Source organism: Kitasatospora sp. NPDC018058, assembly GCF_044327205.1.
Classification (GTDB): domain Bacteria; phylum Actinomycetota; class Actinomycetes; order Streptomycetales; family Streptomycetaceae; genus Kitasatospora.
Map to the genome: position 1 here is coordinate 1 of NZ_JBIRFA010000015.1, position 113,964 is coordinate 113,964.

At 71.7% G+C, this 113,964-nt stretch carries 101 protein-coding genes and 2 pseudogenes (1 of these 103 only partly in view); 31 read left to right on the forward strand and 72 right to left on the reverse strand.

The features are described 5' to 3' along the window. Positions 1–91: 91 nt before the first annotated feature. The 19 genes from ACH4E7_RS21670 to ACH4E7_RS21760 form a co-directional block, all read right to left on the reverse strand. Complete coding sequence (locus ACH4E7_RS21670; RefSeq protein WP_396250650.1) at positions 92–2,089, reverse strand: 2-oxoacid:acceptor oxidoreductase subunit alpha; 1,998 nt, start codon at positions 2,087–2,089, stop codon at positions 92–94. A 219-nt stretch (positions 2,090–2,308) separates the two neighbouring features. Further along, positions 2,309–2,971: a response regulator transcription factor gene (locus tag ACH4E7_RS21675; protein WP_355670136.1), complete on the reverse strand. Its 663-nt coding sequence runs from the start codon at positions 2,969–2,971 to the stop codon at positions 2,309–2,311. A gap of 114 nt (positions 2,972–3,085) precedes the next feature. Beyond that, positions 3,086–4,096 carry a polyprenyl synthetase family protein gene (locus ACH4E7_RS21680; protein WP_396250651.1) on the reverse strand — a complete coding sequence of 337 codons (1,011 nt, stop codon included), beginning with the start codon at positions 4,094–4,096 and terminating at the stop codon, positions 3,086–3,088. Positions 4,097–4,348: 252 nt separating this feature from the next. After that, positions 4,349–5,986, reverse strand: coding sequence for an NADH-quinone oxidoreductase subunit NuoN (gene nuoN, locus ACH4E7_RS21685; protein WP_396250652.1), 1,638 nt, complete (start codon positions 5,984–5,986; stop codon positions 4,349–4,351). Beyond that, a complete protein-coding gene (locus tag ACH4E7_RS21690; RefSeq protein WP_396250653.1) occupies positions 5,983–7,617 on the reverse strand; it encodes an NADH-quinone oxidoreductase subunit M in 1,635 nt (544 codons plus the stop codon). The genes nuoN and ACH4E7_RS21690 overlap by 4 nt, the downstream gene beginning before the upstream one ends. Before the next feature lie 112 nt (positions 7,618–7,729). Further along, complete coding sequence (nuoL, locus tag ACH4E7_RS21695) at positions 7,730–9,625, reverse strand: NADH-quinone oxidoreductase subunit L (protein WP_396250654.1); 1,896 nt, start codon at positions 9,623–9,625, stop codon at positions 7,730–7,732. A 14-nt stretch (positions 9,626–9,639) separates the two neighbouring features. Beyond that, a complete protein-coding gene (nuoK, locus tag ACH4E7_RS21700) occupies positions 9,640–9,939 on the reverse strand; it encodes an NADH-quinone oxidoreductase subunit NuoK (protein WP_188309222.1) in 300 nt (99 codons plus the stop codon). Next, positions 9,936–10,865, reverse strand: a complete 930-nt coding sequence (locus ACH4E7_RS21705) for an NADH-quinone oxidoreductase subunit J (RefSeq protein ID WP_396250828.1) — start codon at positions 10,863–10,865, stop codon at positions 9,936–9,938. Before ACH4E7_RS21705 ends, nuoK begins: the two co-directional genes overlap by 4 nt. Next, positions 10,865–11,467: an NADH-quinone oxidoreductase subunit NuoI gene (nuoI, locus tag ACH4E7_RS21710; protein ID WP_355670141.1), complete on the reverse strand. Its 603-nt coding sequence runs from the start codon at positions 11,465–11,467 to the stop codon at positions 10,865–10,867. The genes ACH4E7_RS21705 and nuoI overlap by 1 nt, the downstream gene beginning before the upstream one ends. A 6-nt stretch (positions 11,468–11,473) precedes the next feature. Then, positions 11,474–12,817: an NADH-quinone oxidoreductase subunit NuoH gene (nuoH, locus tag ACH4E7_RS21715; RefSeq protein ID WP_396250655.1), complete on the reverse strand. Its 1,344-nt coding sequence runs from the start codon at positions 12,815–12,817 to the stop codon at positions 11,474–11,476. Then, the gene (locus ACH4E7_RS21720; protein ID WP_396250656.1) at positions 12,814–15,318 is read right to left on the reverse strand and encodes an NADH-quinone oxidoreductase subunit G; all 2,505 of its coding nucleotides are present in this window, start codon (positions 15,316–15,318) and stop codon (positions 12,814–12,816) included. Before ACH4E7_RS21720 ends, nuoH begins: the two co-directional genes overlap by 4 nt. Further along, a complete protein-coding gene (nuoF, locus tag ACH4E7_RS21725) occupies positions 15,315–16,676 on the reverse strand; it encodes an NADH-quinone oxidoreductase subunit NuoF (protein WP_396250657.1) in 1,362 nt (453 codons plus the stop codon). The genes ACH4E7_RS21720 and nuoF overlap by 4 nt, the downstream gene beginning before the upstream one ends. Further along, complete coding sequence (nuoE, locus tag ACH4E7_RS21730; protein WP_396250658.1) at positions 16,676–17,431, reverse strand: NADH-quinone oxidoreductase subunit NuoE; 756 nt, start codon at positions 17,429–17,431, stop codon at positions 16,676–16,678. The genes nuoF and nuoE overlap by 1 nt, the downstream gene beginning before the upstream one ends. Then, positions 17,428–18,792, reverse strand: coding sequence for an NADH-quinone oxidoreductase subunit D (locus tag ACH4E7_RS21735; protein ID WP_396250659.1), 1,365 nt, complete (start codon positions 18,790–18,792; stop codon positions 17,428–17,430). The genes nuoE and ACH4E7_RS21735 overlap by 4 nt, the downstream gene beginning before the upstream one ends. Continuing rightward, the gene (locus ACH4E7_RS21740; protein ID WP_396250660.1) at positions 18,792–19,532 is read right to left on the reverse strand and encodes an NADH-quinone oxidoreductase subunit C; all 741 of its coding nucleotides are present in this window, start codon (positions 19,530–19,532) and stop codon (positions 18,792–18,794) included. Before ACH4E7_RS21740 ends, ACH4E7_RS21735 begins: the two co-directional genes overlap by 1 nt. After that, on the reverse strand, positions 19,529–20,083 hold the full coding sequence (locus ACH4E7_RS21745) for an NADH-quinone oxidoreductase subunit B family protein (protein WP_031079294.1): 555 nt from the start codon (positions 20,081–20,083) through the stop codon (positions 19,529–19,531). The genes ACH4E7_RS21740 and ACH4E7_RS21745 overlap by 4 nt, the downstream gene beginning before the upstream one ends. Before the next feature lie 111 nt (positions 20,084–20,194). After that, positions 20,195–20,554 (reverse strand): NADH-quinone oxidoreductase subunit A, encoded by a 360-nt coding sequence (locus ACH4E7_RS21750; protein WP_030060100.1) that lies wholly within the window; start codon positions 20,552–20,554, stop codon positions 20,195–20,197. Positions 20,555–21,244: 690 nt separating this feature from the next. Beyond that, a complete protein-coding gene (locus tag ACH4E7_RS21755; RefSeq protein ID WP_396250661.1) occupies positions 21,245–21,952 on the reverse strand; it encodes a response regulator in 708 nt (235 codons plus the stop codon). Next, positions 21,949–23,088, reverse strand: a complete 1,140-nt coding sequence (locus ACH4E7_RS21760; RefSeq protein ID WP_396250662.1) for a sensor histidine kinase — start codon at positions 23,086–23,088, stop codon at positions 21,949–21,951. Before ACH4E7_RS21760 ends, ACH4E7_RS21755 begins: the two co-directional genes overlap by 4 nt. Positions 23,089–23,286: 198 nt before the next feature. On the opposite strand from ACH4E7_RS21760, the gene ACH4E7_RS21765 reads away from it, so the two are divergent. Continuing rightward, a complete protein-coding gene (locus tag ACH4E7_RS21765; RefSeq protein WP_396250663.1) occupies positions 23,287–23,880 on the forward strand; it encodes a hypothetical protein in 594 nt (197 codons plus the stop codon). A 13-nt stretch (positions 23,881–23,893) separates the two neighbouring features. On the opposite strand, the gene ACH4E7_RS21770 is transcribed toward ACH4E7_RS21765, so the two are convergent. Next, complete coding sequence (locus tag ACH4E7_RS21770; RefSeq protein ID WP_396250664.1) at positions 23,894–24,895, reverse strand: DMT family transporter; 1,002 nt, start codon at positions 24,893–24,895, stop codon at positions 23,894–23,896. Between the two features lie 193 nt (positions 24,896–25,088). Next, positions 25,089–25,754: a CatB-related O-acetyltransferase gene (locus ACH4E7_RS21775; RefSeq protein WP_396250665.1), complete on the reverse strand. Its 666-nt coding sequence runs from the start codon at positions 25,752–25,754 to the stop codon at positions 25,089–25,091. 94 nt (positions 25,755–25,848) lie between these two features. On the opposite strand from ACH4E7_RS21775, the gene ACH4E7_RS21780 reads away from it, so the two are divergent. The 3 genes and pseudogenes from ACH4E7_RS21780 to ACH4E7_RS21790 all read left to right on the forward strand — a co-directional run. Further along, positions 25,849–26,499: a TetR/AcrR family transcriptional regulator gene (locus ACH4E7_RS21780; RefSeq protein WP_396250666.1), complete on the forward strand. Its 651-nt coding sequence runs from the start codon at positions 25,849–25,851 to the stop codon at positions 26,497–26,499. A gap of 84 nt (positions 26,500–26,583) precedes the next feature. Beyond that, positions 26,584–27,294: a peptidylprolyl isomerase gene (locus ACH4E7_RS21785; RefSeq protein ID WP_396250667.1), complete on the forward strand. Its 711-nt coding sequence runs from the start codon at positions 26,584–26,586 to the stop codon at positions 27,292–27,294. Between the two features lie 64 nt (positions 27,295–27,358). Continuing rightward, positions 27,359–27,673, forward strand: a pseudogene (locus tag ACH4E7_RS21790) (MazG-like family protein); the annotation flags it as partial. Between the two features lie 212 nt (positions 27,674–27,885). On the opposite strand, the gene ACH4E7_RS21795 reads toward ACH4E7_RS21790, so the two are convergent. From ACH4E7_RS21795 to ACH4E7_RS21825, 7 genes are all read right to left on the reverse strand, one after another. Next, positions 27,886–29,196: a geranylgeranyl reductase family protein gene (locus ACH4E7_RS21795; RefSeq protein ID WP_396250668.1), complete on the reverse strand. Its 1,311-nt coding sequence runs from the start codon at positions 29,194–29,196 to the stop codon at positions 27,886–27,888. Between the two features lie 121 nt (positions 29,197–29,317). Next, positions 29,318–30,013: a demethylmenaquinone methyltransferase gene (locus tag ACH4E7_RS21800; RefSeq protein ID WP_396250669.1), complete on the reverse strand. Its 696-nt coding sequence runs from the start codon at positions 30,011–30,013 to the stop codon at positions 29,318–29,320. A 67-nt stretch (positions 30,014–30,080) separates the two neighbouring features. Continuing rightward, complete coding sequence (locus ACH4E7_RS21805; RefSeq protein WP_396250670.1) at positions 30,081–30,668, reverse strand: hypothetical protein; 588 nt, start codon at positions 30,666–30,668, stop codon at positions 30,081–30,083. Positions 30,669–30,924: 256 nt separating this feature from the next. After that, a complete protein-coding gene (locus ACH4E7_RS21810) occupies positions 30,925–31,557 on the reverse strand; it encodes an imidazolonepropionase-like domain-containing protein (RefSeq protein WP_396250671.1) in 633 nt (210 codons plus the stop codon). 10 nt (positions 31,558–31,567) lie between these two features. After that, entirely contained in the window at positions 31,568–32,788 is a 1,221-nt protein-coding gene (mqnC, locus tag ACH4E7_RS21815) for a cyclic dehypoxanthinyl futalosine synthase (RefSeq protein ID WP_396250672.1), read from the reverse strand. Positions 32,789–32,861: 73 nt separating this feature from the next. Then, on the reverse strand, positions 32,862–34,598 hold the full coding sequence (locus ACH4E7_RS21820) for a serine/threonine-protein kinase (RefSeq protein ID WP_396250673.1): 1,737 nt from the start codon (positions 34,596–34,598) through the stop codon (positions 32,862–32,864). 174 nt (positions 34,599–34,772) lie between these two features. Next, positions 34,773–35,675, reverse strand: a complete 903-nt coding sequence (locus ACH4E7_RS21825; RefSeq protein ID WP_396250674.1) for a menaquinone biosynthetic enzyme MqnA/MqnD family protein — start codon at positions 35,673–35,675, stop codon at positions 34,773–34,775. Positions 35,676–36,050: 375 nt separating this feature from the next. On the opposite strand from ACH4E7_RS21825, the gene ACH4E7_RS21830 reads away from it, so the two are divergent. Next, positions 36,051–36,254, forward strand: a complete 204-nt coding sequence (locus ACH4E7_RS21830) for a cold-shock protein (RefSeq protein ID WP_355670162.1) — start codon at positions 36,051–36,053, stop codon at positions 36,252–36,254. 204 nt (positions 36,255–36,458) lie between these two features. On the opposite strand, the pseudogene ACH4E7_RS21835 reads toward ACH4E7_RS21830, so the two are convergent. Beyond that, a pseudogene (locus ACH4E7_RS21835) lies at positions 36,459–36,632 on the reverse strand (dicarboxylate/amino acid:cation symporter); the annotation flags it as partial. Between the two features lie 22 nt (positions 36,633–36,654). Here ACH4E7_RS21835 and ACH4E7_RS21840 point away from each other — a divergent pair. Further along, positions 36,655–38,142 (forward strand): recombinase family protein, encoded by a 1,488-nt coding sequence (locus ACH4E7_RS21840; protein WP_396250675.1) that lies wholly within the window; start codon positions 36,655–36,657, stop codon positions 38,140–38,142. Between the two features lie 108 nt (positions 38,143–38,250). On the opposite strand, the gene ACH4E7_RS21845 is transcribed toward ACH4E7_RS21840, so the two are convergent. The 5 genes from ACH4E7_RS21845 to ACH4E7_RS21865 form a co-directional block, all read right to left on the reverse strand. Continuing rightward, positions 38,251–39,690 carry a replication initiator gene (locus tag ACH4E7_RS21845; protein WP_396250676.1) on the reverse strand — a complete coding sequence of 480 codons (1,440 nt, stop codon included), beginning with the start codon at positions 39,688–39,690 and terminating at the stop codon, positions 38,251–38,253. A 154-nt stretch (positions 39,691–39,844) separates the two neighbouring features. Continuing rightward, complete coding sequence (locus ACH4E7_RS21850) at positions 39,845–40,039, reverse strand: hypothetical protein (protein ID WP_396250677.1); 195 nt, start codon at positions 40,037–40,039, stop codon at positions 39,845–39,847. Beyond that, positions 40,039–41,046, reverse strand: coding sequence for an FtsK/SpoIIIE domain-containing protein (locus tag ACH4E7_RS21855; protein WP_396250678.1), 1,008 nt, complete (start codon positions 41,044–41,046; stop codon positions 40,039–40,041). Before ACH4E7_RS21855 ends, ACH4E7_RS21850 begins: the two co-directional genes overlap by 1 nt. A gap of 282 nt (positions 41,047–41,328) precedes the next feature. Further along, complete coding sequence (locus tag ACH4E7_RS21860; RefSeq protein WP_396250679.1) at positions 41,329–41,535, reverse strand: hypothetical protein; 207 nt, start codon at positions 41,533–41,535, stop codon at positions 41,329–41,331. After that, positions 41,535–41,888, reverse strand: coding sequence for a hypothetical protein (locus tag ACH4E7_RS21865; RefSeq protein ID WP_396250680.1), 354 nt, complete (start codon positions 41,886–41,888; stop codon positions 41,535–41,537). The genes ACH4E7_RS21860 and ACH4E7_RS21865 overlap by 1 nt, the downstream gene beginning before the upstream one ends. A 234-nt stretch (positions 41,889–42,122) precedes the next feature. Here ACH4E7_RS21865 and ACH4E7_RS21870 point away from each other — a divergent pair, with 234 nt between their 5' ends. Next, positions 42,123–42,914, forward strand: a complete 792-nt coding sequence (locus ACH4E7_RS21870; RefSeq protein WP_396250681.1) for a GntR family transcriptional regulator — start codon at positions 42,123–42,125, stop codon at positions 42,912–42,914. Positions 42,915–43,971: 1,057 nt separating this feature from the next. On the opposite strand, the gene ACH4E7_RS21875 is transcribed toward ACH4E7_RS21870, so the two are convergent. From ACH4E7_RS21875 to ACH4E7_RS21905, 7 genes are all read right to left on the reverse strand, one after another. Continuing rightward, complete coding sequence (locus tag ACH4E7_RS21875; protein WP_396250682.1) at positions 43,972–44,943, reverse strand: hypothetical protein; 972 nt, start codon at positions 44,941–44,943, stop codon at positions 43,972–43,974. Between the two features lie 305 nt (positions 44,944–45,248). Further along, on the reverse strand, positions 45,249–46,004 hold the full coding sequence (locus ACH4E7_RS21880; protein ID WP_396250683.1) for an ATP-binding cassette domain-containing protein: 756 nt from the start codon (positions 46,002–46,004) through the stop codon (positions 45,249–45,251). Positions 46,005–46,113: 109 nt separating this feature from the next. Beyond that, the gene (locus ACH4E7_RS21885) at positions 46,114–46,440 is read right to left on the reverse strand and encodes a hypothetical protein (RefSeq protein WP_396250684.1); all 327 of its coding nucleotides are present in this window, start codon (positions 46,438–46,440) and stop codon (positions 46,114–46,116) included. A gap of 882 nt (positions 46,441–47,322) precedes the next feature. Continuing rightward, the gene (locus tag ACH4E7_RS21890; RefSeq protein ID WP_396250685.1) at positions 47,323–47,616 is read right to left on the reverse strand and encodes a hypothetical protein; all 294 of its coding nucleotides are present in this window, start codon (positions 47,614–47,616) and stop codon (positions 47,323–47,325) included. 160 nt (positions 47,617–47,776) lie between these two features. Next, the gene (locus ACH4E7_RS21895; protein ID WP_396250686.1) at positions 47,777–48,034 is read right to left on the reverse strand and encodes a hypothetical protein; all 258 of its coding nucleotides are present in this window, start codon (positions 48,032–48,034) and stop codon (positions 47,777–47,779) included. A 32-nt stretch (positions 48,035–48,066) separates the two neighbouring features. Beyond that, positions 48,067–48,423 carry a hypothetical protein gene (locus ACH4E7_RS21900; RefSeq protein WP_396250688.1) on the reverse strand — a complete coding sequence of 119 codons (357 nt, stop codon included), beginning with the start codon at positions 48,421–48,423 and terminating at the stop codon, positions 48,067–48,069. 154 nt (positions 48,424–48,577) lie between these two features. Then, positions 48,578–49,039, reverse strand: coding sequence for an ATP-binding protein (locus ACH4E7_RS21905; protein ID WP_396250689.1), 462 nt, complete (start codon positions 49,037–49,039; stop codon positions 48,578–48,580). Between the two features lie 173 nt (positions 49,040–49,212). On the opposite strand from ACH4E7_RS21905, the gene ACH4E7_RS21910 reads away from it, so the two are divergent. Together ACH4E7_RS21910 and ACH4E7_RS21915 are read left to right on the forward strand one after the other, a co-directional pair. Next, entirely contained in the window at positions 49,213–50,493 is a 1,281-nt protein-coding gene (locus tag ACH4E7_RS21910; protein WP_396250690.1) for a tetratricopeptide repeat protein, read from the forward strand. Between the two features lie 17 nt (positions 50,494–50,510). After that, on the forward strand, positions 50,511–51,224 hold the full coding sequence (locus ACH4E7_RS21915; RefSeq protein ID WP_396250691.1) for a creatininase family protein: 714 nt from the start codon (positions 50,511–50,513) through the stop codon (positions 51,222–51,224). Between the two features lie 68 nt (positions 51,225–51,292). Here the strand turns inward: ACH4E7_RS21915 and ACH4E7_RS21920 are convergent, their stop codons facing one another. Then, a complete protein-coding gene (locus tag ACH4E7_RS21920) occupies positions 51,293–52,633 on the reverse strand; it encodes a dicarboxylate/amino acid:cation symporter (RefSeq protein WP_396250692.1) in 1,341 nt (446 codons plus the stop codon). 446 nt (positions 52,634–53,079) lie between these two features. On the opposite strand from ACH4E7_RS21920, the gene ACH4E7_RS21925 reads away from it, so the two are divergent. Further along, entirely contained in the window at positions 53,080–54,288 is a 1,209-nt protein-coding gene (locus ACH4E7_RS21925; protein WP_396250693.1) for an MFS transporter, read from the forward strand. A gap of 293 nt (positions 54,289–54,581) precedes the next feature. Here the strand turns inward: ACH4E7_RS21925 and ACH4E7_RS21930 are convergent, their stop codons facing one another. From ACH4E7_RS21930 to ACH4E7_RS21945, 4 genes are all read right to left on the reverse strand, one after another. Next, positions 54,582–55,706: a LacI family DNA-binding transcriptional regulator gene (locus tag ACH4E7_RS21930; protein ID WP_396250694.1), complete on the reverse strand. Its 1,125-nt coding sequence runs from the start codon at positions 55,704–55,706 to the stop codon at positions 54,582–54,584. Positions 55,707–55,737: 31 nt separating this feature from the next. Then, entirely contained in the window at positions 55,738–56,082 is a 345-nt protein-coding gene (locus tag ACH4E7_RS21935; RefSeq protein WP_355671257.1) for a DUF4229 domain-containing protein, read from the reverse strand. Positions 56,083–56,229: 147 nt separating this feature from the next. After that, a complete protein-coding gene (locus tag ACH4E7_RS21940) occupies positions 56,230–56,757 on the reverse strand; it encodes a GNAT family N-acetyltransferase (protein ID WP_396250695.1) in 528 nt (175 codons plus the stop codon). Between the two features lie 60 nt (positions 56,758–56,817). Then, a complete protein-coding gene (locus ACH4E7_RS21945) occupies positions 56,818–58,149 on the reverse strand; it encodes an MFS transporter (protein ID WP_396250696.1) in 1,332 nt (443 codons plus the stop codon). A 124-nt stretch (positions 58,150–58,273) separates the two neighbouring features. Here ACH4E7_RS21945 and ACH4E7_RS21950 point away from each other — a divergent pair, with 124 nt between their 5' ends. Further along, on the forward strand, positions 58,274–59,278 hold the full coding sequence (locus tag ACH4E7_RS21950; RefSeq protein ID WP_396250697.1) for a GlxA family transcriptional regulator: 1,005 nt from the start codon (positions 58,274–58,276) through the stop codon (positions 59,276–59,278). A gap of 390 nt (positions 59,279–59,668) precedes the next feature. Here ACH4E7_RS21950 and ACH4E7_RS21955 read toward each other — a convergent pair whose 3' ends face one another. Continuing rightward, positions 59,669–60,142: an ATP-binding protein gene (locus ACH4E7_RS21955; RefSeq protein ID WP_396250698.1), complete on the reverse strand. Its 474-nt coding sequence runs from the start codon at positions 60,140–60,142 to the stop codon at positions 59,669–59,671. A 619-nt stretch (positions 60,143–60,761) separates the two neighbouring features. On the opposite strand from ACH4E7_RS21955, the gene ACH4E7_RS21960 reads away from it, so the two are divergent. Together ACH4E7_RS21960 and ACH4E7_RS21965 are read left to right on the forward strand one after the other, a co-directional pair. Further along, positions 60,762–61,334 carry a sigma-70 family RNA polymerase sigma factor gene (locus ACH4E7_RS21960; RefSeq protein WP_396250699.1) on the forward strand — a complete coding sequence of 191 codons (573 nt, stop codon included), beginning with the start codon at positions 60,762–60,764 and terminating at the stop codon, positions 61,332–61,334. A gap of 106 nt (positions 61,335–61,440) precedes the next feature. Next, complete coding sequence (locus ACH4E7_RS21965; protein WP_396250700.1) at positions 61,441–62,637, forward strand: zf-HC2 domain-containing protein; 1,197 nt, start codon at positions 61,441–61,443, stop codon at positions 62,635–62,637. Positions 62,638–62,701: 64 nt separating this feature from the next. Here ACH4E7_RS21965 and purU read toward each other — a convergent pair whose 3' ends face one another. Together purU and ACH4E7_RS21975 are read right to left on the reverse strand one after the other, a co-directional pair. Beyond that, positions 62,702–63,568 carry a formyltetrahydrofolate deformylase gene (gene purU / locus ACH4E7_RS21970; RefSeq protein WP_396250701.1) on the reverse strand — a complete coding sequence of 289 codons (867 nt, stop codon included), beginning with the start codon at positions 63,566–63,568 and terminating at the stop codon, positions 62,702–62,704. Between the two features lie 113 nt (positions 63,569–63,681). Further along, a complete protein-coding gene (locus ACH4E7_RS21975) occupies positions 63,682–64,197 on the reverse strand; it encodes a hypothetical protein (RefSeq protein ID WP_396250702.1) in 516 nt (171 codons plus the stop codon). Positions 64,198–64,370: 173 nt separating this feature from the next. Here ACH4E7_RS21975 and ACH4E7_RS21980 point away from each other — a divergent pair, with 173 nt between their 5' ends. After that, entirely contained in the window at positions 64,371–65,672 is a 1,302-nt protein-coding gene (locus ACH4E7_RS21980; RefSeq protein ID WP_396250703.1) for an ABC transporter substrate-binding protein, read from the forward strand. A gap of 70 nt (positions 65,673–65,742) precedes the next feature. Here ACH4E7_RS21980 and ACH4E7_RS21985 read toward each other — a convergent pair whose 3' ends face one another. Together ACH4E7_RS21985 and ACH4E7_RS21990 are read right to left on the reverse strand one after the other, a co-directional pair. After that, a complete protein-coding gene (locus tag ACH4E7_RS21985; RefSeq protein WP_396250704.1) occupies positions 65,743–66,867 on the reverse strand; it encodes a hypothetical protein in 1,125 nt (374 codons plus the stop codon). Positions 66,868–67,050: 183 nt separating this feature from the next. Continuing rightward, positions 67,051–68,427, reverse strand: coding sequence for a transcriptional regulator (locus ACH4E7_RS21990; protein ID WP_396250705.1), 1,377 nt, complete (start codon positions 68,425–68,427; stop codon positions 67,051–67,053). 306 nt (positions 68,428–68,733) lie between these two features. On the opposite strand from ACH4E7_RS21990, the gene ACH4E7_RS21995 reads away from it, so the two are divergent. Further along, a complete protein-coding gene (locus ACH4E7_RS21995) occupies positions 68,734–69,438 on the forward strand; it encodes a bifunctional DNA primase/polymerase (protein WP_396250706.1) in 705 nt (234 codons plus the stop codon). 361 nt (positions 69,439–69,799) lie between these two features. Here ACH4E7_RS21995 and ACH4E7_RS22000 read toward each other — a convergent pair whose 3' ends face one another. Next, the gene (locus ACH4E7_RS22000) at positions 69,800–70,492 is read right to left on the reverse strand and encodes a metal-dependent transcriptional regulator (protein ID WP_396250707.1); all 693 of its coding nucleotides are present in this window, start codon (positions 70,490–70,492) and stop codon (positions 69,800–69,802) included. 221 nt (positions 70,493–70,713) lie between these two features. Between ACH4E7_RS22000 and ACH4E7_RS22005 the strand changes: the two genes are divergently transcribed. From ACH4E7_RS22005 to ACH4E7_RS22015, 3 genes are all read left to right on the forward strand, one after another. Next, positions 70,714–71,478: an SIS domain-containing protein gene (locus ACH4E7_RS22005; RefSeq protein ID WP_396250708.1), complete on the forward strand. Its 765-nt coding sequence runs from the start codon at positions 70,714–70,716 to the stop codon at positions 71,476–71,478. A 196-nt stretch (positions 71,479–71,674) separates the two neighbouring features. Next, the gene (locus ACH4E7_RS22010) at positions 71,675–72,583 is read left to right on the forward strand and encodes a DUF4231 domain-containing protein (protein ID WP_396250710.1); all 909 of its coding nucleotides are present in this window, start codon (positions 71,675–71,677) and stop codon (positions 72,581–72,583) included. Between the two features lie 22 nt (positions 72,584–72,605). Next, on the forward strand, positions 72,606–73,460 hold the full coding sequence (locus tag ACH4E7_RS22015; protein WP_396250829.1) for an alpha/beta fold hydrolase: 855 nt from the start codon (positions 72,606–72,608) through the stop codon (positions 73,458–73,460). Positions 73,461–73,473: 13 nt separating this feature from the next. Here the strand turns inward: ACH4E7_RS22015 and ACH4E7_RS22020 are convergent, their stop codons facing one another. The 3 genes from ACH4E7_RS22020 to ACH4E7_RS22030 all read right to left on the reverse strand — a co-directional run bounded on the left by ACH4E7_RS22020 (position 73,474) and on the right by ACH4E7_RS22030 (position 80,029). Beyond that, a complete protein-coding gene (locus tag ACH4E7_RS22020; protein ID WP_396250711.1) occupies positions 73,474–74,436 on the reverse strand; it encodes a 2-hydroxyacid dehydrogenase in 963 nt (320 codons plus the stop codon). Between the two features lie 57 nt (positions 74,437–74,493). Beyond that, positions 74,494–78,501 carry an FxSxx-COOH system tetratricopeptide repeat protein gene (gene fxsT, locus ACH4E7_RS22025; protein ID WP_396250712.1) on the reverse strand — a complete coding sequence of 1,336 codons (4,008 nt, stop codon included), beginning with the start codon at positions 78,499–78,501 and terminating at the stop codon, positions 74,494–74,496. Positions 78,502–78,661: 160 nt separating this feature from the next. Continuing rightward, positions 78,662–80,029, reverse strand: a complete 1,368-nt coding sequence (locus ACH4E7_RS22030; protein ID WP_396250713.1) for a TIR-like protein FxsC — start codon at positions 80,027–80,029, stop codon at positions 78,662–78,664. A 198-nt stretch (positions 80,030–80,227) separates the two neighbouring features. Between ACH4E7_RS22030 and ACH4E7_RS22035 the strand changes: the two genes are divergently transcribed. Continuing rightward, positions 80,228–80,425, forward strand: a complete 198-nt coding sequence (locus ACH4E7_RS22035; protein WP_396250714.1) for a DUF397 domain-containing protein — start codon at positions 80,228–80,230, stop codon at positions 80,423–80,425. Positions 80,426–80,429: 4 nt separating this feature from the next. Here the strand turns inward: ACH4E7_RS22035 and ACH4E7_RS22040 are convergent, their stop codons facing one another. After that, on the reverse strand, positions 80,430–80,831 hold the full coding sequence (locus tag ACH4E7_RS22040) for a WYL domain-containing protein (protein ID WP_396250715.1): 402 nt from the start codon (positions 80,829–80,831) through the stop codon (positions 80,430–80,432). Positions 80,832–80,970: 139 nt separating this feature from the next. On the opposite strand from ACH4E7_RS22040, the gene ACH4E7_RS22045 reads away from it, so the two are divergent. The 3 genes from ACH4E7_RS22045 (at position 80,971) to ACH4E7_RS22055 (ending at position 82,962) form a co-directional block, all read left to right on the forward strand. Further along, positions 80,971–81,603: a hypothetical protein gene (locus ACH4E7_RS22045; RefSeq protein ID WP_396250716.1), complete on the forward strand. Its 633-nt coding sequence runs from the start codon at positions 80,971–80,973 to the stop codon at positions 81,601–81,603. 66 nt (positions 81,604–81,669) lie between these two features. Beyond that, positions 81,670–82,230: a GNAT family N-acetyltransferase gene (locus tag ACH4E7_RS22050; protein WP_396250717.1), complete on the forward strand. Its 561-nt coding sequence runs from the start codon at positions 81,670–81,672 to the stop codon at positions 82,228–82,230. Positions 82,231–82,452: 222 nt separating this feature from the next. Further along, a complete protein-coding gene (locus tag ACH4E7_RS22055) occupies positions 82,453–82,962 on the forward strand; it encodes a hypothetical protein (protein ID WP_396250718.1) in 510 nt (169 codons plus the stop codon). A gap of 200 nt (positions 82,963–83,162) precedes the next feature. Here ACH4E7_RS22055 and ACH4E7_RS22060 read toward each other — a convergent pair whose 3' ends face one another. The 9 genes from ACH4E7_RS22060 to pdxH all read right to left on the reverse strand — a co-directional run bounded on the left by ACH4E7_RS22060 (position 83,163) and on the right by pdxH (position 95,985). Then, positions 83,163–83,945, reverse strand: a complete 783-nt coding sequence (locus tag ACH4E7_RS22060; RefSeq protein ID WP_396250719.1) for an aminoglycoside N(3)-acetyltransferase — start codon at positions 83,943–83,945, stop codon at positions 83,163–83,165. Between the two features lie 15 nt (positions 83,946–83,960). Then, complete coding sequence (locus ACH4E7_RS22065; RefSeq protein ID WP_396250720.1) at positions 83,961–86,363, reverse strand: FxsB family cyclophane-forming radical SAM/SPASM peptide maturase; 2,403 nt, start codon at positions 86,361–86,363, stop codon at positions 83,961–83,963. 52 nt (positions 86,364–86,415) lie between these two features. After that, a complete protein-coding gene (locus ACH4E7_RS22070; protein ID WP_355671288.1) occupies positions 86,416–86,601 on the reverse strand; it encodes a hypothetical protein in 186 nt (61 codons plus the stop codon). Between the two features lie 318 nt (positions 86,602–86,919). Next, a complete protein-coding gene (locus ACH4E7_RS22075; RefSeq protein ID WP_396250721.1) occupies positions 86,920–87,990 on the reverse strand; it encodes an aKG-HExxH-type peptide beta-hydroxylase in 1,071 nt (356 codons plus the stop codon). Between the two features lie 204 nt (positions 87,991–88,194). Continuing rightward, a complete protein-coding gene (locus ACH4E7_RS22080) occupies positions 88,195–89,370 on the reverse strand; it encodes an FxsB family cyclophane-forming radical SAM/SPASM peptide maturase (RefSeq protein ID WP_396250722.1) in 1,176 nt (391 codons plus the stop codon). A 44-nt stretch (positions 89,371–89,414) separates the two neighbouring features. After that, positions 89,415–93,428, reverse strand: coding sequence for an FxSxx-COOH system tetratricopeptide repeat protein (gene fxsT / locus ACH4E7_RS22085; protein WP_396250723.1), 4,014 nt, complete (start codon positions 93,426–93,428; stop codon positions 89,415–89,417). Continuing rightward, positions 93,418–94,845, reverse strand: coding sequence for a TIR-like protein FxsC (locus tag ACH4E7_RS22090; RefSeq protein WP_396250724.1), 1,428 nt, complete (start codon positions 94,843–94,845; stop codon positions 93,418–93,420). The genes fxsT (ACH4E7_RS22085) and ACH4E7_RS22090 overlap by 11 nt, the downstream gene beginning before the upstream one ends. A gap of 168 nt (positions 94,846–95,013) precedes the next feature. Further along, a complete protein-coding gene (gene fxsA / locus ACH4E7_RS22095; RefSeq protein ID WP_396250725.1) occupies positions 95,014–95,205 on the reverse strand; it encodes an FxSxx-COOH cyclophane-containing RiPP peptide in 192 nt (63 codons plus the stop codon). A gap of 147 nt (positions 95,206–95,352) precedes the next feature. After that, positions 95,353–95,985, reverse strand: coding sequence for a pyridoxamine 5'-phosphate oxidase (gene pdxH / locus ACH4E7_RS22100; RefSeq protein WP_396250830.1), 633 nt, complete (start codon positions 95,983–95,985; stop codon positions 95,353–95,355). 416 nt (positions 95,986–96,401) lie between these two features. Here pdxH and ACH4E7_RS22105 point away from each other — a divergent pair, with 416 nt between their 5' ends. Together ACH4E7_RS22105 and serC are read left to right on the forward strand one after the other, a co-directional pair. Continuing rightward, positions 96,402–97,502 carry a citrate synthase 2 gene (locus tag ACH4E7_RS22105; protein WP_396250726.1) on the forward strand — a complete coding sequence of 367 codons (1,101 nt, stop codon included), beginning with the start codon at positions 96,402–96,404 and terminating at the stop codon, positions 97,500–97,502. 150 nt (positions 97,503–97,652) lie between these two features. Then, positions 97,653–98,771 carry a phosphoserine transaminase gene (gene serC, locus ACH4E7_RS22110; RefSeq protein WP_396250727.1) on the forward strand — a complete coding sequence of 373 codons (1,119 nt, stop codon included), beginning with the start codon at positions 97,653–97,655 and terminating at the stop codon, positions 98,769–98,771. Positions 98,772–98,976: 205 nt separating this feature from the next. On the opposite strand, the gene thpR is transcribed toward serC, so the two are convergent. Then, positions 98,977–99,564, reverse strand: a complete 588-nt coding sequence (gene thpR / locus ACH4E7_RS22115) for an RNA 2',3'-cyclic phosphodiesterase (protein ID WP_396250728.1) — start codon at positions 99,562–99,564, stop codon at positions 98,977–98,979. Between the two features lie 46 nt (positions 99,565–99,610). Here thpR and ACH4E7_RS22120 point away from each other — a divergent pair, with 46 nt between their 5' ends. Continuing rightward, a complete protein-coding gene (locus tag ACH4E7_RS22120; protein WP_396250729.1) occupies positions 99,611–100,129 on the forward strand; it encodes a GNAT family N-acetyltransferase in 519 nt (172 codons plus the stop codon). 52 nt (positions 100,130–100,181) lie between these two features. On the opposite strand, the gene ACH4E7_RS22125 is transcribed toward ACH4E7_RS22120, so the two are convergent. Continuing rightward, positions 100,182–101,858 carry an MFS transporter gene (locus tag ACH4E7_RS22125; protein ID WP_396250831.1) on the reverse strand — a complete coding sequence of 559 codons (1,677 nt, stop codon included), beginning with the start codon at positions 101,856–101,858 and terminating at the stop codon, positions 100,182–100,184. Positions 101,859–101,900: 42 nt separating this feature from the next. Next, positions 101,901–102,335, reverse strand: a complete 435-nt coding sequence (locus ACH4E7_RS22130; protein ID WP_045692358.1) for a MarR family winged helix-turn-helix transcriptional regulator — start codon at positions 102,333–102,335, stop codon at positions 101,901–101,903. Positions 102,336–102,458: 123 nt separating this feature from the next. Between ACH4E7_RS22130 and ACH4E7_RS22135 the strand changes: the two genes are divergently transcribed. Both ACH4E7_RS22135 and ACH4E7_RS22140 read left to right on the forward strand, forming a co-directional pair. After that, positions 102,459–102,938 (forward strand): VOC family protein, encoded by a 480-nt coding sequence (locus ACH4E7_RS22135; protein ID WP_396250730.1) that lies wholly within the window; start codon positions 102,459–102,461, stop codon positions 102,936–102,938. A 468-nt stretch (positions 102,939–103,406) separates the two neighbouring features. Further along, the gene (locus ACH4E7_RS22140; protein WP_396250731.1) at positions 103,407–104,237 is read left to right on the forward strand and encodes an MHYT domain-containing protein; all 831 of its coding nucleotides are present in this window, start codon (positions 103,407–103,409) and stop codon (positions 104,235–104,237) included. Positions 104,238–104,321: 84 nt separating this feature from the next. Here the strand turns inward: ACH4E7_RS22140 and ACH4E7_RS22145 are convergent, their stop codons facing one another. Then, positions 104,322–106,034 carry a hydrogenase maturation protein gene (locus tag ACH4E7_RS22145; protein WP_396250732.1) on the reverse strand — a complete coding sequence of 571 codons (1,713 nt, stop codon included), beginning with the start codon at positions 106,032–106,034 and terminating at the stop codon, positions 104,322–104,324. A gap of 217 nt (positions 106,035–106,251) precedes the next feature. After that, the gene (locus tag ACH4E7_RS22150; protein ID WP_396250733.1) at positions 106,252–107,175 is read right to left on the reverse strand and encodes a DUF4231 domain-containing protein; all 924 of its coding nucleotides are present in this window, start codon (positions 107,173–107,175) and stop codon (positions 106,252–106,254) included. Positions 107,176–107,317: 142 nt separating this feature from the next. On the opposite strand from ACH4E7_RS22150, the gene ACH4E7_RS22155 reads away from it, so the two are divergent. Then, positions 107,318–107,767 carry a VOC family protein gene (locus tag ACH4E7_RS22155; protein ID WP_396250734.1) on the forward strand — a complete coding sequence of 150 codons (450 nt, stop codon included), beginning with the start codon at positions 107,318–107,320 and terminating at the stop codon, positions 107,765–107,767. Positions 107,768–107,854: 87 nt separating this feature from the next. Here the strand turns inward: ACH4E7_RS22155 and ACH4E7_RS22160 are convergent, their stop codons facing one another. Continuing rightward, entirely contained in the window at positions 107,855–109,315 is a 1,461-nt protein-coding gene (locus ACH4E7_RS22160) for an NCS2 family permease (RefSeq protein WP_396250735.1), read from the reverse strand. Positions 109,316–109,502: 187 nt separating this feature from the next. Between ACH4E7_RS22160 and ACH4E7_RS22165 the strand changes: the two genes are divergently transcribed. Genes ACH4E7_RS22165 through ACH4E7_RS22175 form a run of 3 tightly spaced genes read left to right on the forward strand, consistent with a single transcriptional unit; the run spans position 109,503 to position 112,571 of the window. Continuing rightward, complete coding sequence (locus ACH4E7_RS22165; RefSeq protein ID WP_396250736.1) at positions 109,503–109,817, forward strand: DUF2530 domain-containing protein; 315 nt, start codon at positions 109,503–109,505, stop codon at positions 109,815–109,817. 52 nt (positions 109,818–109,869) lie between these two features. Next, a complete protein-coding gene (locus ACH4E7_RS22170) occupies positions 109,870–112,326 on the forward strand; it encodes an HAD-IC family P-type ATPase (RefSeq protein WP_396250737.1) in 2,457 nt (818 codons plus the stop codon). 35 nt (positions 112,327–112,361) lie between these two features. Next, on the forward strand, positions 112,362–112,571 hold the full coding sequence (locus ACH4E7_RS22175) for a hypothetical protein (protein ID WP_396250738.1): 210 nt from the start codon (positions 112,362–112,364) through the stop codon (positions 112,569–112,571). Between the two features lie 33 nt (positions 112,572–112,604). Here the strand turns inward: ACH4E7_RS22175 and ACH4E7_RS22180 are convergent, their stop codons facing one another. Further along, positions 112,605–113,964, reverse strand: the end of a protein-coding gene (locus ACH4E7_RS22180; protein ID WP_396250739.1) for a sacsin N-terminal ATP-binding-like domain-containing protein. The gene runs 1,937 nt beyond the window's last position; only the last 1,360 of its 3,297 coding nucleotides appear in the window; the start codon falls outside the window, past its right edge — the gene reads right to left on this strand; the stop codon is at positions 112,605–112,607.

Sequence of the window (113,964 nt, forward strand, 5' to 3'; positions counted from 1 at the left end):
CACCCTACGACCCCGACACCCACCAGGCCAACAGCAAGATCAAAACGACTCCCGAGACCACTCTGGCGGCATAGGGGTTGACTCAGGAAACTCATCGGTGGTCCTCCTCGTCCAGGGTGCCGATCGCCGCCCACAGCACGTCCGCCAACTGCGCCGCCTTGAACGGCAGTCCGCGCACCTGGTTGTAGGACTCGGCGTCCACCAGGTACTTCGCCCGCAGCAGCAGCGCAAGCTGCCCGAGGTTCATCTCGGGCACGATGACCCTCTCGTAACTGCGCAGCACCGAACCCAGGTTGGCCGGGAAGGGGTTGAGGTTGCGCAGGTGCGCCTGCGCGATCTCGCCGCCGTCCGCGCGCACCCGGCGCACCGCCGCGGTGATCGGGCCGTAGGTCGAGCCCCAGCCGAGGGCCAGGACCCGGGCGTCGCCGGTCGGGTCGTCGACCTCCACCGGCTTGACCGTGATGCCGTCGACCTTGGCCTGGCGGGTCCGGACCATGAAGTCGTGGTTGGCCGGGTCGTAGGAGATGTTGCCGGTGCCGTCCTGCTTCTCGATGCCGCCGATCCGGTGCTCCAGACCGGCCGTACCGGGCACCGCCCAGGGGCGGGCGAGGGTGTGCGGGTCCCGCAGGTACGGCCAGAAGGCGCCGTCCTCGCGGTTCGGGCCGGTGGCGAACTGCGGGTCGATCTCGGGCAGTTCGTCGGCGGCCGGGATCCGCCAGGGCTCGGATCCGTTGGCCAGGTAGCCGTCCGAGAGCAGGAACACCGGGGTGCGGTAGGTCACCGCGATCCGGGCCGCCTCCAGTGCGGCGTCGAAGCACTCGGCGGGCGTGGCCGGGGCGACGATCGGCACCGGGGCCTCGCCATTGCGGCCGAACATGGCCTGCAGCAGGTCGGCCTGCTCGGTCTTGGTCGGCAGGCCGGTGGACGGGCCGCCGCGCTGGATGTCCACGACCAGCAGCGGGAGTTCGAGCGAGACGGCCAGGCCGATGGTCTCGGACTTGAGCGCGACACCGGGCCCGGAGGTGGTGGTCACGCCCAGCGCCCCGCCGAAGGCGGCGCCGAGAGCGGCGCCGATGCCGGCGATCTCGTCCTCAGCCTGGAAGGTGCGCACCCCGAAGTTCTTGTGCTTGGACAGCTCGTGCAGGATGTCCGAGGCCGGGGTGATCGGGTACGAGCCCAGGTAGAGCGGCAGGCCGGAGCGCTGCGCGGCGGTGATCAGGCCGTAGGACAGGGCGAGGTTGCCGGAGATGTTGCGGTAACGCCCGGAGGGGAGCTTGGCCGGCGGCACCTCGTAGGAGACCGCGAAGGACTCGGTGGTCTCGCCGAAGTTCCAGCCCGCCCGGAAGGCGCTGATGTTGGCCTCGGCGATCTCCGGCTTCTTGGCGAACTTGCCGCGCAGGAAGCGCTCGGTGCCCTCGGTCGGGCGGTGGTACATCCACGACAGCAGACCGAGCGCGAACATGTTCTTGGCGCGCTCGGCGTCCTTGCGGGCCAGCCCGCTGTCCTTGAGCGCCTCCAGGGTCAGCGTGGTCAGCGGCACCTTGTGCAGGTGGAAGCCGTCCAGCGAACCGTCGCTCAGCGGGTCGGCCGGGTAGCCGACCTTCGCCAGCGCGCGCTTGGTGAACTCGTCGGTGTTGACGATGATCTCCGCGCCGCGCGGCAGGTCGGGCAGATTCGCCTTCAGCGCCGCCGGGTTCATCGCCACCAGCACGTTCGGGGCGTCGCCCGGGGTGAGGATGTCGTGGTCGGCGAAGTGCAGTTGGAAGGACGAGACGCCCGGTAGCGTCCCGGCGGGGGCCCGGATCTCGGCCGGGAAGTTCGGCAGCGTGGAGAGGTCGTTGCCGAAGGCGGCCGTCTCCGACGTGAACCGGTCACCGGTGAGCTGCATGCCGTCACCGGAGTCACCGGCGAAGCGGATGATCACCCGGTCGAGTCTGCGAACGGGCTTGGCGCGCTTCGACGGCGGGCCACCCGGGGCGTGCGGACCGGCGGGCCCGTTCGCGCCGGGGCGTCCGTCACCGTTGCCGGTACGACCCTCGTCGCCGCCCGATCCGTCCACTGCCTCTGACTGATCGACCTGACTGGTCACTGCCGCGGACCTCCTCGTGGGCGCACCACCGCGGGCGCGGCCCCGTGCCCCGCCCGCCTGGTGCACCGCTCGCATCCTATGCGTGCGACCTTGAGCCCGACCGGAACTCCGGCCGGAATTTCACCCGCCCGTCCCGGTACCGCACATAGCGACAACGCACGGCCGCCGGAGATCATTCCGCGCTCCGGCGGCCGGTCCTGCGAGGCCCGTCGGACCGGGTCAGGAGTTCAGGTAGGTGAGCACCGCGAGCACCCGGCGGTGGTCCTCCGGGCTCTGGGCGAGGCCGAGCTTGAGGAAGATGTTGCTGACGTGCTTCTCCACCGCGCCGTCGGAGACCACCAGCTGCTTGGCCACCGCCGCGTTGGTGCGGCCCTCCGCCATCAGGCCGAGCACCTCGCGCTCGCGCGGGGTGAGATTGGCCAGAACGTCGCCCTTGCGGCTGCGGCTGAGCAACTGCTGCACCACCTCGGGGTCCAGCGCGGTGCCGCCCTCGGCGACCCGGACGACCGCGTCGGCGAACTCGCGCACCTCGGCGACCCGGTCCTTCAGCAGGTAGCCGACGCCTCGGGTGGAACCGGCCAGCAACTCGGAGGCGTAACGTTCCTCCACGAACTGCGACAGCACCAGCACACCCAGCTGCGGGTAGTGACCGCGCAGCTCCACGCAGGCGCGCAGGCCCTCGTCGGTGTGGGTCGGGGGCATCCGCACGTCGGAGACCACCACGTCCGGCAGGGCGTCGGCCGCCGCCAGGTCGTGGATGGTCTTCACCAGGGCGTCGCCGTCCCCGACGCCCGCCACGACCTCCAGGCCCCGGTCGGTGAGCAGCCGGGTCAGACCCTCCCGCAGCAGTACGGAGTCCTCGGCGATGACGACGCGACGCATGGCGACCTTCCGGGCAGGCGTGAGCTGACGGGAGTCAGTCTCCCCCATCCGCGCACGCCGCCGGAGGGCAAGGCCCGGATCGCCCCGTTCACGGGGAGCGACCGCCGGGCCCGGTCACATGGTGCGGATCGCCACCGCGTCGCAGAGCCCCTCCAGGGCCGCCTTCGCCGCGCAGTCCGGCAGCGGGGCGAGCAGCGCCCGGGCCTCCTCAGCGTGCCGCAGGGTCTCCCGGCGGGCGCGCTCCAGGGCGGGGTGGCGGCGCAGCAGGCGCAGCGCTTCGGCGTGCAGCTCGTCGTCGGCGAGGTCCTGGGTGAGCAGCTCGCGCAGCCGCACGTCGTCCGGGTCGGCCGGGTCGACGGGCATCTGCTCCAGCAGCAGGGTCGGCAGGGTCGGCACGCCCTCGCGCAGGTCCGTGCCGGGGGTCTTGCCGGACTCGTGGCCGTCGCTTGCGATGTCGAGCACGTCGTCGGCCAGCTGGAAGGCCATGCCGATCCGCTCGCCGAACTCGCCCAGGGTGTCGACCTGCCAGGGCTCGGCGCCGGCCATCTGCGCTCCGAGCCGGCAGGAGACGGCGATCAGCGATCCGGTCTTGCCCTCCAGCACGTCCAGGTAGTGCAGCAGCGGGTCCGCCTCCGGGCCCGGGCCGCGGGTCTCCAGGATCTGGCCGGTGACCAGCCGCTCGAAGGCCTCGGCCTGCATCCGCACGGCCTCCGGGCCGAGGTCGGCCAGGACCTGGGAGGCGCGGGAGAAGAGGAAGTCGCCGGTGAGGATGGCGACCGAGTTGTCCCAGCGGGAGTTGGCGCTCTCGGCGCCGCGGCGCACCGGCGCCTCGTCCATGACGTCGTCGTGGTACAGCGTGGCCAGGTGGGTCAGCTCGACGACCACCGCGGCGGGCACCACGCCGGACGCACCCGGGTCGCCGAACTGGGCGGCCAGCAGCAGGAGCAGCGGACGGAAGCGCTTGCCGCCGGCCTCCAGGAGGTGACTGGCGGTGACGGTGATGAAGGGGACGTCGCTCTTGACGGCCTCTCCGAGCGCCGCCTCCACCGCCTCCAGTCCGGCCTGGACGTCCCGGGTCAGGTCGCGGTCCTGCACGCTGAGCCCGAAGGGTTCCACGACGGTCACGAAGACCACTCCTCTGTCCCTGGTCGATCTAGCGGCCTGGTCCCTGAGTGCCGCCGCTGGCCATACAGGCAGGGTATCCGGTCGTGAGTGGATCACTGCACGGGCGTGCGGATCCTGTCATGATCGGGCCGGAATGCCTGGTCAGGGCGGCTGTCGGGGTGTTGCGGCGGTGGGGGCGAATTCGTCTGGAAATAAAGGCTGGAGATCGGCCCTGACTTCCGGACCGATCTCCAGCAAACCGACCGGTGACGGTCAGTACGCGAACAGGGAGGCCTTGGACGCCAGGTCCAGGAAGTACTGCGGCAGCAGGCCGAGACCCAGCGTCACCAGCACCCCCACCCCGATCGCGGTCGCCGTGAAGGCGCTCGGGATCACCACCGTCGGGCCGCCCGGCTTCGGGTCCGAGAAGAACATCAGCACGATCACCCGGATGTAGAAGAACGCGGCCACCGCCGAGCTCAGCACACCGACCACCACCAGCGGCGTCGCCCCGCCGGCCGCCGCCGCCTGGAACACCGCGAACTTCCCGGTGAAGCCGGAGGTCAGCGGGATCCCGGCGAAGGCCAGCAGGAACAGCGCGAACACCGCCGCCACCAGCGGCGAGCGCCGCCCCAGCCCCGCCCAGCTGGACAAGTGGGTCGCCTCCCCCTTGGAGTCGCGCACCAGGGTGACCACGGCGAAGGCGCCGAGCGTCACGAAGGAGTACCCCAGCAGGTAGAACAGCACCGAGGACAGGCCCTGCTTGTTGACGGCGATCACGCCCGTCAGGATGAACCCGGCGTGCGCGATCGAGGAGTACGCCAACAGCCGCTTGACGTCCTGCTGGGTCACCGCCAGCACCGCGCCCACCACCATGGTGAGGATCGCCACGCCCCACAGCACCGGCCGCCAGTCCAGCCGCAGGCCCGGGAAGGCCACGTAGAACAGCCGCAGGAAGGCCCCGAAGGCCGCGACCTTGGTGGCCGCCGCCATGAAGCCGGTCACCGGGGTCGGCGCGCCCTGGTAGACGTCCGGGATCCAGGAGTGGAAGGGCACCGCGCCGACCTTGAACAACAGACCGACCGCCAGCATCGCCAGGCCCGTCAGCAGCAGCGCGTCGCTCTGGGTGGTGCTCAGCTGCGCCGGGGTGGTCATCGCCTTGCCGGAGATGACGTCGGCGATGTCGCCGAGCTTCACGCTGCCGGCGTAGCCGTACAGCAGCGCGGTGCCGAACAGGAAGAAGGCCGACGCGAAGGCGCCGAGCAGGAAGTACTTGACCGCCGCCTCCTGGGAGAGCAGCCGCCGGCGGCGAGCCAGCGCGCACAGCAGGTAGAGCGGGAGGGAGAAGACCTCCAGCGCCACGAACATCGTCAGCAGGTCGTTGGCCGCGGGGAAGAGCAGCATGCCGCCGACCGCGAACATGGTCAGCGGGAAGACCTCGCCGGTGGTGAAGCCGGCCCGGATCGCGGCCCGCTCCTGCTCGCCGCCGGGGGTGGCGGCGGCCTGGGCGGCGAAGGCGTCGACGGGCAGCCCGCCGGCCTTCGGCTCCAGCCTGCGCTCGGCGTAGGTGAGCACCGCGACCACCGCGACCAGCAGGATCACGCCCTGCAGGAACAGTGACGGGCCGTCCAGGGCGACCGACTCCATGGCCAGCAGGTCGATCCGGGGCGCGCCGTGTCCCTGCACGGCCAGCACCACCACGGCGGTGAACGCGCCGATCAGGGCGACCAGGGCGAGCGAGACCTGGGTCCAGTGCCGCAGCCGCCGGGGCACGAAGGCCTCGACCAGGATGCCGGTCACGGCGGCGCCGAACACCACCAGCATCGGAGAGAGTTGGCCGTACTCGATGTGCGGCGCCGGGATGCTGGGGGTGTTGCCGCCGGCGGCGGCGAGCACTGCGGTGACGCTCACTTCTGCTCACCTCCTGAGGTGGCGGCGACCGGGTGGGCCGGCGCCGGGTCGGTCTGGTGGACCTGCGAGAGCGTCGCGTTCACCGAGGGGTTGACCAGGTCGGTGAGCGGCTTGGGGTAGACGCCGAGCAGGATCGTCAGCGCCACCAACGGCGCCACCACGGCGAGTTCGCGGGCCTTGAGGTCGGGCATCGTCCGGACCCGGTCCTTCACCGGGCCGGTCATGGTGCGCTGGTACAGCAGCAGGGCGTACAGCGCGGCCAGCACGATGCCGAAGGTGGCGACGATGCCGATCGCCGGGTAGCGGGTGAAGGTGCCCACCAGCACCAGGAACTCGCTGACGAACGGGGCCAGCCCCGGCAGCGACAGGGTCGCCAGGCTGCCGATCAGGAAGGTCCCGGCGAGCACCGGGGCGACCTTCTGCACACCGCCGTAGTCGGCGATCAGCCGGGAGCCGCGGCGGGAGATCAGGAAGCCGGCCACCAGCATCCACGCGGCGGTGGAGATGCCGTGGTTGACCATGTAGAGGGTCGCGCCGCTCTGGCCCTGGCTGGTCAGGGCGAAGATGCCCATGATGATGAAGCCGAAGTGCGAGATCGAGGCGTAGGCGACCAGCCGCTTGATGTCCTTCTGGCCGACCGCCAGCAGCGCGCCGTAGACGATCCCGATCAGCGAGAGGACCAGGATCGCCGGAGCGAAGGCCTTCGAGGCGTCCGGGAACAGCCCGAGGCAGAACCGCAGCATCGCGAAGGTGCCGACCTTGTCCACCACGGCGGTGATCAGGACGGCGGTCCCGGCGGTGGCCTCGCCCATCGCGTTCGGCAGCCAGGTGTGCAGCGGCCACAGCGGGGCCTTCACCGCGAAGGCGAAGAAGAAGCCGAGGAACAGCGCCTTCTCGGCGCTGCCGGTCAGCTGCAGCTTGCCGTCGGCGATCGCGTTGGTGAGGGTCGGCAGGTCGAAGGTGCTGAAGCCCTGGTCCTGCGCGATCACGTACAGCCCGATCACGGCGGCCAGCATCACCAGGCCGCCGAGCAGGTTGTACAGCAGGAACTTGACGGCCGCGTAGGAGCGCTGGCGCGCCGACTCGGGGCCGCCGGCCCGGTCGCCGAAGCCGCCGATCAGGAAGTACATCGGGATCAGCATGGCTTCGAAGAACACGTAGAACAGGAAGATGTCGGTGGCGTAGAAGGAGACGATCACCATCGCCTCCACCGCCAGGATCAGGGCGAAGAAGCCCTGGGTCCTCCTTCGGTTCTCAAAGGTGTCAGGGTCGAAGGTGCCGTCGGGGGCCGCGGGCGCCGGGTCGGCGTCGTGCCAGGAGGCCAGCATGACGATCGGCACCAGGACGGCCGTCAGCAGGGCGAGCACGGCGCCGATGCCGTCCACCCCGAGCGAGAAGCTGATACCGAAGGAGCGGATCCAGCTGTACGACTCGGTCAGCTGGTAGCGGGCGCCGTGCCCGTCGAACCGGGTCGCCACCACGACGGCCAGCGCCAGGGTCACGGCGGAGACGCCCAGGGCGACGGCCTTGGTGGTGGTGCGCCGGAACCCGGTCGACCCGGCGGGCAGGGCGGCGGTCAGCACCGCACCGGCCGCCGGGACGGCGCAGGTGGCGGTCAACAACACACTCATGCGCCCACCTCGCTTCGTTCGGCAGGGGCATTCGCCCACACGCGGCATTCGACGGTTCGCTCGCATCGCTCGCTCATGGGCCTGGCCTCCCGACGCGTTTCAGGACGAGTCATCACACGGACCTCATCAGGAGAGTCGAGGCGACCAGCACCAGCGTGCCGCCGAACATGGAGAGCGCGTACGAGCGGACGAAGCCGTTCTGGACCCGCCGCAGCCGACTGGACAGGCCCCCGATGGTGGCGGCCAGGCCGTTGACGAAGCCGTCCAGGCCGCGGCTGTCGAAGTAGACCAGCGTCGCGGTGAGCGCCGAGCCCGGCCGCACCAGCACCGCGTGGTTGAAGTCGTCCTGCAGCAGGTCGCGGCGGGCGGCCCGGGTGAGCGGGGAGCCGACCGGCGGGACCACCGGGACGGGCGAGCGCCCGTACATCAGGTACGACAGGCCGACGCCGGCCAGCATGCAGACCGTGGTCAGCCCGGTGACGGTCCACGAGCCGAGCGGCGAGTCGCCCTCGCTGTACCCGGTGACCGGCTCCAGCCACTTCAGGAAGGAGCCGTTGAAGTCGAACAGCACGCCCGCGAAGACCGAGCCGACGGCCAGCAGGATCATCGGGACGGTCATGGTCCCCGGCGACTCGTGCGGGTGCGGGAGGTTGCCCTCCTCGTCCGGCTGCCAGCGCTTCTCGCCGAAGAAGGTCAGCAGCATCACCCGGGTCATGTAGAACGCGGTGACGGCCGCGCCGACCAGGGCGCACCCGCCGAGGATCCAGCCCTCGGTACCGCCCTTGGCGAAGGCGGCCTCGATGATCTTGTCCTTGGAGTAGAAGCCGGACAGGCCCGGGAAGCCGATGATCGCCAGGTAGCCGAGGCCGAAGGTGACGAAGGTGATCTTCATGTGCTTCCACAGGCCGCCGTAGTGGCGCATGTCCACCTCGTCGTTCATGCCGTGCATGACCGACCCGGCGCCGAGGAACAGCCCGGCCTTGAAGAAGCCGTGGGTCACCAGGTGCATGATCGCGAAGACGTAGCCGATCGGGCCGAGCCCGGCGGCCAGCACCATGTAGCCGATCTGCGACATGGTCGAGCCGGCCAGCGCCTTCTTGATGTCGTCCTTGGCGCAACCGACGATCGCACCGAACAGCAGCGTGACCGCGCCGACCACCACCACGGCGGTCTGCGCGTCCGGCGCCAGGTTGAAGATCACCGAGGAACGGGTGATCAGGTAGACGCCGGCGGTCACCATGGTGGCCGCGTGGATCAGGGCCGAGACCGGGGTCGGGCCCTCCATCGCGTCCCCGAGCCAGGACTGCAGCGGCACCTGGGCCGACTTGCCGCAGGCCGCCAGCAGCAGCATCAGACCGATCGCGGTCAGTTTGCCCTCGCTCGCCTGGGACGCCCCGCCGAAGACCGGGCCGAAGGCGAAGGAGCCGAACTCGGCGAACATCAGCATGATCGCGATCGACAGGCCCATGTCGCCGACCCGGTTGACGATGAAGGCCTTCTTCGCCGCCGTCGCCGCGCTCGGCTTGTGCTGCCAGAAGCCGATCAGCAGGTACGAGGCCAGGCCCACGCCCTCCCAACCGAAGTACAGCAGCAGGTAGTTGTCGGCCACCACCAGCAGCAGCATGGCCGCCAGGAAGAGGTTCAGGTAGGCGAAGAAGCGGCGCCGGCGCTCGTCGTGCGCCATGTAGCCCACCGAGTACAGGTGGATCAGCGTGCCGACGCCGGTGATCAGCAGGACGAAGGTCATCGACAACTGGTCGAGCTGGAAGGAGATGTCGGCCTGGAAGCCGTTCACCGGGATCCAGCTGAACAGGTGCTCGGCCACCGCCCGGTGCTCGGCGTCGCGGCCGAGCATGTCCGAGAACAGCGCCAGGCCGAAGCCGAACGAGAGCGCGGCGAGCGCGGTGGCCAGCCAGTGGCCGAACCGGTCCAGTGCCCGGCCGCCGAGTAGCAGTAGGGCGGCACCGGCCAGCGGAGCCGCCACCAGCAGCGGAATGAGAGAGTTCACCGAAGGCCCTCCGCCTACAGCTTCATCAGGTTGCTGTCGTCGACCGAAGCGGAGTGCCTGGTCCGGAAGATGGAGACGATGATGGCGAGGCCGACCACGACCTCGGCCGCCGCGACCACCATCGTGAAGAACGCGATGATCTGGCCGTCCAGGGTCCCGTGCAGCCGGGAGAAGGTCACCAGCGCGAGGTTCGAGGCGTTCAGCATCAGCTCCACGCACATGAACAGCACGATCGCGTTGCGCCGGATCAGCACCCCGGACGCGCCGATGGTGAACAACAGGGCCGACAGGTACAGGTAGTTGACCGGGTTCACCGCACGCCCTCCTCGTCCGCCCCGCCGGCCTGGCCGGCGTTGTTGCCGCTGTTGCCGTTGTTGCCGTTGCCGGCGCCCGCCGGCTCCAGTGACTTGCGCGGCGGCGCCACCGCCGGCCGCTCCGAGGACGGACGGCCCAGCCAGTCCGCCGTGGTGTTCTCCAGCTCCGCCATCCGCTGCAGCATCGCCTGGCTGACGTCCCGGATCTGGCCGCGCGCGCGCAGCGTCGCCATCACCGAGTCCTCGGCGACGGTGCCGTCCGGCAGCAGCGCCGGGACGTCCACCGCGTTGTGCCGGGCGTACACGCCCGGGGCCGGCAGCGGCGGCAACTGGAGGTTGTCCTTGACCCGCTGCTCCGCCAGCTCGCGCTGGGTCTTCGGGGCCTTCACGTGCTCCCGGTGGGTCAGCACCATCGCGCCGATCGCCGCGGTGATCAGCAGCGCGCCGGTGACCTCGAAGGCCCAGACGTAGCGGGTGAAGATCAGCCGGGCCAGGCCCGGCACGTTGCCCTCGGCGTTCGCCTCGGTCAGCCCGGTGAAGTGGTTCAGCTTCGCGTCGGCGATCCCGGCGATCAGCAGCACGCCGAAGCCCAGCCCGCACAGCACCGCCGCGAACCGCTGGCCCTTCAGCTGTTCCTTCAGCGAGTCCTCGCTGGTGACGCCCACCAGCATCACCACGAACAGGAACAGCATCATGATCGCGCCGGTGTAGACCACGATCTGCGCCACACCCAGGAACACCGCGCCCTGGGCCATGTAACAGACCGCCAGCGACAGCATGGTGGCCGCCAGGCAGAGCGCGCTGTGCACGGCCTTGCGCATCAGCAGCATGCCGAGCGCGCCGCCGACCGCGATCACCGCGAGCACCCAGAACTGGACGGCCTCACCAGTGGAGGTCGTCCCGGTCCCGGCCGCGAGATGCGTGATCACTGCTGCACCTCCTTCTCCCGGTCGGTGCGCTCCTGCTGGACCGTCCCGGGCGCCGCCGCGATGATCTCGCCCCGGTAGTACGCGCCCTCGTCGGAGCCCGGGTAGATCGCGTGCGGGGTGTCGACCATGCCCTCGGACAGCCCCACCAGCAGCTGCTCCTTGGTGAAGATCAGGTCCCGGCGGGAGGAGTCCGCGAGCTCGTACTCGTTGGTCATGGTCAGCGCCCGGGTCGGGCACGCCTCGATGCACAGCCCGCACAGGATGCAGCGGGCGTAGTTGATCTGGTAGACCGCGCCGTAGCGCTCACCCGGCGAGTAGCGCTCCTCGTCCCGGTTGTCCGCGCCCTCCACGTAGATCGCGTCGGCCGGGCAGGCCCACGCGCACAGCTCGCAGCCGACGCACTTCTCCAGGCCGTCCGGGTGCCGGTTCAGCTGGTGGCGGCCGTGGAAGCGCGGAGCGGTGGGCTTCTTCTGCTCCGGGTACTGCTCGGTGAGCCGCTTCTTGAACATGGCCTTGAAGGTCACGCCGAAGCCGGCGGCCGGGCCGAGGATCGACGGCCGGTCGGCCCGCTCGGCCCTGCCCGTCTGGTCGGACGACATCGCGGATCAGCTCCCTTCGGAATGGTCGGCCCCGTTGAGGGCGTCCTGCAGTTGCTTCGGGGCGCGGCTGCGCCGGCGCGGCACCGGCGGAAGCTCCTGCCCGGGCAGCGGCGGCACCGGGTACCCGCCCGCCATCGGGTCGAACTCGCCCTTCGGGGGCGCCCCGTCGTCGTACGTCGCGGCTTCTTCGGGCTGCTTCCTCAGGAAGTCCCGCAGCAGCGTCAGCAGCAGGATCACGCTGACCGGCGCACCCACGTACAGCACCACTTCGCCGAAGCCGTAGCCCTCGTTGCGCAGCGCCCGCACGCTCGCGATCAGCACCAGCCACACCAGCGAGACCGGGATCAGCACCTTCCAGCCCAGTTTCATGAACTGGTCGTAGCGGAACCGGGGCAGCGTGCCGCGCAGCCAGATGAAGAAGAACAGCAGCAGCTGGATCTTCAGCGTGATCCACAGCATCGGCCACCAGCCGTGGTTGGCGCCCCCCCAGAAGGTCGACACCGGCCAGGGGGCCCGCCAGCCGCCCAGGAACAGGGTCGAGGCCACCGCCGAGACGGTCACCATGTTGACGTACTCGGCCAGCATGAACATCGCGAACTTCAGCGAGGAGTACTCGGTGTTGAAGCCGCCGACCAGCTCGCCCTCGGCCTCCGGAAGGTCGAACGGCGCCCGGTTGGTCTCACCGACCATCGCGATGACGTAGACGATGAACGACACCGGCAGCAGCGCCGCGAACCAGGTCGGCTGCTGGCGCGCCACGATCTCCGAGGTGGACATCGAGCCCGAGTAGATGAACACCGCCGCGAAGGACAGGCCCATCGCGATCTCGTAGCTGATCATCTGCGCGGAGGAGCGCAGCCCGCCCAGCAGCGGGTACGTCGAGCCGGAGGACCACCCCGCCAGCACGATCCCGTAGATGCCCACCGAGGCCGTCGCCAGGATGTACAGCAGCGCCACCGGGAAGTCGGTCAGCTGCAGCGGCGTCCGGGTGCCGAAGATCGACACCTCGTCGCCGGCCGGGCCGAACGGGATCACCGCGAAGGCCATGAAGGCCGGGATGGCGCAGACGATCGGGGCCAGGATGTAGACCACCTTGTCCGAGCCCTTGACCACCAGGTCTTCCTTCAGCGCCAGCTTCACGCCGTCCGCCAGCGACTGCAGCATGCCCCACGGACCGTGCCGGTTCGGCCCGATGCGCAACTGCATCCAGGCCACCACCTTGCGCTCCCAGACGATCGCGATCAGCACCGTCAGGACCAGGAACGCGAAACAGAACACCGCCTTCAGCAGCACCAGCCACCACGGGTCCTGCCCGAAGAAGTGGAGCGTCTCGTACGGCTGCGGAGTCATCGGTCCTCCCCTTCGCGGCCGGACCGGGCCTCGTCCTCGACGGCGACCGGCTCCAGCGGGGCCGCGGCGATCGTGACCAGGTGGCCGACGGTGGTGCCGAGCGTGCGGTGGGCTCCGCCCGGTGTGGAGTTGAGCGGGATCCAGACCGTGCGGTCCGGGATCGAGTCGGTGACCTCCAGCGGCAGGACCAGCGAGCCGGCCGGGCCGGTCAGCCGCAGCGCGGCCGCCGCACCGGCGTCGATCTCCTTCGCGGTGGCCGCCGAGATCCGGGCCACGGCCCGGTGCCGGGTGCCCGCCAGGTGCGGTTCTCCCTGCTGCAGCACGCCGTTGTCCAGCAGCTGGCGCCAACCCGCCAGCACCGCCTGGCCGGTCGTCGGCCGGGGCGGCGGACCGGGGTGCACCGCCGGGTCGGCCACGCGGTCGCCCTGCCAGGGCTCGAAACGGTCCAGCTCCAGCCGGGCCGCCCGGACGTCCGCGAGGCCCAGCCGGTGGCCCAGCGCGTCCGCGAGCATCGTCAACACCCGCAGGTCGGACTGGAGGTGGCGGCCCATCTGCTGGTCCGGCTTGAGCGCGGCCTCGAACATCCGCACCCGGCCCTCCCAGTCCAGGAAGGTGCCCGCCTTCTCGGCCACCGCCGCCACCGGTAGCACCACGTCCGCCCGCGCCGTCACCGCGGAGGGCCGCAGCTCCAGCGACACGATGAACGGCGCCGCCGCCAGCGCCTCGTCGACCAGCGCCGGGTCCGGCAGGTCGTCCGGGTCCACCCCGCCGACCAGCAGCGCGTCCAGGTCGCCCTGGACGGCCGCGGTCAGGATCCGGTCGGTGTCCCGGCCCGGCCGCGAGGGCAGCTCCTCCACCCCCCACACCGCGGCCGCCTCCGCCCGGGCCGCCGCAGCGGCCACCGGCCGTCCGCCGGGCAGCAGGCCCGGCAGCGCGCCGACCTCCACCGCCCCGCGCTCGCCCGCCCGGCGCGGCACCCAGGCCAGCTCGGCGCCGGTCGCGTGCGCCAGCCGCAGCAGCCCCGTCAGCGCGCCCGGGATCGCGGCCAGCCGCTCGCCCGCCAGGATCACCGCGCCCGGCCGGCGCAGCAGCTCGGCCACCTGCCCGGCCTCGTCGTTCAGCGGCCCGTCCGCCGCCAGCGCCGCGAACCACTCCGGCTCAGTGCCGGGGGCGGCCGGCAGCAGCGCGCCGCGCAGCTTGGCCAGGCCCCGGGAGGCGAAGGCCGCCACCGAGTACACCTTCAGGTCGCGGCCGCGGGCCGCCTTCCGCAGCCGCAGGAAGACGATCGGCGACTCCTCCTCCGGCTCGAAGCCCGCCAGCAGCACCGCCGGGGCGTGCTCCAGCTGCTCGTACGTCACCCCGTCGCCGGCCACGTCCACCCCGTGCCCGGCGACCGCCGTGGCCAGGAAGTCCGCCTCCTCGCCGCTGTGCGGGCGGGCCCGGAAGTCCACGTCGTTGGTGCCCAGCACCACCCGGGCGAACTTGGCGTAGGCGTACGCGTCCTCGACCGTCACCCGGCCGCCGGCCAGCACACCGGCACGGGCCCCGCGCAGCCCCTCGGCCGCCCGGGCCAGCGCCTCCGGCCAGGAGGCGGGCACCAGTTCGCCGTCCACCCGCACCAGCGGGGTGGCCAGCCGGTCCCGCAGCTGGGCGTAGCGGAAGGCGAACCGCCCCTTGTCGCAGTTCCACTCCTCGTTCACCGCCGGGTCCTCGCCGGCCAGCCGGCGCAGCACCTTGCCGCGCCGGTGGTCGGTGCGCTGGGCGCAGCCCGCCGAGCAGTGCTCGCACACGCTCGGCGAGGAGACCAGGTCGAAGGGGCGGGAGCGGAAACGATAAGCCGCCGACGTCAGCGCGCCCACCGGACAGATCTGGATGGTGTTCCCGGAGAAGTACGACTCGAAGTCGTCCCCCTCGCCGGTGCCGACCTGCTGCAGCGCCCCGCGCTCCACCAGGTCGATGAACGGGTCCCCGGCGATCTGCTGGGAGAAGCGGGTGCAGCGGGCGCACAGCACGCAGCGCTCCCGGTCCAGCAGCACCTGGCTGCTGATCGGCACCGGCTTCTCGTAGGTGCGCTTCATGCCCTCGAAGCGGGAGTCCGCGCCGCCGGTGGACATCGCCTGGTTCTGCAGCGGGCACTCGCCGCCCTTGTCGCAGATCGGGCAGTCCAGCGGGTGGTTGATCAGCAGCAGCTCCATCACCCCGCGCTGGGCCTTCTCGGCCACCGGCGAGCTGAGCTGGGTGCGCACCACCATGCCCTCGGCGACCGGGATGGTGCAGGAGGCGACCGGCTTGCGCTGGCCCTCGACCTCGACGATGCACTGCCGGCAGGCGCCGGCCGGGTCCAGCAGCGGGTGGTCGCAGAAGCGCGGGATCTGGGTGCCGATGGTCTCGGCGGCCCGGATCACCAAGGTGCCCTTGGGGACCTTCACTTCGACGCCGTCGATGGTGAGCGTGACCAGTTCGACCGCGGTTTCGGAGGCGGTTGGCTCTGTGATCGTCACGCGTGCACCTCCCTTTCGGTGGCGGACTGGTGGCCGGGGCGGGGGCCGTCGGCCCAGACGGTGGAGGCGGCCGGGTCGAACGGGCAGCGGCGCTCGGCGAGGTGCTGCTCGTACTCGGCCCGGAAGTGCTGGAGCGAGGAGACGATCGGGCTGGCCGCGCCGTCGCCCAGCGCGCAGAAGGACTTGCCGTTGATGTTGTCGGCGATGTCGAGGAGCTTCTCCAGGTCCCCCTCGACGCCCTCGCCCGCCTCGATCCGCTTGAGCAGCTGGACCAGCCAGTAGGTGCCCTCGCGGCACGGGGTGCACTTGCCGCAGGACTCGTGGGCGTAGAACTCGGTCCAGCGGGTGACCGCCCGCACCACGCAGGTGGTCTCGTCGAAGACCTGCAGCGCCTTGGTGCCGAGCATCGAGCCGGCCGCGCCGACGCCCTCGTAGTCCAGCGGGACGTCGAGGTGCTCGTCGGTGAACATCGGGGTGGAGGAGCCGCCCGGGGTCCAGAACTTCAGCCGGTGGCCGGGGCGGACGCCGCCGCTGAGGTCCAGCAGTTGGCGCAGGGTGATGCCGAGCGGGGCCTCGTACTGGCCGGGGTTGGTGACGTGGCCGGAGAGCGAGTACAGCGTGAAGCCGGGGGACTTCTCGGTGCCCAGGCCCTTGAACCACTCCTTGCCCCGGGCCAGGATCGGCGGCACCGAGGCGATCGACTCGACGTTGTTGACCACCGTCGGACAGGCGTACAGGCCGGCGATCGCCGGGAACGGCGGGCGCAGCCTCGGCTGTCCGCGGCGGCCCTCCAGCGAGTCCAGCAGCGCCGTCTCCTCGCCGCAGATGTACGCGCCGGCTCCGGCGTGCACGGTGATGTCGAGGTCGACGCCGGAGCCGAGGATGTTCCGGCCCAGCAGCCCGGCCCGGTACGCCTCGGCGACGGCCGCGTGCAGCCGACGCAGCACCGGGACGACCTCGCCGCGCAGGTAGATGAACGCGTGGTCGCAGCGGATCGCGTAGGAGGCGATGATCATGCCTTCGATCAGCGCGTGCGGGTTGGCGAACAGCAGCGGGATGTCCTTGCAGGTGCCCGGCTCGGACTCGTCCGCGTTGACCACCAGGTAGTGCGGCTTGCCGTCGTTCTGCGGGATGAACTGCCACTTCATCCCGGTGGGGAAGCCCGCGCCGCCGCGGCCGCGCAGGCCGGCGTCCTTGACCAGCGCGATCACGTCGTCCGGGGGCATCGCCAGGGCCGCCTTGAGGCCCTCGTACCCCTGGTGGCGGCGATAGGTGGCGAGCGTCCAGGGGTGGCTGTCGTCCCAGGAGGCGGACAGGACGGGGGTGAGCAGCTTCTCGGCCGGCTCGGCGGAGGTCATCACGCTTCGGTCCCTTCCTGGCCGGGCTCCTCGTGGCGCGGGGAGACCACCTTGGTGCCGCCGGTGCCGGGCAGGGTCTCGCCCCTGGAGAGCCGCAGGCCGGCCAGCGAGGGGGCGCCGCCGGCGCCGGACTCGTCGTTGGCGCCGGGGCGCTCGTCGGGGAAGCCGGCCAGGATCCGGGCGGTCTCCTTGAAGCCGCACAGCCGGGCGCCGCGGGTGGGCCGCACCTCCCGGCCGGCCCGCAGGTCGTCGACCAGCTGTCTGGCGCTCTCCGGGGTCTGGTCGTCGAAGAACTCCCAGTTGACCATCACCACGGGGGCGTAGTCGCAGGCGGCGTTGCACTCGATGTGCTCGATCGAGACCGCACCGTCCTCGGTGGTCTCGTTGTTGCGGATGCCCAGGTGCTGCTGGAGCTCGGCGAAGATCTGGTCGCCGCCGAGCACCGCGCACAGGGTGTTGGTGCAGACCCCGACGTGGTACGTCCCGGCCGGGCGCCGCCGGTACATGGTGTAGAAGGTGGCGACGGCGGTGACCTCGGCGGTGGTGAGGTCCAACTGCTCGGCGCAGAAGCGGATCCCGGTCCGGCTGACGAAGCCCTCCTCGGCCTGCACCAGGTGCAGCAGCGGCAGCAGCGCCGAGCGGGCCTGCGGGTAGCGGCCGATCAGCTCGGCGGCGTCGGCGGCCAGCCGGGTGTGTACCTCCTCGGGGTACGGCGGGGCCGGCAGCGCCGGCAGTCCGAGTTCGACGTTGGTCACCGGTCCACGCCTCCCATCACCGGGTCGATCCCGGCCACCGCGACGATCACGTCGGCCACCTGGCCGCCCTCGCACATCGCCGCCATCGTCTGCAGATTGGTGAACGACGGATCCCGGAAATGGACCCGGTACGGGCGCGTCCCGCCGTCGCTGACCACGTGCACGCCCAGCTCGCCCTTGGGTGACTCGACCGCCGCGTACGCCTGGCCGACCGGGACCCGGAAGCCCTCGGTGACCAGCTTGAAGTGGTGGATCAGGGCCTCCATCGAGGTGCCCATGATCTTGCGGATGTGGTCGAGCGAATTGCCCATCCCGTCGGGGCCGACGGCGAGTTGGGCGGGCCAGGCGATCTTCTTGTCGGCCACCATGACCGGGCCCGGCCTCAGCCGGTCCAGGCACTGCTCGACGATCCGCAGCGACTGCTTCATCTCCTCCAGCCGGATCAGGAAGCGGCCGTAGGAGTCGGCGGTGTCCGCCGTGGCGACCTCGAACTCGTAGTTCTCGTAGCCGCAGTACGGGTCGGTCTTGCGCAGGTCGTGCGGCAGGCCGGTGGCGCGCAGGATCGGGCCGGTGGCGCCGAGGGCCAGGCAGCCGGGCAGGTCGAGGAAGCCGACGTCGACCAGTCGGGCCTTGAACACCGGGTTGCCGGTGGCGAGTTTGTCGTACTCGTGCATCCGGGAGCGGAAGACCTTGACCGCCTCGCGGATCTGGTCGACGGCACCGGGCGGCAGGTCCTGGGCGAGGCCGCCCGGGCGCACGTACGCGTGGTTCATGCGCAGGCCGGTGACCAGCTCGAAGACGTCCAGGATGAGTTCGCGGTCCCGGAAGCCGTAGATCATCAGGGTGGTGGAGCCGATCTCCATGCCGCCGGTGGCCAGGCAGACCAGGTGCGAGGAGATCCGGTTGAGCTCCATCATCATCACCCGGATGACGTCGGCGCGCTCCGGGATGTCCGCGGTGATGCCGAGCAGTTTCTCGACCGCCAGGCAGTAGGCGGTCTCGTTGAACAGCGGGGTCAGGTAGTCCATGCGGGTCACGAAGGTGGTGCCCTGGACCCAGCTGCGGAACTCCATGTTCTTCTCGATGCCGGTGTGGAGGTAGCCGATGCCGCAGCGGGCCTCCTTCACCGTCTCGCCGTCGATCTCCAGGATCAGCCGCAGCACGCCGTGGGTGGACGGGTGCTGGGGGCCCATGTTGACGATGATGCGTTCGTCATCGGCCCGGCCGACCGCCTCGACCACCTCGCCCCAGTCGCCGCCGGTGACGGTGAAGACCCGGCCCTCGGTGGTCTCGCGGGCCTGCGCTTCCTCGGTCTCGCCGCGGGTCTCCGCGTCGGCCTCTTCGTAGTGCTGAGTGCTCATCAGCTGTACGACCTCCGCTGGTCGGGTGCCGGGATCTGGGCGCCCTTGTACTCGACGGGGATGCCGCCGAGCGGGTAGTCCTTGCGCTGCGGGTGGCCCAGCCAGTCGTCCGGCATCATGATCCGGGTGAGCGCCGGGTGGCCGTCGAAGACCAGGCCGAAGAAGTCGTAGACCTCGCGCTCGTGCCAGTCGTTGGTCGGGTAGACGCTCACCACGGAGGGGATCCGCGGGTCGGCGTCCGGCGCGGTGACCTCCAGCCGGATCAGCCGGCCGTGGGTGATCGAGCGCAGGTGGTAGACCGCGTGCAGCTCGCGGCCCTTGTCGCCCGGGTAGTGCACGCCGCTGACGCCCAGGCACAGTTCGAAGCGCAGCGCCGGGTCGTCGCGCAGAATGCGGACCGTCCTCAGCAGGTGGTCCCGGTCGATGTGGAAGGTGAGCTCGCCGCGGTCGACCACGGTCTTCTCGATCACCTCGGCCGGGTCCAGACCCTGCTCCTCCAGGGCCCCCTCCAGCTCGTCGGCGATCTCGTCGAAAGTGCCGTATCCTGCGGCTCCGCCGCGTGGGCCGCCGTACGGGCGTCCGCTCGGGCCGGGCAGCACGATCGGGGCGGCCAGGCCGCCGAAGCCCGAGGTGTCGCCGCTGCCGTCGGCGCCGAACATGCCCTGGCGGCGGCCGACCACCTCGACCGGGAGCTCGCGGACCGGCTGCTCGCGACGGGTCTCGGGGAGCTGTTCGCTCATCGCAGCTGCCCCCGCATCTCGCTGATCGGGGTGGCCTTGAGGGCGAGGGCCTCACCGAGTTCCTCGGCGCGGCGCCGGTTCACGCCCAGCGGTTCGTGCTGGATCTTGTCGTGCAGCTTCAGGATGGCGTCCATCAGCATCTCCGGGCGGGGCGGGCAGCCGGGCAGGTAGATGTCCACCGGGACGATGTGGTCGACGCCCTGGACGATCGCGTAGTTGTTGAACATCCCGCCGGAGGAGGCGCAGACGCCCATCGAGATGACCCACTTGGGGTTGGCCATCTGGTCGTACACCTGGCGCAGCACCGGGGCCATCTTCTGACTCACCCGGCCCGCGACGATCATCAGATCGGCCTGCCGGGGGGATCCCCGGAAGACCTCCATGCCGAACCGGGCCAGGTCGTAGCGGCCGGCGCCGGTGGTCATCATCTCGATCGCGCAGCAGGCCAGACCGAAGGTGGCCGGGAAGAGTGACGCCTTGCGCACCCAGCCGGCGGCCGTCTCCACGGTCGTGAGCAGAAAGCCGCTCGGCAGCTTCTCCTCGATTCCCATCAGATCCCTCTCAATGCCCTCAAGTCCGCTGGTACGTCGACCGGTTCCGGCTTGTCCGCTCGTTCACAAGCGCTCGCGCACCGGCCGACGGGTGTGGCTACCACCCCACGCTCAGTCCCACTCCAGGCCGCCGCGGCGCCACACGTAGGCGTACGCGACGAAGACGGTGGCGATGAACAGCAGCATCTCGACCAACCCGAAGATCCCCAGGGCGTCGAAGGTCACCGCCCAGGGGTAGAGGAAGACGATCTCGATGTCGAAGACGATGAAGAGCATCGCCGTCAGGTAGTACTTGATCGGGAACCGACCGCCGCCCACGGGCTGCGGGGTCGGCTCGATGCCGCACTCGTACGCCTCCAACTTGGCCCGGTTGTAGCGCTTGGGGCCGGTGAGTGAGGCCATTACGACGGAACCGACCGCGAACGCCGCCGCGATGGCACCGAGTACGAGGATCGGCGCGTAGGCATTCATAGCCCCCGCTCCCTCCGTCCAGTCGTCCTTGACTGCAGATCGGAACCGGCGGGTCACACTGAGGTGAACCCGCGCCCCAGTTCCCGAGATCCACCTCATGTGAGGCAGTTCACAAGCCCTGGAGTGAGCGCATCCTATGCCCGTCGGCTTGTGATCTGCGACACGCAGTTCACCGTCATCTTTGTGATCTACGACACCATGTGAATGGTGTCGAATGTGAACATGCCCAGAGTTGTCAACGCAAAGGAGTCAAATGATCACAACCAGTCGCATTTACCTTTGAAGTGGCTGATCAGCGGCACGTTCCTATATCAACTATGCGTCGCACTGGGCAAATTTCCGGGCGTCATGTTGACGTGTTATAACGACTCACTCGCAGGGGTGGCGGGGGCTTGAACGCCTGCTTGACCCTTCGTTCACAAGCGCGCGAGGTTGTCATCGGGTGGGGTTCCTCTCCCTCTCCCCCGCCCGCCGCCGCTCCGCCGTCCGCCGCCTGTCGCCTGTCGCCTGTCGCCTGCGGCCCGCTGCCTGCCGCCTGCCGCCTGCCGCCTGCCGCCTGGCATGCCCGCTCGCTGCCTGCTGCTCACCGCCCGCTGCCTGCGGGCATGCCGGAGAACGGGGTCGGGGCCGCTCTCGCGCGGCCGCCGCCCCCGGGGGTCGGCCCTCCTCGCCCTGCGGGCCGGGCGCAGGCTACCGGTTGCTGACCGCCTGCTCCCACGCCCAGGCCGCGATGCCCACCCGGTTACGGACGCCGAGCTTGCGCTGGATGCTGGCGAGGTGGTTCTTCACCGTCCCCGGCGAGATGAACAGCCCCGCACCGATCTCGGCGTTGGTCGCCCCGTCCGCCACCTGCTCGGCGATCTCCCTTTCCCGCGCGGTCAGTTCCTCCACCGGCCCGGCTATCAGCGGCCCCGTCGACGCCGCACTGCTCCCCGCCCCGGAGGCCGCCCCGGGCTTCGGCTCCGCTCCCGGAAGGGCCATGTGCCGCAGAAGCCGTACGGTGACCTGCGGGCTGATCAACGCGTCCCCGGCCATCGCCGCCCGGATCGCCTCGATCAGCAGCACCGGCCCTGAGCGCTTCAGCAGGAATCCCGCCGCACCGTGCCGCAACGCCGCGTGCACGTACTCGTCCAGGTCGAAGGTGGTCACCACGATCACCTTGCACTGGCCGGCCAACTGCCGGGTGACCTCCAAGCCGTCGAGCTTCGGCATCCGGATGTCCGCGAGCACCACGTCCGGCTGCAGCCTCTGCGCTTCCTCCACCGCCACGGCGCCGTCCGCCGCCTCGGCCACCACCGTCATGTCCGGTTGGACGTCCAGGATCATTCGGAACGCACTGCGGACGTCCGCCTGGTCGTCCGCGATCAGGATCCGAACCGGCCCCGTACCGCTGCTCATCCCTGCACCTCCCCCATACCGACCCGCGTCGGCCTCTGCGATCGTCCCGGCCCGGATCGTTCCGGCCCGGATCGTCCCGGCCCACCGGCGGCCGCGTCCAGCGGCAGCACCGCCGTCACCCGCCAACCCTCCCGCTCGTACGGGCCGGCTTCCAGCGAGCCACCGAGGGCCTCCACCCGGGCCGCCAGTCCCGGGAGCCCGCTCCCGCCGCCCCGACGCGGACGCCCGCCCGGGACCGGCACCCCGCCGTCGTCGGTCACGGTCACCTCCAGCCGCCCGCCGCTGCGGCGGGCGCGGACCTCGACCGTCCGCGCGGCCGGGGCGTGCCGGCGGACGTTGGTCAGGGACTCGACCGCGATCCGGTGGACGGTGCCCTCCACCTCGCGCGGCACCGGCCCCTCCGGCAGCTCCAACCGGACCTCGGCGCCCCCCGCAGCAGTGAACTGCTCAGCCACTCGGGCCAGTTCGGCGAGCCCTGGCTGCGGACTGCGGCCGCTGGCGTCCTCGCTGCGCAACAGCTGGACGGTCCGGTCCAGCGAGGCCAGGGCTCGCTGCCCGGCCTGTTCTATCCGCTCGAACATCTCGGCCGCCCCAGCCGGGTCGATGGAGGCCAGGTACGCCCCCGCCTGGGCCTGGGCGACCATGCCGCTGACGTCATGCGCCACGAAGTCGTGCAGGTCGTGGGCCAGTTCGAGCCGCTGCGATCGCCTGGCATCGGCCACCGCACGGGCCCGACCCTCGTCCAGGCCCCGCAGGTAGAGCCCGATCAGTACCGTCGGCAGGGACAGTATCGATCCGAACCCGAAGAGCGTGAGCGCGTTGACCGGCCCGTCGAACCGGGACGGCCAGAGCGCGACCGCTCCGCACGCCGTCCAGGCGGCCGCCGCGCTCCGCGGGCCGCCCTCGGCGCGCAGGCTGAGGACCACCGCCAGCAGCAGGGCGGCCAGTTCGGCCAGACCGACCAACCCCGTCCAGCGGTCCGCCTCCGTCCAGTGGCCGGTGAACCAGACGGCGACCGAGACCGCCACCGACACCGCGCCCAGCACAGTCGTCACCGCCGCCGATCCGAGCCGCCCGCGGAGGCGCCAGGCCGGCAGTAGCAGGGCCGGGACGACCAGGGACAGGATCTGAGTCATCGCCACCACCTCTCTTCGACTCGTCGACTGCCGTCAGATTACGACGTGTCCCAGCGGGCGCGCCTGTGCCGATCGGCATATTTCACACGCCGGTTGAGCAGCGGGAACAGCCCGATCGGCACTGCCGCGGCCCCCTGCCGGACCTCCAGTCTTGAGTCATCGCACCGGCCGAGGGGCCGGGCCGGAAGGGAGCCCGTCATGTCCAAGCTCGTGATCAACGCCCGCACCACCGCCCACCGTCCCCATGTGTCCGAGGCAGCCGGCGCGGCCGCCCCGGATGTCCCGCCCGCACCGCGCTGGGCCCAACTGGCCGCCAAGGCCGCCGTCTTGAGCACCGTTCCCTCAGGGGTGTGGCGGATCGCCTTCGGCTTCGGCGTCCCGGTCGGCTTCACCGGCGCGACGGCCGCGGCGTACGGCGAGCACCAGCCGGGTTGGGGCACCGTCTACTGCATGGTGCTCAGCGCCCTGACCGAGGCACTGGCCTTCCTGACCGTCGGCCTGGTCCGGCCCTGGGGCCAGGTGGTGCCCCGCTGGATCCCAGTGATCGGAGGTCGGAGGGTGCGCCCGTTGGCCGCTGTCATCCCGGCCCTGATCGGCTCGGCCATCCTGACCAAGGTGGGAATGCTCTCCTTGTTCGGCGGCTGGGCCCGCAACCTGGCCGAGCCGGATTCGCCGCGCGGCTTCGGCGCCCTGGTGATGACCCTCGCCTACCTGCCCCTGGTTGTCTGGGGCCCGCTGCTCGGCGCGGTCACCATCGACTACGCCCGCCGGACGCTGCGGCGGCGCCGGTGACCACGACGACGGATCACGCCGGGGCCGGCTCCCGCCGCTGTTCCCCGGCCCCCGTATCCGCCCCCGCGTCCGCCCCTGCATCTCTCCCGCCCCCGCCCCCGGTCGGGCGCGGCACGGGAGCGGTGCGGCGGCCCCACTCGGTCGCGACCAGCACCAGGGCTCCACCGAGCAGGGCGAGCGGGCCCATCCGGTTCCCGGCGACGGTGATGCCGAACACCGCGGCCCACAGCGGTTCGGTACCGAGCAGCAGGCTCACTCGGGAGGGCGAGGTGGCCCGCACGGCCCACATCTGGACGAAGAAGGCGAACAGCGTGCAGAACAAGGACAGATGCAGCAGCCAGACCCACTGGCCGGCCCCGTACGAGCGGGCGACGGTCCACGGCGCCGGCCCGACGGACAGCGCGACGACGGCGAACACTCCGGTGGCCACGGCGAGTTGGACCCAGGTCACGGCGAGCATGTCGGTGTCGCGGACGGCCCGGGTGCGGGCCATCGCGAGGACGTACGCCGAGCGGACGAGAGCCGCCCCCAGCACCAGCAGGTCGCCGACCGACGGAGCGCGCAGCCCGCCGTCGCCGGTGAGCAGGGCGACGCCGAGAACGGCCAGCGCGGCGGCCGCCAGGAAGGCCCGCGGTGGCGCGGTCCGGCCGAGTGCGCTCTCGCCGAGCGGGGTGAGCACCATCGCGAGGCTGATGATCAGCCCGGCGTTGGTCGCGGAGGTGTGCACGGCGCCAAAGGTCTCCAGCAGGAAGATCCCACTGAGCACCAGCCCCAGTGCGGCGCCGCCGAGCCACTCCGCCCGGCTCAGCCTCCGCAGGGCCCGCCAGGCGACCGCCCCGAGCAGCGGCAGCACCAGCCCGAAGCGCAGCACGAGCATCGCCACGACCGTCCCGGGCTCGGCGACCCGCTGGACGGCGAGGAAGCTCGACCCCCACACCACCGCCACGAGCAGCACCGGAAGATCGCGAAGGACCGACGAGGACGAGGGCGAGTCCTTGGACAGGGAGGCAGGCATGACGAAGATCCCTCCGAACGAGCGGAACCGGCGGGCGCGAGTACCGTACGGCGTCGGACGGACCCAGGGGCCGGGCGGAAGGCCCGGCGGTGGACGAGGCGCAGCGTGGAGCGGGGGAGCGCCATCCTCGCGCACCAAACCGTCGGCGATCAATGCCGTTCCGGACACCGGATGGTCGGCTTGGCCGGTCCGGTCAACCGTCGAGCAGCCCGTTCGCCGCGGCGATCGCCTCGATCTCGGCCGGAGTTCCGGACATGATGACGCGGACGTGCTCGGTGACGAGCTCAACCGGCCAATCCCACCAGGCGGCGCGGAGCAGGCGCTCGATGTCGGCGTCGTCGAAGCGGCGCCGGATCGGACGTGCGGGGTTGCCGCCGACGATCGTGTAGGGCTCGACGTCGGCGGTGACCATCGCACCGGCCGCGATGATCGCGCCGTCGCCGATCCGGACCCCGGGCAGGACGGTGGCCCCGAAGCCGAACCAGACGTCGTTGCCGATCACGGTGTCGCCCCGGCTGGGCAGGCCGGTGACGATGTCGAGGGTCCGCTCGGTCCAGCTGCCGCCGAACATCGTGAAGGGGAAGGTGGAGACGCCGATGGTCGGGTGGGCGGCACCGGCCATCAGGAAGCGGGTCCCGGTGGCGACCGCGCAGTACTTGCCGATCACCAGCCGCTCGGGGCCGTACGCGTAGAGGACGTTGCGCTCCTCGAATCGGGTGGCGCCGTCAGGGTCGTCGAAGTAGGTGTAGTCGCCGACCTCGATCCGCAGGTCGGTGACGAGCGGCCGCAGCAGGACGACCCGGTCGTGGCCGGCGAGCGGGTGGAGCACGGCGGGGTCGGGAATGGCGGTGGCGGTCACACAAGCTCCTCTCGTAATGCGACTCAGGTCGCATTACGATGAGCATGGCACGCCCGCCGCCCCACAGCAAGCCTTAATGCGACTGGAGTCGACTTTGACCGGAGCCACTCACCCCGAGCAGCCGCCCCACACCCCCACCCCGCGCCCCGGTGGCCGCAGCGCCCGGGTCCGGACGGACGTGGTCACGGCCACGCTCGCCGAGGTCACCGAGAAGGGGTACGACGGGCTGACCGTCGAGGCGGTCGCCACCCGCTCCGGCGTCCACAAGGCGACCCTCTACCGCCGCTGGGGTGGGGTGGACGGCCTGGTCGCGGAGGCCCTGGCAGCCTCGGCCGATCAGCCCTGGCCACTGCCCGACACCGGGGACCTCCGGGAGGACCTCCGCCGGATCACCCGGGAGGTGTTCGACGTCTTCACCGACCCCGAACTCGGCCCCACGCCCACCGCGTTGATCTCCGCCGCCCAGCGCTCCGATGTCGGCGCCGCCGCGCTACGCGCCTTCTTCGCGGCCCGCCACCGCCAGGCCGCCGAGGTGGCCGAACGGGCCGCCGCCCGGGGCGAGCTGCCCGCCGGGACGGACGGCGCCGAGGTGGTCCGGGCGGCCACCGCCCCGCTCTACTACCGGCTGTTCGTCACCGGCGAGCCACTGGACGCCCGCGCCGCCGAACGGGCCGCCGACGCCGCCGCCCTGGCCGCCCGCGCCGGACTGTTCATCACCACCCCGGCTGACCCGGAAGGCAACTGACGCACAATCGGCACATCGCGGCCGAACCGGCCCCGTCCATCCCGCCCCCTACCGGAGACCCACCCGGCCGTGGATGATGCCTCCATGACAAGCATGCCGTCCACCACCCCACGGAAGGCCCGTCACGTGAAGCGCAAGCACTGGGCGCTGGTCGCCGCCGCCACCGTCCTCCCGCTCGCGGCGAGCACCGGCACCGCCGTCGCCGCCCCCGCGAACGCCACCCCCGCCCCAGGCGCGACCTGCACCTACACACCCGCCGTGCCGGCCGACAACTTCAAGGGCATCCCGGTCTTCGACGCCAAGAAGGCGGCCCAGCCGTACCACGCGACGCTGCGGACCAACCAAGGCCCGATCACCTTCGAGGCGCTGACCGACAAGGCACCCTGCACCACCTTCTCGTTCCGCTTCCTCGCCGAGCACGACTACTTCGACCGCACCCACTGCCACCGCCTCACCACCCAGCGGATCTACGTCCTGCAGTGCGGCGACCCGACCGGCACCGGCAGCGGCGGCCCCGGCTACTCCTTCCCGGACGAGAACCTCAGCGGCGCCACCTACCCGGCCGGCACCGTGGCCATGGCCAACGCCGGCCCGAACACCAACGGCAGCCAGTTCTTCTTCGTCTGGAAGGACACCAAGCTCTCCCCCGCCTACACCCCGTTCGGCCGAATCACCTCGGGTCTGGACGTCCTGCAGAAGATCGCCGCCGCCGGCGAGGACGACCAGAACAACCCGGGCGACGGCTTCCCCAATGTCCCGGTGAACATCCGCCACGTGAAGATCAGCAAGCGCTGAGCCCGGCGTCGCACCGCTCCCGTACGGTGGCAGTACCGACCACACCGCAGGGGAGCAGCACCGCATGGACAGCCGGATCTGGGAGAGCGTCGACCACCTGGTCGCATGGCTGGACGAGCACAGCACGCAGTCGCCGCAGGAGGAGCGCCTGCTGCGGCTGCTCAAGCTCTCCGAGGAGGTCGGCGAGGTCGGCGCGGCGGTGATCGGCGCCACCGGCCAGAACCCGCGCAAGGGCGTCACCCACACCTGGGAGGACGTCCAGCACGAGCTCTGCGACGTCGTCTTCAGCGCCCTGGTCGCCCTGCGGACGCTCACCCCGGACGCGGCCCGGGTGTTCGCCGAGCGCCTCGCCTACGTCGAGCAGCGCTCCGCCGCCTCCCGCGACACCCTGGGGGCAGCGGAGGCTGCGGCGGCGGAGGCTGCGGCGGCGGAGGCTGCGGCGGCGGAGGCTGCGGCGGCGGAGGCTGCGGAGACTGCCAAGGCGGCAGCGCCGGACCCGCGCTAGCTGCCGGCCCCGCGCCCAACGCCGGACCCACGTCAGCCCCCGGCCCCACGTCAGCCGCCGGAGCCGCGTCAGGCGCCGGACCCGGGTCAGGCGTTGGGCGCGACCCGGGTCAGGCCGTTGATCACGCGGTCCATCGCGTCGCCGCCCTGCGGGTCGGTGAGGTTGGCGAGCAGCTTGAGGGTGAAGCGCATCAGCAGCGGCCGGGGCAGCCCGTGCTGGGCGGCCAGCTGCATCACCTTGGGGTTGCCGATGAGCTTCACGAAGGCGCGGCCCAGCGTGTAGTAGCCGCCGTACACGTCCTTGAGGATGCGCGGGTAGGCCTGCAGGGCCCGCTCCCGACCGCCGACGGTGACCCGGGCCAGGGCCTGGGTGATGACCCCGGCGGCGATCTGGCCGGATTCCATCGCGTAGGCGATGCCCTCGCCGTTGAACGGGTTGACCATGCCGCCCGCGTCGCCGACCAGCAGCAGGCCACGGGTGTAGTGCGGCTGCCGGTTGAAGGCCATCGGCAGAGCGGCGCCGCGGATCGGGCCGGTCATGTTCTCGGGGGTGTAGCCCCACTCCTCCGGCATGCTCGCGCACCAGGCCTTGAGCACCTCGCGCCAGTCCAGCTCGCCGAACGCGGAGGAGGAGTTGAGGATGCCGAGGCCGACGTTGGAGGTGCCGTCGCCCATGCCGAAGACCCAGCCGTAGCCGGGCAGCAGCTTGCGCTGGCCACCGCGGGTGTCCCACAGCTCCAGCCAGGACTCCAGGTAGTCGTCGTCGTGGCGCGGCGAGTTGAAGTAGGTGCGGTAGGCGACGCCCATCGGGCGGTCCTCGCGCCGGTGCAGGCCCATGGCCAGCGAGAGCCGGGTGGAGTTGCCGTCGGCGGCGACCACCAGCGGGGCACGGAAGGTGACCGGCCGCTTCTCGTCGCCGAGCTTGGCGGTCACGCCGACGATCCGGCCGGTCCGATCGTCCAGGACCGGCCCGCTGACGTTGCAGCGCTCGTAGAGCCGGGCGCCGGCCTTCTCTGCCTGACGGGCCAGCAGCTCGTCGAAGTCGGCGCGCTTGCGGACCAGGCCGTAGTCCGGGAACGAGGACAGCTCGGGCCAGTCCAGCTCCAGTCGGACGCCGCCGCCGATGATGCGCAGGCCCTTGTTGTGCAGCCAGCCGTTCTCGGTGGAGACGTCGATGCCCATGTCCACCAGCTGCTTGGTGGCGCGCGGGGTCAGGCCGTCGCCGCAGACCTTCTCGCGCGGGAAGGCGGTCTTCTCCAGCAGCAGCACGTCCAGTCCGGCCTGGGCCAGGTAGTGCGCGGTGGTGGAGCCGGCCGGGCCCGCGCCGACCACGATGACGTCGGCAGTGCTCTCGACCGTGCTGTCCGGCTTCGTCAGATCGGCTGCGGTCTCGGACACGTGGACACACTCCTGGAGCTGCGACGGGTGGGGGGAACGGCGGCTTTTGTCTCCGGCAGTCTAGTTCCGCTCACACCGCCGGAGACCCCCGTGCCCTGCCGCACCCGCTACGCGCTACGCGCTACGCGAGCTTGTAGCCCCGGTGCAGCGCCACGACCCCGCCGGTGAGGTTGCGCCAGGCCACCTTCGACCAGCCGCTCTCCTGCAGCTTGGCGGCCAGCGCGGGCTGGTCCGGCCAGACCCGGATGGACTCGGCGAGGTAGACGTACGCGTCCGGGTTGCTGCTGACGGCGGTCGCCACCGGCGGCAGCGCACGCATCAGGTACTCGGTGTAGACCGTGCGGAACGGCGTCCAGGTCGGTGTGGAGAACTCGCAGATCACCAGCTTGCCGCCGGGCTTGGTGACCCGGTGCATCTCGCGCAGCGCCGCCACGGTCTCCTGGACGTTGCGCAGCGCGAAGGAGATCGTCACCGAGTCGAAGGTGTCGTCCGCGAACGGCAGCCGGGTGGCGTCACCGGCGGTGAGCGGCAGCTCGGGGTAACGGCGCTTGCCCTCGGCGAGCATGCCGACCGAGAAGTCGCACGGGACGACCTTGGCCCCGGCCTCGGCGAAGGGCAGCGAGGAGGTGCCGGTGCCGGCCCCGAGGTCGAGCACGAGGTCCCCCGGTCCGGCGGCCACCGCCTCGGCCACCGCCCGGCGCCAGGCGCGGGCCTGGCCAAGGGAGAGCACGTCGTTGGTGAGGTCGTACTTGGCCGCGACGTCGTCGAACATGGCGGCGACTTCGTGCGGCTGCTTGTCCAGAGAGGCTCGGGTCACGAACCCATTCTTCACCCTGGAACGGACGCGCCGACCAACGGGGCACACCGGGCGCCGTCCAGCGGCGTCAGTGTGACCCTCTCCGCCCGCCCGCGCGCCGCCGGCGCCGGGAGCGCTTGCCGTGGGTGATCGCGGGCATCCCCTCGGCCAGTGCCTCGGTGGCCAGCGCGAGGTTGGTGGCGAGCTTTCCCTGCCCTGCGCGGACCGCGACGGCCCGCCGGTGCCGCCGGATGCGCAGCACGCAGATCGCGAAGAGCACCACGGCCACCGGCACGCTGAACCGGGCCAGCCCCACCCCGACCGGCTGGGGGTAGGTGTCGCCGCAGATCCGCACCGCGCCCGGGTCGTCGGCCGCGTGCTCCAGGCAGACCGGGTCACCGAGCTTGGTGCCGTCGGCCAGCGGTAGCGCGGCCGCGGTGTGCGGCTGGCCGCTCACCTTGTAGCTGACGGCGCTGTACGTGCCGCCGCCGGTCGGCAGCTGGGTGACGACGCCCTCGACTCTCACCGGGTGGGCCCCGATCCGGTCGGCCTGGTCGGCCTGGCGCCAACCGAGCAGGCACATGCCGACGGCCAGCACGGCGCTGAGCACGGCGGCGAGGTACCAACCACGGCCCAGCCGCAGGGTGCGCGGCGGGGGGACGATCGCGGTTCGCATGGTTCCTGTCCTGGCTTGCCTCCGGGGCCTTGGGGCACGGCCCCGCTGCCCGCGGGCACGGGCGGTGGTGTGGTGAGGGTACGGAGTGAGCTGTCCGGGATCGTATCCGCTGGCGGGCCCTCAGGTCACGGCGAAGGGGCAATCACCCCCCGGAGCGAGCCAGGGAGTTCGGGTGCACACGAAGGAAGTTCCTTACGCCGCAAGGCAATCCGGCCACTGACGGATCCGTCACACCGGCCCGCATCCACCGAGGGCGTCAGCGCCGCCGGTACACCAACCGCCCGCCCAGCACGGTCGCCAGACAGCCGCCCGGCAGCGGCCCGGGGTTCCCCCCGGTTTCAACCGCGAACACCGCGAAGTCCGCCCGACCCCCGGCCGCCACCCGCCCGTGCACGGCCCGCGCGAGCGGCAGCACCGCCAGCGGGTCCAGCGGCCCCGCCTCGGGCTCCGCCGGCCCCGGCAGCGCCACAAGCCCCGAACGCGCCACCGCCGTCCGCACCGAGACCCGCTGGAAGGGCCCGGCCACCGCCGTCACCCCGAAGCCGAGCATCCGCTGCAGCCCGCGCCGGGCGCTCGCCCCGCACCGGGTCTCGTCGGCGCAGCCCACCAGTTCGTCCACGAGCGGCTCGACGCCGATCCCCTCCCGCGGATCCGGGTGGTAGTCCCGCTCCAACGCCCGTTGCCCGTACGGGTTGCGCAGCCCCGGCGTGAGCACGGCCGCGCCCCAGTCCCGGACCCGGGCAGCCGGGTGCGCCGCCGCCAGTTCCGGGTACGGCCCGACGGCCTCGACCCGCTCACCGCGCACCACCACCGCCCCGTCGGCGAAGGACGGGGCGGTGGGATCGGCCGGGTCGGGCAGCACGAGGGCCGCCCGGTGCAGGGTCAGCACCGGTACGGACTCAGTTGTCCAGGATCTTCAACTCGGGGTGCGCGGTGCCGCCCTCGATCGCCGTGGAGGCGATGTGCGAGGCGACCCGCGGGTCGACCGGGTCGTTCGCCGGGTCGTCCAGCACCCGCAGGTGCTCGTACGTGGTCGAGCGCTGCGCCGGAACGCGGTCGGCGGCCCGGATCAGGTGGATCAGCTCGGTGAGGTTGGAGCGGTGCTTGGCACCGGCCGCCGAGACGACGTTCTCCTCCAGCATGACCGAGCCGAGGTCGTCCGCGCCGTAGTGCAGCGACAGCTGGCCCGCCTCCTTGCCGGTGGTGAGCCAGGAGCCCTGGATGTGGGCGACGTTGTCGAGGAACAGGCGGGCGATCGCGATCATCCGCAGGTACTCGAAGACGGTGGCCTGGGTCGAGCCCTTCAGGTGGTTGTTCTGCGGCTGGTAGGTGTACGGGATGAAGGCCCGGAAGCCGCCGGTACGGTCCTGTACGTCGCGGATCATCCGCAGGTGCTCGATCCGCTCGGCGTTGGTCTCGCCGGTGCCCATCAGCATGGTGGAGGTGGACTCCACGCCGAGTCCGTGGGAGATCTCCATGATCTCCAGCCAGCGCTCGCCCGACTCCTTCAGCGGGGCGATCGCCTTGCGCGGCCGCTCCGGCAGCAGCTCGGCGCCGGCGCCGGCGAAGGAGTCCAGGCCGGCCCTGTGGATCCGGGTGATGGCCTCCTCGACGGAGACGCCCGAGATCCGGGACATGTGCTCGACCTCGGAGGCGCCCAGCGAGTGGATCACCAGCTGCGGGAACTCGGCCTTGATCGCCGAGAACGCGCGCTCGTAGTACTCCACGCCGTAGTCCGGGTGGTGGCCGCCCTGGAACATGATCTGGGTGCCGCCCAGCTCGACCGTCTCGGCGCAGCGGCGCAGGATCTCGTCGAGCTCGCGGGACCAGCCCTTGTCGCTCTTCGGCGGCACGTAGAAGGCGCAGAACTTGCACGCCGTCACGCAGACGTTGGTGTAGTTGATGTTGCGCTCGATGATGTACGTCGCGATGTGCTCGGTACCGGCGTAGCGACGGCGGCGCACCGCGTCGGCGGCGGAGCCGAGCGCGTGCAGCGGCGCCGAGCGGTAGAGCTCCAGCGCCTCCTCCGGAGTGATCCGGCCGCCGGCGGCGGCCCGGTCGAGCACGGCCTGCAGGTCGGTGCTGGACGCATCGAGGGTGGTCGCTGCGAGCTCGGTCACCTGGCGGCCTTCTCTCTCTCAAGTGCTACTCGGGTACGGCCGAACCAGCCTACGCCAGGCCTTTCGGGCACCATCAGCCCGCCGCCCCGTTCACCTTGTGCATCGTCCCGACCGGGTTCCCGGCCGCCGGATCGGCGGAGCTGAACTTGATCGTTCCGTCGGCCTGCAGGGTGAGCGTCTCCGCGAAGGCACCACCCGTGCAGGCGCCGGGGATCGAGGAGTGCACCAGCCGGGACTGGAACACCAGCTTGGTGTCGGACACCGACTTGAGCGTCCAGGCGCCCTCACAGCTGATCGAGATCAGGCCGGAGAGGCCGTTGTGGCTGGTGGTGCTCTCCTGGCCGATCGCGGCCGGGCGAACGGTGAGCGTGGTGGTGCCGCCGGGCAGGCCCTTGTCGGTGACCATGTCCCCGCTCCAGGTGCCCAGGAACGCGGCCGGCACCGCGTTCGGCCCGCCCGTCGCGGGCGCCGAGGCCGGCGCCGAAACGGACGCGGAGGCCGACGCCGAGGCCGACGCCGACGCGGACGCCGACGGGGTGTCCGTGCCGCCCGGCACGAAGGCCCCGGGCGAGGCGATGGCGTCACTCGGATCGACGGACGGAACCGCTATCGGCCGCACCGCCGGCATCACCGGATCGTCGCGGTGCAGCCGCTCGTACAGCCCGTACCCCACGCCCCCGAGCACCGCAGCCGTCAGCACCGCCACCGTCGCGACCCCGGCCCGCCGCCGCCACCACGGCTTGGCGGGCGTCGTGGTCTGCCCGAACCCCCCTGGCGGGTAGTAGCCCGGGGGCATGGTCGGAGTCCGCACCACCTCGGCCCCGTCCCCGTCCTCGTCCTCCGTCTCCGCGGACGCAGCCCCCGCAGCCGACGCCTCCCCCGGTTCCCCCCGCTCCCCCGGCTCTGCCACCTCCCCCTCCAGGTTCAGCAGCTCCACCGCGCTGCGCCCCACCCCCGCCGCCAGCGCGGGCGGCAGGAAGCCCCACAGCCCGGCGGTGCCCAGGCCGTCCGGGTCCAACCGGGCCGCCAACTGCTGCGGGGTGGGCCGGGCGGCCGGATCCTTGGCCAGGCAGTCGAGGACGATCGCCCGCAGCGGCTCGGCCAGCCCGGAGACGTCCGGCTCCTCGTGCAGCACCCGGTAGAGCAGGACGGCCGCGCTGACCCCCTCGCCGAAGGGGTGCACGCCGGTGGCGGCGAAGGCCAGCACGGCGCCGAGCGAGAAGACGTCCCCGGCCGGTCCGACCGGCTGCCCGTTCGCCTGTTCGGGCGCCATGAAGCCCGGCGAGCCGACCACATAACCCGAACGGGTAAGACCGCTGGTCGCGTCCAGCGCCCGGGCGATCCCGAAGTCGATCAGCCGCGGCCCGTCCAGGGTCAGCAGCACATTGGACGGCTTGACGTCGCGGTGCACCAGGCCGAGCCCGTGCACATGGGTGAGCGCCTCGGCGAGCCCGACCCCGAGCGCCCGGACGGCCATCTCGGGCAGCGGCCCGTACTCCTGGACGGCGACGGTGAGCGCGGGGCCCGCCACGTAGCCGGTGGCGACCCAGGGCTGCCCGCCCTCGGTGTCGGCGTCCAGTACGGGCGCCGTCCAGCTGCCGCCGACCCGCCGGGCGGCGGCCACCTCCTGCCGGAACCGGGCGCGGAACTCGGCGTCGTCCGCCAACTCCGAGCGCACCACCTTGACGGCGACGGTGCGCCCGCCGGCCGTCCGGCCGAGGTAGACCCGGCCCATCCCGCCCGAACCGAGCCGCCGCAGCAGCCGGTAGGCGCCCACCTGGCGCGGGTCGTCCGCCCCCAGTGCCCGCATGCCCCGCACGCTCCCCTCGCACTCGCACGCACGGCCCCCCGGGCGGGTGCCCGGCCGCGTACACCGCTTCCGGGGCGCCTCCCACGGGGCCACCCGCCGGACGCGCCTCGGGTGCAGACCGTACCGGGCCGGACCGACTCCCGGGGCCCTGGGCCGATTCCCGGGGCCTCGGGCCTACTGACCGACGGGCAGCGCCACCGGCTCCAGCAGCCGCACCTCCACGTCCGGTGCGAACCCGCTGTCGTGCGCGACCCGTCGGGCGAATTCGGCGACCCCGGCCCGCTGCCGCTCGCCGAGCGAGAAGTCCAGCGCCTCGCTGAAGTACCGCTCCAGCACGTCCGGCTCGAAGGCCTCCCAGCGGGCGGCCTGCTCGGCGACCTTGGCGGCCTCCACCAGCGACAGGTCGCGGGACTCCAGGAAGGCCCGGTGGACGGCCGCGGTCAGCTCGGGGCGGCGCTCGGCGAACTCCCGGCGCACGGCCCAGACCGCGAAGACGAACGGCAGACCGGTCCACTCCTTCCACATCGCGCCCAGGTCGTGGACGGTCAGCCCCAGGTCGGCGGCCTGCCCGAGGTAGGCACGCAACGCCGGGTCGCCGATCAGGACGGCGGCGTCGGCCTCGGCCAGCATCGCGCTGAGGTCCGGCGGGCAGCTGAAGTAGTCGGGGCGCACGCCCTCCCGCTCCTCCAGGAGCAGCCGGGCCAGCCGGACCGAGGTGCGGCTGGTGGAGCCGAGGGCGACCCGGCGGCCGTCGAGGTCGGCCAGCGGCACCTTGCTCACGATCAGGCAGGACATCACCGGGCCGTCGCTGCCGACCGCGATGTCGGGCAGGACCAGCAGGTCGTCGGCGTTGCGCAGGTACTCCACACAGGTGATCGGCCCGATGTCCAGGGAACCGCCGACGAGCTGGTCGCTCAGCTTCTCCGGGGTGTCCTTGGTGAGGTCGAGATCGAGCAGATTGCCGGTCCTGGCGAGACCCCAGTAGAGGGGAACGCAGTTCAGGAACTGAATATGGCCGACCCGCGGCCTGACCGGCGTGTTCTCCTGGGGCTCCCGCGTTTGCACGTCCGCTGCCACTGCGCCGCTCCCTTGCTGTTCGTGCGCCTCCCCGCAGCGTATGCCCGCAGTTCACGAGGGGTCGCACCGGCCACCCGACACGCGCACACGCGCCCTCAACAGGCCTTCGCACGCCCGCTCCCAGGCCTCACGACACGCGCCGTCCGCACCTCAAGCGACCCCTGGTCGTCACAGCGACCGCATGCTAGCGTTGCCCTCAGTTGCAGTTTGATTCCCCTTGCAGTACTTGAAGCCTGCGGAGCATGTAACCGCGGGCTTTTTGTAGTTTTTCAGCAATATCGAAAAACTTCGGACTCGTCCGGAGGCAGGGCGATCAGCGCAGCGGACCGGGTGCCACGCGGTGTGGCCCCCGACACGCATCGCAAGGAGAACGGCATGGCTCAGGGAACCGTCAAGTGGTTCAACGCTGAGAAGGGCTTCGGATTCATCGCCCAGGATGGCGGCGGCCCCGACGTCTTCGTCCACTACTCCGCCATCAACGCGAACGGCTTCCGTTCGCTGGAGGAGAACCAGGCGGTCACCTTCGACGTCACCCAGGGCCCGAAGGGTCCGCAGGCGGAGAACGTCAGCGCTGTCTGACCATCCTCTGATGTTCTGATCGCTCGGGACCCGTGCGGGTCCGCCGACGGCTCCCGACAGTCGTCACCATGAGCACAAGAGCAACACCCAAGGGGGCCTGCCCATCGCGGCGGGCCCCCTGCCTTTTCCCCTCGGGGAGAGCACGGCGAAGGGGCCGCCCTCGCACCACCTGGTGCGAGGGCGGCCCCTTTCGTACCGCTCGGATCAGGCCGCGGCCGGAGCCTTCGCGCCGGCCTGCGCCGGGACGACGGCCTTCGGCGCGTCCTCCTCGTACAGGTCACCGGAGGGGTTGTTGTACGCGGCGACGTCCAGGATCTTCTCCCGCGCCGCGACCAGCACCGGCACCAGCGCCTGACCGGCGACGTTCGTAGCTGTACGTTAAACACCTACGTTGCACACCGTGATCATTCGCGCTCAGGGGGTGGCCATGCCCAAGGCTACGAGGGTCGGCATCTACGTCCGCATCAGCAAGGATCGCAAGGGACAGGAACTCGGCATCCAGCGCCAGGAGAAGGCGTGCCGGGAACTGTGTGACCGCCTCGGGTGGACGGTCCTCAAGGTCTACCCGGAGAACGACGTCTCGGCGTCCACCACCAGCCGGAAGCCCCGGCCGGTCTACACCGAGATGATGAAGGACGCCCGGTCCGGGGTCATCGACGCCATCGTCGTCTACTCGATCGACCGCCTCACCCGCCGGATCACCGAGCTGACCGCCTTCCTTGAGGAGCAGAAGGAGTACGGGTTCGCCTTCGCCACCACCGAGGGCGAGGACACCTCCAGCGCCTCCGGCCGGATGATCCTCACGATCAAGGGCGCGGTCGCGCAGCAGGAGACCGAACGCATGGCCGAGCGGGTCAACTCGGCTCTGCTCCAGCGCCGCGAGAAGGGCAAGCCGCACGCCGGCGGACCCCGCGTGTTCGGCTTCGAGGCCGACTCCGGGTTTCAGCGGGTCGTGCCGGAGGAGGTCGAGCTGATCAGGCTTGGCTACGACATGCTCATGGACCGCAAGACGCCGGGGGACGTCGCCCGCGTGTGGAACGACAAGGGGTCTCGGTCGTCCGCCAGCGGGACCATGTGGACTCCGCACAAGGTCAAGCGCGTGTACCGGTCCGAGCGCGTCGGCGGCATCGTCACGTACAAGGGCCAGGTGCTCGGCGACAGCATCTACCCGCACCCGCTCACCAAGGAGGAGTGGGAGAACGTCCAAGCCGTCCTGGACAGTCGCGCGACCCCGGTAGCCCAGGGGTCAGGCAAGCGGAAGCACCTGTACTCGGGCTTCCTGAAGTGCGGCGGCTGTAGCTCCGTAATGGCGATCCAGTGGACCAGCGACAAGACCCGGACGTTCCGGCAGACCCGGTGCCACACCGGCCGGACGGGGGCCGACGGCCGCATCGCCTGCGGCAAGGTCAGCCGGGCGTACACCTGGATCGAAGACCGGCTCAACGAGGTTGTGGAGGCGGCACTGATCGCCCGCCAGCCGAAGATCACACCCGCCGAGTCCGGCGTGGATCTGACCGGCGACATCTCGCGGCTTGAGGAGCGAATCCGGCTGCTCCGCCTGAGGTGGAAGGAGCAGAAGTTGGAGGACGAGGACTACTTCGACTCCTTGGGCCATCTCCGCGCGGAGCTGCAGTCCTTGCGGGCCCAAGAGGCTGCCGCCGCAGTCGCCCAGTCCCAGACCGAGGTGGACGCCCTTGCCGTCTGGCGCGACGACACGATGCAGAACCTCGAACGCCGCCGGGCCATCGTGGCAACCGTGATCTCGGAGGTCGAGGTGTACAGCATCGGTCGAGGTCGGCGGAAGCCTCCGGAGCTCGACTCGATCAACGTTGTTCCGGTCGGGCAGCGGCCCCCGGCTGAGGAGCGCACCCCCGTCGACGATCACTGACATACCCGGCCACGACCCCGGAGAGCTGCGCGTCGTAGTCCTCCGGGGGCACCCACCTCGAAAGGATCTCCGCGATCCAGTCGGCCACCGGGTCGCCGGTCGAGGCAGTCATGACGGCTCACCCGCCGATTGCCTGGCGATCTCCCGGTTGGTGGCAAGGTCTTCGGCGATTCCGGCGGCGATCAGAGCTTCGGCGGGCGAGTGCCCGGTTCCGATGAAACGCCAGGTGGACTCAGTCGCAGTCTCGCTGTCCCAGCCGGCGTACAGGCCTCGGGCGCCGGCCAGGGCACGGGCGTGTTCAGCTCGGTCGGCCCGGAGTTGTCCGTAGGTGGTGGAGTAGGCGCGGGTCTTGGTGAGGCAGTGGCCCCGGTAGCCGAGCATGTGGGCCCAGGTGCGCAGGTGCAGGTGTTCAAGTTCGGGCAGGCCGCCGAGTCTCCAGGCGGTGGCGATGAGGGCGCGGACATGCGGGCTGACGCGTAGCGCTCGGATCTCCGCTAAGGACGTGATGCGGCGGTCGACGGCGCCGGCGGTTTCGGCGCTCTTGCTGGTGTACTTGGCGACGTAGGCGGCTACCGCGTCGTCCGTGAGCCGTCCGCCGTCCCCGTTGGATATCCGGTGGGCGTCGAGCTGGGTACCGAAGCTGAGCCGCCCGCCGCTGTAGGCCGCCGAGTCGGGGCACGGCAGTGCCACAGCAGCGGCAGCCGAGTGGACGGTCTCAAGAAGGAGATCCGCTGTCGCCCAGGACGGAGGCGGCGAGGCGGGCCCGTTGGGGCCGTCGAAGCGGATGACGGCGTGGAAGTGGACGGCGCCGCGCTTCTGGTACTCGGCGACCTTGGCGGCCGAGACCCGGACCAGGGCGCGCACCTGTGACCGGCCGACGCCCGCCCGGGTGGCGACGTGATGGTAAAGGTTGCCCCGGAAGGCCTTCCACAGGGCCGGGGCCATGGCGTTCCACAGGATGTGGCCGGGGTAGTCGTAGCAGTCAGCGCACAGCGGCTGTCCGATGAGCGGGTCCGCGTCGGGATGGGTTCGGCCGCAGCCGTGTCGGCCGCCGTGGTCGCAGCGTCTGCGCCGGGCATGGTGGCAGTCGCCCGCGCGGTGGACGGGGCCGAACGAGGGGGCGGTCAGGGTGACGAACAGCCGCGGGTGTGTCCGGACCGCTTCCGGGATGCCCTTGCCGCCGATGAGGCCGGAGCGGACGAGGTGGAAGGTGTCGCCGCTGTGCTCCCGCGAGCAGGACGCGCAACGGGTGGCCCGGCGGTTGCGGCATCGGACGGCGAGCCGGCCGCCGGGCTCGGTGGCGGTCGTGTAGTGGCGCAGGACTTCGCCGGTCGCGGCGTCGAGGGTGGTGGTGTGCCCGGTGAGGTAGACCGGTTCGGCGCAGCCGCCGGTGGCGCGGATCTGCTCCAGCCAGCGGCTCAGGTCCGGCATTTCGCCGAGGCGGACCAAGTCACGCTCAATCGACGGTAGTTGGCGCAGCCGCGCCTCCCGGTCGAGGAAGGCGCGGCGTGCGGTGGGATCGGTGTACGGGTTGGTGCCGGTGGTCATGGTGGGTGTCTCCAGGGCCAGGGTTCGCCAGGCCCCGGCCGGGCCAGACACGTACTGGCGCGGCCGGGGGCGGCGTTGGGGCGGGTGGAGCGGGTCCGGCGGGTGGTGGTGCCGCCGGTGGGGGTTGGGTGGGTTGGCACGGTGGTCACGTCTTTCAGGTGGTGGTGTGGGTGAGGCCTTGGACGAGCCACATCACGGCGTAGACGACGGGGTCGGCCCAGCCGATGCGGTCGAGGAAGATGCCGAGAACGCCGACGAGGAGGACGTGCCAGGCCTTGAGTTCGCCGGAGCGGAGCAGGAGGTAGGTGACGAGGGCCAGGACGGCGGTGAGGATGAGGGCGGTGCCCATCAGAGGTAGACCCCTTCGGTCGGCTCGTCCGCCGTGCGGAGGCCGGGCCAGGTCGGTGCGAGACGGGCGTACTTCCCGGCCGCGCGGCGGGCCTGTTCGGGGGTGACGTGGACCGAACGCGCGCGGATCCACTGGCCGTCGGTGTCGGCGGTGATGGCGACGCCCTGTTCGGCGAGGGTGATGCGCTGGGCCGCGCCGAGGGCGTCCTTGTTGAGGTCACCGAGCGCCATCTCCGCCGTGCCCGCATCGCTCACCCGGTGGCAGACCCGGCCGGCCAACTGCGCCCGCAGCGCGGTCACCCCCGGTCCGAGGTCGGAGCCCACGCGCTGTCCGGCGATGACCAGGTGGACGCCGAGAGCCGCGCCGAGCTGCGCGAGCCGCAGGAGGTTCGTGGAGATCTCCCCGACTTCCGCCTTGTCCTCCCTGGTGGCCATCAGGTACAGCTCCGCCACCTCGTCCACGATGACGACGACGGGCACCTTTCGGAGCTTGGCCGGGAGGTCCCAGATCGACCGGGCCCCGGCCGAGCGGCACAACTGCATCCGAGCTTCGGTCTCCGCCACCAGCTCGGCGAGCAGCTGAGCGGCTTCCGTCCGGGTGGACGCCAAGGCCGAGAGCCGGTCCTCGAAGAGTGAGAGCTCCATGCCGCCCTTGAGGTCAATACCGAACAGGGCGACGCGTTGCGGGGCGAGTTCCTTCACCAGCGAGGCGATCAGGGTGGACTTGCCGGAGCGGGTAGCGCCGACGATCAGCCAGTGCGGCGCCCGCCGGAAGTCGATCGCCCAGGCCCGACCGTCCTCCAACAGCCCGACCACCGCCCTGAGCAACCGGTCCTTCAGCCGGTAAGGCAGTACCGGCGCGGTGAGCGGGTCCCAGGCGAGCGCGGACAGGGTGACGAACCCGCGCTCACCGGAGGACAGCCGGACCGCGTGCACGCGCCAGGCGTGGGTGAGCGCTTCGACGGCAGAGAGGAAGTGTTCCGGCACCTGCCCCGGGTGGAGCCGCACCGCCGCGCTGTAGCTTCGGCACGCCAGGGCGGGGCGGGACTGGCCTCAGCGGATCACCGCGAACGACCATGTCGCCGAGCAGCGCGTGCCCGGGACGCTTGGCCACAGCGAGGCCAAGGTTCGTGGTCAGCCGCCGCCACGTCACCCGGACCCGCACGACCGCCATCGGGTAGCCGAGCAGGCACCACCACACGTAGGGGTAGTTGCGCCGCAGCCCCGGAGCGATGCTCAGCAGGACGAGCACTGTGGCCAGCAGCGCCAGCCAGAGCACCTGCGCCAGCATCATGACCGTCCCCCGTTCTCGATCGAGGTGTTGTGCGCTTCGGTCTCCAGCTCGCGGGCCTGGCCGGCGGCCTTGGTGGCGACGATGGCGATGTGATCGAAGAGCTGGGCGCCGTCGTCGTCCCGGCCGAACGGGTCGACCTCTTCGGCCAGGTCGCCAAGTTCGCGCAGCAGGCCGCGCAGTTTCACGCGCGTCGCGCTGCTCATCAGGCGTCGCCGCCCTTGCGGGAGGCCGCCGGGGCCGGGGCGGGGACGGGGGTGATGGCGTCGGCGCGGAAGGACAGGCCGTGCCGGTCCCCCATGGCCCAGGAGAAGGCGGTCAGGCCGGTGACGTGCACCCGCATGCCTTCGACCACGCCGACCGGTTCGCCGGACACGCTGATCTCGATGATCGAGGCCCGCCGGCCGTCCTGCCGGACCGCGACCCCGACCGTGTAGACGGTCTGGCCGTCCCGGTCCTTGCGGATCTCTCCGGTCTCGCGGTTCGCGATCCGCGCTTCGGGGGCAACGATGCAGGTCATCGTGCCGAGCCGGGTTCCGTCAACGGGAATGGACTGCATGAGCGCACGCTCCTCTGACGCCAAAGGCCATCCAACGTCAGTCGTCAAACGTACTTACCTTTGGCGCCTTGATGATGCCCCTCCTTGACGCCCCGACGCAAGCGATTCATGCTTACGTTTAACGGCTACCGACTGACGACAGACATAAAGATGCCGCCCGACCAGGGCAAACGACCGAAAACCACACGACACGCGCGACGCGGGCCCCGGCGCCCGCACCAAGGGGTCAACACCATGGCGATCATCCGGAACGAGCCACTGCACAAGCAGGTAGCGGCGGCGATGCGACAGTCCATCGCCACCGACGAGTGGCCCCCCGGAACCCAACTGCCGACGGAAACCGACCTCGCCGAGAAATACGGCGTGTCCCGGCCGACCGTGAGGCTCGCGGTCGCAGCACTGCGCAGCGAAGGCCTGCTGGACGTAAAGCAGGGGCGGGGCACCTACGTCCGAGCCGCCGTCAACGGCCCCTCCGGCAGCCTGGATCGCACGGTCACCCTCCGGGGCGGAACCTACGAGATGCCCATCGACACCTGGTTCGGACACGGCGAGGAGCCGACCGTCTACCGCACCCGCACGGAAGCCATCACAGCTCCGCTGCTGGAGATGGAGCAGGACGAGCTGATGATCGGCTGCGACCGCCTGATCACCGAGCCCATCGGCGACGGCCGCGCCCTCCACCGCCTGCTACTCCCGATGGAACGCATCGAGGACACCCCCCTCGCCCAGCAGCCCGGCGTGACACCGGCCGAGGCATACGCCGCGCTGGCCGCCGCTGGCCGCGAACTCGCCTGGCGCGAACGGGTCACCGCCCGCGTCCCCCAGCCCGACGAGCGGGAAGCCCTGCGCCTGTCCGAGGCAGCTGTCCTACTCGTCGTCCACCGCGTCACCTACGACCAGGCTTCGAACCTGCCCCTGCTCCTCGAAGAGCTCCGGCTCGGCGCCGAAACCACCGGCCTCACCTACGACATTGAGGCCACCAAGCCCAAGCGCACCACCAGCCAGACTAAGGCCGCCAGCCACTGAGGTTTTCGCGCTGTTGTTGGGTAATGGAAAGCACCGATTTCTGCGGTATGCCGATAGGTGTGCGGTACCTGCAGGGGCGAAGGCCTGACCGTTGAGCGGCAGGCTTTTGTGACGGGTGTGGCTGGCGGCGACTGGCCGGTTCGAGGCGAGTGAGCGGACTTCGGCGATCGCCCGCGCCCTGCGAGCCGGCGAGCGGCGACGGAGTGCTGGCGGCGGGCCCGGTGCGGGAAAGGGACGGAGGCCCGGCGAGTGTGCCGGAGCTCCCGGCGGACCAGTTCACCGAGCACCACACCGACGGAGCTGTGAAACCCGGCGCCCACCCGACCCGGCATCCAAACCGCCAGCCCGAAAATCCGAAACGGCCCGCCGGATGAACCGACGGACCGTCACGAAAGATCGAGGCTAAACCTACTTGCGAAAAGCGAACCGCGACCTGATCGCCTGAAGGTGCCACGGTGTCAGATAGAACGCGATAGCCCCAAGTGCCACACTGATAACGGCGATGAACGTGCATCCCAAACTAGAAGGCGGCTGCCCAGTCCAATCCCACCACCTGACCTGGCCCTGCGAGTCCTGGCCAAGGTATGTCAATGGAAATATCGTAGCAACCGGAAGGATCCATGACAGCCATCGTCCGAAGATGCGCCCAGAGAGAAGCGCCAGACCGAACCAAATGAGGAGTGCTCGGACCAGAATTACCGCCAAGGTGGCACCTGATACAGACAGCTCCGTCACGCCGACCAGAGTTGTTGTCAGAAAGACAACGGCTAGAAGGTGAGTCGTTTCATACCGACGCAGTCCGCGGCTTGCGACTAGCTCAAGCTGCGCCATCTGACTGTGCAGGCTCCCCGCGCCCAGGGCGGCAAATCCGATCGGAAGTTCTCGCCGCATGGGGACACCGATCATCGCTCCACCATGCTGGACAGGGAAATTCAAGGTGGTGGAACCGAACGCGGCATCACAAGCGGTAAGAAAGGCTAGTCCTACAACAAGGCCTGTAACGTGATGGCCCCTTGCGTAGCGCGCCAGGTCGTCCAGCCGCATTGACGCGGAGCGACTATCCGCAGTATGCACGGTGAATCGCCTCGACTCGTTCTTGAACCCATTTGGCTTGGGTATCCTCTGGCTGCGAGAGAAGCTGTGTGATCGCGCCGGAATCTACACCGGGCGGACCTCCATGCATGTCCGAAGGTTGCGTTCCGCCGAAGATGCGCATCGAAAGCCAGACCAGCAGTTCACTATCTGACGTTCTGAAATTCTCGGTCATGCGAGGGCCTTTGGGGAAACTGCACCCAGGGCCCGAGGGTCGAGACGCGTACAGGATTCCGGAAGCCAGGGTCTCAGATGGATCCCACATGGACCCTTCTAGGATGTAGAAATCCTGGTACGTGTGCCCGCGGCCTCGCAGGCCGCGCTCAAAGAATGCCTCCGGAATGACAAAAGACCCCGCCGGGAGTTTTTGCATGCGCTCTGCCATGCTATTCGCTTCGGCCAAGTATTTTTGATCCTCTGACCAAAGGCAGATCTTGGGGTTTCCCCCCGTGCACACGGGAGTGGGCGATCCCGCACGGTCCTCCTGCAGCGGGCTTGTGGCTTCCAAGCCCAACACTGAAACTACCAGCAGTGCACAGAAAGCAGCCATGGGGACACCGCGGGACGTCAACTTATTCCGCATGCGACTGTTTGCGACTGGAAACCTTCTTTGCACCAGGATTGCAGCAGTTGCGAGGATGACCGCCACCAGGCAGCGGGCAGTCAAAGCTGTAGGGGAAACTTGCTGGAATGGAGATCCGGTGATTGCATAAAGGCCCAGAGCTGTTGGCGAACCCGCCCAAGCGATGAGAATCAAGCTGCCGAAACCGCTGACCAATGGAGCTGTGAACTGAGATTTAATCCAGCTGCCGGCGATGTGTCCCACACTGGCGAATCCAATGAGCAAGGCAGCACCAAGTAGCAGGTAGCTTGGCCACGGGTAGCCCGATCCAGCCGTGGCCAAGCTGACAACTGACGCTACGATGATGCCGATCATGTATGCCATGAGGCCATACGTGACTGTTGCGGAAAGCAATGCAAGCTCTGACCGCCATCGAGGGAGCGCTCCAGCCTGCACTTGGCTTTCGAATTTACTCCGCGTAATGCGTCCAGCTGCCCAAGCCGATGCCGCCGCAAGGAGAGGGGCAAAGTAAAAGGCTGGGATTTGAGCCTGAACGCTGGTCTGCACCCATTCGCCGATCCACCATTGACTCCGGCCGAAGAGGGCTCCAAGATCGAGCAACACGAGAATTGGAAACCACCAGCGGACTGGTGAACGCCGAAGCTCCAACCAGTAGATCCTCATCGCGTGCCCGCCGTTCGTCCAGCGAGTACAGTCATGTAACCGCGTTCCAACGATGTGTCTCCGGGTACACCCGGCGCCGCCAGTTCACCAAGCTCATGTGGAGCCCCGCGGAACATGACACTTCCTGCCGTAAATACGGCGACTTCGTCGCAGACCGCGTTTACGTCCTCGACGAGATGGGTGCTGAGAACCACTGTCGTATCGTCGAGTGACCGAATCAACTCTCGGAAGCCCAGCCGCTGCGCTGGGTCCAGCCCAACCGTCGGTTCGTCCAAGAGAACGAGTTGTGGTGCTCCAACCAGGGCTGAGGCGATACCGGCACGCCTCAGCATGCCCCCTGAGAGGGATTTCATTTTCGCTTTTCGTTGATCACCGAGACCGACACGATCAATTACCTCTACAGCTTCCCGCGAGGCACGAACTGGCGGGACCTCGCGCAGCCACGCGCAGTAGCGCACGAAATCATACACCGAAAAGTTCGGAAAATATCCGAAATCCTGAGGGAGGAAACCGATATTCCGGCGCACCTGTCGCGCCGACCTTTCGGAGGCTACTTCGATGCCATAAATCTCGATGGATCCGGATCGTGGTGGCGCAATTGTCGCCAGCGATCGCAGTAGGGTTGTCTTACCAGCACCGTTAGGGCCGAGGAGGCCAAAGACTCCTCCTGTGATGCTGAGATTCAAGTTGGAAAATACTGTCTTCTTTCCATAGCCTTGAGTCAGCCCCGAGACGCGAACTGCGGGAGTCACAGCGTACCCTTCTAATAGCGACTGTGCGCCGAAAGTCTAAGTCTCCGGCGCACAGTCACGCGGTGCATTTACATGTTGAGCTACCCGTCAGGGCCTGAAATGGCGCAGATTACGGGTTGGTGTAGTTGATCCAGGAATTGTTGATCGAGAAGGTGCAGTCGACCTGGCCCCAGCCGTTAATGGTGGAGCCCTGGCTTATCCAAATCCAGTCGGACTGCTGGTCGAAAGATGCTGAGCAGCTGGCGGCGTTCTGGAAGTCGCCATTCTGGGTCACGTCGTAGCAGTGGGCGTTCGACCCCGTGGAACCCCAGGTCGAGAAGCAGCCGAAGGTGTTGGGACTCTGACCGGCGAAGGCCGACGGGGCGACCGTTGCGAGTGCGGCTGTCGAGAACAGGCCGACAATGGCAGCCTTTGCGACAGTTGACCGAATGTTCAAGACTAGTACTCCCGGTTCGTTGTTGGGCGTGCCCGCTCTTCCGGGGCCCCCCGAGCGCATGATCTTATAGGCTGGCAGGTACCTGACGTAAGGTCAAAAGTCGTTTGTTGCAAGGTGTTCCATCAAGTCCGATTCGCGAGAATCGCCAAGGTTGAGGACAGTTTCGTAAGCGCGAACGACGTCGACCTGTTGGGACACACACCACGCCCAACCTGCTTGTAGGCAAGGTTGTCCCACTCCAGGGCGATCGAGCCGCCGGACTGGATGCGCGCGCGGCCACCGAGATCCGCCGACGGCAGCGTCTCTGGACACGAACGTCGGACGTGTGCCCGCGTCGACCCCAGGCGCGGGTGCGCGGCGGCGTCATCGCATGTCCAGACGCGGCGTGGGGGGCTGTCGCAACTCTCCTTTACTTACTCCAGACGCGGCGTGGGGGGCTGTCGCAACTCTCCTTTACTTACTCCAGACGCGGCGTGGGGGGCTGTCGCAACTCTCCTTTACTTACTCAAGCGGCGGCGTCTTCGCGCCGCCGGGCGGTCCCAGCCGCCTCGGCCGGGCTGCGGCCTGCCGGCCGGTCCCGGCCGGGCGTCTGGCCCGCCCAACGAGGCACAACCCGCTCAAGGTCGAAGATGCTCAGGCCCGTTCGCTGCCCAGGTGGCTGGGGTGGCCGGCCGAGGGAGGCTTTACGCACCTCGCCGGGCCAGGGCCCGCGTCGGGCAAGGGCGGGGGGCCACTCGGCCCAATTGCGGTCAGGCCCAAAAGCCCTGACCGAGTTCGCAGCAGCTTACGGCCCCCGACCATGCCCGACCCCGACCCCGCAAGGACACCGCCCAAAACCTCCCCCAACCGGCCACGCGCGCACCGACCCGCCCACCGGGCCGGTCAGGCCAGCTCACGGCGAACGTATGCGGCCAGGCAGAGCAGTTCTTCCAGGCTCAGCCAGCCCTCCGCGATGCCCTCCAGCCGAACCACCGGGCCACCGAGGGCATCGGTGTCGGCGATCGCCCGCAGCTGCGCGCGCTTCACACCACACGCCGCGAGCAGCGCATTCAGCTCGTCCGCTTCCCGGCGGGCCACCCGCCACCCCGCCGCGTAGTCCACATCCGGCAGCCACACCCACGCGTCCGGATCGAGGCCCGCCGCCAACTCCGCACAGAAGTCGTCGTCCCCGTGCAACAGTCCCTCAACTCCCTTGATCACAACCGAACCGGCCATCCGTGCACAGACATGCCGAGGAGCCCGATACCATCGGCACCGGGTTCCGACCCACCGGACCACCCCTGTCCCGCCAAGGTCGCGGGGTGGTCCGGCACGTCTTCAGTTGTTCCTGATCAAGTCAGGTGCGGTCCCGTGCGGTCCCTTCCTGGTCGCGTCCGAAGATCCGCCGGAACAGCTCTGCCTCACTCAGACCGAGCAGCGGGTCATCAACTCCGGTCCGGTCCCGCCAGATCCGGTGCATCAGCTCCAGCCGCACGCCGTCCGCGAACCCAGGTTCAGTGCGCCACTGCGCCACCTGACGGTGCGTGGCCCGCCGCCCCGGCGAGATCGCCCTGACCGGCCGCGAGAACTGACCGCGCAGAAGCCACCAGGTCAAGCCCCGGTCCCGCCAGGCCCGGAGCCGCCGGATCACGAGGGCGCCCCGGGGTCAGCCGGGTACACCTTGACCACGTACGGTGTCAGACCGGGAAAGGCCAGCGCCCGTACCTCCCCGTACATCGCCAGGCGATGCCCGATCTTCTGCACCGCGGACGGCCCGAACAGCTCCTCGAAGTACTCCAGCTGCTCCGAACTGAGCGGCAGCGCCCGCAGGGACCCCAGGAGCGCGGCCAACGCGTCCGGCAGCTTGGAGAACTGCGCGGGCTCCGTGACTCCCCGGACCTCCACCACCACCGGGAACGGGTACGGCGAGACGCCCTCAGTCCCCACACCGCCGACCAGGGCCAGCTCCGTGCCCGCCGAACCGTGGTCTCGCACCGGCATCATCGCGCCGACACCTCCCCGGCACGGCGCGGGTGCCGCATGTGGACACCGACCGTCTGGCCGTTGACGACGATGTACCGGGCCACCGCCTTCCGCAGCCCCGCGCCGCAGTAGAAGCACCGCGACGCCGCTGACCCGAACACTCGCTTGTCCCCCATCACTCACCGCCTCCCGGGCCCACCAGAGCCCAAACGATCTTCCCGATACCTTCCGGCCGAGGCGTGCAGCCCCACTCCACCGACAGGGCCTCCACCAGGCACAACCCGCGCCCCGACAGGTCGTCCGAACCGGTCGAGCGTCGAACCACCGGTTTCTCGCTGCTCGCGTCGTGGACCTCGATCCGGAGGTGGCTGCACACGATCTCGAACCTCACGGCGATCTCTCGCCCAGGTGAAACCCGGGCGTGCTGTACCGCGTTGGTCACCAACTCCGACAGCACCAGCTCGCCGGCCCCAGCCAGCGCGCCGCCGTCCGTGACGCCGCCAAGGAAGTCCCGCAGGTGCTTCCTGGCTACCCCGGCAGACCTCCGATGGCGGGTGAGCATCGCCCCGAACGCGGGTATCCCGTCGGCCGACATGTGCGACTCGCCACCGTCCCGGGATTCTCCCGAGCTGATCACGTGCACCACCTCCCGGCGCCCAAAGCGAGGCCAGAACATGGACGTTCCGGCCCTTGACATCAGACCGCCGAGAGGGATTGCGGACTTCGTACCCAAGGTGATTACCCACTGTGGGTAAACTCACAGGTAATCAACTTCCTTGCAGTGACTGCTGATCAACAGCGGGAGCAGTGGTGACCGAGGCACGCGTACCGGACCGGCTCCCGCCGGGCCTGCTTTCCAGCCCGGAGATGATCACCGCCTGCCGAAGACGAGACTTCGCCACCGTCTTCCGGCTGCTCAAGCTGGCCGGGATCTACCCCTCGCTCATCGCCCGGGCCTGCGACATGACGCCGAGCCGAGTCGGCGAGGTCATGGCAGGCAAGCCCAAGATCGAGAAGATCGATCTCATCGAGCGAATCGCAGACGGCCTGCACATCCCAGGACACATGCTCGGGTTGGCCTCTCGGGAATGGGAGCAGGAAGCACCAGCCCCACGGCTCCGGCACCGAGCGCCCGAGCCGTTCGCCGGCGGGCAGGGGCTCAGCGCGCCGATCGACCCCGAGTTCTTCGTCAGCCATCTGCGCGGCGTCATGCCCGGCCACTACAAGGCAGCCAACCTGCTCGGCTCCCGCCACGCACTCGACGCGGTGACCCGGCATGTCCAGTTACTTGACCACCTCCAGCAGAACGCCGGGGGCCGTGCCCGCGACAAGCTTCTCACCATTGGTGCGTGTACTGTCGAGTTCCTGGGCTGGTTGAACCAGGACCTTGGGGACTTCGACCAGGCCCTCTTCTGGTCAGACCGTGCGATGGAGTGGGCGCAGGAGTCGGGTGACGATGTCATGGCCGCCTACGTGCTCTTCCGGAAGAGCAACCAGGCCACCGCTCAACGCAGTGCGCAGAAGGCAGTCAGCCTTGCTCGCGCCGCTCAGCGGTCGGCCGGCGCCACCCTACGCATCCGTGCTCTGGCCGCCCAGCAGGAGGCCCAGGGTCACGCGCTCATGGGCAACCCGCGCTTTGCTCAGGCGAAGTTCGATGAGGCCCACGAACTCGCGGCCGAGCCGGACGACTCGCACGCGGACGACGCGCTTGATCTGGCGTACTGCACACCGACCTACATCGAGATGCAGCGGGCGAACTGCCTGATCGAACTCGGCGATCCGCGAACGGCCGTGGACATGTTCGAGGCCGAGCTTCAGATTCTGCCGCCTATCTACCGCAACGACCAGGGCGTGTACCTCTCACGGTTGGCGCGCGCCTACGCGGTGTCCGGCGAGCCGGAGCAGGCCGCCGCCGCGGCTGACCGGGCGCCGTCGATCGCCATCGACACCGAGTCCGCCCGGGCCATGTCTGAACTATCCGCAGCCGGAAGGGCCCTCCAGCAATGGAGAGCCGTACCCGAAGTCGCCACGTTCACCGGTCGTTTGACCCTGATGAGCAGCAAGGAACCGTCTCGACCGCTGATGACCTGATGAGAGAGGCTGGGCGCATGGACGCACTGATCACGGCCGCTACTTCCGCAGACGAACGCCAGCGTGGCGCCAAAGTTGCTGTGCTGCCGGTCGGCAGCTTCGAGCAGCACGGCGATCATCTGCCGCTCACCACCGACACCGTCGTCGCCAGCCTGATCGCCCAACGGATCGCCACCGACTACGACCTGTTCCTCCTACCGCCCATCACGCTGTCCTGCTCCCACGAGCACGCCCACATGCCGGGCACCGTCAGCATCAGCGCCGCCACCCTCTACGCCGTGATCAACGACACCTGGAGGTCCCTCCAGGCGTCCGGCATCCCAGGCCTGCTGATCGTGAACGGCCACGGCGGGAACTACGTCCTCTCGAACGTCGTCCAGGAGGCCAACACCACCGGCCCGCGCGTCGCCCTCTTCCCTGTCCGCGAAGACTGGCACCGGGCCCGCGAAGCCGCTGCTCTGGAGAGCTCAGGCGCCGAGGACATGCACGGCGGCGAACTGGAAGTCTCACTACTCCTCCACGGCGCTCCCCACCTCGTCCGCGACGGCGTCGAAAACAACGACCACGACGCCCCGGAGCGCCCCCACCTCCTCACCCTGGGCATGGCCGGCTACACCCGAAACGGCATCATCGGCCGCCCGTCGCTCGGGACAGCCGAGAAGGGCAAGGCCATCCTGGAGAGCCTGTCCAAGTCGGCGGCCGCGCACCTCTCCGTACTCACGCAGGACTGACGCAAAGCACCAACGAATGCGAATGGGCCCTCTCCCGCGTCGGGGAGAGGGCCCATTCGCTGAGTTCGTCAGGCCGCAGCAGCAGCCTTCGCGGAGGCCTGCGCTTGGATGGCAACAGGGCCGTCGAGCAGGTCACCGTTCGGGTTGTTGTACGCCTCACGGTCGATGATGCCTTCGCGAGCAGCGACGATGATCGGCGTTACAACTTGACCGGCGACGTTGGTCGCGGTGCGCATCATGTCCAGGATCGGGTCGATGGCGAGCAGCAGGCCGACGCCCTCCAGCGGCAGGCCCAGGGTGGAGAGGGTCAGCGTCAGCATGACGATCGCGCCGGTGAGGCCCGCGGTGGCGGCCGAGCCGACCACCGAGACGAAGGCGATCAGGATGTAGTCCTTGATGCCGAGGTCGATGTTGTAGACCTGGGCGACGAAGATCGCGGCGACCGCCGGGTAGACCGCGGCGCAGCCGTCCATCTTGGTGGTGGCGCCGAACGGGACGGCGAAGGAGGCGTACTCGCTGGGGACGCCGAGGCGCTCGGTGACGCGGCGGGTGACCGGCAGGGTGCCGACCGAGGAGCGCGAGACGAAGGCCAGCTGGATCGCGGGCCAGGCGCCCTTGAAGAAGTGCAGCGGGTTGAGGCCGGCGGCGAAGCGCAGCAGCAGCGAGTAGACGACGAACAGGACCAGCGCGCAGCCGACGTAGATGTCCAGGGTCAGCGTGGCGAAGGGCTTGAGCAGGTCCCAGCCGTACTTGGCGACGGACTTGCCGATCAGGCCGAGGGTGCCGAGCGGGGACAGTCGGATGACCCACCACAGGGCGGTCTGGGTCAGCTCCAGCACGGACTCGCTGAGCTTGAGGACCGGCTCGGCCTTGGCGCCGAGCTTGATGATCGCTGCGCCGACCACGACCGCCATGAAGACGATCTGCAGCACGTTCACCTTGGCGAAGGCGTCGACGATGTTGGTCGGGAAGATCCCGGTCAGGAAGTCGATCCAGGTGCCCTTGGAGTCGAGCGCCTTGAGGCCCTCGGTCTTCAGGTTGGTGCCCTGGCCGGGGTTGGTCAGCAGGCCCAGCCCCAGGCCGATGGCGACCGCGATCAGCGAGGTGACCATGAACCAGAGCAGGGTGCGGGTGGCCAGCCGGGCCGCGTTGGTGACGTTGCGCAGGTTGGCGACGCTCACCACGATCGCGGTGAACACCAGCGGCGGGACGGCCAGCTTCAGCAACTGGACGAAGATCTTGCCGATGGTCTCCAGGGTGGTGGCCAGCCAGGAGATGTCGGCGGCACGGGCCAGGTAGCCGAGGCCGACGCCGAGCACGAGGCCGGCGACGATCTGCACCCAGAACGGTGTCTTGCGGATACGGGCGAGCACGGACGGCGACGAGGTCGCCTCGGGCGCTGTGGACATGGGGGTGCGACTCCGGGGGAGGGCGTTGCTGACGGCGGGGTGTGGGGCGGAGGAGGCGGCACGGCAGGGGCCGGACGGGAGGGGTCACGGGCCCCGGTCAGGGGCGTGCCGCCGGAATACAGCTCATGGCGCGACAACGGCGCGGGCTGTCCACAGCGCCGGTCAGAGCGCACGGGTGGGCGGCGCCGGGCAGCGGGCCCGGGCCGTGCATCCGCAGTGCGTCTGAGGTGGTCACGGCCGACACGCTAGCAGTAAAGGTTTGAGATGTTCAAAGTAGTTGTTTGAGATCGAGCGAGGCCCCTGCGGACCTCAGGAGTGAGATCCGGACACGAACGAGGCTGACACCACATCAGATCTGCCTTCCAGTCGGATTGACCGACCGGAAGTTATACGTATAACCTTGCCGACGTCCCCGCCCTCCCCTGCCCGGACGGAGAAGAACACCGATGGGCTACCTCGCCCTGCTTCGCGCCCCGCACGTCACCCGACTCCTGCTCGGCACCCTGCTCGGCCGCATGCCCGCCGGCATGACCGCCCTGGTCATCGCCCTCGCTCTGCGCGACGCCGGGGTCCCGTACAGCCGGATCGGACTGGCCACCGCCGCCTACGCGATCTCCGCCGCCGTCGGCGGACCGGTCCTCGGGCGGATCGTCGACCGCACCGGACAGCCCCGCGTCCTGCTCGTCTCCGCCGTGGTGGCGGGCGGCGGGTACGCACTGCTCGCTCTCGCCCCCGGCTCCCCGGTCGCCGCGCCGCTCGGCGCCGCGATCGCCGGTCTCGCCATGCCCCCACTGGAACCCTGCCTGCGCTCGCTCTGGCCGGACGTGGTCGAGGAGGAGCAGCTCGACACCGCGTACGCCTTCGACTCCGCCTCCCAGCAGATCCTCTACGTCGCCGGGCCGCTGGCCGTCGCCGGGATCGCCGGCCTGTTCAGCCCGGTCGCCGCGCTCTGGGTGGCCGCCGGACTCGGGCTGGCCGGCGCGCTGATCGTGGCCACCGCCGGACCGGCCCGGGCCTGGCGCGCCCCCGCCCGCGAACGGTCCGCCGGACTGCTCGGACCGCTGCGCTCCCCCGGCCTGGTGCTGCTGCTGATCGGACTGGCCGGCGCCGGCTGGACCGTCGGGGCCCAGAACGTCCTGTTCATCGCCTATGCCGAACGGCACGCCGGCGAACTGCCGGGCGGCGGCGGCACCCTGCTGGCACTGGCCGCCCTCGGCGGTCTGCTCGGCGCGCTGGCCTACGGCATGGTCAACTGGCGGCAGACCACCGCGACCCGCACCTGGGTGATGGCCCTCGCGATGGCCGCCTCCTACCTGCCGCTGGTGACGCTGCCCGGCCCGTACCCGATGGCCGCGCTCGCCTTCCTGTCCGGGATCGTGCTCGCCCCGCTGCTGGCGGCCGCCTTCGTCCTGGTCGCCGAACTCGCGCCGACCGGTACGGTCACCGAGGCCTTCGCCTGGCTGGTGACCCTGTTCGCCACCGGCAACTCGCTCGGCTACGCCGTCTCCGGCCACCTCGCCGAGAGCTCCCTCCGCTCGGTGGCCCTCTGCGCGGCCGGCGGCATCGCCCTCGGCGGCCTGCTGCTGTTCGGCGCCCGGGGCTGGTTCCGCACCGCGCCGGTCGCGGCGCCCGCCCAGCCCGTCCCGGTGGGCTGACCCACCCCCACGGACGACTGCGCCCGCCGGGGGTCTGGCCGGCGGGCGCAGTCCTTTCACCCACCTCCTGCGATCAGCTGCGGCGGCCTCGACGGCCCCGGGCGATCACGGTGAACAGCACAAGCCGAAGGCCACGGCCGGTCGGGCCGCCCCGGGCAGGCGTGGAGGTCACTGCCGGGACGTCCGCACAGTGGAATCCCATCGTCCGACGATCTGACCTTGCCCACGGCGCGAGAGGGAACGCCCCGCACTCACCCGATCGGAACCATGCGAACGGGTCATTCGACGCCACGTCAGGAGAGGGCGGGCGCCGGGGCGGTCGAGGAGCGCAACACCAGTGAGGTGGCCAGCGGGGCGACCGGCTCCGCCCGCTCCCCGCGCAGCAGTCCGGCCAGCGCGGCCGCCCCCACCCGGCCCAGCTCCTCACCGGGCAGGTCGACGGTGGTCAGCGGCGGGGCGAGCAGTCCGGCCACCGCGACGTTGTCCATCCCGACCACGGACAGGTCGTCCGGCACCCGCAACCCCCGCTCGACGGCGGCCTGGTAGACCCCGGAGGCGACCACGTCGTCGTCGCAGATCACCGCGCGCGGACGGTCCGCCCGCTCCAGCAGCCGCCTCGCCACACTCCGCGCGGCGGCGTGCCCCTCGTTCAGGCTGACACCCAACTCCACGACGTCCAGGCCGAGTTCGCGCACCGCCTGCTCGAAGGCGGCCTGCCGGACCCGGAAGGTGTACGCGGCGTGAGTGGAGCGCAGACGCCCGATCCGGCGGTGGCCGAGGGCGGCCAGGTGCTCGACGGCCGCGCGCATCCCGCCGGCCACGTCGAGCTCGACGGTCGGGCGCGCCCGGTCGGCGCCGGGGTCGGCGTCGAGGTAGACGGCGGGGGTGTCGGCGGGCAGCTCGCCGAGCTGGCTGTCGTCCGGGGAGCAGATCAGCAGGCCGTCGAAGCGGCCGGCGGTGGCGGCCTCGGCGAGGGTGGCGCTGCCCCAGCCGGAGCTGACCACGACCGCCAGGCCGTGCCGGCCGGCCTCGTGGTGAACGCCCTCCAGCACCCGGCCGAAGAACGGGCCCTGCAGGTTGGGCACCGCCAGCATGATCATCCCGCTGCGGCCCAGCCGCAGCTGCCGGCCGGCCGCCTGCGGGCGGTAGCCGAGGCTGCGGGCGGCCTCCCGGACCCGCTCCCGGGTGGCCTCGGAGACCCGGCGGCCGGCCTCGGCTCCGGAGAAGACCAGCGAGACGGTGGCCTGGGAGACCCCGGCGAGCCGGGCCACGTCCCGCCCGGTGGGCCGACGCACGGGGGGCGGCCAGGTCCCGGCCTCGCTCCCGGTGGGCCGGTCGGCGTCGGCGGGCAGGGCGGCGTCAGCGGGCCGGTCGGCGTCGGCGGGCCGGTCGGCGGAGGCTCGGGGATCGGCGGGCACGGCGGGCTGCGGTCTCAGGGGTGGGTCGGGGTCAGTTCTGACCGGCGGTGGCCGAGCGGGCGGCCTCGTCCGCCGCGTCCTCCTCGGCGTTCTGCGCGGCGATCCGCTCGGCGGTGCGGCTGCGCAGCCCGGCGACCTTGGTGGTGATCTGAGTCGACATCTCGTCGCGCTGCCTGCTCAGCAGCACGTAGCTGAGCGGCGCGGAGGCGATCGCGGCCAGCAGGAACAGGAAGATCACCCCGGCCTCGCCGCTGACCGGGATGATCCCGAAGTGCCCGAGCAGCAGGGCCACCAGCAGGCAGCCCAGAAAGATGCTGACCCGCATGGAGGTGTAGCGGAGCGTGGCGTGCGACTTCTGCGGGCCGTTGCTGCTCACTGGGACACTTCCTTCTGGTTTCGGGCCGGGGCGGGTCTTCCAGTCAAGCATGCCTGACGGCCGACGCGGGCTGGGCCCCTCCTGCCCGAAGGCGGGCAAGGAGGGCGGGGCTCCCGTCCCCGGCCGCCGCGCCCGCCCGGGGCCGGATCAACGCAGGTCGACCCACATGGTGATGTCGTCGCGGTCGTCCCCGGGGGCGACCCGGATCGCGGCCGGCACCCGGCCGACCTCACGGTAGCCGCTGCGGGCGTAGAAGCGCTCCAGGCCCTGGCCGCCGCGCGCGGTCAACCGCAGCGATTCCAGGCCCCACTCCCGGGCGATCCGCTCGGCCTCGGCGAGCAGCTGCGCGCCGTAGCCGAGGCCCTGGAAGTCGGGGTGCACCATGACCCGCTTGAGCATCCGCCAGTGCTCCATCGGTTCGAAGCGCATCGACTCGAAGAACAGCACCCCGACCAGCCGGCCGGTCGCGCTCTCGTGCGCGACCAGCAGCCGGTCGGGGCCGTCCGGGGCCACCCCGGTGAACTGGCGGTCGGCGGTGTCCCACACCTCGTCCTCGGTGACCGGCGCCACGAAGCCGACCGCGCCGCCGGCGTTGGTCACGTCCGTCCACAGCCGTACGACGGCGGTGCGCAGGTCGGGATCGAGTTTCGGGTCCAGGGTGAAGGTGAGCACCATGATGCGGAGCCTAGACCTCCACTCGGACACCCCCGGGAAGAGGCCTCCGAGGCCAGGCCACTACGACAGGGCGGGCACCGCCCGGTCCGTCGGCCGCCCGGTGCGCAGCGCCAGGCAGAGCCCGACCGCGATCGCGCACAGCGCGCCCGCGCCGTACCAGGTGAGGTCGTAGTTGCCGAGCGCGTCGCGGGCCACGCCGGCCAGGCCGGCGACGACGGCCGCGCCGATCTGGTGGGCGGCGAGCACCCAGCCGAAGACGATCGGGGCGTCCTCGCCGAAGTGGCGGCGGCACAGTGCGACGGTCGGCGGCACGGTGGCCACCCAGTCCAGGCCGTAGAAGATCACGAAGGCGAGGATCGGCGGCTGCAGCGAGCCGGCCAGCAGCTGCGGCAGCAGGAGCAGGGACAGGCCGCGCAGTCCGTAGTAGACGGTGAGCAGCAGCCGGGAGTCGACCCGGTCGGTGAGCCAGCCGCTGAACACGGTGCCGGCCACGTCGAACAGGCCGATCAGGGCGAGCAGGCCGGCCGCGGTGGTGACCGGCATGCCGTGGTCGTGAGCGGCCGGGATGAAGTGGGTGCCGACCAGGCCGGCGGTGGTGGCGCCGCAGATCGCGAAGGAACCGGCCAGCAGCCAGAACGGCCGGGTGCGGGCGGCGGCGCGCAGCACCCGGAGCGAACGGAGCAGGGCGCGGCCGTCGTTGACGGGGGTGGGCGGCGCCTCGGTCGCGCCGTACGGGAGCAGGCCGAGGTCGGCGGGCCGCTCGCGCATCAGCAGCAGGACCGGGACGGCGACGGCGCAGGCGGCGAGCGAGACCACGACCACCGCCGCGCGCCAGCCGTGGTGTTCGACCAGCCAGGCGCCGACCGGTAGGAAGACCAGGTTGCCGGCGGCCCCGGCGGCGGTGAGCACCCCGGTGACGAGGCCCTGGCGGGCCTGGAACCAGCGGCCGGTGATGGTGGTGGCGAAGGCGCCGGCCATCGAGCCGCTGCCGAGGCCGACCAGCACGCCCCAGCAGAGCACCAGTTGCCAGGGTTGGCGCATCAGCATGGTGAGGCCGGCGCCGACCGAGATGGTCAGCAGGGCGCAGACCACCACCAGGCGCACGCCGAAACGGTCCATCAGGGCGGCGGCGAAGGGGGCGGTGAGGCCGTACAGGGTGAGGTTGACGGAGGTGGCGCTGGAGATCGTCCCGAGCGACCACCCGAACTCGTTGTGCAGGGCGTCCATCATCAGGCTGGGCGTGGAGCGGAAGCCGGCCGAGCCGAGCAGGACGAGCAGGGCGACGCCGGCCACCACCCAGGCGTAGTGCACCCGGGGCCGCTTGGCGGGGGCGGGCCGGTCGGGATCGGAAGCGGTGGAGGCGGTGGGGGCGAGGGCGCTTCTTTCGGTCACGCGGACGAGTGTCCCGGCACGCCCGGGGCCGGAACGAGTGGCCTGAATGACAGCTTTCGCAAGAATCGGGCCACGGTCTGGCATACCCTGGCCCGGACCCCCACCGACCTGCGGAAGGACCGGCATGGCGCACCTCGTCGCGGTACTCGCCCTGGAGGGCGTGATCGCCTTCGAACTCGGCATCCCCGCCCGGATCTTCGGCAGTGCCAGGGGCGACGACGGGCAGCCGCTCTACCAGGTGGCCACCTGCACCCTGGACGGCGGACCGGTCGGCACCAGCACCGACTTCCGGATCGCCGTCGACCACGGGCCCGAACTGCTGGAGCGGGCCGACACGGTGGTGATCCCGGCGTCCCGGGACTCCAGCCCGAACGTCGTCGACGCCGCCTTCACCCCCGAACTGGCCGCCGCGCTGGGGCGGATCCGGCCCGGCACCCGGCTGATGTCGATCTGCACCGGCTCCTTCCTGCTGGCCGCCGCCGGCCTGCTGGACGGCCGCCCGGCCACCACCCACTGGGCCTACACCGACCGCTTCGCCCGGATGTACCCGCAGGTGAAGCTCGACTCCGACGTGCTCTACACCGACGACGGCGACGTCCTCACCTCCGGCGGAGTGGCCGCCGGGGTGGACCTGTGCCTGCACGTGGTGCGCCGCGACCACGGCAGCGCGGTGGCCAACGCGGTGGCCCGCGCCTGCCTGGTGCCGCCGTGGCGCGACGGCGGCCAGAAGCAGTACGTGGAGGCCCCAAGCCCCCCGGTGGAGACCGGCGGCTTCACCACCACCGCCGTCCGCGCCTGGGCGCTGGAGCACCTGGACGAACCGCTGCCGCTGCGCCAACTCGCCGACCGGGCGGGCATGAGCGTGCGGACCTTCACCCGGCGCTTCCGCGAGGAGACCGGCGCCAGCCCCGGCCAGTGGATCACCACCCAGCGCACCGAGCGGGCCCGTCAACTGCTGGAACGCACCGATCTGACGATCGACCAGGTCGCCCGGGAGTCCGGGTTCGGCACCGCCGCCTCGCTGCGGCTGCAACTGCGCGGCCGCCTGGACGTGGCCCCGAGCGCCTACCGGCGCACTTTCCGGGCCGGTCCGGCCGAGGCCGTACCGGGGGTGCGACAGGCTTCCTGAGTGAGGGCTGGGACAAGACTGGCCACTGGCCGGAATTCGCCGCTCCCGGGCGACGCCACGGACAGCGGCCGGCCGCGCGCACCCCGAGCGCAGCGCGGCAGGCCGCCATCCGATCGCGGCGCGCGGGCCCTGAAGCCGCGCCGCGCCCTCCGCACTCGCCGAGGAACGGCCCGCGACCGGCGGTCCACGTCCCCCCTGCTGGCGCGATCCCCCTGGACAGCAGCACCGTGGCGGCGGACGGACATCCCCTCGGCGTCCCCTCGCAACGGAGAGCCGCACCCAAGCGTGATCAGTCGGATACTTCACGTCAATGGGTAGTCCGAAATTCGGAATGGTTGCGTCACCTTTCGGCCGGTGATCGGCACCGGCCGACGACCGCACCGAAAGCCGCTATTGCGCCAAAGCCGCCCAGTCCGCGCCCGCCATCGGATCGGCCGGGCGGGCATCGGCGCCGATCTCGCACCAGACCCGCTTGCCCGAACCGTCCGGGTACCAGCCCCAGCGCTCGCAGAGCAACTCGACCAGCTCCAGGCCGCGCCCGTTGGTGGCGTCCTCGTCCGCCCCGGCGTGCCGCGGCGCCGGGGCGGTCCGGCTCGCGTCGGCCACCTCCACCCGCAGCGGGCCGACCGGGCCGGGCTGCGCCGCGTCGTCGGACATCGGCAGACAGAGCCGCAGGACGGCCGGACAACCGGTGTGCACCACGGCGTTGGTGACCAGTTCCGAGACCACCAGCACCACCGTCTCGGCCATCGGCGCGTCCGGTTCCACGCCGTGGTTCAGCAGTCGCGAGCGCACCCACCGACGGGCCCGGCCGACCTCGGCGGGGTCCGCCTGCACCGCAAGCTGCACCTGAAGAACCTGCACCGCTCCACCACCCGCACTCGCAGTTCGGCCATCGTCCCGATCGGGCCGGATCGGCCGGCCGCGGGCGCTCGCACATCGCCCGGTGCCACCCGAGGCTCACCCGGGCGCTCGCCGACCCGTCCGCCCGGCGCCCACTCGTCCGCGCCAACTCGTCGGTCGCGCAACTGGCCGCGACACGAATACGCCTCAGGATGGGTGGGCGGGCGGACCGCAGCAAGCGCTTCGGGCATATTCCGGCGATCGGGGGACAGCGCAGTGCATACTGTCCCGTTCACTCTCGCGAGCCTCGCACCGGCACTCGTCCGGCCCGGGCCGACCGGCCGGTTCCGCCTAGCGCGTGAACCTACCGCCGGACACCCGCCGCACCCCGCCCGCCACTCGCGAACCACCGCTGGACATATGTCCAGCAGGTCTCGAACAGCACCGTCGACGGACCGCCCCACGAGCGGACCGTCCCACCGTGTGACGACCCACCGCGCACCCGGACCGCCCGCGCGTATCCACGAGGGCGCCGATCGATCAGGTGGGCGGCCGATCTTGCCGGATTCCCTCCCACCGCCGACCGGCCACGGGATACCGTTGGGTAACGTCAGTGAACCGGGCAGGAGGGTGGTTCTTGATGGCCACCCCGGACCGAACTCCGCGCTGGGACGAGCAGTTGCAACGGCGCCTCGCCCGCGGCGAGGAGACCGCGCTCGGCGAACTCTACGACCAGCTCGCACCGATGGTGCACGGGCTGGCCGGGCGGGTCCTCGCCGACCAGGCCGCCGCCGCCCAGCTCACCCGGGAGATATTCGCCCACCTCTGGGAGCACCCCGAGGACTTCGACCCCGCCCAGGGATCGCTGCGCTCCTGGCTCGGCGCGCTCACCCACCGCCGCGCGGTCGAGCGGTTGCGGGCGCAGCGCGCCGCCGAGTGGACCAGGGACGGCGACGCCGGCCCGGCCGAGGCGGAGATCCGCACCGTGGCCACCGCCGCGCGCGTGCAGTACGTGGTCGACTCCCTGCCCCAACCCCTGCGGGTGACCATCGCGGTGACGTACTACGACGGCCGCACCTACCAGGAGACGGCCCGGCTGCTCGGCATCAGCGAGCAGGCCGCCAAGCAGCGGATGCGGCTCGGTCTGGAGCTGCTGGCCACCGAACTGGCCGACGAGCGGGCCCGCCAGGAGAACAGGGACGGGGACAGGTGAACGTGAGCGAGCGGAGCGAGCTCACCATCGAGAGGTGCGTGTTTCGCGAAGCGACTGCCGAGCGGTGGGGGTACCCCTGGCCTGAGGCTGGGGGAGAGGTGGGCGCATGAGCGAGGAGCAGCACGACGCGTTCCGCTCGCTGCTCGGCGCCTGGTCCCTGGGCGCCTGCCCGCCACGTGAGGCCGCCGAGTTGGAGCAGCACCTGCGCGCCTGCCCGGAGTGCGCCGAGGAGTCGGCCCGGCTGCGCGATGCGGCCGGCTGGCTCGCCCTGGACGAGCCGCTGGACCAGCCCGGCTCGTTGCGCCAGCAGGTGATGGACTGGTGCCTGGCCCGGCGCCCGGCCGAACTGCCCGTCCCCACCTGGGGGATGCCGTACACCGCGGAGACCGCCAAGCTCGACGCGCTGCTGCGCGACCTCGGCCCGGAGGAGTGGCAGGAGGTGGCCGAACTGCCGTGGCACGGCGGCACCGAGCGGCTGCGCCCGGCCGAGGTGCTGGGCCGGCTGACCGCCGTGGACGGCGTGCTGGCACTCGCCCTCGGTCTGCCCGACCCGGTGTCGGCCGCTGTGGGCACGCCCACGGTGTCCTCGACCGCACCGGCCCCGGCCGTCGAGTGGCGGGTGCCGCCGCAGGAGGCGGCCGTGGCGCCGCGGGTCCCGCCGCAGGGCGGCCCGTACGCCGCGATCACCGCGCGCACCGCCCGGCTGCTCGCCGACCAGGCCGGGCTGCCTCCACAGTCGGTGCGCTCACGGTGGCGGCGGCAGACCCACGACCTGGTGCGCAGCGCCTCGCTCGCCCCGCAGGGCAGCGCCCCGGTCGACCTCGGCTTCGCGGTGCTGCCGCTGCGCGACGCCTTCGTGGACCGCGCCCTGGAGTGCTTCGTGCACGGCGAGGACGTGGCCCGCGCGGTGGCCTACCCGTACGACCCGCCGGCCCCGCAGCACCTGCGACAGATGGTGGAGCTGGTGGTCCGGCTGCTCCCCCGGGCGCTGGCCGGGCTGCGCACGGCGCGGCGCGAGCTCGCCGGGGTGCCGGGTGCGCCGGCCGGGAGCGGCCCGGGCGACCGCCGGCTGCGGCTGGTGGTGGACGGTCCGGCGGCGGGCGAGTGGCTGGTGCCGCTGGACGGCCAGGAGGCCGGCCCGCCCGGCGGAGAGCCGGTGGCCTCGATGGTGCTGGACGGCCTGGAGCTGTGCCAGCTGGCCGCCGCGCACCGTGACCCGGACCGGCTGCCGGTGGGCGAGCACGGTGACCGGGCCGCGGTGCGCGAGGTGCTGCACGCGCTGCCGCTGCTGTCGCGGCCATAAGGCCCATGAAGCCGTGAGGCCATGAAGCCGTAAGGCCGTAAGGCCGCAAAAGCCGTACCCGGGGCTACGCGAAGACGACCGTCCGGGCCCCGTCCAGCAGCACCCGGTGCTCGCTGTGCCACTTGACCGCGCGGGCCAGCGCCTGGCACTCGACGTCCCGGCCGAGCGCGACCAGCTGGTCCGGGCTGACGTCGTGGGTGACCCGGGCCACCTCCTGCTCGATGATCGGGCCCTCGTCGAGGTCGGCGGTGACGTAGTGGGCGGTGGCGCCGATCAGCTTCACGCCGCGGGCGTGCGCCTGGTGGTAGGGCTTGGCGCCCTTGAAGCTCGGCAGGAAGGAGTGGTGGATGTTGATCACGCGCCCGGACAGCTCGGTGCACAGCTGGTCGGAGAGCACCTGCATGTAGCGGGCCAGCACGACCAGTTCCACCTCCTCCTTGGCGACCAGGTCCAGCAGCTGCCGCTCGGCCTCGGCCTTGGTGTCCTTGGTGACCGGGATGTGGTGGAACGGGATGCCGTAGCTCTCGGTCAGGTCCTGGAGGTCGGTGTGGTTGGAGACCACCGCGGCGATCTCCACCGGCAGCGCGCCGATCCGGGTGCGGTAGAGCAGGTCGTTCAGGCAGTGCCCGAACTTGCTGACCATGAGGACGATCCGCATCCGCTGCTCGGTCGGGTGGATCTGCCAGTCCATCCCGAAGGAGGCGCCGATCGCGGCGAAGCTGGCCCGCAGCTTGTCGGCGGTGACCGGCTCGGGGGCGGAGAAGTGCACCCGCATGAAGAACAGTCCGCTGTCCCCGTCACCGAACTGCTGGCTGTCGATGATGTTGCAGCCGGTCATGAAGAGGTAGCTGGAGACAGCGTGGACGATGCCCTGCTTGTCGGGGCAGGACAGCGTGAGGACGTACTGGGCGCTGGCCGGCTGCTGTTCCACTGGGGGTATCCCGTCCTGAGGTCGTGCGTGCGTGGACGGTCCAGCGTGTCACATCCTGGACAGTCGCCGCCCCGCTGCCCGTACTGCGGGACGGCACTGCCCGGCGGGAGGTCTCAGACCTGGGTCAGGATGCGCAGCACGTCCAGCGACTTGGGGGCCGCGTCCGGGTCGTCCCCGTCGCCGACGGCCAGCACGACGTGCGCCTCGCGGGCGGCCCGGACGGTCTCCGGCCAGCCGGGGTGGCCGAGGTAGGCGGAGGCCGGGGCGTCCGCACCGACCTCGTGCAGCATCTGCACGGCCCGCAGCACCGCGACGTCGACCAGGGCGGCCTCGGCGGAGTCGCGGAAGATCGTGCCCACGTACTTCTCGGCGGACCAGCGGTCCAGCCAGGTGTCCTCGACCAGCCGGTAGACGGCGTCGGTCACGTCGCCGAAGCCCTCACGGCCGGCCAACCAGGTCTCCTGCTGGAAGCCGGGGTCGGACAGCATGTGCAGCGCCGAGCGCAGTCGGGCTCGCCAGCGCCACCAGGGCAGGTCGTTGAGGGGCATGCCGCCCATCGTGCTGGAGCGGTGGCCCGGACGAGAAGGGTTTCGGGCAGACCTGTGCGAAGAATCTGTGCTGGCGGACATGGTGAACGATCGTACGTTCCCCGTCTGTTCGTGCTCCACTCGCGATCTACACGCGTACCCCTTCGGAGTTCAGCCGTCGTTTGCCGATCGTTCTCATTTCGGCCCTCTCGGCTTGTGGCGCCGGGGCTTGGCTGGTTCCGGTGCGCCGGATGGCGCCCAGAGAGGGAAGACCGATGACCAGCCGAAGGGACTCGTTCCAAGCCCGTCCCCCGATCGCCGGACGCCGCAACCGGCGCCCGATCGCCGCCGCGGCAGCCGCCGCGGCACTGCTCCCCACCCTCTTCTCGGCCACCGCGTGCGGCGGTCCGGCCGATGCCTCCACCTCTGCCGACGACCTGACCGTGATGACCTGGGCCCCGTCCGGCACCGGCTCGGCGGACCGCCCGGGCATGACCGCGCTCGCCGAGGCGATCGGCCAGGACGTCAACCTCAAGGGCGGGTTAAACGGCCACCGGCTGCACGTGATCACCTGCAACGAGCACAACCGGGCGGACGGCGCCAAGGCCTGCGCCCAGCAGGCGGTGGACGCCAAGGCGGTCGCCGTGATCGGCTCCTACAGCCAGTGGGGCGACGCCTTCATGCCGGTGCTGGAACGCGCCGGCATCCCGCTGATCGGCGGGTACGGCCTCTCCCAGCCCGAGTTCTCCAGCCCGCTGTCCTACCCGGTGGACGGCGGGATGCCCGCACTGATCGCCGGCAGCGGCCGCCAGCTGGTCGAGGCCGGCTGCAAGGCCGTCTCGCTGGTCCGCCCGGACACCCCGGCCGGCGACAACCTGCTCGGCTACCTGGGCAACGCGCTCAAGCCGGCCGGCATCAAACTGCTGGACGTCAAGGCGCCCGAGCAGTCCTCGGACTACACCCAGTGGGTCCGCAAGGCGATCGGCAGGGACGACCCGGGCAACTGCATCACCAGCGCCCTGGCCGCCGAGCCGACCGGCAACCTGCTGGACTCCTACCGGCGGCAGAACCCGAAGAACACCCGGATCGCCTCGGTGATCGGCAGCGTCCAGCAGTCGGTGGTCGACTCCACCGGCGGCGACACCGGCCCGCTGGCCGGCGCGTTCGTCACCAGCTGGTACCCGCCGGAGTCGGCCAAGACCTGGGACGGGCTGCGCGGGGTGGTGCGCTCCGACACCACCGGCGGGCGGACCATCGACGTCTCCGACCCCGGCGTGCAGACCACCTGGGTCGCCTACGAGGTGTTCCGGTCGGTGTCCGAGAAGCTGTCGGCGGCCGGCAAGCCGACCACCGCGAAGACGATCACCGCGCTGCTGGACAGCGGCGAGGGCATCGACGTGGGCCTCACCCCGCCGCTGAACTGGGGCACCACCAACATGCTGCCCAGCACCGAGTCGCCGCGGCTGGTGAACACCTGGGTCACCTACCAGGTGGTCAAGAACGGCCGGATGACCCTGCAGCAGCCGGGCTTCGTGGACGTCCGCTGGGTGCTCACCGGGGGCCGTCCCCCGGCCTGACCGGGCACGTCGCGCACGGGCGGGCCCGGGGGGCCCGCCCGTCGGCGTCGCGCAGTGCCCGGAGCACGCCCTACAGGTCGCCGTCGCTCCGGCTGGTCAGCCCGGTCTGGGTGGCGATCGCGTTCCACAGGGTCGAGGCCTGCTTCTTCGCGGTGGTCGCCGTGCCGCTGGCCTGGACGGCGTTCTTGTAGTGCTGGTTGCCGGTGTCCGGCTTCTTCGGGTCGCAGGAGGACTGGGCGTCGGTCGCCCACGCCGCGTACTCGTCGTCGGCCTGGGCCGAGGCCGTCCAGGCGGCGTTGAGCTGGTCGATCAGCTGCTGGCCGCCGGGGAGCTTGTCGGTCTTCAGCTGGCCGAGCTTGCTCTGCAGCTCGCGCCGCTTGCCGGCCGCCGCGGCCAGGGCCTGCTGCGACTCGGGAAGCTTGTCGCACTTCTGCACCGAGGCGACCGCCGAGACCACCGAGCTGCGGCTGTCGCTCGCGGTGCCCAGCAGGTCGGACAGCGGCTGTGCCTGGGCCTTGACCTCCGGGTCGGCCGCGGCGCCGGAGCCGGACGCGCTCGCCGTGCCGGGGGCGGTGCTGCCGGTGGCGGCCACCGGGGTGGTCTTCTGGCCGGCCTTGGTGTCGTCACCGCCGCCGCCCATCAGGACGGCGACCAGCACGCCGGCCGCCGCGCAGCCCGCCACCACACCGCCGATGATCAGCTTGTTGGACGGGCGGCCGCCGCGGACCGAGCCGCCGCCCTGGGTGGCGTCCGGGTCCGGCGCATAGGTCTCCTGGCCGTAGCCCTGCGCGGGATAGGCCGGCTGCTGCGGCTGCGGCGCGTAGCCCTGGTAGCCGGGCGCGGCCTGCGGCGGAACGCCGTAACCGGGCTGCTGCACCGGGTAGCCGCCGGCCTGGGGGTCTCCGCCCGGGTACGGCGGCAGGTGCTGGGTCTCCGGGGCCTCGGGCTGCGGCACGCCGTAACCCGGCTGCGGCGCGGCGCCCCACGGGGGCTGCTGGGCGGGCACGGCCTGGGTCGGCATCGCGTGCGCGCCGTCGCCGAGGTACTCCGGCTGCCCGGACGGCTGTCCGACCGGCGGCACGGCCGTGGGGCCCTGCGGATAGCCCGGCTGGCCCTGGGGCTGGCCGGGCTCCGGGCGGAACAGATCGTCCAGGTTGAAGTCACCCGAGTTGGGGTACGAGCGGCGCTGGCTCAACGCGATTCCTCACCTGGGCCGGACCGCGTGCTGACGGCGGACCACTTCTCGTCGGTTCTTGGGAGCATCACAGTTCCTTGGACGTCGCGCCCACGCTACCGGTTCGCCTCACCGGGTGACCACGTGGGCGGGACGATCCCACACGCTCCCTACACAGACGATCTCAGGGTCCGCCCGCCCTCGCTAGGCCGCCTCCGCGTCCGCCCGGGCGTGGAACTCGCGCACCACCCGCTGCTCCCGGTAGGGCTCCAGCCTGCGCCGGAACTCGTCCAGGTACTCCACGCCCCGGTTGGAGCGCAGCCCGCTCAGCAGGCGCACCGCCTGGGTGCCCGTCTCGCAGGCGCGCTCCAGGTCACGCTGCTGGAGCTGGGCGGTGGCGAGCAGGACGAGGTCCACCGCGCGGCGGCGGACCCGGGTCGGCGGGTGCAGGTCGAGCGCCCGGCGGGCGTAGTGCTCGGCCGGGCCGGCCTGCTCCAGGTCCCGGTGGCAGTGGGCGAGCTCGTCGGCGAGGTAGGCGTCGTCGAAGTGGGCGATCCAGTCCGGATCGTCCTCCGGGCGGCGCTTCTCCATCATCTCCAGCGCCTTGGCCGACACCGCCTCGCAGGAGCGGGCGTCGCCGAGCAGGGCGTGGCCGCGGGCCTCGGCGGCGTAGAACATCGCCATCGCCGTCGGGGTGGCCACCGTACGGGCGCCCTCCTGGGCGGCGCGGGCGAGCTGGGCGATCTCCCGCGGGTTGCCGAGGGTGGCCGCCAGGTGGCTCATCGAGGCGGCCAGCACGTAGCCGCCGTAGCCCCGGTCGTCGGCGGCCTGGGCCAGCCGCAGGGCCTGGATGTAGTAGCGCTGGGCCAGCCCGGGCTGGCCGGTGTCCACCGCCATGTAGCCGGCCAGCTCGGTCAACCGGGCCACCGCTGCGAAGAGTTGGCGTCCGGTCTCCTCCCGGTAGGCACCGCCGAGCAGGCCGGAGACCACCGAGTTGAGGTAGTGCACGACCACCGGGCGGACGTGCCCGCTGCCGAAGCGGTGGTCCAGGTCGACCAGCATCGCGGTGGTGGCCCTGATCGCGGCCACGTCGGTCGGGCCGACCCGGGGGCCGCCGGTGCGCGCCACCACCGGGTCGGGCGGGGTGATCAGCCAGTCCCGACTGGGCTCCACCAGGGCGGAGGCGGCGACCGTCGCCCCGGTCAGGAAGTCCCGCCGGCCGACGTCACTGCGCCACAGCTCGCACACCTGCTCCAGGGCCGCGTTCAGGGTCGGCGCGAACTGCAGCCCGATGCCGGAGCTGAGGTGCTTGCCGTCGGCCATGCCGATCTCCTCGACCGACACGCTGCGGCCGAGCTTGCGGCCCAGGGCCTCGGCGATCACGGCCGGCGCCTGCCCGCGCGGCTGCTGACCGCGCAGCCAGCGGGCCACGGAGGTCTTGTCGTAGCGCAGGTCCAGACCGTGCTCCGCGCCGCACAGGTTGACCCTGCGGGCCAGACCGGCGTTGGAGCAGCTGGCCTCCTGGATCAGTTGCTGCAGACGCTCGTTGGGCTGTCGTGCGACGAGTGGTCTCGCGGCCATTGGGCTTCGCCTCCCCACACCCTCCGGTCCCGGCCGGCGGGCGACGATTCTGCTGATCTGTTGCCGACTGTCCGACCGTCCAAGGAATCTGACACCAGGTTAGCGATCAGCAACGCCAGCGGGATACCCACGGTGACGAACCGCACCCCCCACGCGCCCTGGGAAATGCTTCCGTGCGCCCCCGCTGCGCCTGCCTCCTCCCGCCCCAACTCGGTTGAGTCACCGGTTCGGGTGACATTGCCCGGATGCGGCCGACCGGGCGCCACCGGACCGTAACCAGCCTCACGCACGGTAGTTGAGCAGCGCGTGGATGACACCCCCGACGCCCCCGGCCAGGACAAGAACGCCGACCTGCCCCCGCTGCTGATCGAAGCCGTCAACTACGCCGAGAACCGCCACTGGGAGGTAGCCCCGGGCGCCTGGCTGATCGACGGCGACGGGCCCGCCCACTGCTCCTGCGGCGACCTGCACTGCGCGCTGCCGGGCGCCCACCCGCTGGACGCGGACTGGGCCCGCAAGGCGAGCGCCGGGCCGGGCGCGGTGCGGCGCTGGTGGACCGAACGGCCCGAGGCCTCGATCCTGTTGCCCACCGGCCGGTCCTTCGACGTCCTGGACGTCCCGGAGACCGCCGGGTGCCTGGCGCTGGCCCGGATGGAGCGGATGGACCTCCAGCTCGGCCCGGTCGCGGTGCTGCCCGCCTCGCCCGGCCGGGTGGGGCGGCGGCTGCACTTCCTGGTGCTGCCCGGGGTCGCGGCCAAGCTGCCGGGGATGCTCCGCAAGCTGGGCTGGCCGCAAGGACGGCTGGACCTGGTCGCCCGCGGCGAGGGGGACTGGACGGTCGCCCCGCCGTCCCGGATCGGCTCCACCGGCTACGCCCAGTGGGCCCGCTCCCCCTCCGCGCTCAACCGCTGGCTGCCGGACGCCGCCGAGTTGATCAGCCCGCTCGCCTACGCGTGCGGCCGCGAGGCGCCCTCGCACCACGCCCAGGCCGCCCAGCCGGCCGGGGTCTGACCACAGGATCATGCCGCCCTGCGCCCGATCGGGTGAGGGCGTGCACCGCGCGACACCACGCGCGCGAGTGACGGGCCTTGCCTCCCACCGGAGGCGCGGCCCGTCATACGCATGTGCGGATAAGGCCCTGGTCTACCCGCTGGTCAACCGGAAAAGCCCCTCGTACGAGTGACAGTGCTCAAGGATTGTCATGATCGGCCGAGGGGAGGATTGCTGTGCGAGGGGACGCCGGAAGGGTCGCTCGGACGGGGAAGCCGGGCGAGGCGGTGGAGGGGAACCGGGAGGGAGCGGAGGGGACGGAGGGGAACCGGGGAGGACGGGAAGGGCCCGCTGCACGGGGAGCAGCGGGCCCCGACCGTTTTCAGGCCTGGGCGACGAAGACGTGCTGGGCGATGTCCTTGCCCAGCTCCGCCGCGTTGTCCCCGGTGCCGACCAGCACACCGGCCACACCGGCGCTCACCTTGACCGTGGAGCCCGGCCGGACGCCGGCCCGGCGCAGGGTGCTCATCAGCTCGCTGTCGGTCTGGATCGGCTCGCCGATCCGGCGGACCACCACGTCGGCCCCGGCCTCGCCCGGCTTGACGGAGTCCAGCGGGACGAGCGCGGCGTCGAAGCCCTCGCCCTCGGCCTTGGTGTCGCCCAGCTCGTCCAGGCCCGGGATCGGGTTGCCGTACGGGGACTGGGTCGGGTGGCCGAGCATGGCGAGCACCTTGCGCTCGACCGTCTCGCTCATCACGTGCTCCCAGCGGCAGGCCTCCTCGTGCACCTGCTCCCACTCCAGGCCGATCACGTCGACGAGCAGGCACTCGGCGATGCGGTGCTTGCGCATGACGCGCACCGCGAGCCGGCGGCCCTCCTCGGTGAGTTCCAGGTGGCGGTCCCCCGCGACCTGGAGCAGCCCGTCGCGCTCCATCCGGCCGACCGTCTGGCTGACCGTGGGACCGCTCTGCTCCAGGCGCTCGGCGATCCGGGCCCGCATCGGGACGATGCCCTCTTCCTCCAGTTCCAGGATGGTGCGAAGGTACATCTCAGTGGTGTCGATCAGCCCAGACATCGCCGCTGGCTCCGTTCTTCGGTGTCCTCACCGCCAATTCTGACGTACCGCACCGACGAGCGGGCCCGCCCGGGGGGTTCCGGTACCGGTTTTCGTTCCTGTTGACAGCGGTGCCGCCGGGGCGCGACCGTGCTCGCCGTAGTTTTCTCCACTGGCGGTCTGGACCACCCCGGCCGCCCCGCCCGGCCGGCGCCCCCACCGGCAGAGAGCGAAGGCAACCGATGAACGACCTGGTCGGCAGGTACTTCGACGCCGCCATCGACCACCTGCAGCGGGTCCGCGAGGAGGAGGCCGACACCATCGAGGCCGCCGCCGCCCTGCTGGCCGAGGCGATCTCCGAGGGTCGCCGGGTGTTCGCCTTCGGCGCCGGGCACTCCTCGCTGCCGGCCCAGGACGTGGTCTACCGGGCCGGCGGGCTGGTCCCGATGAACCTGCTGAACGTGCCCGGGATGGCCGGGGTGACGACGATGCCCGCGCCGCTGGCCAGCGCCCTGGAGCGGGTCTCCGGGCTGGCCACCGCCACCCTGGACCTCACCCCGGCGACCGCCGGGGACCTGCTGTTCCTGATCTCGCTGTCCGGCCGCCAGGTGATGCCGGTCGAGCTGGCCCGGTACGCCCGGGACCGCGGGCTGAAGGTGATCGGGGTGACCTCGCTGGCCTACCCGGGCGAGGTGCCCTCGGCGCACCCCTCCGGCACCTATCTGAAGGACCACTGCGACGTGGTGCTGGACAGCAAGGTCGCGGTCGGCGACGGCGAGCTGACCCACCCGGGCGCCGAGACCTCCTTCGGCCCGGTCTCCACCATCGTGACCAGCGCGCTGATGCAGGCCGTGGTCGCCTCCGCGGTCGGCCGGCTGGCCGACCGGGCCGCCGCCGGGGACGCCCCCGCCCCGCCGCTGTTCCGCTCCGGCAACGTCCCGGGCGGCACCGAGTGGAACGCCGAGCAGATGGCCGAGAACGCCGGGCGCATCCTCTACACCTACTGAGCCCCGCCCACCGGCACACGCTGGGTGCCGACCCGAGCACGGGGCGTACCGGACAACCACCGGGGCTTCCCGGCCATTGCGGGCGGCCCCGGGGCTAGGGAGGCGTGCCGGGAAGCCGCCCGGGGCAGGAGAGCGGTGCGACCGGAGCGACGGGTGGGGGCCGAACATGGCGTCTGGTGCGGGACGGACCGGGTGGGTGCGTGAGCGCGAGCTGCTGCCCGAGTTCTTCTGGGCCGCCGACGCGGCCTCGCTGCGCGGCCAGCACCGCGCGGTGCTGCTCTCCGCCTGGGAGCTGCTCCTGCTGCTGATCGCCGCGGCGGCCGGCTCGGCCGACGGCGAACCCTGGGCCTGGCCGGCGGCCGGGGCCTACCTCGGCGCGATGGCGCTGGCCGTGGTGATCAGCCGGCAGAACCCCCAGGGCCTCTGGTACGAGGGCCGGGCCGCCGCCGAGTCGGTGAAGACGCTGGCCTGGAAGTTCGCCGTCCGGGCCGACGCCTACCAGCCGCCGCCGCGCAGCCTGCCGGACGCCGAGGGCCTGTACCGCTTCCAGCTCGCCCGGGTGCTGGGCGCCTTCCGGGACAGCCCGGTGGCCGTGCCGGCCTCGAAGGTGGAGCTCGCCGGGATCACAGAGGCCATGCGCGACCTGCGCGACCAGCCGCTGGCGGTGCGCCGCGAGGTGTACCTGAACGAGCGGATCCGGGTGCAGCACGACTGGTACCGCGGAAAGTCCCGCTACTGCGCCCGGGCCGGGTACTGGACCGGCGTGCTGGGCGTGCTGCTGCCGGCGCTGGGCCTGGTGCTGGCGTTGCTGCGGGCACTCGGCGCGTTCACCTACGACGCGCTGGGCACGGTCTCGGCGGTGGCCGCCTCGGTCACCGCCTGGGCGCAACTGCGCCAGTACCGCCCACTGGCCGCCGCGTACGGGCTGGCGGCCGACGAGCTGGAGCTGATCCGGAGCCAACTCGCCCGGCTGGACCTGGAGTCGGTGGACGCCGAGGAGATCTGGGCCCGGCTCGCCCGGGACGCCGAGGACGCGGTGTCCCGTGAGCACACCACCTGGCAGGCCCGCCGGGAGGTGCGCACCACCACCGACCGCGAGCACTGAGGAGGAACACGTGGCGTTACGGATGGTCAAAACGGTGGACGGCCGCGCCCTCGCCGTCGAGTCCCTCGGCGACCCGCGCGGCCGTCCGGTGTTCCTGCTGCACGGCATGCCCGGCAGCCGGGTCGGGCCGCATCCGCGCAGCACCGTGCTGTACCGGCTGGGGGTGCGGCTGATCTCCTACGACCGGCCCGGCTACGGCGACTCGACCCGGCTGTTCGGCCGCCGGGTGGCCCACGCGGCGGCCGATGTCCGCACCATCGCCGACGAGTTGGGGCTGGACGGCTTCGCGGTGCTGGGCCGCTCCGGCGGCGGCCCGCACGCGCTGGCCTGCGCGGCGCTGCTGCCGGAGCGGGTCAGCCGGGTCGCGGTGCTGGTGGGCCTGGCGCCGCGCGACGCGACCGGCCTGGACTGGTACGCCGGGATGACCCCGTCCAATGTCCGCGCCTACCGGGAGGCGGACCGCGGGCACAGCAGGATCGCCGACGCGATGGAGTTCCGCTCCCGGCAGATCAAGGACGACCCGGTCCGGCTGCTGAACGGGCTGCGCACCGAGCTCTCCCCCGCCGACCGGGAGGTGGTGGCGGACAGCGGGCTGCGGCAGATGCTGCAGAGCAACTACCGGGAGGCGTTCCGGCACGGCGCGGACGGCTGGATCGACGACATGCTGGCCTTCACCGCCGCGTGGGGGTTCGAGATCGACTCGATCCGGGTGCCGACCTGGCTCTGGCACGGCGCCGACGACCAGTTCTCGCCGGTCGACCACTCCCGCTGGCTGGCCGACCACATCCCGGGCTCCGAACTGTTCCTGGAGCCCGGGGCGGCGCACTTCGGGGCGTTCCGGGTGATGACCACCGCCCTGGCGTGGGCAGCGGGCTAGGACCAGGGCGCGGCTAGGCCTTCACCGGGGTCAAGGGTTCGCCCCCGCCCAGTACGGCCACGATGTTGTCCACCGCGAGGTCGCCCATCGCCTGCCGGGTGCGGACGGTGGCGCTGCCCAGGTGCGGGACCAGCACCGCGCGTTCCTGGGCGAGCAGCGCGGCCGGGAGGTCGGGTTCGTGCTCGAAGTTGTCCACGGCGGCGGCGAACAGCGCCCCGGACTCCAGCGCGGCGGCCAGCGCCTCCTCGTCCACCACGCCGGCGGTCATGCTGACCACCACCGCCCCGCGCGGCAGCATCGCCAGCCGGCGGGCGTCCAGCAGGTGCCGGGTCTCCTCGGTGCACGGGCAGGTGACGACCAGCACGGTGGAGGTGGCGAGCAGTTCCTCCAGCGGTTTCCACTCGGCGCCCTCGGCCTGCCCGGGCGGCAGTTCGCGGCGGTTGTGGTAGCTCACCGGCATGTCGAAGGCGCGGGCCCGGCGGGCCACCGCCTGCCCGATCCGGCCCATGCCGAGGATGCCGAGCGGGGTGCCGGCCAGCTCCAGGCCGAGCAGGAAGTTCGGCGCCCAGGTCCAGGGCGTGCCCGAGCGCAGCAGGCGTTCGCCCTCACCGAGCCGGCGGGTGGCGGCCAGCAGCAGCGCCCAGGTCGTCTCGGCGGTGGCGGTGGTGAGCACCCCCGGGGTGTTGGAGACCACCACACCGCGTTCGGCGCAGGCGGCCAGGTCGATGTTGTGGAAGCCCACCGCGTGGTTGGCGACGATCTCCAGCTGCGGGCCCGCCGCGTCCAGGAACTCGGCGTCCACCCGATTGTTCAGGGTGGTGAGCACGGCCCGCCGGCCGCGGACGGCGTCGAGCAGCTCGGCGCGGTCCATCTCCTCGTCGGTGTCGCGGCAGGTCACGGCGTGGTGCGCGGTGAGCCGTTCGATGACGCCGGGCGCGAGGCGCCGGGTGACCAGGACCGGGGGCGGGGTGTCCATACGCACCTTTCCATGATTCGCTGCGCTCGCAGGGCGCAGCGTACCCCGCCCTCCCGGTCACACCGGCTGCGGCTCCAGGTCGCGGTTGATCCGCTTCCAGCCACGCGCGGAGACCGTGTTGGGGTGCTCCTCGCCGACCTGGCGGATCAGCTCGGCGATCGCCCGCGCGCGCAGCTCCGCGGCATGGGTGTGCCGGCCGGCCGCCCGCAGGGTGATCGCGAGGTTGGCCTCGCAGGCCACCGCGTCCGGGTGCTGGGGCGAGTAGCGCTCGCACAGGCCCTGGTAGGCGGCCCGGCCGAGCCGCTCGGCGAGCTCTATCTGCCCGTCGTCGCCGTAGGCGTTGGCCAGGTTGATCACCGCGTTGAGGGTGTACGGGTGCTCCGCCCCGACCGAGCGGGTCAGCCCCTCGACGGTGAGCCGGCCGCGCTCGATGGCGCCCTGGACGTCGCCGCTGCCCCGCAGGTAGATGCCGAGGTTGTTGGCGCAGGCCAGGGTGAACGGGTGCTCGTCGCCGAACAGCCGCCGGTGGCCCTCGAAGACGGTGGCGCAGAGGTCCCGGGCGGCCTCCTTGTCGCCCGAGGCGCTGTGGTCGGCGGCCAGGTTGAGCGCGCAGGCCAGCGCGTCGGGGGCGTCGGCGCCGTACCGCTCCAGGTAGCGCTCGTAGGTCTCCTTGGTGATCCGGCGGGCCTCGGCGAGCTGGCCGATCCGACGCAGCGAGACCGCCAGCGACTTGGCGTTGCGCAGGTTCTCCGGGAGGTCCGGGTCGAGCACGTCGCCGAGGTCGGAGGTGACCTCCTGGAGCAGATCCACCGAGCCGCGGTAGTCGCCGAGTTCGCGCAGGTCGCGGGCCAGGTTGGACTTGGTGGACAGGGTGTAGGGGTGCCTGGGCCCGAGCACGGCGGTGCGCCGGTCGAGGGTCTCCTGATCGAGTTCGCGGGCGGCCTCGCTGTCGCCGACCAGTCGGTAGTCGATCGCCAGGTTGTTCGCCATGGAGAGCGTGCGCGGGTTGTCGTCGCCGAACAACTCCCGGAACTGCTCCAGGATTTCCTGGTCGAGGTCCAGCGCGGCCTGGAACCGGCCGAGCGCCCGGCGGTCGGCGCCCAGCGAGCCGGCCGTCATCAGGGTGTACGGGTGGTGCTCGCCGAGCAGCACCCGCTGGCGCTCCAGGGTGGCCTCGTCCAGGGCCAGCGCCTCGGCGTAATTGCCCTGGGAACGGAGCACGTTGGCGAGCTGGAAGCGCAGCAGCAGGGTCTGCCGGTCGTCCTCGCCGAGCTTGCTGGTCCACTCCGCGTCCAGGGCGTGACCCAGGTCGCGGGCGCGGTCCAGCTCGCCGCGCTTCCACAGGTAGCGGACCCGGTCGATCAGCAGCTGTCGGGTGTCCGCCTCGTCGCAGTTGTGCGCCTTGGAGGGCGACAGGTGCGGCCAGATCTCGTCGAAGGCGGGCCAGTTGGCCGGGTCGTCGGTGTCGCCGAGGACGGGCCGGGCGCCGGTGAGGATGCGGTGCACCTCGTGGACGGCGATCTCCTGCTCGTCGTCGGTCATCCCGGCCCGGATCACCGCCTGGACGAGCCGGTGCACCTGGAAGCTGTTGCTGCCGGCGTCGACCTTGGCCAGCGCGTACCGGCCGATCGCCTGGATCACCTTGCCCAGCATGAACTTGTCGCTGAGGTCGGCGTCGAACTTCACCAGCGCCCGGATCATCTGGTCGCTGTAGAAGAGGTTCATCGAGATCGGTTCGGGTGCGAAGAAGGCGCACAGCTGCAGCAGCCGCACCGCCGCCGGGGACTGCTGGCGCAGCCGTCCGATCGAGACGTTCCAGGTCGCGGCGACCGGGGTCGGGTAGTCGGCGGGGCGGCCGACGGCGAGCGCCCGGGCGGCCTCGGCGTGCAGCTGGGTGACGTAGGTGTCCACCGGGGTGCCGGTGGTGTCCAGCCAGGCGGCGGCCACCTCGACGGCCAGCGGCAGGTCGCCGACCGCCTCGGCGACCCGGTCGGCGTCCGGGCGGGAGAGGCTGCGGGCGCGCCGGCACAGGTGCTCGACGCTCTCGCCGCGGGTGAAGACGTCGACCTCCAGCGCCTCGGCGTGCCCGGTCCAGGCCTGGTTGCGGGAGGTGACCAGGATGTGGCCGGAGCCGCCGGGGAAGAAGCGGCGGATCTCGGCGGGCTCGTCGGCGTTGTCGAAGATCAGCAGCCAGCGCGAGGTGGGCACGCCGCGGCGCAGCGCCTCCCGGGCGGCCTCGGCGGCCTCGGTCACCGAGTCGCCGACCCGCAGGCCCAGTCGGCGGGCGAGTTCGGCCAGCGCCGGGGCGACCAGCTCGGTCTGCTCGGCGTCGATCCACCAGACCAGGTCGTAGTCGGACATGAAGCGGTGGGCGTACTCCAGCGCCACCTGGGTCTTGCCGACGCCGCCGAGCCCGTACAGGGTCTGCGGGGTGGGCAGCACGGCCGCCATGCCGCCGCGCAGCTGGTTGCGCAGCTGCTCCAGGACGGCGGCGCGGCCGGTGAAGGACGGGTTGCGCGGCGGGACGTCCCACACCGAGGGCTTGCTGCCGGGGAAGCGCGGGCCGCCGCTGGGGGCGTCGCCGAGCGCGACGTCGCCGCGGCCGAGCGCGCGCAGCAGGCTCTGGATCGACTGGTTCTCGTCGCGGCCGACCAGGTCGACCGGGTTGCGGTTGCTGAACGGCGCGGTGAGCCGGACGTCGCCGACCCGGACGGGCAGCAGCTGGCGGCGGGTGCCGGAGGGGTCGGAGCTGACCACCGACTCCCACAGCGCCCGCGCCTGCGGGGAGCGCTGGTAAGCGGGCGAGAGCACGGCGACCGTGCGGTAGGCGGAGTCGATGCCGCGCTCGGTCTCCTCGCGCGGGTCGGTGCCGGCGCTGAGGTCGCGCGGCAGTACCCGGAAGCCGGCCCGGGTCAGGATCGACTCGATCCAGTCCGCCCACATCCGGTCCTCGGGCACGTAGGACAGGTACAGGTCGGCGGGAACGGACGGGCGGCGGCGGGTGAAGGCGTCCACGTAGCGCAGCCGCACCTCCTCGTCCATCACCGGCAGGCCGGTGACCCGGCCCTCGGTGATCATGGAGGTGAGCCGCTCGCAGGCCGCCAGCATCGAGGTGGGGCTGCCGGTCTGGTCGCCGAAGGTGGCGAGGATCTCCTCGTAGGCGTAGAACGGCCGGTACGGGATCTCCACCGAGCCCCAGTACTGGGCGAGCTCGTCGCCGCCCAGGCCGGACGGCAGTCCGTCGAAGCGCACCCGGGCCAGGGCGCGGCCGGCGTCGGCCTTCTCCTTCTCGCCCTCGTCGATGCGCATCGGGACGGGCAGGATCCGGATGCCGCGCTCGCGGTAGCGGTCGTGGATGTGCTGGGCGATCCGGGAGGCGCCGTCGATGGACTGGTCGCTGAGGGTGAAGCAGACCACCAGGTCGTCGGGCATCTGCACGGTGCAGATCTCGGCGATGTCGGACAGGCCGGTGCGGGAGTCGATCAGCACGTAGTCGTAGCGCTTGGCCATGTCGGCCTTGAGCGCGTCGAAGAACTGCCCGCCGTCGAAGCGGTCGTAGAAGATGTCCCAGTCGAGGTGGGTGACGGCCTCGGAGTAGTCCCGGTTGAACTGGCCCGCGGAGAGGAAGTCCAGGCTGCCGCCGGCCGGGAAGTGCGGCCAGGTGAGCGAGAGCGCGTGCGGGTGCACCCGGGCGAAGTCCAGGTGCCAGCCCTCGGCGTGCTCGACCGGGCGCAGCGCCTCCTCCCGGTACTCGGCGATGAGGTCCATCATCCCGGTCGTACCGGCCAGGGAGGCCGGGTCGAGGAAGGGGTGGAAGAACTTGGCCAGGCCGGGCGCCTCCAGGTCCCAGTCCACGGTGAGGACGCGGAAGCCGTTGGCGGCCAGGATCCAGGCGGTGTTGGCGAGGGCCATGGTGCGGCCGGTGCCGCCCTTGTAGGAGTAGAAGGTGATGATCCGGCCGTTGCGGTCCTGTGCCGCGCCCTGCCGCTCGGCCTCGCGCTGGGCCGCGAGGTCGGCGGCGGTGAGGCCGCCGAGGCGGAGGTTCCTGGTGCGGTTCTCACTCATGCGGCCACCTCGCTGCGCTCGGCGGTCGCTTCGCGAGACACGCGCCCGTCAATGATTCGCTCGCTTCGCTCACTCATCGATTTCCTCGTCCTCCCAGGGGCGCCATCCCGTCATCGGGGTCATCGCCGGCGTCACGGTGCGTTGCGGTGCGTTGCGGTCGTCACGGTGCGTTGCGGTCGTCATGGCCGGGGTCGTGGGGGTCGGGGTCGTGAGGGTCGGGCCCGTACGGTTCCACCCTGTGCCCGCCCTCCTCGAAGCCGTCCGGACCGTAGGGACTCGGCGCTCGCCGGAAGGCCTCCCGCAGGCTCGGCCGGGGAGCCGGCGGCTCCTCCGGTTCGGCCCTGGTGCGGCCCTCGAAGGCGTACTTGGCCTTCATCGCCGCCCGGGGAAGCGCGTCGTCGAAGTCCTCCAGGGTGTTCAGCCCGGTCGGGCCGGTCACCCCGAGGAAGCTGGGGCGGCCCGCGCGCCGGGTCTTGCGCAGCGTCTGGTCGCTCAACCCGCTGAACTCGCCGTCGCGTTCGAGGCACTCCCGGTCGTCGGTGTTCCACGGCTCCAGCACGCTCACCCAGGTGGCGTCGGAGCTGTCGAAGCGGCGGACCAGCTCACGGCGGCGCGGGTCGCGCAGCGCCCACCGGTCCAGCAGCAGCAGTCCGGGGGCCTCGGCGTTCCCCTCGATGATGGACTCGACCTCGTCGTCGAACTCGTGGACGGTCGGCTGGAACCCCAACTGCCTTGCCAGGCGCACCGCGTGCTGCGCGATCGGCGACCCGGCCGGACGGTAGGGGTGCCAGTCGCTGCGCTTGGCGCCGTAGAAATCGGGGTTGCGGTCCGACGGCAACTCGCCCTGGTGGTAGGTGAGTACGGAGATCCGCAGCTGCTTGGTCGGGGCGGTCACGTTGAAGGCGCTGGGGAGCCCGTTGAACTCCAGCCGCCGCCCGACCGGGATCACCGTCTCCTCCGCCACCTGCACGATCCGCGCCGCCAGCCGGTGCACGGCCAGCTCGTAGGCGGAGCGGAAGTAGGTCAGCTTCATCAGCGCGTACAGGCCCTCGGTGGCGTAGTCGGGTCCGAAACTCGCGTGGTTGAACTGCAGTTCACTGGCCACCTTGGGCAGCCGGTAGCGGCTCATCGGCGCCCACAGCACCGGGACGATGCCGCTGGTGCGCTCGGCGTCGATGGTCGCCGGATAGACCGGGCGGCGGGTGAAGGCGTGCCACTCCTGCCCGCACGGCACGCTGTTGAAGTACCGGGGCGAGTACAGCGGTACGAACACCCGGCAGCTCGCCAACTCCTCGGACAGCCGTTCGGCCCACAACTCGCCCTGGTGCATGGACTCGTCCATGAACCCGACCGGCACCCCGGCCGGGGCGGTGGTGAGTTGCAGCACCGCCTCGCACAGGTCCCGGTACAGCTGCCTGACCCAGTGGTTCGGATCACCGGCACCGCGCGCACCGGACTTCGGGGTGTGCGCGTAGGAGAGGAAGAAGTACGGCCGGGCGTCGTCCTCGTCCCAGCCACGGTCGTTCACACGCGCCTCCCCCGGGCCCGTCGGCAACCTGGTTCCCGCAGCCCCCGTGCGGCGGGGCTTCAGTGTAGGAACGACTGGCGCCCCAATGGAATAGCACAACGACTCGCACGAATTGACATGACCGAAACGATGCCGCTGCGCTCCGTGTGGAAGCAGTACCCTCGTTGCGGCCATCGCGAACGATCAGGAGATACGCCCATGGACCAGCTCAACTGGCAGCGGTCGACCTTCAGCGGCGACCAGGCCAACTGCCTCGAAATCGCCTCCGAGGGCGACCTCGTCTACATCCGCGAGTCCGACAACCCCACCCACGTGGTCACCACCACCCGCACCAAGCTCAACGCCTGGATCCTGGGCGCCAAGGACGGCGAGTTCGACCACTTCGTCGGCCTCTGACCCCTCACCGCCGGTAGCGGACGGCCGGCGTCCGGGCCGTCTCGGCGATGCGGTCGCGGAGTTCGACCGGTTCGAGGACCGCGAGGTCAGTGCCCAGCCGCAGGAACTCCCCGTAGGCGTGGTCGATGGACTCGATGGGCGCCCGGGCCTCCGTCCGGCCCTCGCCCGCAGGTGTCACACCGAGGCGGCGGGCGCCCTCCGGGGTGGGTCGTACCAGCGCCTCCCCGGTGTGCAGCCGGGCGCGGAAGTCCGCCGGGTACGTCCGCCGGTACCCCGCCGACTCGAAGCCCTCCGGCATGGCGAACTCCTCCTCCAGCTCCAGCAGTTCGATCACCTGGTGGACCCGGTGGGCGCGGCAGCACTCACCCCGCTCCTGAAGCCCGATGTGCCGCTTCGACCACTTCACCGCCTGCCCCCGACCCGTGAGGGCAGCGAACGCTGCCCTCACGGGCCTTCCCATACTCGTGGTCCGACCGTGACGCTGGTCTTCCCGAGAAGTCGGACGATCGGAAGGGGCTCCTGTGGGCGCGCGTGACCACGGCAGGATGTCCGAGCACCTCAACGCCCGGCCGCAGCCCCGCAAGCGTGCGGCCTCATGCCCCGAGTCCCATTCGGCGCGGGCCGCCGCCCACATCACGCCGGCCACGGCTGCGGCCCTCCAACGCTCCGTGGGCAACCTCGCGGTGGGCCACGCGCTCCAGCGCGCCGGGGGCAAGAAGACCCTCGGTGCCCAGATGGACAAGGTCGCCGCGCAGAAACCCTCGACGAAGTTCGCGACGGCGACCTCGTTGAAGCAGAAGAACGGGCGGGGTGGGAAGAAGCGCGACGACGAGGTGATCTCGGCGACCAGCGGTTACGACGGCTTCTCACGGGAGCAGCGGGGCACCCTGGAGGCCAGGGAACTCTACGAGGAGGCCCAGGAGACCGCCGTCGGCCAGGGGTGGCGGCCGCCGTGGGCCGACATCGAGCAGTTGGAGGGCTGGCCACCGCACAACTGCGCGGAGGCGCACCTCTACATGAAGATGGTCGGCAAAGGGCTCAACCCCAAGTACTACCGACTGGCGACGTACGACGTCGACGAGCGGATCGCACCGCCCTGCAAGAACTGCGCCCAGTGGGTGGGCAAGGCCTTCGGTGCCGTCGTCGGCGGGAACCGCGAGTACAACCCCGGCCGGTGAGTGACGACCGCCAGGGCCCGCGAATATCCGGTGGCAGGCCCGGGGGCAGGCGTCGAAGATCAGCAGATGCATGCCTTCCTTGAGACCGAGCGGCTCGTGCTGCGCCCGTTCACCGAATCCGACGCCGATCACCTCTTCGCACTGGACAACGACCCCGAGGTGATGCGGTTCATCAACGGCGGAAAGCCGACCAGCCGGGAGACGGTCGGGACGAGGATCCTGCCGTACCTCCTCCACGACTACCCGTGCTTCGGCACCCGTGGCTTCTGGGCCGCCGAGGAGAAGGCCACCGGGATCTTCCTCGGCTGGTTCGAGTTCCGCCCCCTCGACGAGCACAGCCCCGCCGTCGTGGAGCTCGGATACCGGCTGAACCAGGCGTCCTGGGGCAAGGGCTACGCCACCGAGGGATCGCGGGAGCTGATCGACAAGGGCTTCACCGAGCTCGGAGTGGAGCGGGTCACCGCGAACACCATGGCCGTCAACACCCGGTCCCGGCGCGTGATGGAGAAGTCGGGCCTGTCGTTCCTGCGGAACTTCACCGGCGACTGGCCTGACGTGATCCCCGGTTCCGAGCACGGCGAGGTCGAGTACGAGCTCACCCAGTCCGACTGGCGGCGGCGCCGGTAGCCGTCACCCGCCGGACGGCCTTCGCCCGTGCGACCGAACCGGTGCGTCCCCCGGCCGGGTCGGCCGTCGAACAGGCCGCTCCCGTCCCGGGTTGGTCCGACTGGTCGGATCTGCCGGTGGGTCGCGCCGGGACGTTCCGGGCGGCGGCGGAGGCGAGGTTATGAATGCCCGGATGACCGTTCGTCATCCGACTATCGGTGAACATCAGCCTCAGGAGCCACGATGCGCCCCATCAGAGCAGCCTGTCTCGGCACGGCCACTGCGCTGGCCACCCTCCTCGTTTGCGCCCCTGTCGCGGCCGCCGCCGCGACGGACACCGATTCCGCCCACGCCAAGGGCAGAGACCGGGTCTTCACCATCATCGGCCGGCTCGCGCAGGAGACCCATTTCCCCGTCAATCCCGGCGGCGCCCCCGCCCAGGGCGATCGGGCCGTCTTCCGCTCGATCCTCTTCGACCAGAACGGCAACGAGATCGGCGACACCGGCGGCACCTGCACCACCACCCGGGCCGACAACGGCGGAGCCGAGGAGTGCGTCGTGACCTACAACCTCCCGGGCGGCCAGCTCTCCGTGCAGGGGATGGTCTTCGGTTTCCTCAACCCGGGCCCGCCCCCTTCGTTCGACAACGGGATCACCGGCGGCACCGGGGAGTTCGACCGGGCTCGTGGCATGGTCCACGCCGACACGATCGCTCCGGGCACGAGGCGCTTCACGGTCGACCTCGACCACTGACCGACCCTGCCCCCGCCCGGTGAAGGCCGGCGGGGGGCTCCTTCACGTCACGTCGCTCTCAGCAGTCCGATCCCGGACGTCGCCGCGTGCGGCGCGACCGGCCCACAGCCGCCTCCCCTTCGCGCGGGAAGTCGGCCCGACCGACTTCCCGCGCACAGCCACGGGCGACCGGGCGGGGGCGGGGCGAGGAAACGGCGGGATCAGGTGGAGGAGAGGGTACGGGTGCGGAGGAACTCATCGGCGAGGTCGACCGCCTCCCGCACCGGGACGAGGCGACAGTCGGCGGTGCCGATGCGGGCGGTGGTGACACCGGCGGCGGCCGCGAGGACGCGGGTCCCGAGGTCGGCGAAGTGCACGTCGTCCAGGTCGGGAGCCTGGAAGCCGGTCCAGCCGTCAGGGGTCACGCAGCGGTACTCGCGGAGGCGGACGTCGGGCTGGCGGAGGTCGGCGAGGTGGAAGGCGGTGAAGCGGGCCATCGGGACGCCGAGCATCAGTACCCGGGCGTCCAGGTCGTACAGCCGCCCGAGCGGGGAATCGGGGCCCAGGTGCGAGGTGAGGGGGTGGTGGGCCGTGATCTCCCCCGCGAGCGGGCCAAGGGCGGCCCAGGACGTCTGCGGGTGACCGCTACGCAGGGCGCCCGGGCGGGTGCGGACGGCCTCCGAGAGCGTGCCCATCGTCGGGGACGCCGGAGTGCCGGCCGGGTCGAAGCGGGGCATCAGCGCGCGGTAGGCGTCGACCTCGGCCGGCGACAGCCCCGCGACGGCGGCCTGGTAGGCGCGCGAGGTGGAGGAGTTCTCGGGCGTGGCGGTGTACGCCACCAACGTCCCCTCCGCTCCCAACACTTCGCGCAGGGCGTCGACCACGCCGCCCGCCCCGCCCTCGACCGGTCCGAGCGCCCGCAGCGACGCCTGGACGTGCAACACCATGCCCGGACGGACACCCAGTCGGGCGAACCGATCGGCGAGGACGGCGGCAGACAGCACAGCGACTCCTTCGAATCAGGCTCCGGCAAGCCGGAGTTGCCCACGGTCCCGACGCGCCCGCTCGGCGTCCCGCTCCGCCGCGGCCGGCAGCGACACCGCGAGCCACGGGGAGACACTCTCCCGCATCCCGTCCGCGAAACGTCGGCCGAGCGCGGTCAGCGTCCCCGACTCGGCCAAGCGCTCGACCGCCTCCGCCGTGTAGCGCCGCCAGAGCGCGAACTGTGCCCGCGCCCGGTCGGCCGCCTCACCCGGCAGACCGTCGTACGCGGCCGTACGCGTGCCCCAGTACTCGGTCACCGCGAGGTGCGCGTAGGTGCCCTGGAGCAGTCCCTCCAGCGGGCGCGGATCGGACCGCCAGGGCGCGAAGTACAGCCGGTCGTCGGCCCGGTCGTAGAGGTCGAACAGGTCCAGCACGGCCCCCAGCTTCACGTGCTGGAACTCGTGCGCGAGCAGCAGCGCCAGGGTCGGCGCCGTCGCGGGCCGGGCGATGCCCACCGCGCCGTACGCCTGCCGGGCCGCCGAGCTGATGTCCCGGCCCTGCGGCCCGGGCCGCAGCGGGGTCACCGTCGTCAGCCCTGCCCGGATGCCCTCCGCGTACCCGGGCAGGTCCCGCCCGAGCAGCTCCCAGGCCTCCCGCAACGCGCCGGTCCAGCCGAGCAGTTCACCGTCCGGGAGCCGTCCGGCCACCGGGTGGTCGTGGCTGTCCCGCAGCGGGTCGACGTCCTCCAGCGCGACCGTCCACCCGCCCGCCAGCCGGACCCGACGCAGCGGCTGGTCGTATGAGATGAACACCGACCCGTCCGAGGCCCGCACCGAGAAGCCGTCCGCCAGCCCGGTGACCACCGCCTCCCCGTCCGGTACGGCGATCCGCCCCAGCGTCGGCAGGTGCAGCCACCCGCCCCGCACCGGCACCGCGACCGCGTCCCCCCGACCGGCCCGCACCGCCGCTGCGGCCGCCAGCGCCGCCAACTCCCCCAGTCCGACGGTCAGATCCCCGCCGAGTCGGCGCGCCGCCCAGGCCCGCGCGTACGGATGCGCCAGCACGGCGTCCACCACTCCCGGCGCCGCCTCGTCGAGCGAGGACAGCAGCCCCCACGCCTCGGCCCGCCCCTGCCCGGAGGCGTCCCAGGCGGCGGCCAGCATCGCCCGGGTCAGCGCCAGCTGCGAGCGGCCGAGGGCGGCGACGGTGTCCGCGCCTCCGTACCCCCGGGCCAGTTCGTCCAGTTGCGCAGCGGTGAGCACGGCAGGCAGCAGCGGCTCTCTCCCCTGCGCCGGGACGGACGAAGAACCGGAGGACGAACTGCCGCCCCCCGCAATGCCGTTGATGAGCGTCATGAGGTCACCGCAGTAGACAGAAGGATTGTCGAAACCAGTGTCCGCCCGGTAGCGGTGGGCGTACAGCCCGCCACCGCACGAGCGGACCACGGGACAGGCCCGGCAGTCGGCGCTCAGTCCGGCCAGACCGGACTGGCGGGCGGCGATGCCGGGGTGGAGGGCGAGGTCGTCGAGGCTGTGCTCGAAGACGTTCATCCCGGTGGCGGGCGCTCCGTCGTACGCGGTCTTCAGGCTGTCGGCCTGCTCGAAGGTCCCGTCCGTCTCCAGCACCGCCAGGTCCGAGGGTTCCAGGCCCAGTGACTCGGTGAGGCTGGAGAGCCCGCGCCGGGTCCGGTGCACGGACTCGAAGGTGCGCACGGCGAACGGCCGCCGGTCCGCTTCCCACAGCCTGTGGACGGTGAGCAGCCAGTCGGCGTAGGGGGTGTCGCCGCCGCCCGGGACCCGCTTCGGCGGCTCGTCCCAGGTGGCGTGCGGGAGCAGGAAGTCGACGGCCGGGGGCCGGAGTTCGGCGAGCGCGCGGTAGACGGCGACCGGGTCGTTCTCGATGTCGATGGTGCACAGCAGCCCGGCGAACAGGTGCCGGTACCCGGGCTCGTTCAGCAGCGCGACCGCCCGCAGGACCTGGGGGTGGCTGCTGCGCCCGTCGGCGAAGCGCCTATGGCGGTCGTTGGATGCGCGGTCGCCGTCCAGCGAGACGCCGACCTTGACGTCCAGCTCCGCGAACAGCGAGAGGAAGGCGCGGCTCAGCAGCACGCCGTTGGTGTGGATGCGCAGGTCGAGGGCGCAGCCGGGCGGAAGCACCGCCCGGAGCGCTTCGGCGGCGCGGCGCAACCGGTCCGGGCCGGCGAGCAGGGGTTCTCCCCCGTGCAGGACGACCCGGACGGCGGACAGCCGATGGGCGGCCGCGTGCTCGCCGATCCGTTCGGCGGCCTTGGCCAGGATCTCGTCCCCGATGACCTTGGGGCGGGAGCGCCAGCTGCTGTCGGCGTGCTCGTAGACGTAGCAGTGGTCGCAGGCGAGATCGCACCGACTGTGCATCTTGACCACGAATTGCGTCAGTGGCACCGGAATTCGCGTCGTCATGGGTGTGGCAGGTTCGGCTCGGCCTGGAGTCCGTTCGGCGTTCCGGGCCGGGTCAGATGGAGGAGTTGAAGGCCGCTACCGGCACGAGGCCGGATTCCGCGCCGGGGAGTGCGCGCTGCAGTCGGGCGGCCAGTTCCTCGGCGCCCAGGGCGGCGAGTTCGGCGAGGGACGGGCGTTCCGGCGTCTCCTGAGTGTCAGTGAGGTTGCCGGCCGGCCTGGTGCTGGTTACCGGAGTCATGTTCGTTTCCTTAGGCGCGGTTAGGACCTGCCGAGTCCGGGTAGGTCACCCGGTTGCGACCAATGTAGTGCCCACGCGGACTCCGCGCGGCACCTTGCCTCCTCAAGTTGGTCTGCCCAGCCGATCGACGCCATACCACGGCGCACAAATCCCCAAGAATTCACCCGTTCAGCGGTCGCGCGCTTCGCCGCTGCGCGCGTCGAAGCGCGTTTACCTGAGCAGGCGTTCGAGCCCGTCGACCGGCCCCGGCAGGGACGCGCGCGGGGTCGCGGCATCGGCCCGGGAATGCCGGCTCGACGCCCGAACGGCCCAATGCCCTCAAGCGCACGGGCCCGGCCCCCTCAGTTCGCGGACGGAACGAGCCAACTCGTCGGTGAACTCCCTTCCCTGCGGAGTGAGTTCACCACACCCCAGCAGGGTTTCGGCAGCGGCCAGGGTGTGCCCCCGCCAGCGCGCGAACTCCCCTTCCGCTCGGCCCCGTTCACTCACCCCCGCGGCCGCCTCCGCGCACCAGAAGGACGCGACGCCCAGATGCGCGTACGCCCCCTGCAGCAGTGCGCCGACCGGGCGCAGATCAGGCCTCCAGGGCGCGTGGTAGATCGCCGGCCCGTTGGGGCGGTGCAGCGGCACCAGGTCCAGCAGGGCACCGAGTTGGATGTGCAGGAACTCGTGCACCAGGGCCAGCGCGAGCAGTACCGGTTCACCCGGCAGCGAGACCGCCACCGCGCCGTACGCCCGCCGGGCGGCCGCACTGACCCCCTCTCCGCCGGGCGCCGGCCGCAGCGGCACGATGGTGCCGACACAGGCCGCGACGGCCTCCGCGTGCCGGCGGTGCCGGCGCACCAGGATCCGCCAGGCCTCGGCCAACCGGTCTTCCCACCGTGCGAGTTCGCCGGGCGACAGCGGTCCGGTCGGGGGCCGCCCGTAGTCCACCCGGCGCGGCCCGACGTGGTCGATCACCGGCGCCCAACGCAGCCCGTCGCACTCCAGCGCGAGCGCCGGGCCCGCCGCGGCCCGGACGAACTCGCCCAGCCCGTCCAGCGGTACCGCCGAGCCGCCCGACGACGCCCGCAGGCAGTCGGCCGCCCAGGCGTCCAACTCCGGCTGCAGCAGCAGCTCTTCCCAGCGCGGCCGGTCGTCCCGCTGCAAGGCTCGCACCTGCCCGTACGCCGCGCGGTAGCCCTCGTCCTGCGGGGCCGCCCGGCGCAGGGCGAGCAGCAGCAGCGCCCGCTTGCTCAACTGCCCGGCCCGCAGCAGCCGGACGGCGTCCGGGCCGCCGCGCGCGCCGGCGATCGCCCGGAAGGTCGTCCGGTCCATGCCGTGCCGGGGCAGCCCGTCGGCCCCCCGCGCGCCCGGTACCCCGGCCGCCACCGCCTCGCCCGTAGCCATCGGTTCGTCCTCTCGTGAACAGCCGGCCCGTGAACAGCCGGCTCATGAACAATCCGCCTCGTGAACAATCCGCTTCAGAACCAGCCCGATCGCGAACAGCGCACGGCCGGCCGGGTCCGCCCGCAGTCTCCCCACGAGGCGGCGGCTCAGCCGGTCCGGGCTCGCGCATGACCCGAACGGCCTAGCGCCCTCGCACCCGTCCCGCTATCTCCCGAGCACCGCCCCGGCCAGCTCCGCCACCCCGGCTCGAAGCCTGCCGGCGATGTGCCGGATCAGCCGGTCCATGTCCGCGCAGTACACGGACGGGTGAGCGAACCCGTCGCCCGCGTACCGGTGCGCATAGAGGCCGCCGCCGCAGACCCGGGCCAGCGGGCAGGCCGCGCAGACCGGCCCGAGCCCGGCGAAGCCGCGCTGGCGGGCCTGGAACGCCGGGTGCGCGGCGGCGTCCGCGAAGCCGTGCCGCCACACGTCCAGGCCCGTCCCGGCGGCGCCGTCGAACGCCACCTTGAGGCTGTCCGCCTGCTCGATGGCGCCGTCCGCCTCGACCACCACCAGGTCGACCGGCGCCAGCCCCACCGCCTCGCTGGCCGCCCGGCCGCCCAGCAGCAGCACGGACAGCTCCTCGAACAGCCGCACGCCGGTCTCCCGGTACGGGGCGTCGTACCACCGGTCGAAGGCCGCGATCAGCCACTCCCCGTACGGCGCGGGCTGCTCGCTCGAGCCGCACGGAGGGGCGACGGGCAGCGACCGGTGGACCCCCGCCGGCTGCGCGCGCCAGGTCGCGTGCGGCAGCAGCAGGTCGACCCGGGGCGGCGCGAACTCCAGCAGCGCCTCGTAGGTGCTCACCGGGTCCGCCGCCAGGTCGACCACGCAGAGCAACCCGGCGAACAGCTCGCGGTGCCGGTCCGAGCCGAGCAGCCGCACCGCCGCCGCGGTCCGGGCCCAGCTGCCCGCGCCGGAGGGGAGCCGTCTGTGCCGGTCGTGGTCGATCGCGGTGCCGTCCAGCGACACCCCCACGCCGACCCGGTACCGGTGCAGCACGTCGAGCAGCGCGGGTTCGTCCAGCAGCCGCAGCCCGTTGGTCTGCAGGCTGAACCGCACCCGCGGCCCGGCGGCCGCCAACTCGGCCAGCAGCGCGTCGAGATGGGCCGCGCCGACGAGCAGCGGCTCGCCGCCGTGCAGCACCACGGAGACCTCGTCGAGCCCCTGCTCGGCCGCGTGTTCGGCGATCCGCCGAGCGGTCCGGCGGACGGTCGCCGACTCCATCCGCCGCGGCCGGTCGCGCCAACTCTGGTCGGCGCTCTCGTACATGTAGCAGTAGTCGCAGGCCAGGTTGCACCGGCTGTGGATCTTCAGCAGGAACTGCCGGAACGGCACCATGCGCGTGAACCTTAGCAGCGGCAGGCGAGATCGCTGACCGTCCGTCACACGTGTGGAGGCTCCACATCCGAGTCGAGCCGCGTCCCGGCCTTCACGGCGACGGTGGTCGGGTGTTCCTCCCCCAGCGTCACCCTGGCCCGGCGGATGCAGTCCGCCCGGAGTTCGGCGGCCCGCTCGGTCTCCCCGATCGCCGCGAGCGACAGCGCGAGGTTGGAGGTGATGCCGATGGAGTCGTAGTGGTCCGGGCCGAGCGCCTCGGTCATCAGCGGCGCCGCCTCCTGTTCCAGGGCGAGCGCGGCCCGGATCTCCCCGCTCAGCGCCAGGTCGTTCGCGTGATTCATCATCGCGATCGGGATGTAGAGGTGGTGCGAGCCGAGGACGGTCCGGAACTGGGCCAGGGTCCGCCCGGACAGTTCCCGGGCCTCCGCCAGGCGGCCGGCCAGCCGCAGGTAGACCGAGAGGTTGTTGGCGCCGGCCAGCGTGACCGGGTGGTTCTCGCCCAGGTAGTCGCGGTAGCGGGCGAGGGCCCGTTCGGCGAGCGGGATGGCCCGGTCGGTGTCGCCGAGCGCGTTGTAGTCGCTGGCCAGGTTGGTGGCGGCGGCCAGGGTGTCCGGGTGCTCCGGTCCGTTGATGTCCAGGTAGCGCTGGTAGATGTCCTCGTCGATCTCCAGGGCCTCGGTGTACCGACCGGCCCGGCGCAGCGCCACGGCGAGGTTCTTGCGGGCGCGCAGGGTGTCGGTGTGGTTGTCGCCGATGATCTGCTGGTACGTCCGGACGGTCTCCTCCAGCAGGTCCAGCGCCTCCCGCAGTCGCCCGGTCTCGCGCAGGTCGCGGGCGTAGTTGGAGGCGGAGGACAGCGCGTACAGGCTGTGCGCGCCGAGGGCGTCGCGCTGCTGGAGGTAGTTGCTGCGGTGCCGTTCCAGGGCGGCGTAGCGGTCGCCGGCCAGGTAGTCGGAGACGGCCAGGTTGTTGGTGATCATCAGGGTGCGCGGGTGGTCCGGGCCGAGGGTGCGCCGGGCCGCGTCCAGGGTCCTGCGGTCGAGCGTCCGGGCCTCGTCGTAGCGGCCGAGGAAGCGCAGGTCGGCGCCGAGACTGTTGGCCACGGCGAGGGTGTGCGAGTGCTCCGGGCCCAGGGTCGCGGTGAAGCGGTCCAGGATGTCCCGGTCCATCTCGTACGCCTCCTGGAGGGCGCCCTGGGAGCGGCGGATGTTGCTCAGCTGGGTGCGCAGCATGAGCGTCTGGGCGTCGTTGTCGACGTCGAAGTCGGATCCGCCGTAGTCCTCCTGGCGCCAGTGCTCCAGGGTCCGTTCGGCCAGCTCGCGGCCGGATTCGTGCAGGCTGCGCTTCCACTGGTAGCGGACCGAGTCGATGATCCACTCCCGGACGTCCTCGTCGGCGCTGTCGACGGCGCCGGACGGCCAGAGGTGGGGCAGGAGTTCGGCGTACTCGGCCCAGTTGGCGGGGATGTCCGGGTCGCCGGGGTTGGCGGTGGCGAGGGCCGCGTGGACGACGCCGCGCAGCTCGGCCCGCCGATCCTCCTCGACCTGGTCCCGGAGCACCGCCTGGACGAGCCGGTGCACGGTGATGGTCTCGCTGCCCTGGTCGGTGCGGGCGAGTCCGAACCGGTTGATGGCGCGCAGGAACTCGCCGATCGCGAGCTTGTCGCGGGGCGCCCGCGGGGGCAGCCGCAGGGCGCGGGTGACGGCCCGGCTGTAGAGCAGCCGCATCGGGATCGCGTCGGGGCCGAAGAAGGCGCAGATCTCCAGGATCTGGGCGGCCGGGGCGTTCATCCGGCGCAGTTCCTCGACCGAGATGCGCCAGGTGGCGGCGGCGGAGTGCGGGTAGTCGGTGGGGCGCAGCCTGGTGCGCTCCAGCATCTCGGTGAGCTCGTCGTCGAGCAGTTCGAGGTAGGTGGCGATCGGCATCGACGTCTCCTGGAGCCAGACGGCGGCCTGGCCGACGGCCAGCGGCAGGTCGCCGAGGCGGTGCGCGACCTGGTCGGCGTCCTCCGGGGAGAGGCCGCTGTTGAAGCGGCGCAGCAGCCGGACGCTCTCCTCGCGCAGGAAGACGTCGACCTCGACCAGGCCGGCGTGCCGGGCCCAGCCCTGGTTGCGGGATGTGATCAACACGTGCCCGCCGGAGGAGCCGCCGGGCTGCCAGGGGGCGAGTTCCTCGGGGGTGCCGGCATTGTCGAAGACCAGCAGCCAGCGGCGGTACGGGTGGCCGCGGCGCAGCGCGTCGAGCACGGCGGCGGCGGTGTGCGCGACGTCGTCACTGGTGGGCACGCCGAGTCGGGGGGCGAGTTCGGCGAGCTTCTGCGGGATGTTGGCGGGCTCCTCGGCGGGCACCCACCAGATGACGTCGTAGGCGGACTTGAAGCGGTGCGCGTACTCGGCGGCGATCTGCGACTTGCCGGCGCCGCCGAAGCCGTAGAGGACCTGGCTGAGGACGGCGGCGGGGCCGCCGGTGAAGCGGTTGCGGAGCAGTTCGAGCAGCTTGCCGCGGCCGATGAAGGCGGCGTTGCGCGAGGGTGCGTCCTGGACCTGCGGGGCGGTGCCGGGGAAGCGCGCCGGGGCGGCGAACTCACCGCTGTCGGTGTCGAGTTGCCGGTTGCTGCCGGGCGGCGGGCCGAGTTCGGCGTACAGCTGGGCCTCGGCGCCGGTCGCGGAGGCCCGGACCAGGTCGGGCACCGCCTGGCCGACGAACGGGCGGGGCACCGGCTCGTCCGAGTCCTGCAGCCGTAGGCCGACCAACGCCGATGCCCCGGAGGCGAGTTCGCGCCCCTGCAGGAGCTGCCAGACCTCGGCGGCGCGGGGCAGCGCGGTGTACTCGGGCGAGAGCAGCGCGAGCAGCCGGCCCTGGCCGTCGAGCGGTCCGGTGACCTCCGGGGGCCGCTGGCCGCCGTAGGACTCGGCGGCGTTGTGCAGCGAGGTCTGGTACCCGAAGCGGGTGAGGGTGCCGGCGGCCCACTCGGCCCACATCCGGTCCTCGGGCGCGTAGCTGACGAAGACCTGGCGGGGCACCGCGCGGGCGGAGCGCAGGTAGGCGCCGTACAGCCGGCGGCGGGACTCGGAGCTGAGCGGACGCAGGGAGCGCACCCTGCCGTCGGTGATCCACTCGGCCAGCCGCTCGAAGGCGTTGAGCAGGCTGCGCGCCTCCTGCGGCCGGTCGGCGACGGTGGCCGGCACCTCCTCGTAGGCGTAGAACGGCTTGTACGGCACCTCGACGTCGGCCCAGTAGGAGGCCCGGCGGTCCCCGGGCAGCCAGCGGCCGAGGTAGGGGGCGAAGGCCTCGCGGGCGAAGTCCCGGCCGGCCTCCAGGCGTTCCTGCTCGGCGTCCTCGACCCGCATCGGCACCGGCAGGACGCGGATGGCCCGCTCCTCGGCCTCGGCGATGGCCCGGGCGGCGTCGACGCCGCCGCGGATGTTCTGGGCGCTGAAGGTGAAGCAGTCGACCACGGTGTCGGGCATCAGGACGGTGCAGATGCCGGAGGTGTCGCTGACCCCGGTGCGGCTGTCGATGAGCACGTAGTCGTAGCCGCGGGCCCAGCGTTCGCGCAGCCCGCGCAGGAACTCGCCGCCGCGGATGTCCCGGCCGTGGTAGAAGCTGCGCCAGTTGAAGCTGGTGACGGCAGCGGCGTAGGCGGCGTTCTGCCGGCCGGCGGGCAGGAAGTCGAGCCGGCCGCCGGGCGGCAGGTCGAGGGCGAGGCCGCAGATGTAGCCGTCCAGCCGGCCGCGTTCGTCCAGCCAGTCGGCCGGGGACTGGCCGGTCGGCCCGGAGGCGGACGGCAGCGCTTGCCGGACGTAGGCGCGCAGCAGGTCGATCAGGCCGTCGGTGGCGTGCAGTTCGGGGTCGATCAGGAGCGGATGGTAGTAGCGGTGGAGGCCGGGCGCCTCCAGGTCCCAGTCGACCACCAGGACGCGCAGGCCCCGGCTGGCGAGGATCCAGCCGACGTTGGCGAGTGCCATGGTCCGGCCGGTGCCGCCCTTGAACGAGTAGAACGTGACGACCGAACCCGGTTCGCCGCGCTCCAGCTCTACGCCGGACTCAATGGTCATCGTCGCCTTCTCCCCTCAGCGGGACGGATCCCCTCATCGGGACGGACCCGTCGTGGCCACCCCGGCGCTGGCCGGGCATCTCCCTCGGTTCCCGGTCCGGCTCGCGTCGCGCGGGCGGGCCCTGACGCGGGCCGGGCGGCGGGCCGGCCGGGATGGACAGCCCGGGCATGTCCGGACCGCCGCCGAAGCCGAAGGCGTCGCCGCCGGACCCGAGGCCGAAGGCGCCGTCGCCATCGTCCCGCCAATCCAAGTTGTCGTCCATCAGCTTGTTCTGAGCAACCGTCACCATGATGGTGAGGTCGCGATCGAAGCTCTCCTGATTCACTTTCACCCGGAACAAGTGCTCCAGGTCGCTCCGGCGCAACCAGTTGCGGCGGAACACGCCGCGCACGCCGGTCCACGGTGCTTCGCGCTCCGCGCCCGGGTCCCTGCTGCCCATCGGGACGACCACTCCGGTGACCGGGTGGTTCTGGTCGTCGTACTCGCGCAGCGCGGCCCGGTAGCGCTCGTTGTCGGTCACCCACGGGTCCACCAGCAGGACGCTGACCTGACTGTCCTCCCGGGCCTGGTCGAGCTTCTCGCCGAGGCCCGGGCCGATCTCCTCCAACGTAGTGGTGTGCCCCGCGTTGGTGATCACCCGCTGGGCGCGCGAGGCCAGCGACGGCTGCACGGGCGGGTGGTAGGGCGCCCAGTGCCAGGGCTTGGCCCCGTACAGGCCGCCCGTCCAGGCGTCGGCCTCGACGACGGCCTCCGACGCCCGGCCGGCCGCGATGAACAGCCGCACCATGCCGGGCTCGGCCGGCGCCGGCGTGGCCGGCCCGGGGAAGTAGCCGCGGACGGCGTCGAGGTCGAACTCGGGCACTTCGCCGAGCCGCCGCACCGCCGCGTCCCGGATCCGCCCGGCGACCACCCGGACGACCTGCCGGTAGGCCTCCTGCTGGGCGGTGCGCAGCAGGGCGCGCAGGCCGTGGCGGGCGTAGGCGTCGCCCATGTCCGGCTGGGCCCACTGGATCTTGTTGACCTCACTGGCCAGTTCGCCCGGCGTGACGGGCTCCCAGAGCACGGGGATCAGCGCCGAGACGAGTTCCCCGGCCTCCTCGTGGTGGCGCCGGACCCGGCCGCGGAAGGCGGTCCACTCCTTGCCGCAGTACAGGCTGGCGAAGTAGGCCGGGGAGTAGAGCGCGACCATGGTCCGGCTGCGGCCGAGCATCAGCGCCAGCTTGTCGGCCCACTCGTCGCCGAGCCGCAGCTGCTCGGTGTCGCGGAAGGCGAGTTCGTCGGCCTGGACGGCCGGCCCGAGGATGCGTCCGAGTTCGTCCCGCAGGTCGTTGAAGAACTGGTCGACGAAGGCGTCTTCCATGAAGTCCCGACGCGCGTAGCTGAAGAAGAAGTACGGGCGCTGTTCCCGTTCGATCACCTGATTCCCCCCGAGCCAGACGGTGCCGCGACGGCGCTGGTGTCATACCCAGGATGTCGTGAACTCCACCGGGAAACTGCAAAGTTGGGAGAAATCCGGTGGCTCGGGGGTTTAACCGGCGGTCAGCGGCCGGACACTGCGGAGCGGGGTCGGACCCTGGCGCAGGCCCTAGCGTTCGAGTGCCGACTGGAAGGCGGCGAGCGGCTCCGCGCCGGGCGTCAGGGCGTCCGCCACGACCCGGCGCAGCAGGTCGCCGAGCACGGTATCGGGCAGGGAATCGAGTTCGTCGAGCGGCAGGGCGGCGACGTCGACCAGGTCGGAGCCGAGTCCAGCGGTGGTGTCGACACCGGTGACGCCCATCAGTCCCTAGTCCCTCACTCGATCATGCCGGCACAGCGGGTTGCCGGTCGGCGAAACCCGCCCCTGGTCCGCGCGGGAGAATTCTACCTGACGGCTCGTCAGTTGCGCGTCATCGCGGCACGGGAAGTAGCCGGATGGCCGATACCGTCACGGACAGAGCCGCTCCACCCGCCACCCGGTCGAGCGGGACGGGTCGGCGAGGTAACGGAGGCGGTCGTGCAGGCGGTTCTCGCGCCCCTGCCAGAACTCGACGCCGTCCGGGACCACCCGGTAACCGCCCCAGAACGGCGGGACGGGGACGCCCTCGCCCTCGGGGTAGCGGCGCTCCAGTTCGGCGTAGCGCTGTTCCAGGACGTCGCGCCCGCCGACCGGGCTGGACTGCTCGCTGGCCCAGGCGCCGAGCTGGGAGCCGTGCGGGCGGGTGCGGAAGTAGGCGGCGGTCTCGTCCCGGCCGACCTTCTCGACCCGGCCCTGGACGATCACCTGGCGGGCCAGCGCGATCCACGGGAAGAGCAGCGCGGCGTACGGGTTCTCGGCGAGCTCCGAGCCCTTCCGGGACCCGTAGTTGGTGTAGAAGACGAAGCCGCGCGCGTCGTAGCCCTTGAGCAGGACGGTGCGCGAGCTGGGCCGCCCCTCGGCGTCGGCGGTGGAGAGCACCATGGCGTTGGGCTCGATCACCCCGGCGTCGTCCGCCTCGTGGAACCAGCGGGTGAACTGGCCGATCGGCTCGGGCGCGAGCTGCTCCTCGGTCAGGCCCTCGTGGGTGTAGTGCTTGCGCATCACGGTGAGGTCCGGACCGGGGCGGGGCTCGTCGGCCAGGGTCCGGTTGGCGGGGCTCAGGGGCGTCGACTGGGCGCGTTCCGGGGTCTGCACGCCAACATCATCCCGTACGACAAGCCGCCGACACCGCTACCTCCGAACAAACCTCGGCCGGAGATATGGTGACTCGCCACCGCTTGGCCGTCCGCCGTGCGGGGAATCGTCCGGAACCGGGCGTTTGGTTCCGGGTCTCCCCCGAGCACGACCGACCCTCGGCGGCAAGTCAAGCGGGCCCGCAGGAAACATCACCATGGTGGTGTATGGCGCAATGCACCCCGTGCCTGTCACTCTGGCACCGAGTGCCAACCACGATTCGGTCACTGGCGCGCCGCCCCACCACGGCGGAGCACCGATCGCAGAACTGAAGGAGCCGTCGTATGTCCGACTTCGTACCCGGGCTTGAGGGAGTCGTCGCATTCGAGAGTGAGATCGCCGAACCCGACCGTGAAGGCGGCGCCCTGCGGTACCGCGGTGTCGACATCGACGACCTGGTCGGCCACGTCTCCTTCGGCCACGTGTGGGGCCTGCTGGTCGACGGCAAGTTCAACCCCGGCCTCCCGGCCGCCGAGCCCTTCCCGATCCCGGTGCACTCCGGCGACATCCGGGTCGACGTCCAGTCCGCGCTCGCCATGCTCGCCCCGGTCTGGGGCCTCAAGCCGCTGCTCGACATCTCCGCCGAGCAGGCCCGCGACGACCTGGCCCGCGCCGCCGTGATGGCACTGTCCTACGTCGCCCAGTCCGCCCGCGGCCAGGGCCTGCCGATGGTCCCGCAGAGCGAGATCGACAAGGCCGAGACGGTCGTCGAGCGGTTCATGATCCGCTGGCGCGGCGAGCCGGACCCGAAGCACGTCAAGGCCGTCGACGCCTATTGGACCTCGGCCGCCGAGCACGGCATGAACGCCTCCACCTTCACCGCCCGGGTCATCGCCTCCACCGGTGCCGACGTCGCGGCCGCGCTCTCCGGCGCGGTCGGCGCGATGTCCGGCCCGCTGCACGGCGGCGCGCCCTCCCGCGTGCTCGGCATGATCGAGGAGATCGAGCGCACCGGCGACGCCGTCAAGTGGGTCAAGAACGCGCTGGACAAGGGCGAGCGCCTGATGGGCTTCGGCCACCGCGTCTACCGCGCCGAGGACCCGCGCGCCCGCGTGCTGCGCCGCACCGCCAAGGAGCTCGGCGCGCCGCGCTTCGAGGTCGCCGAGGCGCTGGAGAAGGCCGCGCTGGAGGAGCTGCACAACCGCCGCCCCGACCGCGTGCTGGCCACCAACGTCGAGTTCTGGGCCGCCATCATGCTGGACTTCGCCGAGGTGCCGGCGCACATGTTCACGTCGATGTTCACCTGCGCGCGCACGGCGGGCTGGTCGGCGCACATCCTGGAGCAGAAGCGCACCGGTCGCCTCGTGCGCCCCTCCGCGCGCTACGTGGGCCCCGGCCCGCGCCGCCCCGAGGAGGTCGAGGGCTGGGACGCCATCGCCCACTGAGCGCGCTGAGCCTCGGGCTCCGCACCGCCTCTGACCAGCGGGTCCGGCCTCGGCCGGGCCCGCTGTCGGCTTCTCCGAGCAGCGAAGATCACAGTCTCAGCGGGCGGACGACCGTACCCCCGGCGAGCACCCGGCCGGTAGGCTGCGCGCGTGGCTCAGATCCGGATCCCCGCTGACATCAAGCCCGCAGACGGCCGTTTCGGCTGCGGACCGTCCAAGGTGCGCCCCGAGGCCCTGAGTGCCCTCGCCGCCACCCAGACCTCCCTGCTCGGCACCTCGCACCGCCAGGCCCCGGTCAAGAACCTGGTCAAGCGCGTACGCGAGGGCGTGAGCAGCCTCTTCTCACTGCCGGACGACTACCAGGTCGTGCTCGGCAACGGCGGTTCCACCGCCTTCTGGGACATCGCCGCCTTCGGCCTGGTGCGGGAGAAGTCCCAGCACCTGGACTTCGGCGAGTTCTCCTCGAAGTTCGCCTCCTCGGTCAAGGCCGCCCCGTGGCTGGCCGAGCCGACCGTGATCAAGACCGCCCCGGGCACCCACCCGCTGCCGGTCGCCGAGGCCGGCGTGGACGTCTACGGCCTCACCCACAACGAGACCTCGACCGGCGTCGCGATGCCGATCAAGCGCCCGGTGGGCGCGGACGAGGGCTCGCTCGTGCTGGTGGACGCCACCTCGGGCGCCGGCGGCCTGCCGGTCGACATCACCGAGACCGACGTCTACTACTTCGCCCCGCAGAAGTCCTTCGCCTCCGAGGGCGGCCTGTGGCTGGCCACCTTCTCCCCGGCCGCCCTGGAGCGCGCCGCCGAGATCGCCGGTTCCGGCCGCTACATCCCGCCGTTCTTCTCGCTGCCGACGGCCATCGACAACTCGTCGAAGGACCAGACGTACAACACCCCGTCGATCGCCACCCTGTTCCTGCTGGCCGACCAGCTGGAGTGGCTGAACGGCAACGGCGGGCTGGACTGGGCGGTCGCCCGTACGGCTGATTCCTCGTCCCGGCTGTACGCCTGGGCCGAGAAGTCCTCCTTCGCCAACCCGTTCGTGGCGAACCCGGCCGAGCGCTCCCAGGTGGTCGGCACCATCGACTTCGACGAGTCGGTGGACGCCGCCGCGGTCGCCAAGGCACTGCGTGCCAACGGCATCGTGGACACCGAGCCCTACCGCAAGCTGGGCCGCAACCAGCTGCGCATCGCGATGTTCCCGGCGATCGACCCGGCGGACGTCGAGGCGCTCACCCAGTGCATCGACTACGTGGTCGAGCAGCTCTGACCCCTGCGTCCCCGAGGACACGGCTGAGGGCCACCGCCTGCGGGCGGTGGCCCTTCGCGTTTGTCCGGTCTACCGGTTGACCAGCGAGCTGATCAGCACGACGACCAACAGCAGCACCAGGGTGCCGGAGACGATGCGCATACGAGTCTTGGGATCCACGGTCAACGAGCGTACCTCCGGCTCACACCCGAGCCGACCCGAGGCCTCAGCTCCAGTCGGCCAGCGCCCAGGAGCGCAGCGACTCGTAGTGGGCGAAGCCGCCGTCCAGGTCGCTCTTCATCAGGTGCAGCTCGGCGGCCTCCCACTCCGGTCCCCGGTACTGCGCCAGTGCCGCCGCCAGCGCGTCCAGCTCGGCCGCGGCGACCCGCTGGACGGCCCGCCGGTGGCCGCGGTGGGAGCCGGCCCGGGCCAGGGTGACGTGCGGGTGGAACGCGAAGTCGTCGGTGTCCCCGGTGACCTCGGCGGTGGCCTCGGAGACCGCCTCCGCGAGCCGGCGCAGCGCCCAGGTCTGCCCCTCCACCCCGGCCCAGAGCACCCGGTCTCCGAACCGGCCGGAGCCCGCGATCCGCAGCCGGTGCACCGGGTGCACCTCGGCGACGGCGGCCAGGCCCGTCTCCAGCTCCGGCAGCCGCTCGGCCGGCACCTGGCCGAGGAAGGCCAGGGTGAGGTGCCAGCCCTCGACGGTGGTCCAGCGCAGCCGGTCCGCCCCGGGCAGCCCGCGCGCCGGCGCGACCGCGTCGGCGAGCCCTTGCAGTGCCGCGACCGGCGGGATGACCGCCACGAACAGCCTCATGGGCCAATCTTCCCTCGATCGGCCGTTTGGAGTAGAACGTTTATCCATGAAGATCCGCAACGGGGGGCCCGCGGACGTCCCCGACATCCTGTCCCTGCTCGACGACGCCGTGTCCTGGCTGGCCGGCCAGGACCGCACCGGCCAGTGGGGCGACCAGCCGTTCAGCACCAACCAGGCCCGGGTCGACCAGGTCTCCTCGTACGCCGCCGAGCCCTTCCTGATCCGCCTCGCCGTGAACGACGACGGCCGCACGGTCGGCTGCTGCGTGCTCTCCGAGGACCGCGGCCGGTGGATCCCCGCCGTGGACGAGCGCGAGCTGTACGTCCGCAACCTGGTCACCGACCGCAGCCGCAAGGGCTCGGGCATCGGCGCGGCGCTGATCGCCGACGCGATCGAGGAGACCCGTCGGCGCGGCATCGGCCTGCTGCGGGTGGACTGCTACGGCGGCGCGGACCGCAAGCTGGTCGCCCAGTACCGGGCGCTCGGCTTCACCGAGACCGAGAGCTTCGAGGTCGAGCAGCCGACCGGCGTCTGGCCGGGCCAGGTGCTGGCCATCCGCCTCTGACGCGACGTCGGGAACCCCCGGAGTCGGGACTCCGGGGGTTCATGGCGATCGATCAGCAGGCAGTGGCCAGATCGGCCTTGCGCGCCGGAACGGTCCGCGGCACGACGGCCACCACCCGGCCCCCACGGCCCGGGTGCAGGTCGAAGCGCACCCGCAGGTCCGCGCTGCGGGCCAGCACCAGGCCGACCGCGGCGGCCGCCAGCGCGGACACCACGCCGCAGGCCAGCAGGCCGAGCCGGGGCCCGTACGAGGCGGTGACCCAGCCGACGATCGGGGCGCCGATCGGCGTACCGCCGGTGAAGACCAGCACCAGCAGGCCCATCACCCGACCGCGCATCTCGGGGTCGGTGGCCAGCTGCAGCGAGGAGTTGACCGAGGTGTTGAAGCTCAGCCCGAACACCCCGATCAGCATCAGCAACAGCGCGAAGGTCCAGTAGTCGGGCGCGAAGGCCGCGACCACCTCCAGCGTGCCGAAAGCCAGCGCCGCGCCGACCAGCCGACGCAGCCGGGGCGCGCCCCGACGGGCGGCGAGCAGCGCACCGGCCAGCGAGCCGATCGCCATCGCGGTGTTCAGCAGGCCGTACTGCCCGGCGCCCACCTTGAAGGTGTCGTACGCGAAACCGGAGAGCAGCGTCGGGAAGTTGAAGCCGAAGGTGCCGATGAATCCGGCCAGCACCATCGGCCAGAGCAGCTCGGGCCGCTCCTTCACGTACCGCAGGCCCTCGCGCAGCTGGCCCTTCTCGCGGGCGATCGGCTCGGTCGGGCGCAGTTCGCTCTCCCGCATCGCGAGCAGCCCGCCGATCACGGCGGCGAAGGACAGCGCGTTGACGGCGAAGGCCCAGCCACTGCCGACCGCGGCGATCAGCAGACCCGCGACGGCGGGGCCGACCAGGCGGGCGGTCTGGAAGTTGGCGGCGTTCAGGCTGACCGCGTTGGCGAGGTCCTCGGGCCCGACCATCTCGGCGACGAAGGCCTGTCGGGTCGGGTTGTCCACCACGGTGACCAGGCCGAGCAGCAGCGCGAAGGCGTACACGTAGTACGGCGTCACCACGCCGCCGACGGTCAGCACGGCCAGACCCGCGGCGAGCAGGCCCATCGCGCCCTGGGTGTGGATCAGCAGCCGGCGCTTGGGCATCCGGTCGGCGAGTACGCCGCCGAACAGGCCGAGCAGCAGCATCGGCAGGAACTGCATGGCGGTGGTGATGCCGACCGCGAGCGGGCTGCCGGTGAGGCTCAGCACCAGCCAGTCCTGGGCGATCCGCTGCATCCAGGTGCCGGTGTTGGACACCACCTGGCCGGCGAAGTAGTAGCGGTAGTTGCGAACGCGCAGGGAGGAGAACATCCCCCCGGGCCTCGTGAAACGGGCTCCTGTGGGAGATGGGAGGGGCCGAGCGATGGGGGTCCCCCCGGCCGGAGGCTGGGGGATCGTCGCGGGAAGGGTGGTGGCGGGCGACGGGCGGGACGCGTCGCTGCGGCCCTGAGCGGCGGAGTCCGCCGCGGTGCGTTCGTCGGGGTCGTCGTCGCCGCTGCCGGGCAGTCCGCTGGGGGCGGGGGCCTGGGCGTCGGCGGCCGCGGCACGGTCCGCGGCGGGGTCAGTGGTCGGGTCGTCGGTACGGATGGCGGCGGCGCTGGCTGCGGCCGGCGGTGTCACGGTGGTCTCCCCTCGTGGCGCGACGGCCTTGGCGGTGGCCGTCGCGCTCCTGGTGTCGGTGGTCGGTCCTGCGGTGATGCTGACTCCTTGTTCTCCCGGTTGCCGCCGGGTTCGGTGTGCCTAGAGGTGTGCGAGCTTGTAGAGCACGGGCGCGGCCTCCCGGAGGACGGCCCACTCCTCCTCGTCGAGCCCTTGGGCGAGCTCGGCGAGCCAGACGTTTCGGCGCCGACGGCTCTCCGCGAGGATCGCCTCGGCCTGCTCGGTGCTGCTGACGACCACCTGGCGGCGGTCCTCGGGGTGCGGCTCGCGCCGCACCAGGCCCTTCTCCTCCAGCATCGCGACGATCCTGGTCATCGAAGGAGGCTGCACGTGCTCCTTCCGGGCGAGCTCACCCGGCGTCGCCTTCCCGCACCGGGCGAGGGTGCCCAGCACTCCCATCTCGGTGGGACTCAACGACTCCTCCACCCGCTGGTGTTTGAGTCGTCGGGAGAGGCGCATCGTGGACGACCGCAGCTGAGAGATCGCTGCGAGGTCCTGCTCGGACATCTCGGGCATCTCTTTAGCTTACGTCATTACTCTCGCTAAGGAAAAACGGGTTCCCGCCGCGCCGGAAGATCGACCCGGTGCCATATTGGTCATGGGGTCACCGCTCCCGACTCCAGGAAGGGCCGACCAGCCATGTCCGATCTCGCCGCCGAGCAGTCCGGGCCGTACGTGCCGTATGCGCCGCCCGCGCCGTACGAGCAGTCCGCAACGTCCGGGCAGCCCGGGCAGTCCGGGCAGGACGACACCGGCTTCGCCCGGCTCGCCATGGTCACCATCGACTGCGCCGACCCGGTCGCGCTGGCCTCGTTCTACGGCGAGCTGCTGGGCTGGGAGACCCGGCACGTGGACGAGCACTTCGCGATCCTGGACAACCCGGAGGGCGGCAGCCCGCTGGGCTTCGGACGGGTGACGGACTACCGGCCGGCGCCGTGGACCGAGCCGGACGGCAGCAAGCACTTCCACCTCGACTTCTACGTCGACGACCTGGACGAGGCGACCGCCAAGGCCCTCGCACTCGGCGCGACCGAACCCAGCTACCAGCACGGCCGCACACTCAGGGTGCTGATCGACCCGGCGGGCCACCCGTTCGGGCTAGCCCCGCTGGAGCAGTAGGGCGTGTCTGACGATTCGCGTCGGATCAGCGCGCGGCGTTGGGGTGCGTGCATCGCAAGGCGGAGGAGGGAGTCCATGCGGAGCATCGGCGACTGACGACAACGCAGCGAGGTGCGTGCCCCGGCGTCGCGCGCCCGGCGGGAATCGACAGACACGCCCTAGGGCCGGCGAACGCGCCTGGGGGCCGTGCGCAGGCGGTGTCAGGGCTTGGTGCCAAGATCTTGCAGACCGCGTAAAGGTCCATGCTGACCTGCGACTTCACGAAAAACGCGAACCTTGTGCGACCACCGGGCAGTGGCTACTCTCCCCGTTGTCAGGGGCACCACACCGCCAGGTCTCCCCTTGGCGGAGCCCCCTCCGCGCCCGTCTCCGCGCGTGTTCCACCGTTCCCCCGTACCCGGTCCCCCGCCTCCGCCCGAGCCCTGGCGCCCGCATCCCCGCATTCCCGCATCCGTCCAGGGAGCTCTCTTGGGTGAGATCCATCATGCCGACCACGGCTGGGTGACACCGGCGGTCTCGTACTTCGTCGCCTGCCTCGGCGCCTTCGTCGCCCTGCGCAGTGCCCGCTGGGCGCTCATCTCGAATGGCCGCAGCCGGGTCGTCTGGCTGCTGTTCGCCTCGACCACGCTCGGCGCCGGCATCTGGTCCATGCACTTCATCGCGATGCTCGGCTTCTCGGTCAGCGGCGTCGAGATCACCTACCAGCCGGGGCTGACCGTGCTCAGTCTGCTGGTCGCCGTCGCGGTGGTCGGCGTCGGGCTGTTCACCGTCGGGTACTGGCGCAGCCGTCCCGTCCTGTCGCTGCTGATCGGCGGGTTGACCACCGGGCTCGGCGTCGCCGCGATGCACTACCTGGGCATGGCCGCGATGGTGCTGCCCGGCCACCTCGGCTACGACCACCTCACCGTGGAACTGTCGATCGGCATCGCGGTGTTCGCGGCGACGGCCGCGCTCTGGGCCGCGCTGAACATCCGGGGCACCCTCGCCGTGCTGGCGGCGGCACCGGTGATGGGCGTGGCGGTCTGCGCGATGCACTACACCGGGATGGCGGCGCTGTCGGTCCGGCTGGACTTCTCGCACTCCACCCAGGACGGCGTGATGGCGCTGCAGTTCATCTTCCCGCTCGGGGTCGGGCTCGGCTGCTACATCTTCTTCGGCGCGCTGGCCTTCGCCGTCTCGCCGAGCAAGACCTCCTCGCAGCCACTGCTGGCCGGCCCGGCAGCGCCGCTGCCGACGCGGACGCCCCGCGTCCCGCCGCAGCAGCGACGGTCGATGGGCAGGGCGGGCGCCCGGCGCTGAACGCGCGCGGCGGAAAACGGACGTCCGGCCGGGTCCCCCACCCCGGCCGGACGTCGTTCGTTCCTCGATCGCCCGCGGCTCCGGCTACTCCGGCCGTCCGAGCGGCCCGGTCAGGTGCCCCGGCGTGGCCACCGGGCAGACCTTGCGCACGAAGTCCCGCCGCAGCCCGTGGTACGACTCGCCCGCCCGGTAGAAGTTGGCGTGCATCCGGCGCAGTTCCTCCGCCCGGTACTCGGCCAGCGGCTTCGCCTCCTCGTCCTCGGCGCGGCGGCGCTTCTTGTCCACCAGCCGCCCGGTGAACTCCGGCGAGGCGGCCAGCCGGGCGGCCTCGCGGGCCACCCAGCGGCGGAAGTCGGCCGCGTCCCCGCCGGCCGTACGGTCCACCAGGCCGATCCGGCGGGCGTGTTCGGCCCCGACCGGCAGCGCCTCCGTGGTGAGCCGCTCGGCCCGCTCCGCGCCGACCCGGGCCGGCAGGGTGTACGTCCAGTACTCGGAGCCGTACAGGCCCATCAGCCGGTAGTGCGGGTTGAGCACCGCCGACTCCCGGCACCACACCTCGTCGGCGGCGAGCGCCAGCATCAGGCCGCCTGCCGCCGCGTTCCCGGCCAGCGCGGCGACGGTCAGCTTGTCGCTCGTGGCCAGGATCGCCTCGACCAGGTCGTCCATCGCGTTGATGTTCTCCCAGGATTCCAGCGCCGGGAAGGCCGCGCCCTCGATGACGTTGAGGTGGATCCCGTTGGAGTAGAAGTCCCGGGGCGCGCCGAGCACCAGCACCGAGGTGGGCCGGTCGGCGGCCATCCGGTAGGCGGCGAGCAGCCGGCGGCACTGCTCGGTGCTCATCGCCCCGCCGGCGTAGGCGAATTCGAGGTAGCCGACGTCGCCGTCCTCGCGGTAGCGCAGCTCCGACCAGGTGTCCCGGCGGGCGGCCTCGGCCGGGCTCACCGGCACCTCGCGGACCCGGTGCAGCTCGTCGGCGAGCACCGTCGCGGCCGGCAGCTTGAAGGTGGCCGGCCCGCCGGGGGTGCGGCGCGGGCGCAGCTGCGGGATCCAGACCGCGCCGTCCACGGTGGCCCGACAGATCGCGCCGTCCCGGGTGGCGATGACGGCACCGGGCCGCGGGCCGCGCAGGTCGTCCTCGGGGTGTCCGCCGTGCAGGAAGAACTCCCGTCCGTACAACTCGTCCAGCACGCCGGGCTGGGAGTCGGCGGCGCGCAGCTTGCGCAGCACGGTGGCGGTGTCGTCCTGCTCCCAGTCGATCCGGCGGGCCTCCTGGCGCAGCGGCGGCCGCAGCTCGCCGCGCACGTCCGGGCGGGCGTAGTCCAGCGGCTCGGGGGTGTACAGCCCGCCCTCGTAGCGCTGGACGGCCAGCAGGACGGCCTCGACGGCGGCGTCGGCGACCTCGCCCCGGTACAGCTCGCTCTTGCCGCAGTCGGGGACGGCGAAGTCGACGGACGCCCAGATGTCGCCCGCGTCCATCTCCTCGACGGCCTGCAGCACGGTGACGCCCCAGCGCCGCGCGCCCTCGGTGATCGCCCAGTCGAGCGAGGAGGGGCCGCGGTCGCCCTTGGGGCCCGGGTGCACGATCAGGACCGTCCGGGTGGACCAGATGTCCGCCGGGACGGCCTTGGTGAGCATCGGGCAGATGATCAGCTCGGGGTCGACGTCGGCCACCGCGGCCCGCATCTGGTCGTCGCCGAGCGCGAGTTGGACGGCGACCTGGTGGCCGCGCTCGCGCAGCTCGGTGTGGACGCGCTGGGTCAGGCTGTTGAACGCGGTCGCGATCAGGAGAATGCGCAAGGGGGGGCCTCCGGGCAGGACTTCGGGTGCGCGGAGGCGATGAAACCAGGGCATGGACACGTAATGGTTACGTTCCGCGCCTCGACGCCCTACCCTCACGCACCCCGCACACGTGTGGCCCCGGCGTGGCCCGTGCTTCGCCGGATCTCCCCAGCCTCTTCCCGGAGTTGGTCTGGCGCGCCCCTCCCGGAGCGGACGAGGACCCACGAGACACGCCTTAGCGTGGGAACGCCCGGCGGGCCCGCCAGGTGGTGTGCTCCCGGGAGACCGCGTCCTCCGCCTCGGCGGCCAGCCGCGCCCAGCGCGCCTCGGCGCCCGGCCCCTTGAGGTCGAGGTCGGAGAGCTGGTTGCCGACGTTCTCCAGCTCGCGCGCGGCCAGTTGGTAGGCGGCGGCCAGCGGGCGCAGCTGCTTGAGCTGCGTCCAGGCGATGATCGCGGCGGCCGCGGCCGAGCTGGCGCCGAAGATGTGCACCTCCAGGGCGCCGGTGGCCTGGGCGATCGCCGCCGCCGCGCCGATGATGATCAGCGTCGCGATGCCGAGCCCCCAGGAGACCGCCTGGGACTCGCAGGAGTCGGCCCGCGAGCGGTACCAGGTGCGCTGGCCCTCGACCCGGGTGCGCAGGTAGAGGGTGCGTCGGGCGGTCAGGCTGTCGGCCCGGGCGCGCCTCATCTCCTCGGTGATCTCGGGGACGGTGCCGGGCGGCACGATCTCCGGGTCCTCGAAGGCCCGCAGCACGTCCTCGACCTGGAGCAGGTAGCCGCGGTCGGCGTCCGCCGACTCGGCCTCGCCGTCGAACGGCCGGGCCCGGACGCTGTACTTCCAGGCCAGCGTCTTGACCGACTCGGCCGCCGCCCGCGCCTCGTACCAACGCCCCTGCGGGTTGCTGCGGCGCAGCCGGGACCAGAAGTAGCCGGCCACCAGGAAGGCGGCCACCGAGAACAGTGGCTTGATATCGCTGTCGCCCTTGTGGTCCGGGCCCGGCAGCGACCCGATCAGCGCGGCGATCACCAGCATCGCGATCAGTCCGCGGTGCCAGCGCAGCGTCTCGCGCTGTCCGTCCAGCGAGGCCTTGTCCGCCCGCCAGAACAGATCCGGCAGCAGCCGCGCCTCGACTCCCCCGGGCGGATCCTGTTGCACCATCGGTCGAGTCCCCTCCCCGTCTCCGTCCAGGCAGTATGCCCACCGTCAACTGCCCTACACGGTCGCCTTTTTGACACCTTCCGCGACACCTTCCGACCGTCGATGATTGCCCCGCCCCCAGGTAACCGATATAAACGGTTACATGCCGCTGCACTGGAAACTCGTCATCGACTGCGCCGACCCGCACCGCCAGGCCGCCTTCTGGGGCGCCGCCCTCGAGTACACAGTCGAGGACCACGGCACCCTGATCACCCACCTGCTCGACGCCGGCGCGATCACCCCCGACGCCCTCACCGAGCTGGACGGCCGGCCCGCCTGGCGCACCCTCGCCGCCGTCCGCCACCCCGAGGACCCGTACGACCCGGCCTCGGACACCGGCCTCGGACGCCGCATCCTCTTCCAGGCCGTCCCGGAGGCCGAGCAGGGCAAGAACCGCCTCCACCTGGACGTCCACCCCGGCCCCGGCGAACGCGCGGCCGCCGTCACCCGCCTCGTCGCCCTCGGCGCCACCGTGCTGCGCGACGTCAAGGAGCCCGGCGGCGAGTGGACCGTCATGCGGGACCCCGAGGACAACGAGTTCTGCGTCCACTGACCGGGCGCGGGAACGGCGCGGCCCCGCCCTCCGGGAAGGGAGGGCGGGGCCGCGGTGGAGCCGGGGCCGTTGCGCGGCCGCAGGGCCTCAGAGCAGACCGAGCGCGGGCATCAGGTAGTAGAAGGCGAACACCGCCGCCACCGCGTAGAGCGGGGCCGGCACGCTGCGGCCGCGGCCGGCGGCCAGGCGCAGGACGCAGAAGGCGATGAAGCCGAGGCCGATGCCGTTGGTGATCGAGTAGGTGAACGGCATCATCACCATGGTCAGGAAGGCCGGGATCGCGATGGTGTAGTCGGCCCAGTCGATCTCCTTGACGGAGTTCGCCAGGATCAGGAAGCCGACCGTGACCAGCGCCGGGGTGGCGGCCTGGGCCGGGACCATGGTGGCCAGCGGGGTGAGGAAGAGCGCCACCATGAAGAGCAGACCGGTGACGATCGAGGCGAAGCCGGTCCGGGCGCCCTCGCCGACGCCGGCGGTGGACTCGACGAAGCAGGTGTTGGCGGAGGCGGAGGTGGCGCCGCCGGCCGCGGTGGCGATGCCGTCGACCATCAGGACCCTGTTGATGCCCGGCAGGTCGCCGTTCCGGTCCAGCAGGTGGGCCTCGTCGGCGACACCGAGGATGGTGCCCATCGCGTCGAAGAAGCAGGACATCAGCACGGTGAAGACGAACAGCACGCCGGTCAGCACGCCGACCTTCTCGAAGCCGCCGAACAGGCTGACCTTGCCGACCAGGCCGAAGTCCGGGGCGGCCACCGGGTTGCCGGGCCAGGTCGGGACGGTGAGGCCCCACGTGAGCGCCGGGATGTCGACCAGCTTGTCGATCACCACCGCGAGCACGGTGGAGCCGGCGATGCTGATCAGGATCGCGCCGGGCACCTTGCGGATGACCAGGATCAGGGTGAGCAGCAGGCCGAACACGAAGACCAGCACCGGCCAGCCGAGCAGGTGGCCGTTGCCGCCGAGCTGCACCGGGACGGTGGTGTGGGCGGCGTCCGGGACGCGGCTGACGAAGCCGGAGTCGACCAGGCCGACCAGGCTGATGAACAGGCCGATACCGATCGCGATGGCCTTGCGCAGGCCGAGCGGGACGGCGCTCATGACCCGCTCGCGCAGACCGGTGGCGACCAGCAGCATGATCGCGAAGCCGGCCAGCACCACCATGCCCATGGCGTCCGGCCAGGTCATCTTGGGCGCGAGCTGCAGCGCCACGATGGTGTTGACGCCGAGGCCGGCCGCCAGGCCGATCGGCACGTTGCCGACCACGCCCATCAGCAGGGTGGTGAGACCCGCGGTGAGGGCGGTGGCGGTGACCAGCTGGGCGCTGTCCAGGTGAGCCCCGGTCATGTCCGTGGCGCTGGCCAGGATGATCGGGTTCAGCACCAGGATGTACGCCATGGTGAAGAAGGTGGCGACACCGCCGCGGACCTCGCGCGGCAGGGTGGAGCCGCGCTCGCTGATCCGGAAGTAGCGGTCCAGGGCACCCGCAGGGGGCTGCGGTGCGGCGTCGGCGGGTTCGGGCGACTCGGTGGTCGGCTGGACCACGGGCATGGCGGGGCGTCCTCTGTGGGGGAGCTGAGGAGAGGGGGACCGCCCGGGGCGACGGTGGCCGGGCGTAGACCATTAAGTATGGTTTCCGGATCGCACACGCGCTATCTTCGCGCGTAGAGCCCGCAGGGCGTCCCGGAGCGCACCCAGGGGACCCGCCCGGCCCCCACCGCACCGTACGCTAGGCCCCATGCCCAAGACGCCGCTGCACCCCTCGCCCCCTCCGCTGGAGGCCAACGACGTCGCCATCGTCGGCGGCGGCACGGTGCTGTGGTTCGTCGCCTTCCTGGCCCTGCTCCCCTTCCAGGGCACCCTCTCCGACCACGGGCACGGCACCTGGCCCTGGATCTGCCTCTCCGGCGGTCTGCTCGGCCTGATCGGTCTCTGGTACTGCCGCGCCCGGCGGGACGCGATCGCCCGCAGCCGCACCGCCGAGGCCGCCCTGCGCGCGGCCGACGACGACGGCACCGGCAGCGGCGCGGGCCCGGCCACCCAGTCGGACTGAACAGCCCTTTAGTAGCACGCATCGGACATAAGGCGCCCGTAGAGTCGGTGCCATGACGCAGCCTGCCCAACCCGAGGAAGAGCAGCCGGCCGACGGAGACCTACCCGACGGAGCGCACCCCCTCGGGCTGCTGCCCGGGCGGCGCGGTGGCCTGACCTCCGCCGAGGTGGCCGAACGGGTCGCCGAGGGGCAGGTCAACGACGTACCGGTGCGGTCCAGCCGGTCCGCCAAGGAGATCGTCCGGGCCAACGTCTTCACCCGGTTCAACGCCATCATCGGCGTCATGTTCGGGATCATCCTGATCGTCGGCCCGATCCAGGACGGCCTGTTCGGCCTGGTCATCGTGGCCAACACGGCGATCGGCATCCTCCAGGAGCTGCGCGCCAAGAAGACCCTGGACAGCCTGGCACTGATCGGCGAGGCCCGCCCCCAGGTCCGCCGGGACGGCACCGTCCAGCAGATCACCGTCTCCGAGATCGTCCTCGACGACACCGTGCTGCTCGGCATCGGCGACAAGGTGATCGTGGACGGCGACGTCACCGAGGCGGACGGCCTGGAGATCGACGAGTCGCTGCTCACCGGTGAACCCGACCCCGTCCTCAAGCAGCCCGGCGACCACGTGATGTCCGGCAGCTTCGTGGTGGCCGGCGCGGGCGCCTTCACCGCCACCAAGGTCGGCCGCGAGGCCTACGCGGCCCAGCTGGCCGAGGAGGCCAGCAAGTTCACCCTGGTGAAGTCGGAGCTGCGCAGCGGCATCGACAGCATCCTGCGGTTCATCACCTACCTGCTGATCCCCACCGCGCTCGGCCTGATCATCAGCCAGCTGGCCGTCGAGGGCCGGGACTGGCGCGAGGCCGTCCGCCGGATGGTGGCCGGCATCGTGCCGATGGTCCCCGAGGGCCTGGTGCTGCTGACCTCGGTGGCCTTCGCGATCGGCGTGATCCGGCTCGGCCGCAAGCAGTGCCTGGTCCAGGAGCTTCCGGCGATCGAGGGCCTGGCCCGGGTGGACACCGTCTGCCTGGACAAGACCGGCACCCTCACCGAGGGCGGCATGGACGTGATCGACCTGCGGGTGATCTCCGACGGCGAGCCCGCCCCGGTCGACCAGGACACCATCAAGCACGCGCTCGCCGTGATGGCCGGCGCCGACGCCCGCCCCAACCCGTCCATGCGGGCCGTGATCGACGCGTACGGGCGCGGCGACGGCGCCGGCCCGGGCGGCAACGGCTGGCGGGTGATCGAGGCGATGCCCTTCTCCTCCGCCCGCAAGTGGAGCGGCGTGCAGCTGCTGGAGCCGCAGGGCGGCGAGGCCAGCTGGCTGCTCGGCGCCCCCGACGTGCTGCTGCCCGCAGGGCACCCGGCGCTCGCCGAGGTGGACGAGCTGGGCGCCCAGGGCCTGCGGGTGCTGCTGATCGGCCGCACGCCCGTCCCGCTGGACTCCCCCGACCCGGCGGCCGGCCTCACCCCGCTCGCCCTGGTGGTGCTCCAGCAGCGGCTGCGCGCGGACGCCGCCGACACCCTGCGCTACTTCGAGAGCCAGAACGTCCGGGCCAAGGTGATCTCCGGGGACGCGGCGGTCTCGGTCGGCGCGGTGGCCGACCACCTCGGCCTGCCCGGCGCGGACCGCCCGCTGGACGCCCGCACCCTGCCCGAGGACCCGGAGCAGCTCGCCGAGACCGCCGACCGGACCAGCGTCTTCGGCCGGGTCACCCCGCAGCAGAAGCGCTGGCTGGTCGGGGCGCTGCAGTCCCGCGGCCACACGGTGGCGATGACCGGCGACGGTGTCAACGACGTGCTCGCGCTCAAGGACGCCGACATCGGCGTGGCGATGGGCACCGGCTCGGACGCCACCAAGGCGGTCGCCCAGATCGTGCTGCTCGACGACTCCTTCGCGACCATGCCCTCGGTGGTCGCCGAGGGCCGCCGGGTGATCGGCAACATCGAGCGGGTGGCCGGACTGTTCCTGGTGAAGACGGTCTACTCGGTGCTGCTGGCGCTGCTGGTGATCTTCACCCACTCGCCGTACCCGTTCCTGCCCCGGCACTCCACCGTGCTGTCCACCCTCACCATCGGCGTGCCGGCCTTCTTCCTGGCCCTCGCCCCCAACAACGAGCGGGCCCGTACCGGCTTCGTGAAGCGCGTCCTGCGGCTGGCGATCCCCGGCGGCATCATCGCCGGCACCGGCACCTTCGTCGCCTACGCGCTGGCCCGCGCCAACCACGCGACCGACCTCGAGGCCGACACCAGCGTGGCCACCCTGACGCTCTTCCTGATCGCCATCTGGGTGCTCGCCATCGTCGCCCGCCCGTACAACTGGTGGCGGTTGCTGCTGATCGGCACCATGGGCGGCGCGTTCGCGCTGGTCCTGGTGATCCCGCCGCTGTCCGACTTCTTCGAGCTCTCCCTGGTCGGCGGACGCGACCCGTGGACGGGCGTCGCCATCGCGGTGCTCTGCGGCATCGTGCTGGAGATCGCCTGGGGCTTCATGAAGCGCCGCGGGCTCGAATGACCCCGGCCTAGCATGGCCCCGGGAGGGGGTGCCGAATGGCGCGCAGGGGTGGGGAGCTGGAGGCGTTCATCGCCTTCCTGGGCGGGCTGCTGGCGGTCGGGCTGACGGCGCTGGCGATGGCGGGCGTCGGCCTGACGATCAGGCCGACGCCCGCGGTGAAGGCGGCCGCGATGGTGACGCTCGGCGCGGTCTGGCTGACCGTCACCACCACCGTCTACCTGCGGCTCAAGCCGCGCGGCGACTGAGGCCGCTCAGCCCGGTCCGCCCTCTCGGTCCGCTCAGCCCTCGAAGTCCCGGGCCGCGGACAGCTCGTACGCCCGGTCCGGCTCGCTGAGCGCGGCCAGCACCTCGAAGCGCCGGTGCCACTGCCCGACCGACCAGGCGAGCCCGGCCGCCAGGCCCTCCGGGGTGGCCGCGTGCAGCAGGCCGGGCACCGGCGGGACTTCGAACTCGTCGTCCTCGTCGGCGGCTTCGGCCAGCTCCGGGTCGTAGGGCGGCTCCGGCGCGTCCGACTCAGGGTCCCAACGCCAGTCCACCGCGGCCTCGTTGCCGTCCGGGCCGACCACCAGCAGCTCCTCGTGCTCCTCGTAGGCGACCGGGCAGCCGGGCAGCAGCTCCCGCACCACGGCCGGCACCCGGTGCAGCACGCCCTCGGAGAGCACCCGGCCGCCGGCCACCTCACTGGCCAGCGACACGTGCAGCCGCTCGGCGAGGTCCGCGGCGAGCGCCGGGGCGACCGGCAACAGCGGGTACGGGTGCAGCAGTTGGACCAGGTCCGGGGCGTCGGCGACGACCGCCTCGGTGGCGTCCACCACCACCGTGCGGTCCGGGCGGCGCCCGGTGGCCGGGTCCAGCGGCGGCAACGCCCGCACCACGTCCAGCGGTTCGATCCGCTCGCGGTCCACCCGGGCCAACGCGGTGTGGATGCCGTGCAGTTGGCGGTGCCCGACCTCGGCGGCCGGGTCGGTGAGCCGGTCCAGCACCTCGTCCGGGCCGTGCGTCTCGGCGAGCAGCGCGGCCAGCGTGGTGCGCACCCCGAGCGCGTGCAGGAACTGCTCGTCCAGGGTGGTGCGCGCCTCGTCGTACAGGCCGCGCAGCAGCGGGTCGGCCCCGGCGGCGCGCAGCCCGGCGGGCTCGCGGCCGGCCAGCACCGGGTGGTCGCGCAGCCACCAGGCGGTGTACGGCGGCAGGTCGGCGTAGGAGCCGTTCGGCAACAGGGTGCGGACGGGGTTGACCACGGCGTCCCGGTACGGCGGGCGGGCGAGCGCGGCCAGCGCCTCGGGCCAGGCGTCGTCGTCCACCAGGTCGAGGTCGCGGACGGCCAGCAGCTCGGCGGCCACCGGCGGCACGCCGACCACCTCGTCCGCCTGCAGCGCCTCCAGGGCGTCCTCGGCCCAGTCGGCGAGCCCGTCCGGCGCCTCGTCCAGCAGGCCGGTGGGGTGGCCGCCGGCCGCCCGGTCGGCCGGGACGGTCGGGTCGAGCCGCTCCAGGTCGTCCGGGTCGAGCACCACGTCCTCGGCGCGCACCAGCACGAAGTCGGCCAGCACACCGACGGCCGCGAGCACCTCGGGGCCCCAGCGCTCCACCAGCTCGTCGTCCACCCAGCCGGCGTCCTCCTCGCGGGCGAGGGCGGCGAAC

Excerpts from the sequence above, each read along its gene's own strand:
- ACH4E7_RS22045 (WP_396250716.1), top strand. The coding sequence starts at position 80,971 with ATGTCCGAGCACCTCAACGCCCGGCCGCAGCCCCGCAAGCGTGCGGCC.
- ACH4E7_RS22170 (WP_396250737.1), top strand. The coding sequence starts at position 109,870 with ATGACGCAGCCTGCCCAACCCGAGGAAGAGCAGCCGGCCGACGGAGAC.
- ACH4E7_RS21845 (WP_396250676.1), bottom strand. The coding sequence starts at position 39,690 with ATGACCACCGGCACCAACCCGTACACCGATCCCACCGCACGCCGCGCC.
- ACH4E7_RS22015 (WP_396250829.1), top strand. The coding sequence starts at position 72,606 with ATGGTCAAAACGGTGGACGGCCGCGCCCTCGCCGTCGAGTCCCTCGGC.
- ACH4E7_RS22080 (WP_396250722.1), bottom strand. The coding sequence starts at position 89,370 with ATGGTGCCGTTCCGGCAGTTCCTGCTGAAGATCCACAGCCGGTGCAAC.
- ACH4E7_RS21690 (WP_396250653.1), bottom strand. The coding sequence starts at position 7,617 with ATGAGTGTGTTGTTGACCGCCACCTGCGCCGTCCCGGCGGCCGGTGCG.
- ACH4E7_RS21675 (WP_355670136.1), bottom strand. The coding sequence starts at position 2,971 with ATGCGTCGCGTCGTCATCGCCGAGGACTCCGTACTGCTGCGGGAGGGT.
- ACH4E7_RS21870 (WP_396250681.1), top strand. The coding sequence starts at position 42,123 with ATGGCGATCATCCGGAACGAGCCACTGCACAAGCAGGTAGCGGCGGCG.
- ACH4E7_RS21920 (WP_396250692.1), bottom strand. The coding sequence starts at position 52,633 with ATGTCCACAGCGCCCGAGGCGACCTCGTCGCCGTCCGTGCTCGCCCGT.
- nuoH (WP_396250655.1), bottom strand. The coding sequence starts at position 12,817 with ATGACTCCGCAGCCGTACGAGACGCTCCACTTCTTCGGGCAGGACCCG.
- ACH4E7_RS21990 (WP_396250705.1), bottom strand. The coding sequence starts at position 68,427 with ATGGCCGCGAGACCACTCGTCGCACGACAGCCCAACGAGCGTCTGCAG.
- ACH4E7_RS21850 (WP_396250677.1), bottom strand. The coding sequence starts at position 40,039 with ATGGGCACCGCCCTCATCCTCACCGCCGTCCTGGCCCTCGTCACCTAC.
- ACH4E7_RS21950 (WP_396250697.1), top strand. The coding sequence starts at position 58,274 with ATGGCGCACCTCGTCGCGGTACTCGCCCTGGAGGGCGTGATCGCCTTC.
- ACH4E7_RS21940 (WP_396250695.1), bottom strand. The coding sequence starts at position 56,757 with ATGGTGCTCACCTTCACCCTGGACCCGAAACTCGATCCCGACCTGCGC.
- ACH4E7_RS21755 (WP_396250661.1), bottom strand. The coding sequence starts at position 21,952 with ATGAGCAGCGGTACGGGGCCGGTTCGGATCCTGATCGCGGACGACCAG.
- nuoI (WP_355670141.1), bottom strand. The coding sequence starts at position 11,467 with ATGTCGTCCGACCAGACGGGCAGGGCCGAGCGGGCCGACCGGCCGTCG.
- ACH4E7_RS22165 (WP_396250736.1), top strand. The coding sequence starts at position 109,503 with ATGCCCAAGACGCCGCTGCACCCCTCGCCCCCTCCGCTGGAGGCCAAC.
- ACH4E7_RS22175 (WP_396250738.1), top strand. The coding sequence starts at position 112,362 with ATGGCGCGCAGGGGTGGGGAGCTGGAGGCGTTCATCGCCTTCCTGGGC.
- ACH4E7_RS21860 (WP_396250679.1), bottom strand. The coding sequence starts at position 41,535 with ATGAGCAGCGCGACGCGCGTGAAACTGCGCGGCCTGCTGCGCGAACTT.
- ACH4E7_RS22070 (WP_355671288.1), bottom strand. The coding sequence starts at position 86,601 with ATGACTCCGGTAACCAGCACCAGGCCGGCCGGCAACCTCACTGACACT.
- ACH4E7_RS21865 (WP_396250680.1), bottom strand. The coding sequence starts at position 41,888 with ATGCAGTCCATTCCCGTTGACGGAACCCGGCTCGGCACGATGACCTGC.
- ACH4E7_RS21735 (WP_396250659.1), bottom strand. The coding sequence starts at position 18,792 with ATGAGCACTCAGCACTACGAAGAGGCCGACGCGGAGACCCGCGGCGAG.
- ACH4E7_RS21770 (WP_396250664.1), bottom strand. The coding sequence starts at position 24,895 with ATGCCTGCCTCCCTGTCCAAGGACTCGCCCTCGTCCTCGTCGGTCCTT.
- ACH4E7_RS22000 (WP_396250707.1), bottom strand. The coding sequence starts at position 70,492 with ATGTCTGGGCTGATCGACACCACTGAGATGTACCTTCGCACCATCCTG.
- ACH4E7_RS21965 (WP_396250700.1), top strand. The coding sequence starts at position 61,441 with ATGAGCGAGGAGCAGCACGACGCGTTCCGCTCGCTGCTCGGCGCCTGG.
- ACH4E7_RS21960 (WP_396250699.1), top strand. The coding sequence starts at position 60,762 with ATGGCCACCCCGGACCGAACTCCGCGCTGGGACGAGCAGTTGCAACGG.
- ACH4E7_RS22005 (WP_396250708.1), top strand. The coding sequence starts at position 70,714 with ATGAACGACCTGGTCGGCAGGTACTTCGACGCCGCCATCGACCACCTG.
- ACH4E7_RS22105 (WP_396250726.1), top strand. The coding sequence starts at position 96,402 with ATGTCCGACTTCGTACCCGGGCTTGAGGGAGTCGTCGCATTCGAGAGT.
- ACH4E7_RS21740 (WP_396250660.1), bottom strand. The coding sequence starts at position 19,532 with ATGAGCGAACAGCTCCCCGAGACCCGTCGCGAGCAGCCGGTCCGCGAG.
- ACH4E7_RS21975 (WP_396250702.1), bottom strand. The coding sequence starts at position 64,197 with ATGTCCGCCAGCACAGATTCTTCGCACAGGTCTGCCCGAAACCCTTCT.
- pdxH (WP_396250830.1), bottom strand. The coding sequence starts at position 95,985 with ATGCGCAAGCACTACACCCACGAGGGCCTGACCGAGGAGCAGCTCGCG.
- ACH4E7_RS21875 (WP_396250682.1), bottom strand. The coding sequence starts at position 44,943 with ATGATCGGCATCATCGTAGCGTCAGTTGTCAGCTTGGCCACGGCTGGA.
- fxsT (WP_396250723.1), bottom strand. The coding sequence starts at position 93,428 with ATGACCATTGAGTCCGGCGTAGAGCTGGAGCGCGGCGAACCGGGTTCG.
- ACH4E7_RS22130 (WP_045692358.1), bottom strand. The coding sequence starts at position 102,335 with ATGCCCGAGATGTCCGAGCAGGACCTCGCAGCGATCTCTCAGCTGCGG.
- ACH4E7_RS22160 (WP_396250735.1), bottom strand. The coding sequence starts at position 109,315 with ATGCCCGTGGTCCAGCCGACCACCGAGTCGCCCGAACCCGCCGACGCC.
- ACH4E7_RS22065 (WP_396250720.1), bottom strand. The coding sequence starts at position 86,363 with ATGACGACGCGAATTCCGGTGCCACTGACGCAATTCGTGGTCAAGATG.
- fxsA (WP_396250725.1), bottom strand. The coding sequence starts at position 95,205 with ATGGGCGTCACCGGTGTCGACACCACCGCTGGACTCGGCTCCGACCTG.
- ACH4E7_RS21915 (WP_396250691.1), top strand. The coding sequence starts at position 50,511 with ATGGACGCACTGATCACGGCCGCTACTTCCGCAGACGAACGCCAGCGT.
- ACH4E7_RS22035 (WP_396250714.1), top strand. The coding sequence starts at position 80,228 with ATGGACCAGCTCAACTGGCAGCGGTCGACCTTCAGCGGCGACCAGGCC.
- ACH4E7_RS22050 (WP_396250717.1), top strand. The coding sequence starts at position 81,670 with ATGCATGCCTTCCTTGAGACCGAGCGGCTCGTGCTGCGCCCGTTCACC.
- ACH4E7_RS21830 (WP_355670162.1), top strand. The coding sequence starts at position 36,051 with ATGGCTCAGGGAACCGTCAAGTGGTTCAACGCTGAGAAGGGCTTCGGA.
- ACH4E7_RS22055 (WP_396250718.1), top strand. The coding sequence starts at position 82,453 with ATGCGCCCCATCAGAGCAGCCTGTCTCGGCACGGCCACTGCGCTGGCC.
- nuoF (WP_396250657.1), bottom strand. The coding sequence starts at position 16,676 with ATGACCTCCGCCGAGCCGGCCGAGAAGCTGCTCACCCCCGTCCTGTCC.
- ACH4E7_RS22150 (WP_396250733.1), bottom strand. The coding sequence starts at position 107,175 with ATGGTGCAACAGGATCCGCCCGGGGGAGTCGAGGCGCGGCTGCTGCCG.
- fxsT (WP_396250712.1), bottom strand. The coding sequence starts at position 78,501 with ATGAGTGAGAACCGCACCAGGAACCTCCGCCTCGGCGGCCTCACCGCC.
- ACH4E7_RS22020 (WP_396250711.1), bottom strand. The coding sequence starts at position 74,436 with ATGGACACCCCGCCCCCGGTCCTGGTCACCCGGCGCCTCGCGCCCGGC.
- ACH4E7_RS21925 (WP_396250693.1), top strand. The coding sequence starts at position 53,080 with ATGGGCTACCTCGCCCTGCTTCGCGCCCCGCACGTCACCCGACTCCTG.
- ACH4E7_RS22120 (WP_396250729.1), top strand. The coding sequence starts at position 99,611 with ATGAAGATCCGCAACGGGGGGCCCGCGGACGTCCCCGACATCCTGTCC.
- thpR (WP_396250728.1), bottom strand. The coding sequence starts at position 99,564 with ATGAGGCTGTTCGTGGCGGTCATCCCGCCGGTCGCGGCACTGCAAGGG.
- ACH4E7_RS21805 (WP_396250670.1), bottom strand. The coding sequence starts at position 30,668 with ATGCGAACCGCGATCGTCCCCCCGCCGCGCACCCTGCGGCTGGGCCGT.
- ACH4E7_RS21750 (WP_030060100.1), bottom strand. The coding sequence starts at position 20,554 with ATGAATGCCTACGCGCCGATCCTCGTACTCGGTGCCATCGCGGCGGCG.
- ACH4E7_RS21760 (WP_396250662.1), bottom strand. The coding sequence starts at position 23,088 with ATGACTCAGATCCTGTCCCTGGTCGTCCCGGCCCTGCTACTGCCGGCC.
- ACH4E7_RS21785 (WP_396250667.1), top strand. The coding sequence starts at position 26,584 with ATGACAAGCATGCCGTCCACCACCCCACGGAAGGCCCGTCACGTGAAG.
- ACH4E7_RS21820 (WP_396250673.1), bottom strand. The coding sequence starts at position 34,598 with ATGCGGGCACTGGGGGCGGACGACCCGCGCCAGGTGGGCGCCTACCGG.
- ACH4E7_RS22075 (WP_396250721.1), bottom strand. The coding sequence starts at position 87,990 with ATGGCTACGGGCGAGGCGGTGGCGGCCGGGGTACCGGGCGCGCGGGGG.
- ACH4E7_RS21980 (WP_396250703.1), top strand. The coding sequence starts at position 64,371 with ATGACCAGCCGAAGGGACTCGTTCCAAGCCCGTCCCCCGATCGCCGGA.
- ACH4E7_RS21900 (WP_396250688.1), bottom strand. The coding sequence starts at position 48,423 with ATGATGCCGGTGCGAGACCACGGTTCGGCGGGCACGGAGCTGGCCCTG.
- ACH4E7_RS22135 (WP_396250730.1), top strand. The coding sequence starts at position 102,459 with ATGTCCGATCTCGCCGCCGAGCAGTCCGGGCCGTACGTGCCGTATGCG.
- ACH4E7_RS22155 (WP_396250734.1), top strand. The coding sequence starts at position 107,318 with ATGCCGCTGCACTGGAAACTCGTCATCGACTGCGCCGACCCGCACCGC.
- ACH4E7_RS21745 (WP_031079294.1), bottom strand. The coding sequence starts at position 20,083 with ATGGGAATCGAGGAGAAGCTGCCGAGCGGCTTTCTGCTCACGACCGTG.
- ACH4E7_RS21765 (WP_396250663.1), top strand. The coding sequence starts at position 23,287 with ATGTCCAAGCTCGTGATCAACGCCCGCACCACCGCCCACCGTCCCCAT.